The sequence below is a fragment of the Aeromonas enteropelogenes genome, from assembly GCF_000819845.1.
In the GTDB taxonomy this organism is placed as follows: Bacteria; Pseudomonadota; Gammaproteobacteria; order Enterobacterales; family Aeromonadaceae; genus Aeromonas; species Aeromonas enteropelogenes.
Genome location: NZ_CDCG01000038.1, coordinates 1 through 107,669 on the forward strand (window position 1 = coordinate 1; position 107,669 = coordinate 107,669).

At 60.3% G+C, this 107,669-nt stretch carries 95 protein-coding genes, 7 tRNA genes and 1 pseudogene; 69 read left to right on the plus strand and 34 right to left on the minus strand.

The window, feature by feature from the left end; all coding sequences use genetic code 11:
• Positions 1-26: 26 nt before the first annotated feature.
• Entirely contained in the window at positions 27-1,013 is a 987-nt protein-coding gene (locus BN1123_RS15880) for a DUF2860 family protein (RefSeq protein ID WP_042028236.1), read from the minus strand.
• 202 nt (positions 1,014-1,215) lie between these two features.
• Between BN1123_RS15880 and arcB the strand changes: the two genes are divergently transcribed.
• The 5 genes from arcB to BN1123_RS15900 all read left to right on the plus strand — a co-directional run bounded on the left by arcB (position 1,216) and on the right by BN1123_RS15900 (position 11,109).
• Entirely contained in the window at positions 1,216-3,528 is a 2,313-nt protein-coding gene (gene arcB, locus BN1123_RS15885; RefSeq protein ID WP_042028237.1) for an aerobic respiration two-component sensor histidine kinase ArcB, read from the plus strand.
• A 28-nt stretch (positions 3,529-3,556) separates the two neighbouring features.
• Positions 3,557-4,921, plus strand: coding sequence for a dGTPase (dgt, locus tag BN1123_RS15890; RefSeq protein WP_042028238.1), 1,365 nt, complete (start codon positions 3,557-3,559; stop codon positions 4,919-4,921).
• A gap of 320 nt (positions 4,922-5,241) precedes the next feature.
• On the plus strand, positions 5,242-5,454 hold the full coding sequence (locus BN1123_RS21015; RefSeq protein WP_082037560.1) for a hypothetical protein: 213 nt from the start codon (positions 5,242-5,244) through the stop codon (positions 5,452-5,454).
• Positions 5,455-5,678: 224 nt separating this feature from the next.
• On the plus strand, positions 5,679-9,905 hold the full coding sequence (locus tag BN1123_RS15895; RefSeq protein ID WP_042028373.1) for an ATP-binding protein: 4,227 nt from the start codon (positions 5,679-5,681) through the stop codon (positions 9,903-9,905).
• Complete coding sequence (locus BN1123_RS15900; protein ID WP_042028239.1) at positions 9,898-11,109, plus strand: EAL domain-containing response regulator; 1,212 nt, start codon at positions 9,898-9,900, stop codon at positions 11,107-11,109. Before BN1123_RS15895 ends, BN1123_RS15900 begins: the two co-directional genes overlap by 8 nt.
• 126 nt (positions 11,110-11,235) lie before the next feature.
• Here the strand turns inward: BN1123_RS15900 and rfaH are convergent, their stop codons facing one another.
• The 4 genes from rfaH to metN form a co-directional block, all read right to left on the minus strand.
• On the minus strand, positions 11,236-11,736 hold the full coding sequence (rfaH, locus tag BN1123_RS15905) for a transcription/translation regulatory transformer protein RfaH (RefSeq protein WP_042028240.1): 501 nt from the start codon (positions 11,734-11,736) through the stop codon (positions 11,236-11,238).
• A 96-nt stretch (positions 11,737-11,832) separates the two neighbouring features.
• Complete coding sequence (gene metQ, locus BN1123_RS15910; protein ID WP_042028241.1) at positions 11,833-12,633, minus strand: methionine ABC transporter substrate-binding lipoprotein MetQ; 801 nt, start codon at positions 12,631-12,633, stop codon at positions 11,833-11,835.
• A 25-nt stretch (positions 12,634-12,658) separates the two neighbouring features.
• Positions 12,659-13,312: a methionine ABC transporter permease gene (locus BN1123_RS15915; protein ID WP_026457146.1), complete on the minus strand. Its 654-nt coding sequence runs from the start codon at positions 13,310-13,312 to the stop codon at positions 12,659-12,661.
• On the minus strand, positions 13,293-14,336 hold the full coding sequence (gene metN, locus BN1123_RS15920) for a methionine ABC transporter ATP-binding protein MetN (RefSeq protein ID WP_042028243.1): 1,044 nt from the start codon (positions 14,334-14,336) through the stop codon (positions 13,293-13,295). Before metN ends, BN1123_RS15915 begins: the two co-directional genes overlap by 20 nt.
• Positions 14,337-14,838: 502 nt before the next feature.
• Between metN and BN1123_RS15925 the strand changes: the two genes are divergently transcribed.
• Positions 14,839-15,294: a hypothetical protein gene (locus tag BN1123_RS15925; protein ID WP_042028245.1), complete on the plus strand. Its 456-nt coding sequence runs from the start codon at positions 14,839-14,841 to the stop codon at positions 15,292-15,294.
• Positions 15,295-15,368: 74 nt separating this feature from the next.
• Here the strand turns inward: BN1123_RS15925 and ppgK are convergent, their stop codons facing one another.
• Positions 15,369-16,112, minus strand: a complete 744-nt coding sequence (gene ppgK, locus BN1123_RS15930) for a polyphosphate--glucose phosphotransferase (protein ID WP_042028246.1) — start codon at positions 16,110-16,112, stop codon at positions 15,369-15,371.
• Between the two features lie 83 nt (positions 16,113-16,195).
• Positions 16,196-17,350 (minus strand): tRNA epoxyqueuosine(34) reductase QueG, encoded by a 1,155-nt coding sequence (queG, locus tag BN1123_RS15935; protein WP_042028247.1) that lies wholly within the window; start codon positions 17,348-17,350, stop codon positions 16,196-16,198.
• Positions 17,351-17,464: 114 nt separating this feature from the next.
• Here queG and BN1123_RS15940 point away from each other — a divergent pair, with 114 nt between their 5' ends.
• The 10 genes from BN1123_RS15940 to BN1123_RS15985 all read left to right on the plus strand — a co-directional run bounded on the left by BN1123_RS15940 (position 17,465) and on the right by BN1123_RS15985 (position 27,864).
• A complete protein-coding gene (locus BN1123_RS15940) occupies positions 17,465-18,976 on the plus strand; it encodes a bifunctional ADP-dependent NAD(P)H-hydrate dehydratase/NAD(P)H-hydrate epimerase (protein ID WP_042028248.1) in 1,512 nt (503 codons plus the stop codon).
• Between the two features lie 8 nt (positions 18,977-18,984).
• Positions 18,985-19,458 (plus strand): tRNA (adenosine(37)-N6)-threonylcarbamoyltransferase complex ATPase subunit type 1 TsaE, encoded by a 474-nt coding sequence (gene tsaE / locus BN1123_RS15945; protein WP_042028249.1) that lies wholly within the window; start codon positions 18,985-18,987, stop codon positions 19,456-19,458.
• A 23-nt stretch (positions 19,459-19,481) separates the two neighbouring features.
• Positions 19,482-20,948: an N-acetylmuramoyl-L-alanine amidase gene (locus tag BN1123_RS15950; RefSeq protein WP_223380415.1), complete on the plus strand. Its 1,467-nt coding sequence runs from the start codon at positions 19,482-19,484 to the stop codon at positions 20,946-20,948.
• A 14-nt stretch (positions 20,949-20,962) separates the two neighbouring features.
• Positions 20,963-22,843: a DNA mismatch repair endonuclease MutL gene (gene mutL / locus BN1123_RS15955; protein ID WP_042028252.1), complete on the plus strand. Its 1,881-nt coding sequence runs from the start codon at positions 20,963-20,965 to the stop codon at positions 22,841-22,843.
• A complete protein-coding gene (gene miaA / locus BN1123_RS15960) occupies positions 22,833-23,762 on the plus strand; it encodes a tRNA (adenosine(37)-N6)-dimethylallyltransferase MiaA (RefSeq protein WP_042028254.1) in 930 nt (309 codons plus the stop codon). Before mutL ends, miaA begins: the two co-directional genes overlap by 11 nt.
• A 72-nt stretch (positions 23,763-23,834) precedes the next feature.
• Entirely contained in the window at positions 23,835-24,098 is a 264-nt protein-coding gene (gene hfq, locus BN1123_RS15965; RefSeq protein WP_026456017.1) for an RNA chaperone Hfq, read from the plus strand.
• A gap of 63 nt (positions 24,099-24,161) precedes the next feature.
• A complete protein-coding gene (gene hflX / locus BN1123_RS15970) occupies positions 24,162-25,448 on the plus strand; it encodes a ribosome rescue GTPase HflX (protein WP_042028255.1) in 1,287 nt (428 codons plus the stop codon).
• 85 nt (positions 25,449-25,533) lie between these two features.
• Positions 25,534-26,682 (plus strand): FtsH protease activity modulator HflK, encoded by a 1,149-nt coding sequence (gene hflK, locus BN1123_RS15975; RefSeq protein WP_042028256.1) that lies wholly within the window; start codon positions 25,534-25,536, stop codon positions 26,680-26,682.
• A 3-nt stretch (positions 26,683-26,685) separates the two neighbouring features.
• Positions 26,686-27,567 carry a protease modulator HflC gene (hflC, locus tag BN1123_RS15980; protein ID WP_026456015.1) on the plus strand — a complete coding sequence of 294 codons (882 nt, stop codon included), beginning with the start codon at positions 26,686-26,688 and terminating at the stop codon, positions 27,565-27,567.
• Between the two features lie 108 nt (positions 27,568-27,675).
• Complete coding sequence (locus BN1123_RS15985; RefSeq protein ID WP_026456014.1) at positions 27,676-27,864, plus strand: DUF2065 domain-containing protein; 189 nt, start codon at positions 27,676-27,678, stop codon at positions 27,862-27,864.
• Between the two features lie 72 nt (positions 27,865-27,936).
• On the opposite strand, the gene ispB is transcribed toward BN1123_RS15985, so the two are convergent.
• Entirely contained in the window at positions 27,937-28,908 is a 972-nt protein-coding gene (gene ispB / locus BN1123_RS15990) for an octaprenyl diphosphate synthase (RefSeq protein WP_026456013.1), read from the minus strand.
• A gap of 243 nt (positions 28,909-29,151) precedes the next feature.
• Here ispB and rplU point away from each other — a divergent pair, with 243 nt between their 5' ends.
• The 5 genes from rplU (at position 29,152) to BN1123_RS16015 (ending at position 34,739) form a co-directional block, all read left to right on the plus strand.
• Positions 29,152-29,463, plus strand: coding sequence for a 50S ribosomal protein L21 (rplU, locus tag BN1123_RS15995; protein ID WP_005304210.1), 312 nt, complete (start codon positions 29,152-29,154; stop codon positions 29,461-29,463).
• Between the two features lie 17 nt (positions 29,464-29,480).
• The gene (gene rpmA, locus BN1123_RS16000) at positions 29,481-29,738 is read left to right on the plus strand and encodes a 50S ribosomal protein L27 (protein ID WP_005304202.1); all 258 of its coding nucleotides are present in this window, start codon (positions 29,481-29,483) and stop codon (positions 29,736-29,738) included.
• Between the two features lie 200 nt (positions 29,739-29,938).
• Complete coding sequence (gene cgtA, locus BN1123_RS16005; protein WP_042028257.1) at positions 29,939-31,141, plus strand: Obg family GTPase CgtA; 1,203 nt, start codon at positions 29,939-29,941, stop codon at positions 31,139-31,141.
• 363 nt (positions 31,142-31,504) lie between these two features.
• The gene (locus BN1123_RS16010) at positions 31,505-32,875 is read left to right on the plus strand and encodes a YjiH family protein (RefSeq protein WP_042028258.1); all 1,371 of its coding nucleotides are present in this window, start codon (positions 31,505-31,507) and stop codon (positions 32,873-32,875) included.
• A 169-nt stretch (positions 32,876-33,044) separates the two neighbouring features.
• Positions 33,045-34,739 (plus strand): AMP-binding protein, encoded by a 1,695-nt coding sequence (locus tag BN1123_RS16015; protein WP_042028259.1) that lies wholly within the window; start codon positions 33,045-33,047, stop codon positions 34,737-34,739.
• 57 nt (positions 34,740-34,796) lie between these two features.
• Here the strand turns inward: BN1123_RS16015 and BN1123_RS16020 are convergent, their stop codons facing one another.
• Complete coding sequence (locus tag BN1123_RS16020) at positions 34,797-37,679, minus strand: HD domain-containing phosphohydrolase (protein ID WP_042028260.1); 2,883 nt, start codon at positions 37,677-37,679, stop codon at positions 34,797-34,799.
• Between the two features lie 240 nt (positions 37,680-37,919).
• On the opposite strand from BN1123_RS16020, the gene BN1123_RS16025 reads away from it, so the two are divergent.
• Positions 37,920-38,909, plus strand: a complete 990-nt coding sequence (locus tag BN1123_RS16025) for a luciferase-like monooxygenase (protein WP_042028261.1) — start codon at positions 37,920-37,922, stop codon at positions 38,907-38,909.
• Positions 38,910-39,081: 172 nt separating this feature from the next.
• The gene (locus BN1123_RS16030; protein ID WP_042028262.1) at positions 39,082-39,582 is read left to right on the plus strand and encodes a 2TM domain-containing protein; all 501 of its coding nucleotides are present in this window, start codon (positions 39,082-39,084) and stop codon (positions 39,580-39,582) included.
• 65 nt (positions 39,583-39,647) lie between these two features.
• Here BN1123_RS16030 and BN1123_RS16035 read toward each other — a convergent pair whose 3' ends face one another.
• Genes BN1123_RS16035 through lptD form a run of 6 tightly spaced genes read right to left on the minus strand, consistent with a single transcriptional unit; the run spans position 39,648 to position 46,409 of the window.
• Positions 39,648-40,469: a symmetrical bis(5'-nucleosyl)-tetraphosphatase gene (locus BN1123_RS16035; RefSeq protein WP_042028263.1), complete on the minus strand. Its 822-nt coding sequence runs from the start codon at positions 40,467-40,469 to the stop codon at positions 39,648-39,650.
• Positions 40,470-40,475: 6 nt separating this feature from the next.
• Complete coding sequence (gene apaG, locus BN1123_RS16040) at positions 40,476-40,838, minus strand: Co2+/Mg2+ efflux protein ApaG (protein ID WP_026458356.1); 363 nt, start codon at positions 40,836-40,838, stop codon at positions 40,476-40,478.
• A 4-nt stretch (positions 40,839-40,842) separates the two neighbouring features.
• Positions 40,843-41,655: a 16S rRNA (adenine(1518)-N(6)/adenine(1519)-N(6))-dimethyltransferase RsmA gene (rsmA, locus tag BN1123_RS16045; protein WP_042028264.1), complete on the minus strand. Its 813-nt coding sequence runs from the start codon at positions 41,653-41,655 to the stop codon at positions 40,843-40,845.
• Positions 41,645-42,640, minus strand: coding sequence for a 4-hydroxythreonine-4-phosphate dehydrogenase PdxA (pdxA, locus tag BN1123_RS16050; RefSeq protein ID WP_042028265.1), 996 nt, complete (start codon positions 42,638-42,640; stop codon positions 41,645-41,647). Before pdxA ends, rsmA begins: the two co-directional genes overlap by 11 nt.
• On the minus strand, positions 42,640-43,938 hold the full coding sequence (gene surA / locus BN1123_RS16055; RefSeq protein ID WP_042028374.1) for a peptidylprolyl isomerase SurA: 1,299 nt from the start codon (positions 43,936-43,938) through the stop codon (positions 42,640-42,642). Before surA ends, pdxA begins: the two co-directional genes overlap by 1 nt.
• Before the next feature lie 26 nt (positions 43,939-43,964).
• Complete coding sequence (gene lptD, locus BN1123_RS16060; RefSeq protein ID WP_042028266.1) at positions 43,965-46,409, minus strand: LPS assembly protein LptD; 2,445 nt, start codon at positions 46,407-46,409, stop codon at positions 43,965-43,967.
• Positions 46,410-46,583: 174 nt separating this feature from the next.
• Here lptD and BN1123_RS16065 point away from each other — a divergent pair, with 174 nt between their 5' ends.
• From BN1123_RS16065 to djlA, 3 genes are read left to right on the plus strand one after another with little or no spacing between them, the layout of a single operon-like run.
• A complete protein-coding gene (locus BN1123_RS16065) occupies positions 46,584-47,597 on the plus strand; it encodes an aminoglycoside phosphotransferase family protein (RefSeq protein WP_042028268.1) in 1,014 nt (337 codons plus the stop codon).
• The gene (murU, locus tag BN1123_RS16070) at positions 47,594-48,262 is read left to right on the plus strand and encodes an N-acetylmuramate alpha-1-phosphate uridylyltransferase MurU (RefSeq protein WP_042028269.1); all 669 of its coding nucleotides are present in this window, start codon (positions 47,594-47,596) and stop codon (positions 48,260-48,262) included. Before BN1123_RS16065 ends, murU begins: the two co-directional genes overlap by 4 nt.
• 19 nt (positions 48,263-48,281) lie before the next feature.
• Positions 48,282-49,115 (plus strand): co-chaperone DjlA, encoded by an 834-nt coding sequence (gene djlA, locus BN1123_RS16075; RefSeq protein WP_042028270.1) that lies wholly within the window; start codon positions 48,282-48,284, stop codon positions 49,113-49,115.
• A 67-nt stretch (positions 49,116-49,182) separates the two neighbouring features.
• Here the strand turns inward: djlA and BN1123_RS16080 are convergent, their stop codons facing one another.
• Positions 49,183-50,634, minus strand: a complete 1,452-nt coding sequence (locus BN1123_RS16080) for an aminoacyl-histidine dipeptidase (RefSeq protein WP_042028271.1) — start codon at positions 50,632-50,634, stop codon at positions 49,183-49,185.
• 972 nt (positions 50,635-51,606) lie between these two features.
• Here BN1123_RS16080 and gpt point away from each other — a divergent pair.
• The 5 genes from gpt (at position 51,607) to BN1123_RS16105 (ending at position 56,461) form a co-directional block, all read left to right on the plus strand.
• Positions 51,607-52,074, plus strand: coding sequence for a xanthine phosphoribosyltransferase (gene gpt, locus BN1123_RS16085; protein ID WP_026457557.1), 468 nt, complete (start codon positions 51,607-51,609; stop codon positions 52,072-52,074).
• Between the two features lie 121 nt (positions 52,075-52,195).
• Positions 52,196-53,461, plus strand: coding sequence for an esterase FrsA (frsA, locus tag BN1123_RS16090; RefSeq protein WP_026457558.1), 1,266 nt, complete (start codon positions 52,196-52,198; stop codon positions 53,459-53,461).
• A 62-nt stretch (positions 53,462-53,523) separates the two neighbouring features.
• Positions 53,524-53,916, plus strand: coding sequence for a sigma factor-binding protein Crl (gene crl, locus BN1123_RS16095; protein ID WP_026457559.1), 393 nt, complete (start codon positions 53,524-53,526; stop codon positions 53,914-53,916).
• Between the two features lie 154 nt (positions 53,917-54,070).
• Positions 54,071-55,174 carry a glutamate 5-kinase gene (gene proB, locus BN1123_RS16100; RefSeq protein WP_042028272.1) on the plus strand — a complete coding sequence of 368 codons (1,104 nt, stop codon included), beginning with the start codon at positions 54,071-54,073 and terminating at the stop codon, positions 55,172-55,174.
• A 33-nt stretch (positions 55,175-55,207) separates the two neighbouring features.
• Positions 55,208-56,461 (plus strand): glutamate-5-semialdehyde dehydrogenase, encoded by a 1,254-nt coding sequence (locus tag BN1123_RS16105; protein ID WP_042028273.1) that lies wholly within the window; start codon positions 55,208-55,210, stop codon positions 56,459-56,461.
• Positions 56,462-56,546: 85 nt separating this feature from the next.
• Here BN1123_RS16105 and BN1123_RS16110 read toward each other — a convergent pair whose 3' ends face one another.
• From BN1123_RS16110 to rsgA, 4 genes are read right to left on the minus strand one after another with little or no spacing between them, the layout of a single operon-like run.
• Positions 56,547-56,798 (minus strand): DUF2960 domain-containing protein, encoded by a 252-nt coding sequence (locus tag BN1123_RS16110; RefSeq protein ID WP_042028274.1) that lies wholly within the window; start codon positions 56,796-56,798, stop codon positions 56,547-56,549.
• A gap of 4 nt (positions 56,799-56,802) precedes the next feature.
• The gene (locus tag BN1123_RS16115; protein WP_042028275.1) at positions 56,803-57,054 is read right to left on the minus strand and encodes a VF530 family protein; all 252 of its coding nucleotides are present in this window, start codon (positions 57,052-57,054) and stop codon (positions 56,803-56,805) included.
• Positions 57,051-57,923 (minus strand): archaetidylserine decarboxylase, encoded by an 873-nt coding sequence (gene asd, locus BN1123_RS16120; protein ID WP_010633008.1) that lies wholly within the window; start codon positions 57,921-57,923, stop codon positions 57,051-57,053. Before asd ends, BN1123_RS16115 begins: the two co-directional genes overlap by 4 nt.
• Positions 57,924-57,951: 28 nt before the next feature.
• A complete protein-coding gene (gene rsgA / locus BN1123_RS16125) occupies positions 57,952-58,986 on the minus strand; it encodes a small ribosomal subunit biogenesis GTPase RsgA (RefSeq protein ID WP_041202860.1) in 1,035 nt (344 codons plus the stop codon).
• A gap of 91 nt (positions 58,987-59,077) precedes the next feature.
• Between rsgA and orn the strand changes: the two genes are divergently transcribed.
• The 8 genes from orn (at position 59,078) to BN1123_RS16165 (ending at position 60,498) form a co-directional block, all read left to right on the plus strand.
• Positions 59,078-59,623, plus strand: coding sequence for an oligoribonuclease (orn, locus tag BN1123_RS16130; protein WP_042028277.1), 546 nt, complete (start codon positions 59,078-59,080; stop codon positions 59,621-59,623).
• Between the two features lie 178 nt (positions 59,624-59,801).
• Positions 59,802-59,877 (plus strand) — tRNA-Gly (locus BN1123_RS16135).
• 36 nt (positions 59,878-59,913) lie between these two features.
• Positions 59,914-59,989: transfer RNA gene (locus tag BN1123_RS16140), tRNA-Gly, on the plus strand.
• Positions 59,990-60,021: 32 nt separating this feature from the next.
• Positions 60,022-60,097, plus strand: a tRNA-Gly gene (locus tag BN1123_RS16145).
• A 24-nt stretch (positions 60,098-60,121) separates the two neighbouring features.
• Positions 60,122-60,197: transfer RNA gene (locus tag BN1123_RS16150), tRNA-Gly, on the plus strand.
• Between the two features lie 24 nt (positions 60,198-60,221).
• Positions 60,222-60,297: transfer RNA gene (locus tag BN1123_RS16155), tRNA-Gly, on the plus strand.
• Positions 60,298-60,322: 25 nt separating this feature from the next.
• A tRNA-Gly gene (locus BN1123_RS16160) sits at positions 60,323-60,398 on the plus strand.
• A 24-nt stretch (positions 60,399-60,422) separates the two neighbouring features.
• A tRNA-Gly gene (locus BN1123_RS16165) sits at positions 60,423-60,498 on the plus strand.
• A 229-nt stretch (positions 60,499-60,727) separates the two neighbouring features.
• On the opposite strand, the gene BN1123_RS16170 is transcribed toward BN1123_RS16165, so the two are convergent.
• From BN1123_RS16170 to BN1123_RS16180, 3 genes are all read right to left on the minus strand, one after another.
• On the minus strand, positions 60,728-60,937 hold the full coding sequence (locus BN1123_RS16170) for a cold-shock protein (RefSeq protein WP_005297820.1): 210 nt from the start codon (positions 60,935-60,937) through the stop codon (positions 60,728-60,730).
• 271 nt (positions 60,938-61,208) lie between these two features.
• A complete protein-coding gene (locus tag BN1123_RS16175; RefSeq protein WP_042028278.1) occupies positions 61,209-61,871 on the minus strand; it encodes a LysM-like peptidoglycan-binding domain-containing protein in 663 nt (220 codons plus the stop codon).
• A 99-nt stretch (positions 61,872-61,970) separates the two neighbouring features.
• A complete protein-coding gene (locus tag BN1123_RS16180; protein ID WP_042028279.1) occupies positions 61,971-64,073 on the minus strand; it encodes a methyl-accepting chemotaxis protein in 2,103 nt (700 codons plus the stop codon).
• A 253-nt stretch (positions 64,074-64,326) separates the two neighbouring features.
• Between BN1123_RS16180 and gltX the strand changes: the two genes are divergently transcribed.
• Together gltX and BN1123_RS22025 are read left to right on the plus strand one after the other, a co-directional pair.
• Positions 64,327-65,742, plus strand: a complete 1,416-nt coding sequence (gene gltX, locus BN1123_RS16185; protein ID WP_042028281.1) for a glutamate--tRNA ligase — start codon at positions 64,327-64,329, stop codon at positions 65,740-65,742.
• Positions 65,743-65,753: 11 nt separating this feature from the next.
• A pseudogene (locus BN1123_RS22025) lies at positions 65,754-65,887 on the plus strand (glutamyl-tRNA synthetase); the annotation flags it as partial.
• A 138-nt stretch (positions 65,888-66,025) separates the two neighbouring features.
• Here BN1123_RS22025 and BN1123_RS16195 read toward each other — a convergent pair.
• Entirely contained in the window at positions 66,026-67,276 is a 1,251-nt protein-coding gene (locus tag BN1123_RS16195) for a methyl-accepting chemotaxis protein (protein ID WP_026455921.1), read from the minus strand.
• 32 nt (positions 67,277-67,308) lie between these two features.
• Here BN1123_RS16195 and BN1123_RS16200 point away from each other — a divergent pair, with 32 nt between their 5' ends.
• The 10 genes from BN1123_RS16200 to BN1123_RS16245 all read left to right on the plus strand — a co-directional run bounded on the left by BN1123_RS16200 (position 67,309) and on the right by BN1123_RS16245 (position 80,611).
• Positions 67,309-68,130, plus strand: a complete 822-nt coding sequence (locus BN1123_RS16200; protein WP_042028282.1) for a potassium channel family protein — start codon at positions 67,309-67,311, stop codon at positions 68,128-68,130.
• A 143-nt stretch (positions 68,131-68,273) separates the two neighbouring features.
• Positions 68,274-68,879, plus strand: a complete 606-nt coding sequence (locus tag BN1123_RS16205) for a TIGR04211 family SH3 domain-containing protein (RefSeq protein WP_042028283.1) — start codon at positions 68,274-68,276, stop codon at positions 68,877-68,879.
• Between the two features lie 303 nt (positions 68,880-69,182).
• Positions 69,183-72,347 (plus strand): bifunctional proline dehydrogenase/L-glutamate gamma-semialdehyde dehydrogenase PutA, encoded by a 3,165-nt coding sequence (gene putA / locus BN1123_RS16210; protein ID WP_042028284.1) that lies wholly within the window; start codon positions 69,183-69,185, stop codon positions 72,345-72,347.
• A gap of 200 nt (positions 72,348-72,547) precedes the next feature.
• Complete coding sequence (gene nudC, locus BN1123_RS16215) at positions 72,548-73,327, plus strand: NAD(+) diphosphatase (RefSeq protein ID WP_042028285.1); 780 nt, start codon at positions 72,548-72,550, stop codon at positions 73,325-73,327.
• A 161-nt stretch (positions 73,328-73,488) separates the two neighbouring features.
• Complete coding sequence (hemE, locus tag BN1123_RS16220) at positions 73,489-74,556, plus strand: uroporphyrinogen decarboxylase (protein WP_042028286.1); 1,068 nt, start codon at positions 73,489-73,491, stop codon at positions 74,554-74,556.
• 171 nt (positions 74,557-74,727) lie between these two features.
• Positions 74,728-75,657 (plus strand): ROK family protein, encoded by a 930-nt coding sequence (locus tag BN1123_RS16225; protein ID WP_042028288.1) that lies wholly within the window; start codon positions 74,728-74,730, stop codon positions 75,655-75,657.
• Positions 75,658-75,715: 58 nt separating this feature from the next.
• Entirely contained in the window at positions 75,716-76,726 is a 1,011-nt protein-coding gene (gene epd, locus BN1123_RS16230) for an erythrose-4-phosphate dehydrogenase (protein ID WP_026456220.1), read from the plus strand.
• A gap of 61 nt (positions 76,727-76,787) precedes the next feature.
• Complete coding sequence (locus tag BN1123_RS16235) at positions 76,788-77,951, plus strand: phosphoglycerate kinase (protein WP_042028290.1); 1,164 nt, start codon at positions 76,788-76,790, stop codon at positions 77,949-77,951.
• 116 nt (positions 77,952-78,067) lie between these two features.
• Positions 78,068-79,147 carry a class II fructose-bisphosphate aldolase gene (gene fbaA, locus BN1123_RS16240; RefSeq protein WP_026456218.1) on the plus strand — a complete coding sequence of 360 codons (1,080 nt, stop codon included), beginning with the start codon at positions 78,068-78,070 and terminating at the stop codon, positions 79,145-79,147.
• A 159-nt stretch (positions 79,148-79,306) separates the two neighbouring features.
• Complete coding sequence (locus BN1123_RS16245; protein WP_156130658.1) at positions 79,307-80,611, plus strand: NAD(P)/FAD-dependent oxidoreductase; 1,305 nt, start codon at positions 79,307-79,309, stop codon at positions 80,609-80,611.
• A 32-nt stretch (positions 80,612-80,643) separates the two neighbouring features.
• Here the strand turns inward: BN1123_RS16245 and BN1123_RS16250 are convergent, their stop codons facing one another.
• The 3 genes from BN1123_RS16250 to cutA form a co-directional block, all read right to left on the minus strand.
• Complete coding sequence (locus BN1123_RS16250) at positions 80,644-81,057, minus strand: hypothetical protein (RefSeq protein WP_042028292.1); 414 nt, start codon at positions 81,055-81,057, stop codon at positions 80,644-80,646.
• Between the two features lie 129 nt (positions 81,058-81,186).
• On the minus strand, positions 81,187-82,956 hold the full coding sequence (locus BN1123_RS16255; protein ID WP_042028293.1) for a protein-disulfide reductase DsbD: 1,770 nt from the start codon (positions 82,954-82,956) through the stop codon (positions 81,187-81,189).
• Complete coding sequence (gene cutA, locus BN1123_RS16260) at positions 82,953-83,270, minus strand: divalent-cation tolerance protein CutA (RefSeq protein WP_042028294.1); 318 nt, start codon at positions 83,268-83,270, stop codon at positions 82,953-82,955. Before cutA ends, BN1123_RS16255 begins: the two co-directional genes overlap by 4 nt.
• Positions 83,271-83,489: 219 nt before the next feature.
• Here cutA and BN1123_RS16265 point away from each other — a divergent pair, with 219 nt between their 5' ends.
• A complete protein-coding gene (locus BN1123_RS16265; RefSeq protein WP_026456213.1) occupies positions 83,490-83,846 on the plus strand; it encodes a hypothetical protein in 357 nt (118 codons plus the stop codon).
• Positions 83,847-83,936: 90 nt separating this feature from the next.
• On the opposite strand, the gene BN1123_RS16270 is transcribed toward BN1123_RS16265, so the two are convergent.
• Positions 83,937-84,374, minus strand: coding sequence for a PACE efflux transporter (locus BN1123_RS16270; RefSeq protein WP_042028295.1), 438 nt, complete (start codon positions 84,372-84,374; stop codon positions 83,937-83,939).
• Positions 84,375-84,510: 136 nt separating this feature from the next.
• Here BN1123_RS16270 and BN1123_RS16275 point away from each other — a divergent pair, with 136 nt between their 5' ends.
• Positions 84,511-85,392, plus strand: a complete 882-nt coding sequence (locus BN1123_RS16275) for a LysR family transcriptional regulator (RefSeq protein WP_042028296.1) — start codon at positions 84,511-84,513, stop codon at positions 85,390-85,392.
• Positions 85,393-85,405: 13 nt separating this feature from the next.
• On the opposite strand, the gene ygfZ is transcribed toward BN1123_RS16275, so the two are convergent.
• Positions 85,406-86,314 carry a tRNA-modifying protein YgfZ gene (gene ygfZ / locus BN1123_RS16280; protein WP_042028297.1) on the minus strand — a complete coding sequence of 303 codons (909 nt, stop codon included), beginning with the start codon at positions 86,312-86,314 and terminating at the stop codon, positions 85,406-85,408.
• Between the two features lie 111 nt (positions 86,315-86,425).
• Here ygfZ and sdhE point away from each other — a divergent pair, with 111 nt between their 5' ends.
• Both sdhE and BN1123_RS16290 read left to right on the plus strand, forming a co-directional pair.
• Positions 86,426-86,695 carry an FAD assembly factor SdhE gene (gene sdhE, locus BN1123_RS16285; RefSeq protein WP_042028298.1) on the plus strand — a complete coding sequence of 90 codons (270 nt, stop codon included), beginning with the start codon at positions 86,426-86,428 and terminating at the stop codon, positions 86,693-86,695.
• 19 nt (positions 86,696-86,714) lie between these two features.
• On the plus strand, positions 86,715-87,098 hold the full coding sequence (locus BN1123_RS16290; protein WP_042028299.1) for a protein YgfX: 384 nt from the start codon (positions 86,715-86,717) through the stop codon (positions 87,096-87,098).
• Between the two features lie 130 nt (positions 87,099-87,228).
• Here the strand turns inward: BN1123_RS16290 and nadB are convergent, their stop codons facing one another.
• Positions 87,229-88,836 (minus strand): L-aspartate oxidase, encoded by a 1,608-nt coding sequence (nadB, locus tag BN1123_RS16295; RefSeq protein WP_042028300.1) that lies wholly within the window; start codon positions 88,834-88,836, stop codon positions 87,229-87,231.
• Positions 88,837-89,018: 182 nt separating this feature from the next.
• Between nadB and rpoE the strand changes: the two genes are divergently transcribed.
• From rpoE to pdxJ, 10 genes are all read left to right on the plus strand, one after another.
• Entirely contained in the window at positions 89,019-89,600 is a 582-nt protein-coding gene (gene rpoE, locus BN1123_RS16300; protein ID WP_042028302.1) for an RNA polymerase sigma factor RpoE, read from the plus strand.
• A 23-nt stretch (positions 89,601-89,623) separates the two neighbouring features.
• Positions 89,624-90,232: an RseA family anti-sigma factor gene (locus BN1123_RS16305; protein WP_042028304.1), complete on the plus strand. Its 609-nt coding sequence runs from the start codon at positions 89,624-89,626 to the stop codon at positions 90,230-90,232.
• 24 nt (positions 90,233-90,256) lie between these two features.
• Positions 90,257-91,237 carry a MucB/RseB C-terminal domain-containing protein gene (locus tag BN1123_RS16310; protein WP_042028305.1) on the plus strand — a complete coding sequence of 327 codons (981 nt, stop codon included), beginning with the start codon at positions 90,257-90,259 and terminating at the stop codon, positions 91,235-91,237.
• Positions 91,238-91,328: 91 nt separating this feature from the next.
• Positions 91,329-91,790, plus strand: a complete 462-nt coding sequence (locus tag BN1123_RS16315) for a SoxR reducing system RseC family protein (protein WP_042028375.1) — start codon at positions 91,329-91,331, stop codon at positions 91,788-91,790.
• Between the two features lie 117 nt (positions 91,791-91,907).
• Entirely contained in the window at positions 91,908-93,701 is a 1,794-nt protein-coding gene (lepA, locus tag BN1123_RS16320) for a translation elongation factor 4 (RefSeq protein ID WP_042028307.1), read from the plus strand.
• A 3-nt stretch (positions 93,702-93,704) separates the two neighbouring features.
• Entirely contained in the window at positions 93,705-94,628 is a 924-nt protein-coding gene (gene lepB / locus BN1123_RS16325; RefSeq protein WP_042028309.1) for a signal peptidase I, read from the plus strand.
• Positions 94,629-95,300, plus strand: a complete 672-nt coding sequence (gene rnc, locus BN1123_RS16330; protein ID WP_026456172.1) for a ribonuclease III — start codon at positions 94,629-94,631, stop codon at positions 95,298-95,300.
• Positions 95,297-96,196 carry a GTPase Era gene (gene era, locus BN1123_RS16335; protein WP_042028310.1) on the plus strand — a complete coding sequence of 300 codons (900 nt, stop codon included), beginning with the start codon at positions 95,297-95,299 and terminating at the stop codon, positions 96,194-96,196. Before rnc ends, era begins: the two co-directional genes overlap by 4 nt.
• Positions 96,197-96,907, plus strand: a complete 711-nt coding sequence (gene recO, locus BN1123_RS16340) for a DNA repair protein RecO (RefSeq protein WP_042028311.1) — start codon at positions 96,197-96,199, stop codon at positions 96,905-96,907.
• Positions 96,908-96,979: 72 nt separating this feature from the next.
• Positions 96,980-97,717, plus strand: a complete 738-nt coding sequence (gene pdxJ, locus BN1123_RS16345; protein WP_042028312.1) for a pyridoxine 5'-phosphate synthase — start codon at positions 96,980-96,982, stop codon at positions 97,715-97,717.
• A 95-nt stretch (positions 97,718-97,812) separates the two neighbouring features.
• Here pdxJ and BN1123_RS16350 read toward each other — a convergent pair whose 3' ends face one another.
• A complete protein-coding gene (locus BN1123_RS16350; protein WP_042028314.1) occupies positions 97,813-99,723 on the minus strand; it encodes an alpha-amylase family protein in 1,911 nt (636 codons plus the stop codon).
• 683 nt (positions 99,724-100,406) lie between these two features.
• On the opposite strand from BN1123_RS16350, the gene cysQ reads away from it, so the two are divergent.
• A complete protein-coding gene (gene cysQ / locus BN1123_RS16360; protein ID WP_042028316.1) occupies positions 100,407-101,177 on the plus strand; it encodes a 3'(2'),5'-bisphosphate nucleotidase CysQ in 771 nt (256 codons plus the stop codon).
• 85 nt (positions 101,178-101,262) lie between these two features.
• Here the strand turns inward: cysQ and BN1123_RS16365 are convergent, their stop codons facing one another.
• The 3 genes from BN1123_RS16365 to BN1123_RS16375 form a co-directional block, all read right to left on the minus strand.
• On the minus strand, positions 101,263-101,559 hold the full coding sequence (locus tag BN1123_RS16365; RefSeq protein ID WP_042028318.1) for a YciI family protein: 297 nt from the start codon (positions 101,557-101,559) through the stop codon (positions 101,263-101,265).
• 24 nt (positions 101,560-101,583) lie between these two features.
• Positions 101,584-102,135 (minus strand): septation protein A, encoded by a 552-nt coding sequence (locus BN1123_RS16370; RefSeq protein WP_026456166.1) that lies wholly within the window; start codon positions 102,133-102,135, stop codon positions 101,584-101,586.
• Between the two features lie 72 nt (positions 102,136-102,207).
• Entirely contained in the window at positions 102,208-103,743 is a 1,536-nt protein-coding gene (locus BN1123_RS16375; RefSeq protein WP_042028319.1) for a pyridoxal-dependent decarboxylase, read from the minus strand.
• Between the two features lie 174 nt (positions 103,744-103,917).
• Between BN1123_RS16375 and trhA the strand changes: the two genes are divergently transcribed.
• From trhA to BN1123_RS20465, 3 genes are all read left to right on the plus strand, one after another.
• The gene (trhA, locus tag BN1123_RS16380; RefSeq protein WP_042028321.1) at positions 103,918-104,556 is read left to right on the plus strand and encodes a PAQR family membrane homeostasis protein TrhA; all 639 of its coding nucleotides are present in this window, start codon (positions 103,918-103,920) and stop codon (positions 104,554-104,556) included.
• Between the two features lie 115 nt (positions 104,557-104,671).
• On the plus strand, positions 104,672-106,333 hold the full coding sequence (locus BN1123_RS16385; protein WP_042028323.1) for a putative transporter: 1,662 nt from the start codon (positions 104,672-104,674) through the stop codon (positions 106,331-106,333).
• 236 nt (positions 106,334-106,569) lie between these two features.
• A partial coding sequence (locus BN1123_RS20465) for a retention module-containing protein (protein ID WP_156130672.1) occupies positions 106,570-107,669 on the plus strand: 1,100 nt, incomplete at its 3' end.

Consider the following 107,669-nt stretch of genomic DNA (forward strand, 5'->3'; position numbering starts at 1 on the left):
GGCCTTCTTGCTTTCTGGCTTTGCTATCAGAAGTTGTAGAGCAGGCCGGTGTTGAACAGCACGGCATTGCTGTCATAGAAGTCGATATCGGAGTCGGATTTGGAGTAACCGGCGGTGAAGGTCGCCGAGAGTGGCTCGATACCGAACAGGCGATGCCAGAAGAAGGTACCGCTCACGGCAAACTCGTCGGAATCGGCGCTGCGGCCAAAGATCGGGTTGGCTTCGTCATACTTGGTCTGACCCAGATAGAGGTTGCTGACGAACGACCATTGGGCGGCGCGCTTGCCATAGGTCAACTGCAGGCCGTTGCTCTCGTAACTCTGGGCGCTGCCGTCGAGATCGGCCTGACGATAGATGAAGGCGGGTTCGAGGATCTGGCCCGGCGCCAGGTGCCACTTGTAGGAGAGTTCCATGGCGTGGATCTTGCCGTTGCGATCCAGCTTGGCGGCGGTATCGGCACCATACTGGCTGCCGCTGCGCTCTTCATCCACCTCGATCTCGCGGGTGGTCAGGCTGCCGTAGAAGTTGCTGCTCCAGATGTTGTCCCAGGCAAAACGTACGCCTTTGGACTTGATGTCGGTGGATTGACGATCCACCCCGATGGCAAAGGGATCGCTCCACTGCTCGATGGGCAGAACGTTGAACACCACGGAGCCGGCCACTATGCCCTTGTCCCCCATCTCCTGGCGAATGCCAAGCTGCTGGGTGAAGTCGAAGCGGATGGCATCCTGGATAAGGTTGCCGAGGAACACCTGGGTGCGGGTATCGGCAAAGGTGTAGCGAATATCGGCATTGAGCAAGGGGTTGACGCTCTGAGTGCTGTCGGCACTGCCCAGACCATGAATACGACTATGGTCATCATCACTGCTGGCGAAGTTGGATTCGTAGTTGATGACATTGACCCCGCCGAGCAGGAAACCGGACCAGCCGGACTCCTTGGGGATGGTCCCGAGATCTGCATACGCACTGTTGGCTACCAGTAGACCCAGGCCGAGCAGGCTAGTGTTACGCATCAAATAGCTCCCAAATTAAACGATTTTTAATTAAGTGGCGGGGATTATAGAAACCCAGCCTTAATGGCAACTGACTGAATCGGGTCAAATATCCTAGCCTACTTCTTTATTCAGGGAATCATTAATTAATTGAGCGAGATAAGAAGAGTTCGCCGGGTTGTGCTGGTATTCTGTACCGCGCATATCGGGGGATAACAATAAGATGAAACAGATCAAATCCTGGGCACAATATTACGTTGACCTGATGACCAAGCTGGGACTGGTGCGCTTCAGCATGTTCCTGGCCGCCGGCATTATCGTGCTGGCCGTCGCCATCCAGATGGGGGTCACCCTCTTCCTGCGTGGCAATATCGATGTCATCGACTTTGTCCGCTCGGTCTTTTTTGGCCTGCTGGTCACCCCCTGGGCCGTCTATTTTCTCTCCATCGTGGTGGATCAGCTGGAGGACTCCCGGCAGCGGCTGAGCCGCATGGTGCGCAAGCTGCAGGATATGCGCGAGCGGGATCTCGAGCTCAACAGCCAGCTGCAGGAGAACATCAGTCGCCTCAACGCCCAGATTGCCGAAACCAACCGGGCCGAGAGCCTGCGTCTGCAGGCCATTGAGGATCTGGAAAACGAAGTGTTCCAGCGCGAAAAGGCCCAGCTTCATCTCGGGGAGCGCACCGCCCTGCTGCGCTCCTTCATCGACTGTTCCCCCGATCTGGTCTACTACCGAAACGAAGACGAACAGTTCTCCGGCTGCAACCGCGCCATGGAGGAGCTGACCGGCAAGGCGGAGGCCGAGCTCATCGGTCTGACCCCGTTCGACGTCTACAAGCAGGAGATCGCCAACAAGGTAGTGGAGACCGACAAGCTGGTCTTCGCCAGCAACGAGCCTCTCACCTACGAACAGTGGCTGGAGTATCCCGATGGCCGCAAGGCCTACTTCGAGCTGCGCAAGGTGCCCTTCTTTGACCGGTTCGGCAAGCGGCTCGGTCTGCTTGGCTTCGGTCGTGACATCACCGAGCGCAAGCAGTATCAGGACAAGCTGGAGAAGGCTAGCCGCGACAAGACCACCTTCATCTCCACCATCAGCCACGAACTGCGCACTCCGCTCAACGGCATCGTGGGCCTGAGTCGCATGCTGATGGATACGCCGCTCGATCCCAAGCAGCACCAGCAGCTCAAGACCATCCACCTGAGCGCCGTGACCCTTGGCAACATCTTCAACGACATCATAGATCTCGACAAACTGGACCGACGTCGGCTGGAGATTGCCCCGACCCGTCTGGACCTGCCCGCTTTCCTCGACGAGCTGGAGACCCTGTCGCGTATCCAGGCGGAGCAGAAGGGGCTCTATCTCCACTTCGACCGCGATGGCGACATGCCGCAATTCGTGATGGCGGACGGTACCAGGCTACGTCAGGTGCTGTGGAACCTGGTGGGCAATGCGGTCAAGTTTACCGATGAGGGTGGGGTGACGGTGCGCTGCCTCTCCCATCCGGCGGACGAACCGGGCAAGCTGGCGCTGCACTTCGAGGTGGAAGACACCGGAGTCGGCATCCCCCGAGCCCAGCAGGAGAAGATCTTCGCCATGTACTATCAGGTGCAGGGTCAGAAACACGCTACCGGTACCGGCATCGGCCTCGCGGTATCCCGTCAGCTGGTGCAGGCCATGGGTGGCCAGCTCTATGTGGACAGCGAACCGGGGGAGGGCTCCTGCTTTACCGCCGAGCTGGAAGTGGCCTGCGCCGAACCCGTATTGCCGGAGCAGGAGGAGGAGATGCCCTCCCTCGACATCCTGCTGGTGGAGGACGTGGAACTCAATGTGACGGTGGCCTGCGCCCTGCTGACCAAGCTGGGTCATCATGTCCAGGTGGCGCGCGATGGAGCCCAGGCGCTGGCGATGGCCAATCCCGATGATTTTGATCTGATTTTGCTCGATATCCAGTTGCCGGACATGACCGGCTTTGATGTGGCGGCCCAACTGCTGGAGCGTTACGGTGACAGTCTGCCGCCCATGGTGGCGCTGACCGCCAACGTGACCGGTGATCGCCAGTATTATTTGGATCGCGGCATGCGGGATGTGATCAACAAGCCGCTGGGTTCGAAGGCGGTGCGGGAGGTGATTGGCCACCTGTTTGCCGATCTGGCGGAAGACGAGGCCGATGAGCAGGCCGATGCCGGCAATCAGGATGCGCTGCTGGATATTCCCTTTCTCACCGATTACGCCGATACCGTCGGCAAGCCGGTGCTGCTCTCCAGCGTCGATCTGTTCGAGAAGATGATGCCCGACTACATGGCGGTGCTCGACTCCAACATGATTGCCCGGGATCAGGCCGGGGTGGTGGAGGAGGCGCACAAGATCAAGGGGGCGGCGGGCTCCATCGGCCTGCGCCGGCTGCAGCAGACGGCCCAGCTGATCCAGAGCCCGGATCATCCGGCCTGGTGGGAGAACGTGGAAGACTGGATCGAGACGCTGCGCCGGGAGTACCCGGGCGATATCGCCCGCTTGCGGCGCTGGTTGCTCTCATAAACGCGCTGCGCTGGCAAGGAGCTGCAACATGTATAGCCGTTTGATTACCCCCGAGCGGATCCACCCCTGGGGTGACGAAGAATTGCTGGAGGCGACCGAGCAGGATCGCGCCCGTATCGTGCAGGCGGCGCCGGTGCGCCGGTTGCAGCAGAAGACCCAGGTCTTTCCCCTCGACGTGAAGGCGTCGGTGCGCAGCCGTCTCACCCACTCGCTGGAGGTGCAGGAGACCGGCCGCCAGATCAGCCGCCATATTCTGGCGGCCTTGCCGACCGGAATGGTTTGTGAAGGGGCCTTTATCAATCTGGTGGAGATGTCCTGCCTGCTGCACGACGTGGGCAACCCGCCGTTTGGTCACTTCGGCGAGCAGGTGATGAGCCAGTGGCTCGGCGAGATGCTCGATCCCCTCTATCAGCAAGCTTTGGGCCTGACGCCTTCATCCCAATGGGCGGAACTGCGCCAGGATCTGCTGCTGTTCGATGGCAATGCCCAGAGCCTGCGCTTGGTGCACAGCCTGCACGAACTCAATCTCACCCTGGGGCAGCTGGCGGCGCTGTGCAAATACCCGCAGCAGCCGCAGGCCGGGGTGAGCTATGGCCAGCATCATGGCTGGAGCAGCAAGCGGGGCATCTTCTTTAGCGAGCAGCCCCTCTATCGCGCTCTGGGCCAAAGCCTGGGGCTGGCCCAGGGTTGTCGCCATCCACTGGTCTACATCATGGAGGCGGCCGATGACATCTCCTACTGCATCGCCGATCTGGAAGATGCGGTGGATCGGCGCATCCTCACCCTCGGCGAGCTGCTGACGGCGCTGCGCAGCGCAGACGGGAGCGATTATCTGGCTGGATTGCTCGATGATGCGCTGGCTTCCGGCAGGGGCTTTTTCCCCCACTTTCGCCAGCAGTTGACTCAGGATCTGGTGGCGCTCGCGGCAAAGAGTTACGTGGATGAACACTATGCCATCCTGCGTGGCAGTTATCCCCAGGCGTTGTTGCATGGTCAGGCACCGGCGGCGCGAGTGCTCGATATGCTCAAGCAGGTGGCCCGCGAGCTGGTGTTCCGGCGCCCCGAGGTGGAGGCGCTGGAGCTGGAAGGCTATGCCGCCCTGCGCGGGGTGCTCTCCACCTACTCCTGCCTGTTGGCAATGCCGGCCGGGCAGTTTGCTCGCTTGCTGGCGGGGGAAGGGGGCAATGAACTGTTCTTCGCCCGGCGCCTCTACCACAGGCTCTCGGCACGCCATCTCAAGGCCTATCGGCTGGCGGTGGCGACCCGTGATGCACGCTTTACCGACGAGGGGGAGCAGGAGTGGTATTACCGGGTGCGCCTGCTGCTCGATTACGTCAGCGGCATGACGGACACCTATGTGCTGGAGGAGTACCGGCTGTTGTCCGGCATCTGACGGTGATCCCTGTTTTTGTGATGGCCATGGCTTGCCAATGAAAACGTTTTTAAGAAGGTGCCATGAGAGACTTGTTTTAGGTGTGAAGATTTTTTAGACTGCTGCAACCTGTTCAACTTTTACCCGGTAAGGAGACGAAAATGCAAGATCTGATGCTCAACGTTGCATTTGCTCGCTGCACCCATGGCAGCGTGAAATCTCGTGCTCTTTTACCGCGTGGCGTAAACAGGTAACCCCTGCTTATTTTTATCACCCGCGGTTGTCCCGCAGGGTGATGTCCACTTTCTCCGGGAGAACCGCATGTTCAACTGGAGAATGTCATGTCAATCGAACTGGTTTTACTGCGCAGTGTAGAGTCCCTGGTCCAGAATCGGATCGCCCATGTCGAGCGTCGCCTGACGCAGGTCAATCTTTCGCCAGCCTTGCTCAAGGATATCGGCCTGGAAGGGTATGAGGGGCAGGTTTCCCATGTCACTCACGTCCGTGAGCGGGAGTATCAAACCGGCTTTCGGCTCGGGAATCGAATAACCTGATCAAGGGGGGGAGTCATCCCCCCAAATCCTGTGGCGTGACAGGCCGGAGCCTGTCACTTTTTCTGCCATAAAAAGTAGGCCTTTTATTCACTTTTATTAGAGATACCTCTATCCTCTTGGCCCCGTTTGTGACGGATGCGTATGTTTTCTCGCCTTGTGGTGCAATTGCCAGCAAGATGGGCGATAGCTGCATTATCGATTTCACTCATCAGGACAAGACGTTCATGCCTCTTTCTCGCCACTTTTTCTTCGCCTGGTTCGCGTGGCTGCTGCTGAGCAGTCCGTTAAGTGCTGCGGCGCAGTCTGCATATGAAGGTAACGGCGCCGTCGAGCAGCAGTCCGTACCCGAACTGGTGGTGGGAGTACCACGGGAAGGCTACCCACCATTTCTCTATGCCATGTCCGCCGATCATTATGCTGGGCCCCAGCGGGAGCTGACCCTGCGTATTGCCGCCGAGATGGAAAGAGAGGTGCGTTATGTTCCCTACACCTCTTATGTCGAGGCGCAGCAGGCGCTGATCGACGGGAAAGTGGATGCGCTGTTTGGCATCCCGCGCGATAGCCTGGATCATCGCGAAGTCAGCCAGGTCGGCTATCTGGGGAGCTATGACAGAGTAGTGCTGCTGCGAGAACCTGCCCAGATGCTCACCCTTGAGCAGGCAAAGAAACTGAGCTGGGTGTGTGTGCGCGGGTTTGGTTCCTGCCAAATCCTCGACAGGATGGGGATAGAGAACGTCACCCAGCTCAACAGTCGTGACGAGGCCAGCTACAGGGTGAAACTGGGTCTGGCCGATGCCTATGTGGGTCTGGAGCCCGCGCTGAAGAACGCCATGGAGCACATGTCCGGCCCGCTGGGGATCGTCAATCCGGAATGGTTGCAAGGCACAGTACTGACGATTGCGATCAGGAAGGGCAATATCGCCTTGAGAGATCGACTGCTCGAGGCTTACCAGCGGGTGCCGATCACCGATTCCAGGCTGCGTCTGGGGAGGGATGAATCTCCCGTCAGCCTCGCTCATCTACTGGATGAAGAGGAGCGGGCCTGGTTGAAAAAGCGAGAAGTGGTTCGATTTGCGGTGGCACCGGCCTTCGCCGGGATCAGTGAAATCGACAAGGAAGGTGTGCTGCACGGCTACGCGGCGGATCTGATGAAGCTGCTGAGCCTGCGTACCGGCATTCGCTTCGAGTTGACGCCAACGGACTCATGGACCCAATCCCTCGAACTGCTGCGCCGCCAGCAGGTGGATCTTATCCCCCTCATCACAGTGATGGACGAGCGGCGAGGCTACGCCTCTTTTACGTCTCCTTTCCTGATGCTCAATTCGTACGTGGTCGCCAAGCGGGGGAGCAAGAACCTGGCCTCTCTCGCTGATTTGCGTGGCCATCGGGTTGGCGGTGTGGTGGGTTCTTACGAGTCTTCTGTGGTCAATGCCAATGGTGGCATCCTGGTCCAGACCAGTACGGATAACGAGCTGCTGTCGATGCTGGATGACGGGCGAGCGGATTATGTGCTGCTGACTATGACCAACATCGGTCGTCAGGCGATGCAGGGCTTCAACGACAAGTACCAGGTCGTCTATGCCAGCAGCCAGTTTGGCACGCCGATCAGCATGGCGGTGGCGCACAGCCAGCCAGAATTGACCCGCATCATGGACAAGTTGCTGCTGACCATCAGTGACGATGAGTGGGCCCTGCTGGAGCGCAAATGGCTCAATATCTCCATCAACATGGAGCAGGACAATACGCTGCTTTACCGCTGGCTGGCCTTCTCTCTGGGCGGGGTGGTGGTCATAGGCGCGCTGGCGTTTATCTGGGTCAGGAGTCTGCGGCGCCAGATAGCCCAGCGCCAGCGGGCGGAGCAAAAGCTCAACGAACAACTGGTATTTGTCCAGACCCTGCTCGATTCCTTGCCCAACATGGTGGCGCTGCGGGATCGCCAGCAGACCCTGACCCTGTGCAACAAGGCCTATCGGGAGACCTTCATCGGGGCCGAACTGGGGGATGGCTGGAGCAACATGCGTCCGGACGAGCGGGAGCAGATGCTGCGCGAGGAGCGCCAGATCTGGGCGACTGGTGAGATCATCGCCGGGGCGGGGCAGAGCAGCAATCGAGATGGCACCTTGTTCCACGTCATCTATGTGAAACTGCCCTACCGCGCCGCGGATGGGAGCATTCAGGGCGTACTGACGGTGCTGACCGATGTGAGCGCCATCAAGGCGGCCGAAAGCAAGGTGCGTGAAGCCGAAACCCGGTTGAAGGACATGACCGACAGCATGCCCGGGGTCGTATACCAATATCTGTGGCAGGGAGTGGGGAAAGGGCGTTTTCTCTATGTTTCGCGTGGCGCCGAAGAGATCCTGGGCAAACCGGCGGAAAGCTTGTTGCAGGCCAAGCCTGGCGGGGCGGTATTTGAGCTCGGCGAGGAGATGCGGCAGGCGTTCGTCAGCGAGGTGGCGGCCCATGCCATGGCCCTGACGCCACTGGATCTGGAAGTCATGGTGCCTTCGCCTGCGGGGACGCGATATCTGCAGGTGCGGGGCAACTTCGTCCCGCAGGAGAGTGGCGATCTGATCCTCAACGGTGTGGTGCAGGATATCACCACCCTCAAGCAGCAGGAGCTCGAGCTGCGCGAAGCGCGCGCGTCTGCCGAGCAGGCCATGCAGGCACGCAGCCGCTTCCTGGCGACCATGAGCCACGAACTGCGAACTCCCATCTCCGGCATGCACGGCATGCTGGAGCTGCTGCGCATGAGTTCCCTCGACGAGGATCAGCGCTACCTGCTGCGCAATGTTGAGAGCTCCACCAACAATCTGCTCTATCTGGTCAACGATATCCTCGATTTTTCCAAGATGGAGGCGGGGCAGTTCCAGCTCGATTACCATCCCGGCCGCCTGCAGTCCGTCATCTGCGATGTGATCCGTGGCCATGCGGCCCAGGCCTACGGCAAGGGGTTGAAGGTGACGCTGCACTGGGAGGCGCAGATCCCCGACCAGGCGGTGCTTGATGCCATTCGCGTGGGGCAGGTGATCTCCAATTTGCTCAGCAATGCGGTCAAGTTCACCGAGCAGGGGAGCATCGGCATCCGGGTTGGCTATCGCGATGGCGCCCTCACCATTACGGTGAGTGACACCGGGATCGGGATTGCCGAAGAGAAGCAAGGGTTGCTGTTTACTCCGTTCGAGCAGGTGGAGTCCGACATCAATCGCCGTTTTGGCGGCACCGGACTGGGACTGGCCATCTGCGATCAGCTGGTGCGCAAAATGGGCGGAACACTCTCCCTCACCAGCCGGGCCGGTGAGGGGGCCAGCTTCAGCTTCATCATCCCGCTCTCCGACTGCCGATGGGATGCCCCGGCACTGGCCGGTAGCCACTGGTGGCTGCTCAGTGATGATCCGCTGCTGCAGGCAACCATGATCCGTTTCGGTGCCACTCTGCATCCCATTGATGGCAGCCAGCTAGATGGGGAGCTGGAAGGCTTGCTGCTGGCGGATGAACAAAGCCTTGAGCGAGCGCTTGGCAGCGAATGGCAACGCTGGTTACAGCACTCCAGCCTCAAGGGGATAGTTATCTCCCCCCGGGAGGCGCTGCGGGGGAGGCTTGGCACCAGCCACTGGTGGCGACTCGGTCAATCCCCCCTCTACCCGGACCTGCTGCTGGAAACGTGCCGCGATCTGCTGGCCGACCATGCCATGCCAAGCCAGGACGAAGCAACGGCAACTCTGGATGGCCGTGTGCTGGTGGCCGATGATCACCCGGTGAACCGGGCCTTGCTGGTCCGCCAGCTGGCGATTCTTGGGGTCGACTGCGAGGTGGTGGATAATGGCGAACAGGCACTGCGTGCCTGGCAAGGGCAGCATTTTGCCCTGCTGCTGACCGATTGCCATATGCCGGTCATGGATGGCTATACCCTGGCGAGAACCCTGCGCAGCCAGGGAGAGCAGGCCCCCATCATAGGGGTGACCGCCGATGCGTCCGAGGAGGCGACCCAGAGCATGACGGCGGCCGGCATGAATGGCATGCTGATCAAACCCTATGCACTGGAATCGCTGCGCAAGTTGCTGACCAAGTGGTTGCCTGCAAGCGGCACCAATGCAGCTGAGCCTGCCGACTCGACTTCTGCCCTTGAGCAAGCCAGCCGCTGGCGGGATCTGTTTGGTGATGAGGCCCTGGCCTGCGCCATGGCGCGAGAATATCTGGCATCAAATCAGGCTGATTGCCAAGAGATGATGGCAGCGACGGCGGCTCGTGATACCCGGGAATTGATGGAAATAGCCCATCGCATCAAGGGGGCAGCCCGCATGGTCGGTGAAGCCGCGCTGGCGGAGCAGGCGGCCAGGCTGGAGTCGGCCGCCCGGTTGAAACAGCTGGATGAACTCGATGCGTTGGCAGCCGGTGTGAATGCCGCCATGCATGAAGTAACACGCGAAATGGGACTGTGGATCCATGAATAAGAGAGAAGATGAGCTGGTTATCATGGTGGTGGAAGATCACGCCTTCCAGCGCAAGACCCTGTTGCACCAGATCCGCAGCCTCGGATATCAGCAACTGCTGGAGGCGCAGGATGGCCTCTCGGCGTTGGCGCTTTGCCAGCATCATCAGGTCGACATTCTTATCTGTGATCTGCGCATGCCCGGCATGGATGGCATGGCGTTGTTGCGCCGCCTCTCTCTGGGGGGCTTCAAGGGGGGCATCATCCTCTCCAGTGCACTGGAGGATGACGTGGTGGCGGCAGTGCTGCGAATGAGTGCCGCTTATGGTCTGCAGGTGCTGGGGCGGCTCGAAAAGCCCTCAAGTCCGCAGCAGATCCGGCAACTGATCGACACCTGGTCCCCCGGACAAGAGCCACAACATAGCGAAGAGGGGTACGGCATCGACGTCGTCGAGTTGCAACTGGCCCTCGAGCGGGACCAGATCCTGCCCTGGTACCAGCCCAAGGTGAGCTTTGTGACCGGTCAGTGGGTGGGCATGGAGGCGCTGGCCCGCTGGCCGCACCCGGAATATGGCATGATCTCTCCCGCCCGTTTTATTCCCCTGGCGGAGAACAATGGGCTCATCGATCAGCTGACCGAGGTCATCATCAGCAAGTCGCTCCGTGATGGTCATCTCTGGGAAGAGACGGGTCTGTCATTGAATCTGTCGATGAACCTCTCCACGACATCCCTGATCGAGGGGGATCTCTGCCACTCCCTCATCAACCAGTGTCAACGCTGGAGCATCAATCCCGAGTTGATCACCCTGGAGGTGACCGAGAGCTCTTTCGTCCAGGATCTGGGCAAGTCCCTGGAGGTGCTGACACGTCTGCGCATGCACGGTTTTGGCCTCTCCATCGATGATTTCGGTACTGGCTACTCCTCCATGCAGCAGCTGGCGCTGCTGCCGTTTACCGAGTTGAAGCTGGATCGATCCTTTGTGGATCGCTGCTATGCCGATCCTTCCCGTCTGGCCATTATCGAATCCAGCATCGAACTGGCCCGTAAACTGGGGCTCAAGTCAGTCGCGGAAGGAGTGGAAGACGAGCAGACCTGGCGCCAGCTGGCTGCGCTGGGTTGCGATGTCTGCCAGGGATTTTTCTCCGCCCGGCCGATGCCCCGTCACGAGCTGAAAAACTGGCATGCAGCCTGGTTGGAACGCTTGCCAGCACTGCTGTCTGGCTGATGGGAGCTGAGCCTGGCCCGTGGGCTGGATAGTGCGGTTGGCGCCGAGTGAGAAAGGTTGGCAGGAAAGAGGGTAGGCAGGGTTGAAAGCGGTGGCGGAGCAAGCCGCCACCTGGCGTTATCGCGGCTAATCGAGACGGCGGAAGGTGGCGTTCTCTAGGCTGCAGGGGGTCTCCTGGTTGAGCAGGTTGACCAGCAGGATGGCCCGCTTCTCGCCATCGGGTTCCATATAGATGGCTTCAAAACCGGCGAAGGGACCGGTCTCTATCTTCACCTTGTCCCCCTGGCTGGGCAGCCTGGCGTAACTGGCTCTCGCCTCGTCACTGTCATCCTTGCTCATCAGCTGATAGACAAGCGCACTGTTGATGGGCGTCCATTCGCTGCCGAAGTGGATGATCCGGCTGATGCCGCGGGTCGACTTCAGGGTGATGGGGGTGACTTCGTTCAGATCGACGAAGATAAACAGGTAGTTGGGAAACATGGGTTCCCGAACGGGAACTCGCTTGCCCCGGCGCAGCTTCTCGATCTCCACCATGGGGTAATAGGATTCGATACCCTGGGCATCGAGATGGGCGCGGGCGCGGGCCTCTTCTTTTGGCTTGCAGTAGGCCAGATACCATTTTTTCATGTGATCAGTATGTTCGTGTTGCCGTGCTCGCGGATATGATAGCGGCGCTTAATAAAAAGGCCACGCAAAGCGTGGCCTTTTTTACCGAATGGATGATTACCAGCCTTTGACCAGGCCGCCCTTGAACAGCTCCTGACCTTTCTTGTAGACATCGTCAGTCTGGAAGGACTGGACGAACTGTTTGACCTTCTCGTCCTCCTTGTTGTTGTCGCGGGCCACGATCAGGTTGACGTAGGGGGACTCCTTGTCTTCAACAAACAGGCCGTTTTCGCTCGGGGTCAGACCGATCTGGCCGGCGAAGGTGTTGTTGATGATGGCCAGATCCACGTCTTCCAGGGAGCGGGGCAGCTGGGCGGCTTCCAGCTCGACGATCTTGAAGTTACGCGGATTGTTGGTGATATCCAGTACGGTGGCTTCCAGGCCGGCACCCTCTTTCAGGGTCAGCAGGCCCTGCTTTTCCAGCAGGATCAGGGAGCGGCCCAGGTTGGTCGGGTCGTTCGGTACCGCGATCTGGGCACCATCCTGCAGCTCGTTCAGCGCCTTGATCTTCTTGGAGTAACCGGCGATCGGGTAGACGAAGGTGTTGCCGACCGGCACCAGCTTGAAGCCGCGATCACGGATCTGGGCATCCAGATAGGGTTTGTGCTGGAAGGCGTTGACGTCGATGCTGCCATCGTTCAGGGCTACGTTCGGGGTGACGTAGTCGGAGAAGGTCACCACTTCGACGTTCAGGCCATATTTCTCCTTGGCGATCTTGGCGGCCACTTCGACCAGCTCGGTCTCAGGGCCGGCTATGGCACCTACCTTCAGGCTCTTGTTCTCTTCTTTCTGGCCACAGCCGGCCAGTACCAGGCCAGCCAGCAGGGCAGCCGCAACGGATTTGATGCCAAATTTCATAAAACCTCCTGTCAGAAATCGACGATTAACGATGATCGTATTTGTTGACCAGGCGCTCACCTGCGCTCTGGATGAGTTGAACCAGCACAACCAGGATAACCACGGTGACCAGCATGACGGTCGGGTCGAATCGCTGGTAGCCGTAACGGATACCCACATCACCCAGACCGCCCCCACCGATGGCACCGGCCATGGCGGAGTAGTTGACCAGGGTCACCAGGGTAATGGTGACGCTGTTGAGGATGCCGGGCAGGGCCTCGGGCAGCAGCACCTTGGTGATGATTTGCAGGGGCTTGGCGCCCATGGCCTTGGCTGCTTCCAGCAGGCCGTCCGGCACCTCCATCAGGGCCCCTTCCACCAGCCGTGCGATAAAGGGCACGGCGCCTATGGTGAGCGGCACTATGGCGGCGACGGTACCGATACTGGTGCCGACGATCAGTCGGGTCAGCGGAATGATGGCCACCAGCAGTATGATGAAGGGCACCGAGCGGCCGATGTTGACCACCATGCCGAGGGTGCTGTTGAGCACAGGGTTGGCCAGGATCTGGCCCGCCTTGGTGACATGTAGCGCCACGCCGAGCGGCAGGCCGAGCAGGCAGCCAAACAGGGCGGAGGCAAACACCATGATGAGGGTGTCGCCCAGGGCCGTGAACAGCAGATTAATCATGGCTTCGGACATAACCCATTACCTCCAGCTGAATATGGTTGTCGATGAGGAACTGCTGGGTCGCCTCGCACTGGGCTTCATCCCCGAACAGCTCCGCCAGCAGGAAACCGAACTTGACGCCACCGGCGTACTCGATGTCTGCACTCAGAATGCTGATGTCGATGTTGAAACGGCGGCTTGCCTCCGAGATGAGCGGACTGTCGACCGTGCTGCCGGTAAAGCCGAGCTTCACCAGTGGATAGCTGCCGGGTACCCGGTCGCTGCTCATCCGATCCTGATACTCCTGCGGCACCTCCAGATGGATGGTAGAGCGGATGAAGTCGCGAGCCAGCTCGGTCTGGGCATTGCTGAAGAACCAGGCCACTTCGCCCTGCTCGATCAGACGGCCGTCGCTGATGATGGCCACTTCGTCACAGATCCCCTTCACAACGTCCATCTCGTGGGTGATGAGCAAAATGGTGAGCCCCAGCTTGACGTTGATCTCCTTGAGCAGGGTCAGGATCGAGCGGGTGGTCTGCGGGTCGAGGGCCGAGGTGGCCTCATCGCACAGCAGTACCTTGGGCGCCGGTGCCAGGGCGCGGGCGATGGCGACACGCTGTTTCTGGCCGCCGGAGAGTTCGGACGGATAGGCGTGGGCACGGGCTTCCAGCCCGACCAGCGCCAGCAGTTCGGTGACCCGGCTCTGGATCTTATCCTTGCTCCAGCCCGCCAGTTCCAGCGGAAAGGCGATATTGGCGGAGACGGTGCGGGAGGCCAGCAGGTTGAAGTGCTGGAAGATCATCCCGATCTGGCGGCGGGCCTGGGTCAGGTCCCGTTCGCTCAGGGTCACCAGATCCTGACCATCGACGATGGCCTGGCCCTCTGTCGGACGCTCCAGCAGGTTGACGCAACGAATGAGGGTGCTCTTGCCGGCGCCGGAGGCACCGATCACCCCGAAAATTTTGCCTTGGGGCACATGCAGGCTGACATCACGCAGGGCGTGCACGGCATCACTGCCTTTACCGTAGACTTTGTTGAGACCGTTCAACTTAATCATGGGATTCTTCCGTGCTAACAGCCTTAAAGCACAGGGCGCTACAGGCGGGTGAATTGGGCAGAGGTTTCACTGGGTGACACTGCCATCATGGAGGATGATGCTAAGATGTCTGGATGGCCATGTCAACGACCATTTATACATCTAGACGTCTAAAAAAATGAGAAAAAGGATGCCCTTCCCGAGATGATGTTTTGAGGCGAAGAGGAACTAAATATTGAATTCATAAATGTGGCTATCAATCCGAATTTAACATGGAAATACTGGCTTAAATGTCATTTATATTGGATTTTTCACGAACTTTTTGTTCTGCCTCGTTTGAGGCGTCTGTTCACGCCCCGCCCTATCTTTTTACTTTTTGTTTGCACAAATCGTTCCCGTTTCCTCGTCTATGGCACTTCTTGCCCGTTCACTTGATATAGCGCAAGGGGCGGCGCGATCCTGATTGGGGCACGAAAGATGGTTTTTTATACTGGGATGGACATCAGACAAGGAGGGCAGTCCGATGAGATTCCAACAGATCAAACAGTTGCTGCACTATCTGGAGCAGGTACATCACCAGCTTGGGCTCTGCTACGGGCGCTTGGCCGCTCAGGTGGACAGTGAACGCAGCCGGATGTTGCTGGTGTATTTGCAGGGGCGGGAAGACGCCGCCTGCGCTCACCTGCACGAGTATGGCAGCCAGCTGACCGAGGCGATAAGGGAGACCTGGCTGGAGCAGGGGTTCAGCGAAGACATGTTGCCCGGCATTCGCCAGTTCGAGCTGCCTGCCACGGCCCAGACCCAGGATATCGTCACCCGGGTGTGTAGTTGGGAAGAGCAGCTGGTGGGCGAGCTCAATCACCTGGCCCGCGAGTGCCCGACCTCGGATACGGCGGCGCTGCTCGAGAATCTGGCCCGGCTGGAGCAGACCCGGCTGACCCGGTTGGTACACGGGGTGCATCGCCTGGATGATTTGTAAGGTCATATGAAAGAAGGGCCCGGCATGGCTGTCGGGCCCCTTGGTTATGGGAGATAGTCACAACGCCGAAGTGTTCAGCCCTGATGCTGCTCGGCGGCGTAGAGGGCTGCCCCGATAATGCCTGCCTGGTTGAGGCTGGCCGCCGGGATGAGCGGCGCTCGGGTCTGGATGCGATCGACAAACTTCTCCAGTTTGGCGGCGCTGCCGCCCCCCAGGATGAAGAGGTCGGGGGAGAACAGAAACTCGAGGCGGGCCAGATACTTGTTGAAGCGCTTTCCCCAGCGGTTCCAGGAGAGATCCTCGCGCTTGCGCACCGCATCCGAGCAGTAGTGCTCGGCGACCATGCCTTCCAGAACGAGATGACCCAGCTCGGTATTGGGCAGCAGGTGGCCGTTGACAAACACAGCCGTACCTATGCCGGTGCCTACCGTGATGAGGATGATCACCCCCTGGCGCTCCTTGCCTGCGCCAAATTTCATCTCGGCCAGACCGGCGGCATCGGCGTCGTTCAGCACGTAGCAGGGCTGGCCGGTGACATCGCTGAACAGGTGAACGGCGTTGGTTTCTATCCAGCTCTTGTCGATGTTGGAGGCATTCTTGGCGATCCCGTGGTGGATGGTGGCGGGAAAGCCGCACCCCACCGGCCCTTGCCAGTTGAAATGCTCCACCAGTGCCTTGAGGGTATGGGCAATGGCGGCCGGTGTGGCCGGTTGTGGCGTGGCAATGCGATGGCGCTCGCCGATCAGCTCGCCGGTTTTGGTATCGACCAGACAGCCCTTGATCCCCGAGCCGCCAATATCCACTCCCAACATATGCATCTGTGGTGTCCTTTTAATGTGCTGACCGTGACGGATCGGCAGAGCATGAAAAAACTGCGGCGTGCCGGCAAGGGGCAGATCGCTCAGGCGTGATCCGGCAAACCTTTTTCGATGCAGCGGATCAGCAAGCGAGTCTTTTTGCTCTCATCTTCCCGACGGCCGGCCAGGGCCGCCAGCGCCCATTCGATATGCTCAGCCACCAGGGGCTTGGCCTCGGCAAGGGCCCGTTGCAGGGCCTCAATCACTTCCGCTGTGGCCGGCCCGTTGCCGAGTGCCACTGCAAGATTGCGGCGCCAGCGCTGGTAGCCGATGCGGCGAATGGGGCTCCCTTCGGTGTGCTTGAGAAACTCGCTTTCGCTCCAGCGCCACAGCTCAAGCAGGGGCGGGCGGTGCAGATTGGGTCGCGCACTGAAGTCGGGCTCCGGGCTGACGTCCGCGTAGCGGTTCCAGGGGCAGATGAGCTGGCAGTCGTCACAGCCATAGATGCGGTTGCCCATCAGCGGCCTGAACTCTGGCGGGATGGGACCGTCATTTTCGATGGTGAGGTAGGAGATGCAGCGGCGTCCGTCCACCACATAGGGAGCTTTGATCGCACCGGTCGGGCAGATGTTGATGCAGGCCACGCACTTGCCGCACTGTTCCTTTTCGACCGGTTCGTCCAGCGGCAGTGGCAGGTTGAGCAAGAGCTCTCCCAGAAAGAAGAAGGAACCGGCCGACTCATTGAGCAGCAACGAGTGCTTGCCCACCCAGCCGAGGCCTGCCTTGGCTGCCAGCGGCCGCTCCAGTACGGGGGCCGAATCGACGAAGGGACGCCACTCGCCGATGGGGTCGGTTGTGGTTTGAAACAACTCAGTGCAGCGCCGCTCGATGCGCTCACCCAGCTGCTTGAGGCGGTTGCGCAGCACCTTGTGGTAGTCGCGCCCGAGAGCATAGCGGCTGATGTAGCCGAGAGTCGGATCGCGCAGGGTGGCGGCGAACCCCGCCTCGAAGGGGAGGTAGTTCATCCGCACCGACAGCACCCGCCGGGTGCCCGGCAGCAGCTCGTGGGGGCGGGCCCGCATCATGCCGTGACGCGCCATATACTCCATGCTGCCGTGGTGGCCCGCATCCAGCCAGGCCTGCAGCCTGGGCTCTTCGATGGCGAGATCCGTATCCGTGATGCCTGCCTGGTCAAATCCTAGCTCGCGGGCCCAGAGCTTGATATCTTGAGCCAACGGCTCAAAGTCGGGGGCCGTCATCCCGCTGCATGCCTTAATGAATTGATCTGCAAGGCAAACAGGAGTGGATGCTCAGGCATCATCATGGGCCGGGCTGGGCCGGTTCGGGACAATGGATAAGCGTCGGGAGCCGTCATGGTACAGGTCATCGGGGATGCTGAATGCAAGAAAGAGGCGGACAGTCTATCACAGGGGCTGTGGCGGACCGAACAGATCCGCGCCCGTGAACAGGAGTGGGCCAGGCGTGAAGGGCAACCGCTCTATGTCCTGATGGAGCGGGCTGGTGCGGCCCTCTTTGCCCATGCAATCCGACACTGGCCCGAGCGTCGCAACTGGTGGATCTTCACCGGCCCCGGCAACAACGGCGGGGATGGCTATGTACTGGCCCGCCTCGCCCGCCAGCATGGGTTGATGCCCGTGGTGATTGCCGCAAGAGATCCCGCTCAGTTGAAGGGGGATGCCAGAGTGGCCGCCGAGGCCTGGCTGGCCTGCGGGGGAAAGGTCTGGCTGGCCGAAGACCCGGTGCTTGCCAGTCTTCCTCCCCCCGATCTGGTCATCGACGCCCTGCTGGGGACGGGTGTCAGTACATCTCTTGCTCCGTTACTGACAAAGATCGTCGCAACAATCAATGGCTTGGGTGTGCCCGTGCTGGCCGTGGATCTGCCTTCCGGACTCAATGGCGATACGGGACGTGCCATGGGGGCCGTGGTGCGCGCCACCCGCACCCTCACCTTTATCGGCATCAAGCAAGGCATGCTCACCGGGGATGGGGTCGACTGCGTCGGCCAGCTCGCGTGCGATGAGCTCGGCGTTATGCCCGATGAGCATGTGCCGCCTTCATCCTGTCGGCTCGATTATCCGGCGCTAAAATCGCAACTGGTGCCGCGTTTGCGTTCGGCTCACAAGGGGATGAACGGCAAGGTGCTGCTGGTGGGCGGCAATCGCGCCATGCAAGGGGCCATCCTGCTGGCGGCCAGGGCCTGCCTGCGGACCGGCGCCGGATTGGTGCGAGTGTGTCAGCATCCGGTTCATCCGCCAGTCAGTCTATCCCAGCCAGAATTGATGGGGGGCGATGAGGCGGATGACGGGGGTTGGGCATCGGTGCGGGTCATAGGTCCGGGCCTCGGGCTGGATGAGTGGGCTCGCACCCGGTTCGAGCAGGCATTGAGCAGCAAAATTCCTCTGGTTTTAGACGCTGATGGATTGAATTGGCTGGCGCAAGCTCCCCGTCATCAGGATAATTGGGTACTTACTCCCCACCCTGGCGAGGCCGCTCGGCTGCTGGGGTGTTCCATCGCCGAGATTGAATCCGACCGGTTTGCCGCAGTGCGCGCCTTGCAGCAGCGTTACGGCGGCGTTGTGCTGCTCAAGGGGGCCGGTACCCTGATTGCCGATGACGAGGGGATCGCGCTCTGTTGCGAGGGCAATCCCGGCATGGCAAGTGGCGGCATGGGCGATCTGTTATCTGGTATAATCGCCGCCCTTTTGGCTCAGGGCTGGTCCGCCACCATGGCTGCCCGGCTGGGGGCCGTGCTCCACGGAGAGGCTGCCGATCTGGCCGCCGCTGACGGAGAGCGGGGCATGCTGGCGTCCGATCTGTTGCCCTGGATCCGCAAACTGGTTAATCCCGACACCATTACAAGTTAAAGAAGAACATGGCAAAACAGTTGATGATGACACTGCCGGACGAGGCAGCAACAGTGGCTCTGGGTGGCCGTCTGGCACAGGCCTGTCAGCAGGCGACCACGGTGTTTTTGCATGGCGCCCTGGGGGCCGGTAAAACGACCCTGACCCGGGGCTGGGTACAGGGGCTGGGCCATCAGGGCAAGGTAAAGAGTCCGACCTACACCCTGGTCGAACCCTATGAGCTGGATGGCTGGCAGGTCTACCACTTCGATCTTTACCGTCTGGCCGATCCCGAAGAGCTGGAGTTCATGGGGATCCGCGACTACTTCTCTGCCAACACCCTCTGTTTGGTGGAGTGGTCCGAGAAGGGGGAGGGCTGGCTGCCGGCACCCGACCTCGAAATCACCCTCACCTATGTAGGCGAGCAGCGCGAGGCCCTGATTGAGGCACGCACTGCTATTGGCGAAGCCATTCTGGAACGGTTGTCATCTACGTGCGCTTGATCCTTCTTATTGCTTTCTCCTTGATGGCCTTACCCTCCTGGGCGAATCAGCTCAAGAGCGTGCGGATCTGGCCATCACCGGACAACACCCGGGTGGTGCTCGACATGAGCAGTGCCCCCAATTACAACTACTTCACCCTGACCGGTCCGGATCGCCTGGTGATCGACCTGAAAGGGGCGAACGTGGCCACCAACCTGGCTCGCGTCGAGAACAACAGTGAACTGGTGCGCAAGGTGCGCCAGAGCACGCCCCAGGAGAAGGGCGACCTGCGGCTGGTGCTGGACCTGAGTTCAGCCATCAAGCCGGTGGTGTTCCCGCTGGCCCCGGCCGGCCCCTATGGGCATCGGCTGGTGATCGACCTGCCCTATGAAGAGAAGCGTTCGGCCGCTGCCGTGCGATCGGCGCCGGTGGGAGGCAAGGGCAAGGGGGTGGTGATTGCCATCGACCCGGGTCATGGTGGGGAAGACCCCGGCTCCATCGGTCCGCGCCGTACCTACGAGAAGCGGGTGACCCTGGCGGTTTCCCAGAAGCTGGCGGTCCTCATCGACCGTGAGCCCGGGATGCGCGCCATCCTGACCCGCCGTGGCGACTACTTCGTCGATCTGAACAAGCGCTCCGAAATCGCCCGCAAGGCCAAGGCGGATCTGCTGGTGTCCGTTCACGCCGACAGCTTCCATAACTCCACCCCGCGCGGTGCCTCTGTCTGGGTGCTGTCGACCAACCGCGCCAACCGCGAGATGGGCAGCTGGCTGGAGAAACAGGAGAAGCAGGGCGAGCTGCTCGGCGGGGTCGGCAAGGTATTGGCTGAATCCGACCCCAACCCCTATCTGGCACAGACCTTCCTCGATCTCTCCATGGACAAGTCCCGCGCCGAGGGCTATGACGTCAGCCGCCAGATCCTGCGCTCGATGGGTAAGGTCGCGCGGCTGCACAAGAAGGCGCCGGAACACGCCAGCCTGGCGGTGCTCAAGGCGCCGGACATTCCCTCCGTGCTGGTGGAGACGGGTTTCATCTCCAACCACGCCGAAGAGAAGTTGCTGGCCACCTCCAGCTATCAGGATCAGCTGGCTCGCGCCATCTTCGAGGGGATCCGCAATTATTACCGCGCCCACCCGACCAAGGGGGCCATGCTGACCGGCAAGAGCGTGGCGAGCCAGCCAGCTGCGGCGCCCAGACAGGTTGCCGCGAGCAAACCGGCTCCCCAACCCCAGGTGACCAACCGGATGCCGGCGACCGTGCGTGACAGTGGTGCACCGGTCAGCAGCGTGGGCAGCGCCTCCGGCGCCGGGGTGATCAAGCCTTACTCGGCGACCACCAGTGCCGGGGTCAACGACAAGTCGAAGATGATCCGCCACGTGGTCACCCGTGGCCAGAGCCTCTCCCGCCTTGCCGAACGGTACGGGGTGAGCCAGGCCCGTCTGGTGGAGATCAACAAATTGAAATCGCGGGAAATCCAGATAGGGCAGGTGCTCTACATTCCCAAAAAATAAAGCAGGAGCCAGCGATGCCAATCCGTATATTGCCTCCGATTCTGGCTAACCAGATTGCCGCAGGGGAGGTGGTGGAGCGGCCCTCTTCCGTCGTCAAGGAGCTGGTGGAAAACAGCCTGGATGCGGGCGCCGACCGGGTCGAAATCGATATCGACAAGGGGGGCGCCAAGCTGATCCGCATTCGTGACAACGGCTGCGGGGTTGCCCGGGATGAACTGGTGCTGGCGCTGTCGCGCCACGCTACCTCCAAGGTCGCGACCCTGGACGATCTGGAAGGGATCAACAGCCTGGGATTTCGCGGCGAGGCGCTCGCCTCCATCAGCTCGGTTTCCCGGTTGACCTTTACCTCCCGCACGGCGGAGCAGGCCGAAGCCTGGCAAGCCCAGGCCGAGGGGCGCGAGATGAGCGTCACCGTCAAGCCGGCGGCCCATCCTGTGGGCACGACCGTGGAGGTGGTGGATCTCTTCTTCAACACCCCGGCGCGGCGCAAGTTCATGCGCAGCGAAAAGACCGAGTTCGCTCATATCGACGAGCTGGTGCGCCGCATCGCGCTCTCCCGCTTCGACGTCACCCTGATCCTGCGCCACAACGGCAAGGTGGTACGCCAGTACAAGGCGGCCAATACGGTGCCGGAGCAGGAGCGCCGCCTTGCTGCCGTCTGTGGCACCCCCTTCATGCATCATGCGCTGGCAGTGGAGAGCGAGCACAGCGACGTGCGACTGTGGGGCTGGCTGGCCACTCCGCAGGGGGCCAGGCCGCAAAATGATCTGCAATACACCTACGTCAATGGCCGCATGATGCGCGACAAGCTCATCAACCACGCCATCCGCCAGGCCTATGACGAGTTGTTGCCCGCCGATCGCTTCGCCGCCTATGTGCTCTATATCGAGCTGGATCCCCGCCAGGTGGACGTTAACGTCCATCCTGCCAAGCACGAGGTGCGCTTTCATCAGGCCCGCCTCATTCATGACTTCATCTTCCAGGCGCTCTTTACCGCACTGCGCCGTGAAGGAGCTGGTACCGCTACCGATGAGCCGCTGGCCGAAACCCTGGTCGAACTGCCGGTCAGTCCGCAGATCGAATATCCCGGACAGGCGCCTCGTCCCGAATGGTATGGCGCCGAGCACAACTACCGTGCGCCGGCTCAGGTGCGAGAAGGAGGATCGGGAAGCGCAGGTGCAGGGCGTGCCGGAAACTACCAGCTACCCGAGCTCCCGAGCCGTGAGGCGATGCGGGGCATGGGAGCGCTGCTGACCACCTTGCCCATCGCCGAGTCGACGACGCCGGTTGCAACGGACGAGCCTACAGACGTTCGCAGGCCACTCGTGCAACAGGGTTGCCGGGCACTCACCTTGGTGGAGCAGGCCTATCTGCTGATGGAGCGGGATGGCCAGTTGGCACTGTTGTCGCTGGTGCGGGCCGAACGCCTGCTGCTGCGTCACTGGCTGCTGGAGACCTGGGGCCAGGGGCTGGCCGCTCAGCCACTGCTGTTGCCGGTCTCCTTCAAGTTGCCCAAAAACCTGATGACCCTGGTGGAGGCGCAGGAGCGTTTGCTCAAACGGATGGGGCTGGAGTTGAAAAGCGGTGGGCGCGACACCATGATCCTGACTCGGGTGCCCGCCTTGCTGCGTCAGACCGACCTGGTGCGGCTGTTACCCGAATTGCTGCAAATCATCGAGGGCGGATCTGACAGTGATGCCGGTCAGCAGGCTGAAGTATTATGCCAATGGCTGGTAGAGCAGGGGATAAGCCGCGAAAAAGTATACGATTTTTCAACTGCCAGTCGGTTGCTGACGGAACTTGTGGCCGATCACGCTGACCAACTGGCAGACGTTCGCATGGTGCGCCCGCTCTCGCTGGCGACCGTGCTGGAGGAGTTCAAGCATGGCGAGTGACTTGCCGACTGCAATTTTTTTGATGGGGCCGACGGCCTCCGGCAAGACGGATCTCGCCATCGAACTGTGTCAGGCGCTGCCCTGCGACATCATCAGCGTCGATTCGGCCCTGATCTATCGCGGTATGGATATCGGCACCGCCAAGCCGACCTCGGCCGAGCTGGCGCTGGCGCCTCACCGGCTGATCGACATCCTGGATCCGGCCCTGAGCTACTCAGCGGCGGATTTTTGCAAGGATGCCCTGCGGGAGATGGAGGAGATCGCCGATCGCGGCCGCATTCCGCTGCTGGTGGGCGGCACCATGCTCTATTTCAAGGCACTGTTGGAGGGGTTGTCCCCCCTGCCTTCCGCCGATCAGGCCATTCGCGCCGGCATTGAAGAAGAGGCGGCCCGCCTCGGCTGGCAGGCGCTGCACGACGAGCTGGTACGCATTGACCCGGTGGCCGGAGCTCGCATCCATCCCAATGACCCGCAGCGGCTCAGCCGGGCGCTCGAGGTCTACCGCATCAGCGGCAAGACGCTCACCGAATTGACCCAGGTACAGGGAGAGGGATTGCCCTATCGGGTACAACAGTTTGCCATCGCGCCGAGCGATCGCGCCGTGTTGCATCAGCGTATCGAACAGCGCTTCGACAAGATGCTGCAAGGGGGCTTCGAGCGGGAGGTGAGGGCCCTGATGGCCCGCGGCGATCTGACCCCGGATCTGCCCTCCATTCGCTGCGTCGGATATCGCCAAATGTGGGACTATCTGAACGGCGAGATAGAGTATGATGAGATGCGTTATCGTGGCATCGTTGCCACCCGCCAATTGGCAAAACGACAGATGACCTGGTTGCGCGGTTGGCCCGATGTGACCTGGTTGGAATCTGGTGAGTCTGGCAATCTGGAACGCGTGCTTGCTCGCGCTGGTGCGGCTTGACACTCCCTGTATAATCAGGTTGTTATATTGAGATTCGATGTTTAAAAACAACAAACTATAAGGAAAAGAAAAATGGCTAAGGGGCAATCTCTCCAAGACCCGTTTTTGAATGCGCTGCGCCGTGAGCGTATTCCTGTTTCTATCTATTTGGTGAACGGCATCAAACTGCAAGGTCAGATCGAGTCTTTCGATCAGTTTGTCATCCTGCTGAAGAACACCGTGAGCCAGATGGTTTACAAGCACGCCATCTCTACCGTGGTGCCGGCCCGTGCCGTCAACCATCACCAGCCTGCTCCCAACGGCGGTGCTGATGAACAGGGTGATGCCGAGGCGTGATATCCCGGGACGAGTCCACTCGTCAACTCAGATTCATCATGATTCCTGTTAAGGAGCAAGCGCTTGTTTGACCGTTATGAAGCTGGCGAACAGGCCGTTCTGGTGCATGTCAACTTCAGTGATGAGGGCGAACGGGAAGATCTGGAAGAGCTCAAGATGTTGGTGAGCTCTGCCGGAGTCAATGCGCTGGCGGTGATCACCACCAGTCGCAGCGCCCCCAGCGCCAAATTTTTTGTCGGCAGTGGCAAGGCTGAAGAGATCGCATCCCAGGTCCAGATGCTGGACGCCGACGTGGTGATCTTCAACCATGCCCTGACCCCTGCCCAGGAGCGCAACCTGGAGCGTCTGTTCCAGTGCCGTGTGGTGGATAGAACCGGCCTGATCCTCGATATCTTTGCCCAGCGGGCCCGAACCCACGAAGGTAAACTGCAGGTCGAACTGGCCCAGTTGCGCCATCTTTCTACTCGCCTGGTGCGAGGCTGGACCCACCTTGAGCGTCAAAAAGGGGGGATCGGTCTGCGTGGTCCGGGGGAAACCCAGCTTGAAACCGACCGACGCCTGCTGCGTGAACGCATCAAGGCGATTTTGCGTCGGCTTGAAAAGGTAGCCAAGCAGCGGGAACAGGGGCGCCGCGCCCGCAATCGCAATGAAGTACCGACAGTATCCCTGGTTGGTTATACCAACGCCGGAAAGTCTACTTTGTTCAACCAACTTACAGCTGCCAGCGTGTATGCTGCCGACCAACTGTTCGCAACCCTGGATCCCACCCTGCGTAAACTGGTGATCCGGGATGTGGGTGATGTGATTTTGGCAGATACTGTTGGATTTATTCGGCACTTGCCCCATGATCTGGTCGCTGCCTTCAAGGCAACCTTGCAGGAGACCCGTGAAGCGGATCTGTTGCTGCATGTGGTGGACTGTGCCGATGAGCAGATGCAGGAGAATATCGACTCCGTGCAGCTGGTGCTGGCCGAGATCGAAGCAGACGACCGTCCCCAACTGATGATCTGCAACAAGATCGACAAGCTGGCGGACCGTCCGGCTGGCCTGGAGCGGGATGAAGAAGGACGCCCGTTGCGCGTCTGGCTGTCTGCCCAGACCGGTGAAGGGTGTGAATACCTGTTTCAGGCCCTGACCGAGCTGCTGGCTGGCTCCATGGTGCATCACACCCTGCAGTTGCCGCCTTCTGCCGCCAGATTGCGCAGTGCGCTCTATCAGTTGAAAGGGATTGAGCAGGAAGGTTTTAGCGAGGAGGGGGATTTTGTGCTGGAAGTCCGCTTGCAAGTGGCCGACTGGAACCGCCTCGTGAAACAGGAAGGTGAGAGTTTACAACGCTTTATCAGACATTGATTCGTCGGTGAATGCTGACAGGCTTCATCAACGATGAGGGTTCGATAGAGATGATATCCATCCGCAAGTATTAATGGAGACGCTGATGGCTTGGAATGAGCCTGGTAACAACGGCAAAGACCGTGACCCCTGGGGGAACAACGGCAAGAATCAGGGGCCCCCTGATCTGGATGAAATGCTGCGCAAAGTGAGTCGCCGTTTCGGTGGCCTGCTGGGTGGCGGCAAGTCTGGCGGCGATGTGGGTCGCTTTGGTATTTCCATCGCGCTGGTGGTCGCCGTGGTGGTGTGGGTCGTCAGCGGCTTCTACACCATTCGTGAAGCCGAGCGCGGTGCCGTGCTGCGCTTTGGCAAGTTTTCCCACATTGTCGAGCCGGGCCTGCGCTGGAAGCCGACCTTTATCGATCAGGTGATCCCGGTGGACGTCGAGTCCGTTCGCTCCCTGCCGGCTTCCGGTTTTATGCTGACCCAGGATGAGAACGTGGTGCGGGTCGAGATGGACGTGCAATACCGCGTCGTCAATCCCGAGCAGTACCTGTTCAGTGTGACCAATGCCGACGAGAGCCTGAGCCAGGCGACCGACAGCGCCCTGCGCTACGTGGTGGGCCACACCAAGATGGACGACGTACTGACCACGGGTCGGGAAAAGGTCCGCCAGGAAACCTGGGAAGTGATCGATGGCATCATCGAGCCCTACCAGATGGGTCTGCAGATCGTGGACGTCAACTTCCTGCCGGCTCGTCCGCCGGAAGAGGTGAAGGATGCGTTTGATGACGCTATCGCCGCCCAGGAAGATGAACAGCGCTTCATTCGTGAAGCGGAAGCCTATGCCCGTGAAGTGGAACCCAAGGCCCGTGGCCAGGTGAAGCGTCTGGAGCAGGAGGCCGAAGCCTACAAGTCCCAGATCGTGCTGAAGGCCAAGGGTGAGGTTGCTCGCTTCAACGAGCTGCTGCCCCAGTATCAGGCAGCGCCCGAACTGACTCGTAATCGTATCTATCTGGAAACCATGGAAGAGCTGTACCAGCAAGCCAACAAGGTGTTGGTCGACATGCCTGCTGGCAACAACAGCATGATCTACCTGCCGCTCGACAAGCTGTCTGGCAAGCCGAACGTAGCCCAGCCACAGCGCTCGACCGTGGCACCGACCGTAGAGCCGGCGCCGGTTTCCAACGAGGGGAGCAACTCCACACCAATGCCGCTGCGTAGCGGTGACCGCTTCAGCTCAGGGAGAAACTGATAGATGAAAAAGCTAGCTATTGGTGCAATCGCTGTCGCGGCCATGGTCTGCTTCTCCTCTGTCTTTATCGTTGATGAAGGTCAGAAGGGGATCGTGGTGCAGTTTGGCAAGGTAAAGCGGGTTGATTCCGGCGAGCCGCGTCTCTATGAGCCGGGCCTGCACTTCAAGGTGCCGCTTATCGACCAGGTTCGCAAGATGGATGCCCGTATCCAGACCATCGACAGCCAGGCCGACCGCTTCGTCACCTCCGAGAAGAAAGACCTGATCATCGACTCCTACGTGAAGTGGAAGATCGAGGATTTCTCCAAGTACTATCTGGCGACTGGTGGTGGTAACAAGCTGCAGGCCGAAGATCTGCTCAAGCGCAAGATCAACAACGGTCTGCGTTCCGAGATCGGTAACCGCACCATCAAGGACATCGTCTCCGGCGAGCGCAGTACCGTGATGGAAGATGCCCTGAAGAAGATGGCGCGCTCCTCCGAGCTCGGCATCAAGGTGGTGGATGTGCGGATCAAGCAGATCAACCTGCCGGTGGAAGTCTCCAACTCCATCTATCAGCGGATGCGCGCCGAGCGTACCGCGGTGGCCCGTGAGCATCGCTCCCAGGGTCGCGAGAAGGCAGAGATCCTGCGTGCCGACATCGACCGCAAGGTGACCGTGATGATCGCCGATGCCGAGAGTAATGCCCGTCAGCTGCGTGGTGAAGGGGATGCCGAGGCCGCCAAGATCTATGCCGACAGCTACAAGAAAGACCCCGAGTTTTTCAGCTTCGTGCGCAGTATGGAGGCCTATCGCAAGAGCTTCTCCGGTGGCAATGAGCTGATGGTGCTCAAGCCGGACAGCGAGTTCTTCCGTTACCTCAAGTCGCCGAACGGCAGCAAGTAAGCCGTTGGGAAAAGTAGTTGCAAAGGGTCTGCATTGTCAGACCCTTTTCTTTTTCTTGGGTGCCGGCCACAGTGGTGGCGGCAGAAGAGGGGAGCAGAAGGGAACAAGATGCTGACATCTGTACTGATGGGATTGGGCTTGTTGCTGCTGTTTGAAGGACTGGGTCCGCTTTTGATGCCAAGAGCCTGGCAGCAGATGCTGCGCCTGCTGAGCGAGCAGCCACCCGAGCAGTTGCGCCGCATCGGCGGCTCTCTGGTGGTGGCCGGAGGCGTGATCCTCTGGATGCTTGCACGTTAAGCCAACCGGTGTGAATCCGAAGATAAAAAAAGAGGCCGTTCGGCCTCTTTTCGTGTGTGGTTGAGCCTTGACTCAGGCGCTGCGCTGCACTGCCATATGTGCCAGAGTCTCCAGCGCCTGCTTGTGCTGGGAGTCCGGCAGAATGGCGAGGGCGGCGATGGCTTTGTCGGCCTCCTCGCGAGCTCGCATGCGGGAGTATTCCAGAGCGCCGGTGCGCTCGAGGATAGCCAGGATCTGATCGAGATGCTCCATGCCATTGCGATGCTCGATGGCATCCCGCACCAGCTGGCGCTCTTGCGGCGTACCTACTTCCATGGCCCGCAACAGCGGCAGGGTAGGTTTGCCTTCGGCCAGATCGTCCCCCACGTTTTTGCCCATGTCGTCGCTCTGGGAGCAGTAGTCCATCACATCGTCGATGATCTGGAAGGCGGTACCCAGATACATACCGTAGTCGGTCATGGCTTGCTCGACCGGCTCGGGCTGATGGGTCAGCACGGCGGCGAGGCGGGTGGCGGCCTCAAACAGCTTGGCGGTCTTGCAATAGATGACCGTCATGTAGCTCTCTTCGGTGGTGTCGGGATCGTTGCAGTTCATCAGCTGCAACACTTCCCCTTCGGCGATGGTGTTGGTGGCATCCGACAGGATTTCCATCACCCTCAGGTTGGAGAGCTCGCTCATCATCTGGAAGGAGCGACTGTAGAGGTAGTCGCCAACCAGGACGCTTGCAGCATTGCCAAACAGGGCGTTGGCGGTTTCCCGGCCGCGGCGCAGATCGGATTCGTCGACCACGTCGTCGTGCAGCAGGGTAGAGGTGTGAATGAATTCGATGATGGCGGCCAGCTTCAGGTGATCTTCACCCTCGTAGCCCAGTGCACGGGCTGCCATGACGGTCAGCATGGGGCGCATCCGTTTGCCGCCGGCGCTGACAATATAGAAACCCAGCTGATTGATCAGACTAACGTCGGACTGAAGTCGAGCCAGGATCAGTTCATTGACCGCCGTCATGTCGGCGGCACAGAGCGCACGGATAGTCTGTTGGTCCATAAGTCTCGTAACGTGACGGCAGCAATAACTGCGATTTTTAGTAATGGCGGGGATTCTACACGATTTCACAATGGGTTACAGTTAAGCGTTTATCCACGGCGGCAGATATGCGCACAAAATAAACTTTTTGCTAAATTGGCCTTGCCTGAGCAGATCGATTTGCGTAGAATGCCCGCCCATTGTTATAGGTTTTTGCGCATGTCTGGCCTTGAGCAAAAGACATGCCTTTACGGAGTTAATCAAATGTACGCGGTATTCCAAAGCGGCGGAAAACAACACCGTGTGGCCGAAGGTCAAATCGTTCGTCTGGAAAAGCTGAACGTTGAGACTGGCGCTACCATCGACTTCAACGAAGTGCTGATGGTTGCTGCAGGCGACACTTTTAAAGTAGGTGCTCCTTTCGTTGAAGGTGGCAAGGTTGTAGCTGAAGTTGTGGCTCACGGCCGTGGCGAGAAAGTGACTATCGTCAAGTTCCGTCGTCGTAAGCACCACCGTAAGCAAGCGGGCCACCGTCAGTGGTTCACTGAAGTCAAAATCACTGGCATCAGCGCTTAATTAGAGGAGTCCGATAGATGGCACACAAAAAAGCTGGCGGTTCATCCCGCAACGGTCGCGATTCTGAAGCTAAACGCCTGGGCGTGAAGCGTTTCGGCGGCGAAACAGTTCTGGCTGGCAGCATCATCGTTCGTCAGCGCGGCACCAAGTTCCACGCTGGTGAGAACGTTGGTCTGGGCAAGGACCACACCCTGTTCGCTACCGCGAACGGCAAGGTGCAGTTCGAAGTCAAAGGTCCGCTGAACCGTAAGTACGTTAGCATCGTTGCTGAGTAATTACGGACCGCAAGGATCCGAAGCCCCGCCAACAGGCGGGGCTTTTGTTTTTCTGACGTCTTTTTGATGTTTTTGACGAAAAAACGGAACGCAGCCGACCCCGGTTCTGCAGGGCATGATTGGCAAGATGCGTATCGCCCGCAGGGGTCTGTACCACTATAATTGCGTATCGGTTTTTCGAATTAAGGTGACGGTTACCTATGAAGTTTGTTGATGAAGTCCAGATTCGAGTCGATGCCGGTGACGGTGGTAACGGTTGTGTAAGCTTTCGCCGTGAAAAATATATCCCGAACGGTGGCCCGGATGGTGGTGACGGTGGTGATGGTGGCGACGTTTACTTGATCGCCGACGAGAACCTCAACACCCTGATCGACTATCGCTTCGAGCGTTTCCATGCAGCCGAGCGTGGCGAGAATGGTCAGAGTGCCAACTGTACTGGTCGCCGCGGCAAGGACAAGATCCTGCGCGTACCGGTCGGTACCCGCGCTACCGATGAAGACACCGGCGAGCTGCTGGGTGATCTGACTCACCACGAACAGAAGCTGCTGGTAGCCAAGGGCGGTTTCCACGGTCTTGGCAACACCCGTTTCAAAAGCTCGGTCAACCGGGCGCCGCGCCAGAAGAGCAACGGCACCCCGGGTGAAGTGCGTACCCTGAAGCTGGAGCTGCTGCTGCTGGCCGACGTTGGCATGCTGGGTCTGCCCAATGCCGGAAAATCCACCTTTATCCGCGCCGTTTCCGCCGCTCGTCCGAAAGTGGCCGACTACCCCTTCACCACTCTGGTGCCAAACCTGGGCGTGGTGCGTGGCGAGAACTCCCGTTCCTTTGTGATTGCCGACATTCCGGGCCTCATCGAAGGGGCTGCCGAAGGTGCTGGCCTCGGTATCCGCTTCCTCAAGCACCTCGAGCGTTGCCGTGTGCTGATCCACCTGGTGGATATCTGCCCCATCGATGGTTCCGATCCGGCTGAAAATGCCGTGACCATCGTCCGCGAGCTTGAGAAATACAGCCCCGAGCTGGCGAGCAAGCCGCGTTGGCTGGTGTTCAACAAGATGGACCTGATCCTGGAAGAAGAGGCTCAGGAGGTGATGGATCGGGTCAAGGCTGCCCTGAACCATGAAGGGCCCATCTACGCAATCACCGCCATCAGCAAGGAAGGGACCAAGAAGGTCTGCTACGACATCCTGGATCTGCTGGATACTATGCCCCGTCAGCTGGAAGCCGATGCGAAAGAAGCCATCGAGAAAGTTGAGTTCAAGTGGGATGACTACCACAAGAACCAGCTGGCCAAGGCCGAAGCCGAGGCGCTGGCCGCGTCCATGGCCTTCGACGAAGGGCTCGACGATGATGACTGGGATGAAGATGACGACGATGGCGTCGAAGTCATTTATGTCCGTGACTGAATCCCGTCACTGGCATTGAAAACCGGAGCCTGCGAAGGCTCCGGTTTTTTTATGCCTGTCAGTCGGATTCAATAGATATATTTGTGATGCTGCTTATTGCCTGTGATGGCTAACCGATTATACTGCCCACCTGAATTAACAGTAATGAAACAATCTGCTAGCGATGTCGAATGAATCGATATGCGCTTCTGTAACGGGTTGTTTTGATGGATGGTTTTCCTGTAAAAATATTTATGCGCAGATTTATCCATAAAAAGGTTGTTTGTGCATTTTTTTAGAGTATTCTTGCGCCCGTTTTGCCGGGTTATGCGTGAGTATGCAGGTTGACCAGGCTAAGGAAAGTAACGTTAAGGTTGTCACATCATGTTGGAAAAGAGTCTGGAAGCACCGGCGGTCAACACCCGCCGCAACTTGTTGATGTTTTTGATCCCGTCCCTCATCGGGATCCTGCTGTTCATGACGCCGGTCGTCTATGAAGGCAATGTCACCATCCCGGTCGCCGTGCTGGCGAAGCTGGTTCAGCTGGTCTTTGCCGACTATCTGGTCGCCATGGTCAGCGCCGTGATCACCACCACCATGCTGATGACGATCATCGCCTGGTTGTTCAAACCGGCCATCCTGGTTCGCCGTCCTTTCCTCAACAGCCTGTTCAATGTCTCCCCCTTCTGGGCCAGCGTGCGGGTGCTGGGCGGCATCTTCGTCTTGCTAACCTTCTTCCAGATGGGGCCTGAGGTGCTTTATTCGGGCGCCACCGGCGGGCTGGTGTTGCACGATCTGCTGCCGGTACTGTTCTCCGTGTTCATCTTTGCCGGCCTGCTGCTACCCCTGCTGCTCGACTTTGGTCTGCTGGAGTTCGTCGGTACCATGATGACCCGCATCATGCGTCCCGTGTTCCGTCTGCCGGGTCGTTCCGCCGTTGACTGCTTCGCCTCCTGGCTGGGGGATGGCAGCGTCGGCATTCTGCTGACCAGCAAGCAATATGAAGGCAAGTTCTATACCCAGCGTGAAGCGGCCGTGATCGGCACCACCTTCTCTGCGGTTTCCATCACTTTCTGCTTGGTGGTGATCTCCCAGGTGAAGCTGGAGCACATGTTCGTGCCCTTCTACCTGACCGTCTGCCTGGCCGGGGTGGTGGCTGCCATCGTAGTTCCGCGTCTGCCGCCGCTCTCCTGGAAGAAGGATGTCTACGCCGATGGCTCTCCCCTGTGCCGCAAGCAGGAGGCGGTACCGCATCGTCACAGCGTGCTGAGCTACGGTTACGAGCGGGCGCTGACCAAGGCCGAGAGCGTGAGCGACCTCGGTGCCGTAGCGCGGGAAGGGGTGAAGAATGCACTGGATATGGTGTTTGGCGTGCTGCCCGTGGTGATGGCCATCGGTACCTGTGCCCTGATGCTGGCCGAGCACACCCCCATTTTCAACTGGCTGGGGGCTCCCTTTGTTCCCTTGCTGGAGTTGCTGCAACTGCCGGAGGCCGAGGCTGCCTCCAAGACCATCATGGTTGGCTTTGCCGACATGTTCATCCCGGCGGTGCTGGCTTCCACCATCGAAAGCGAGATGACCCGCTTCGTCATCGCCGCCATGTCGGTGACCCAGCTCATCTATATGTCGGAAGTGGGCGCCCTGCTGCTGGGCAGCAAGATCCCGGTCAAGTTGTGGGAGTTGTTCGTCATCTTCCTGCTGCGCACCCTGGTTACCCTGCCGGTCATCGCCGGTGTGGCGCACCTGCTGTTCTAAAACAGCCATTGCGGACTAAAAACGGTCAACTTCGGTTGGCCGTTTTTTTATGGTCAACATTAGACCAAAGTGAATCTTCTCAAGAATTGGTAGTTACATTAATGTAACAAATTGAACCCGTGCCAGCCGAGCAGTAGGCAATTCCAACCCATGTGGCCAGGAGTCACCCATGACCTCACTGCTCAGCTACCGGACCGGTCCCTGTGACCAACCTCTGCTATCCCAGACCATTGGCACTTATCTGCAAGAGATAGCCGAACGCTTTCCCGACCGCCCCGCCGTGGTGGTGCGCCACCAGCAGATCCGCTGGAGCTACCGCGAATATCTGGCCCGGATCGACAGACTGGCAAAGGGGTTGCTCGCACTCGGGATAAAGCCGGGTGACAGGGTCGGCATCTGGTCACCGAACAACATAGAGTGGTGCCTGGTGCAGTTTGCCACCGCTCGCATCGGCGCCATCATGGTCTGCATCAATCCCGCCTATCGCAGTTACGAGCTGGAGTTTGCCATCAATAATGTGGGTTGCCGTGCCCTCATCTGTGCCAGCGCCTTCAAGGGAAGCGATTACCTCGCCATGTTGAACGAGCTGGCCCCCGAACTGGCCGGCAGTACGCCGGGACGGCTCGCCGCCGCCCGTCTGCCAACCCTGGAGATGGTGATCCGGCTCGGGGAGGAGATGACCCCCGGCATGCTGAATTTTGATGCCGTGCAGACCCTGGGGGAGGGAGTGGATCCCGCTGTGCTGATCCGGGTGGGGGCCAGCCTCAAGCCGGAGGATGCCATCAATATCCAGTTCACCTCGGGCACCACGGGCAACCCCAAGGGAGCCACCTTGAGCCATCGCAATATCCTCAACAATGCGCGGCTGGTGGCGAGCGGCATGGCGTTCAGCGAGCAGGACAAGCTCTGTATCCCGGTGCCGCTCTACCACTGCTTTGGCATGGTGCTTGGCAATCTGGTCTGTATCAGCGTGGAGGCCTGCGCCCTGTTTCCGTCGGAGGCCTTCGACCCGGTGGCAACCCTGCAGATGGTGAGCGAGGAGCGTTGCACCGCCCTGCATGGGGTGCCAACCATGTTCATTGCCGAGCTGGAGCTGCCACAGTTCGCCAGCTTCGATCTCTCCTCCCTGCGCACCGGCATCATGGCCGGGGCCATCTGCCCCGAACCCCTGATGCGCAAGGTCCAGAGTCTGATGCACATGACCGAGGTAACCATTGCCTACGGCCAGACCGAGTGCAGCCCGATCAATCACATGACCGCCATCGATGCGCCGCTGGACAAGCGGGTGACCACGGTGGGCCGTGCCCTCGCCCACACCGAGATCAAGCTGGTCGATGCGAGCGGCGAGACGGTCCCCATCGGTGAGAAGGGGGAGATCTGCTGTCGCGGTCATGGGGTGATGCAGGGCTATTGGCAGGATCCGGCCAAGACGGCGCAGACCATAGATGATGACGGCTGGCTCCACTCCGGGGACATCGGCATCATGGATGAAGAGGGGTATGTCCAGATCGTTGGGCGCATCAAGGATCTGATCATCCGTGGTGGCGAGAACATCTATCCACGGGAGATCGAGGAGCGCCTCTACGAGCACCCGGCGGTGCAGGATGCGGCCGTGTTTGGCGTTGACAGCGAACGCTACGGCGAGGAGGTGTGTGCCTGGGTCAAGCTCAGGCCGGATCTGGTGGCGAGCGAGGAGGAGATCAAGCACTTCCTCTCGGCCCGCATCGCCTATTTCAAGGTGCCGCGCTATATCCGTTTCGTGGAGGAGTATCCCATGACGGTGACCGGCAAGCTGCAGAAATTCAGGATGCGGGAGATGATGACGGCCGAGCTGACTCGCCAGTATGTCGAGGCTGGCGGCTGATACGATCTGCCAAGAGAAGCAGGGGCCCGTGGGCCCCTTTTCAATGTGTGGTGGCAACTAGCTGGCCAGCAATATCTCCTGATCCACCTCGTCCAGCTGTTCCGGGGTCAGGAAGCGCTTGGCATAGTCGCGCCAGATACCGCTGCTGACGAACAGGGCAAACAGGGCCGGATCGATATGCTGTTCTCGCACCATGTTCTGCATGATGGCCAGGGACTGGGAGACCGTCTTGCCCGATTTGTAGGGGCGATCGCTTGCGGTCAGCGCCTCGAAGATGTCGGCGATGGCCATGATGCGGGCCGGGATGCTCATCTGTTCCCCCAGCAACTGGCGCGGGTATCCCTTGCCATCCATCCGCTCGTGATGGCCGCCGGCAATTTCCGGCACGCTGCGCAGATGGCGTGGGAAGGGGAGGTGCTCCAGCATGCGGATGGTCTGGATGATGTGCTCGTTGATCTTGTAGCGTTCCTCCTCGGTGAGGGTGCCGCGGCCGATGGCCAGGTTGTAGCGCTCCCCGCGGTTGTAGAGATGTTTGGGCACCTTGACCTTGAACCCCCAGGGATTGCCATCGTCAAACCTGTCCTGCTGGGGCCGCGGAATAAGATGGGAGGGTTTGTCGGCCAACAGCTGCTCAACACAGGGCAGGGTCGACGCCGGCTCGCTTTGATGCAACTTGAGCTCCTCGCGGCTGATGCCGAGCCGAGCGTCCAGGGTGCGCAGCCAGGTGCGGCTGGCGATGGCGTCGAGCCGTTCAATCTTCTCGGGGGCCATCCACTCGCCACCCAGATTGCATTCGGCCACGAAAGCAAACTCCTCGTCCAGTTCCGACCAATGTGGAGCCACCGCTTCGCGGCAGGCGCTCCGCTCTGACTCTGGCAGCCTGGCACAGAGGGCCTCAATATAGGCATCGCGCTTGAGTACCTCGAAACGGGTGCGTATCTCGTGGATACGGTCGTAGATGGTCTCCAGCTTGGTGGCCTTGTCGACCACGAACTCCGGGGTGGTGACCTTGCCGCAATCGTGCAGCCAGCTTGCGATATGGATGGCTTCCCACTCCTCCTCGTTGAGACTGAAATCGGCAAAGGGGCCCTGTCGCTGGGCGCAGGCCGCCTCGGTCAGCATCTTGGTCAGCTCGGGCACGCGTTGGCAGTGACCACCGGTATAGGGGCTCTTGGCGTCGATGGCGCCCGCCATCAGCTCGATGAAGGACTCCAGAAGTTGCTTCTGCTCTTCCAGCAGGCGCTGGTTCTCGATGGCGGAGGCGGAAGTCCCTGCCAGCGCTTCGATCAGGCTGATCCGCGAGACCAGTTCCCGTGGCGAGCACTCGGGCAGGATCAGAAACAGGTAACCGATCAACTCCTGGCGGTGATTGCGCAGGGGCTCGGCGACCAGTTCACTGGGGCCGGGGAAGGAGCCCCAGCTGCTCATGTATTGCTGCCAGCCCGTTTGGTCGATGCCGACGGAGAGCCGGTTGGCGGCGACCTGAGTCCCGAACAGTGCCGGTTGCCAGGGTACCTGTTCGATTGGCAAGTCGCCCTGCAACCAGCGCGCATTGACCGCCACCATCTGCTGATCTTGCGCCAGATAGAGGCAGCCTCCTGTAGCCTGTACCGCTGACGTGGTCTCGTGCAGGATGCGGCTGATCAGGGAGTCGAAGCGATGCTCGGCAGCCAGTGCGCGACCCATGTTCATGAAGTTGCCCAGGGTCAGGCGCATGCCGGACATGGTACGGGCCAGATCATCGATCTCGCGGATCGCCGATTCGGGCTCCTTGCTGGCCGTAAAATCGAAATGCTGGATCCGCTCCGCCTCCCGGGTCAGGGCTTGCAGCGGGGTGGCGGTGCGGCGGGATACCCACCAGATCACCGGCAGCAGCAACAGCAAACCGATCAGGGTGCGGGCCAGATTGACCAGTGCCGCGTCGCGCGCCTGCTGGTAGAGTACATCGGTCGAGATCAGCAGGGCAATATAGAAAGGCGAGCCCTCGCCGAGGGGGGCCAGGTTGGCCAGCCAGCTGTTGCCGTCAGGCAGGCTGATATCCAGCTCTACCGGAGTGTCCAGCAGCCCGGGCTCACTGGTGATCTGCTGCTGCAACCGGGCCAGGGCGGGGTGAGCGAGGGCCGACAGCATGGGCAGCTGCTTCAACTGCTCGAAGCTGGGCAGATCCTTGGGATCGGCGGCCAGCAGGGTGGCATGGTCATCAAACAGAACCACCTGGCTATGTTGTGGCAGGCGCAGCTCACCGATGAGGGCCGACAGTCCCTCGACGCTGGTATCGAGCCCAAGCACGGCGCGTTTGTCCTTGCTCTCCACCGCCAGGGTCATTCCGGGTTCCTTGGTGGTGAAGAAAAGATAGGGGTGGGTGACGGCAATGCCTGGATGGCGACGCGCCTGCTTGTACCAGTCACGACTACGGGGATCGTACTGGTATTGCGGCATGGCCCGGCGCTCGAGCAGCGTCAGATGTTGGTCAAAGTAGAGGAATTCCCCCTTGCCCTGATGCAGGCTCTGCACCATCAGGGTGCTGGCGAGGGGAACATTTTCCAGCTGCGTTCTGGCCCGACTGGTCAGCTTGCGTACCAGAAAAAAATCGCCGTTTTCATAGCCTGCGTAGACGGCACCATAGCTGGCGCTATTTGCCAGCACCTCGATCAACTGCGGCAGATAACCGAGCCGTTCATCCAGGCTCTCCATGCCCGCCAGCCGGCCAGTACGCAGCAGGCTGAGGGACATACGGGCGGGACGTTCGTTCAACTGCAAGGCCAGGGCAAGCTGCTCCCGGTATTGCAAAAAATTCTGTCGCTCATGCTCGAGCCCTTGCTGGGTATCCTGCTGGAACTGGAGCGTGATAAGCGCTCCTCCCAGAAAGGTAAACAGCAAGATAAAGAGGGTGGCGATATGAACATAGAAGGGTTTACGACCAGGCCTGGCTGTTGTCATGGACACATCCTTGTCACACGTGCAGTTGCAGAAAAGATCAGTCAGCAGTGTGGCAATAAAATGACTAAAAAAACAGCGATGCTTTCAACCTATTCATCATTAGTCGCAGCATCCGCTTTAGGTGGATGTCCTGGCTCTTGTTCGGCATCTGACAGAAACCGGTTTGTAAGGTGATTCATTCAGGTATCTCATGCTACATTGCCCCACTTGTTACTGGTCTGTGAATCAATGGAGTGACCCATGTCTGCCATCCCCTATTCCGTCCTCGATCTGGTGCCGGTTCCTGAAGGCTCCCAGCCGGCCGAGTCGTTCCACCGCTCGCGCGATCTGGCGCAACATGCCGAGCGCTGGGGTTACCACCGCTACTGGCTGGCCGAGCATCACAACATGCCGGGCATCGCCAGTGCCGCCACTGCGGTGCTGATCGGCCATCTGGCAGGAGCGACCCGCACCCTGAGGATAGGGGCGGGTGGCATCATGCTGCCGAATCACTCGCCGCTGGTGATCGCCGAGCAGTTTGGCACGCTCGCCTCCCTCTATCCGGATCGAATCGATCTGGGGCTGGGTCGTGCCCCAGGTACCGATCAGCGCACCATGCAGGCACTGCGCCGCCAGCGCAGCGGGGAAGTGGATGATTTTCCGGCAGATGTGCGCGAGCTGATGGACTATTTTGGCGATGAGGCGGGAGCGGTGCAGGCGGTACCCGGCCAGGGACTGCATCTGCCGGTCTGGTTGCTGGGCTCGAGTCTCTACAGTGCCCAGCTGGCGGCGGCCATGGGGTTGCCGTTTGGTTTTGCCTCTCACTTCGCCCCCGCGTTACTGCTGCAGGCGCTGGAGATTTACCGCACCCAGTATCGCCCTTCGGCCCGCTGGCCCAAGCCCTATGCGGTGGTGTGCGTCAACATGATCGCCGCCGACAGCGAGCGGGAGGCCCGTTTCCAGTTCACTACGGTGCAGCAACAGTTCCTGCGCCTCTATCGCGGTGATGCCGGCAAGTTGCCCGCCCCTGTTCAGTCACTGGGTGACACCTGGTCCCCCCGCGAGCTGGTGGCCATGGAACAGACCCTGGCCCGCTCCCTGGTAGGGGATCAGGAACAGGTGCGTCATGGTCTCAAGTCGCTGCTGGTGGAAACCCGGGCCGACGAGCTGATGTTCAACGGCCCTATCGTCGATCATCAGGCGCGGTTGCGCTCCTTCGAGATCGCCGCCGGGCTGATGAAGAGTCTGTAAACCAGGCAGTTTGCGGCTGGTGCTTGTCAGCCGCAGGCGACACCTGTTTCCATGGCCTGTAGTTAACATTATGATTTTAAAAGATTGTCAGGTTTATGTCGGCTTGCTGTCGTCTCACCTTGCTCAAAGCTGACCCTATGCTGGCCCCGTCAATCACCACAAGGAGTGCAAGATGATCGTCAGGAAGTTGAGATTGCAGCGGGGCTGGTCACAGGAGCAGTTGGCGACCTTCTCCGGCTTGAGTGTCCGCACCATCCAGCGGATTGAGCAGGGGCAGCAGCCCGGACTGGAATCCCTCAAGGCCCTGGCCGCCGTCTTTGAACTCGATGTGGCTCAACTGGATGGAGTACAGCAACAGGAGCGCGAGATGAAAGGCAGCGAGACGAGGGAACGGGATTGGGGGCAGGTATCGGCCGAGGAGCGGGCGGCGATGAGCTATGTGGAGGATCTCAGAGGCTTCTACTACCACATCGCCAGCTATCTGGTGGTGATCGGCGGGCTGTTTGTCATCAACTACCTGAGCAACCCGGATTATATCTGGGCCTGGTGGGCGGCGCTGGGTTGGGGGCTGGGGCTGATCTCTCACGCCATCAACCTGTTCCAGCCCTTCAAGTTGTTTGGCCCGGAGTGGGAGCGGCGCCAGATAGAGAAACGGCTGGGGCGCAAGTTGTAACCCGCCTGACAATAAAAAGCCCGACTATCAGTCGGGCTTTTTCATGCAGCCAGTATGGGCTGCGATCAGCTCGCATGCACCGGGCAGGGGGTGGCGATCAGGGCATCATCCTCGTAGCGCCACAGGGTGAGGCTGTTGCCCCAGACGCAGCCGGTGTCGAGTGCCTTGATATCCTGCTTGTCGGTCTTGCCCATCAGGGCTGCCCAGTGGCCGAACACCAGGATGGGATCATCCACATGGTGCTCGCGCTGTTCGAACCAGGGGCGCAGGCCCGGGGTCGATTCGCTGGGACCCTTCTTGCATTTGAAGTCGAGCCGGCCGTCGAAGTAGCAAAAGCGCATCCGGGTGAAGGTGTTGATGATGTAGCGGTAGCGCTCGATCCCTACCAGATCGTCCCGCCAGCAGTCGGGCTGGTCGCCATACATGTTGTGCAGCAGCCAGCTGTACTGGTCACCGCGCAGCAGGCTCTCCACCTCGCGGGCACAGTTGCGGGCGGTGCGGGCATCCCAGGCCGGCGAGATGCCGGCATGCACCATCATGATCGGCAGATCTGGGTGTTCCGCCAGCAGCGGCCGGTGGCGCAGCCACTCCAGCAGATCGTCCCGATCCGGCGCCTCCATCAGGCTCTGCAACCGGTCTTTTTTCTTGAGCGGCGCGACGCCGTTGGCGACCGCCAGCAGGTGCAGGTCGTGGTTGCCGAGCACGGTGACGGCGCGGTTGCCCAGTCCCTTGACGAAGCGCAGGGTGTTGAGGGAGTCGGGGCCACGGGCGACCAGGTCGCCACAGAGCCAGAGTACGTCATGCGCGGGATCGAACCCAGCCAGATCCAGCAGACGGCGCAAGTCGTCGTAGCAGCCCTGGATATCGCCGACAAAACAGTTCGCCATGAAACCTCAGTTGATAATATTGGGGATGGCCAGCGTGAAGGGGGCGATGGGCGCCTCAAATTGCTGACCAGAGCCATCTTGCAGGGTATAACGTCCTTCCATCACCCCGAGCGGGGTCGCCAGCGGGACGCCGCTCTGGTAGCGGTAGGTCTCCCCTTCGGCGATCACGGGCTGTTCCCCGACCACGCCCGGACCTTCGACTTCCAGCATCTTGCCATTGGCATCCGTAATGAGCCAACGCCGGTGCAGCAACTGCACCGGGCCGGGACCCAGATTCTCGATTTCAATGAGATAGTGAAACTGGTATGGGTCTTTGGAGTCCGCCACATAACTGGGGTAGGGGCGGATCACGATGCGCGGGGTGGTCACGGGATCAGGCCTTTGGCTGATCCGCCAGCCAGTTGGCGATCATGACAAATTGCTCCAGGGTGAGGTTTTCGGGGCGCAGGTTGCCATCGATACCAAGCTCGGTCAGCTGGGCGTCGGTGATGAAGTTGGAGAAGCTGTTGCGAATGGTCTTGCGACGCTGGCCGAAGCCCTCAGTGCAGACGCGATTCAGGCAGCGGATGTCTTTCGCGACTATGGTCGGGTTCTTGTGCGGCACCAGACGCACCACGGCGGAGTCCACCTTGGGCGCCGGCTTGAAGGCGCCCGGGCCCACTTCCAGCACCGGGATCACCTGGCAGTAGTACTGGGTCATCACGCTCAGACGGCCGTAGGCCTTGCTGCCGGGACCGGCTGCCAGACGAAGAACCACTTCCTTTTGCAGCATGAAGTGCATGTCCTCCACCCGATTGGCGAACTCGCACAGGTGGAAGATGAGCGGGGTGGAGATGTTGTAGGGCAGGTTGCCAAAGATGCGCAGCGGCCCCTTGCCTTCACCCATCAGGGTGCTGAAGTCAAAACGCATGGCGTCGGCTTCGATGACGGTGAGCTTGTCCTTCAGGGTCGGGTGCTCGCGCAGGCGGGCCGCCAGATCCCGGTCCAGCTCGACCACGGTCATTTTGTCCATCTGGGCGGCAACCGGCTCGGTCAGCGCGGCCAGACCCGGGCCGATCTCCACCAGGTTCTGGCCCGGCTGCGGATTGATGGCGGCCACGATCTGGTCGATCACGTAGCGATCGTGCAAGAAGTTCTGACCGAAACGCTTACGGGCCGTGTGGCCCATGTGCACCTTACTGCTCATATCTTTTTTTCTCTACCATCTTGATGGCGTGGTTAATCGCGGTGGTAAGGCTACCGGGATCGGCCAGGCCTTTGCCTGCCAGATCCAGTGCGGTGCCGTGATCCACCGAAGTGCGGATGAAAGGGAGTCCAAGGGTGATATTGACCGAACTGCCGAAGCCCTTGTATTTGAGCACGGGCAGTCCCTGGTCGTGGTACATGGCGAGTACCGCATCCGCATCCTTGAGGTATTTCTCCTGGAACAGGGTGTCGGCCGGCAATGGGCCGACCAGATCGATTCCCTCCTGGCGTAACGTGGCCAGGGCGGGTTCGATCACGTCAATTTCTTCACGACCGAGATGGCCCCCTTCCCCGGCGTGGGGATTGAGGCCGCAGACGTAAATGCGCGGTTTGGCGACGCCAAACTTGGCCTTGAGATCCGCATCCAGGATACGGATCACCTTGCCGAGGCGATCCTCGGTGATGGCCTTCGCCACATAGGCCAGGGGGATGTGAGTGGTTGCAAGCGCCACCCGCAGCCCCTCGGTTGCCAGCAGCATCACTACGTCGGCGGTGTTGGATTGCTGGGCGAAGAACTCGGTGTGGCCGCTAAACGATACGCCGGCCTGGTTGATGATCCCCTTGTGCACGGGTCCGGTCACCACGGCGGCAAACTCACCGCTCATGTTGCCGTCGCAGGCGCGCTGCAGGGTGGCCAGCACATAGGCGCCGTTGCCTTCGTCGAGCTCTCCGGGCACCACGGCGGCGCCGAGAGAGACGGGGCTGACTGTCAGGGTGCCGGCCCGCTGCGGATGCGCGGGCGCGGCGGGATCGTAGGGCTCAAGCTCGATGGGCAGACCCAGCAGGGCGGCGCGTTCATGCAGCAGCGCCGGATCGGCGATCACCACCAGCTGGTGGGGCCAATCCTGCTGGGCTATCTGCAACACAAGATCCGGACCAACCCCGGCCGGTTCACCCGGGGTCACGGCAAGGCGACGACAACGCATCAGCTGCTGGCGCCTTCGATCTGGATGTAAGCCTCGTCACGCAGCTCGTCCAGCCACGCCTGGGACTCTTCCACGAAGCGGCGGTTGTAGATCAGCTGATAGGCGCGCTGTTCCTGGGCCTTGTCGGTGGCATCCTGGCTGCGACGATCTTCCAGCTGGACAATGTGCCAGCCGTGAGAGCTGCGGAACGGGGCACTGATCTGGCCCGGTTGCAGGCGGTTGACCATGTCGCGGAACTCGGGCACGTAGACGTTGGGATCGGACCAGCCCAGTTCGCCACCCTGCACCGCAGAACCCGGGTCTTCGGAGTATTTCTCCGCCATGCTGGCGAAGCTCGCCTTGCCACTCTTGATATCGTGCAAGATGCCGTCCAGCATGCCCTTGGCTTTCTCTTCGCTCAGGATGATGGAGGGCTTGATCAGGATGTGACGGGCTTTCACCTCGGTCTGCATCACCTGCTGCTGACCCTTGGTGTCGAATACCTTGATGATGTGCAGGCCGGCACCGGAGCGCAGCGGACCGACGATGTCGCCCTTGGTCGCGCCCTGAACCGCTTCGGCCATCAGGGTCGGCATCTCCTGCGGGCTCATCCAGCCCCAGTCACCCCCTTCCAGCGCCTTGGGTCCGTTGCTCTCGGCAATGGCCAGCTTGCGGAAATCAGCCCCCTGTTTGAGCGCGGCCAGAATGCCCTCAATCTTGCTCTTGGCGGCATCCAGCTGAGCTGCGGAAGGGTTGTCAGGCAGGGCAATCTGGATATGACCGAGGTGATACTCGTTCTGCTGCTGGCCCTGTTTTTTCAGGATGTCGACTACCTGTTTCACTTCCTGCTCGGAGATGTTGATGCGACGGCGCACCTGGTTGCGGCGTACCTCGTTCATCAGGATCTCGCGACGCACCTCTTCCCGGTACTGGGCATAGCTCATGCCTTCGCGTGCGAGCTGGGCACGCAGCTGATCCAGGGTCATCTTGTTGTCGGCGGCGATCCCCTGGATGGCTTGTTCCAGCTGGGTATCACTGATCTTCAGGCCCTGGCGCTCGGCCAGTTGCAGTTGCAGGCTCTCCTGGATCAGGCGATCCAGCGCCTGTTTGCGCAGGGTGGCGTCGTCAGGCAGAGACTGGCCGCTCTCCTGGGCGGAGATTTTGACCTTGTTGACCAGGGCATCCTGTTGGCTGGCAAGTACCACGTCCTTGTTGACCACGGCCAGAACCTTGTCCATCAGCTCGGGGGCCGCCATGGCGGCCTGGCTCATGGCGCCGAACATTCCCGCGGTCAGCAGGGCTATCAGGGTCTTTTTCATATCCATCTCTCAAGGCTGGACCAGCATCATTGCTGGTCTTTCAGATTAAACGGGCGAACATAGGGCAACAGTTCGGTATCCATCGTGACACTGCGGCCACCGGTACCGACACTGCCGAGCCCCTTCATCTCGAACTGCAGACCGATCGATTTCTCCGAAGTGGGTCTCAGGGTGACGTTGTCAGGCTGGTTGTGCCACTCCAGGCTCAGGTTGATGCTCCAGCAGCAGGAGTCGTATTTGACACCGATCTTGCGGTCAATGTTCACATCCTGCTTGATATCGCGATAGTAGCCGCCGTAAACCTGCCACTGATCGGCAATCGGCGCCATCATTACCAGACCTGCCTGGCTAAGGTCCTCTGCCAGGGCGGCGTTGGCCGGGTAGCGGTAATCCCGGTTGCCATCCTGAATAAAGCGGTAGTTGAGCTGGGTAACCAGCTTGTCATGACGGTATTCCACGGCACCATTGCCTGAACTGAACGCACCCTCCTCGGTATCGTACTGGGCGCCAGCGTGGGCGAACCACTGATCCGTGATCCGGGCATCCCCCTCAAAGGAGAGCAGAGAACGAGCGTTGGTGCTCTCGGGATCCGAGGAATAGAGACGAACCTTGGGAGAGGTCAGCTCGAACGCCTGGGCGACGGAGAGACGCAGCCGCTCATCCCCGACGTTGTCATAGATCCGGCTGGTGAGACCAGCGCTGATCCGGTTGGCATCGCTGATCCTGTCAAGACCGGCGTAACGGCGATCGCTGAACAGGCTGTAGTAGTCCTGTCGGGTAGTAGTGGAGTCGTAGACCCCGATATCGTCCTGGTTCTCGTAGGGGATGTAAAGATACTGGAACTCGGGTTCCAGGGTCTGGGTTCCCTTGCCGTCAAACCAGTCGACCGAGCGATCGAAGTTAAGGCCACCCTTGAGGCGGAAAGAGGGCAGCAGACGATTGATGGTGCCATCCTTGAGGGTCAGCTTGCCAGTCTCGGCATCGGTGAAGCGAGCGCGATCCGTACCGACCAGGGTGTCTGGTACCTCCTGGTTGTAGGAGGTAAACATCAGCTTGTACTGGCTGGTGAGGTAGTAACCGGGGGCATCCACCAGGGGAACCGTCAGGGTCGGTGCCATGTGTAAACGGGTTGCGGTATAGCGCTCTCCCGACTGATAGCTGCTGGCATTGCCGCTGTCATAACCAAACTTGGTCAGCTCGCTGTTCCAGGCCAGATCGAACCAGTTGCCCTGGCGGTAGTAGTTGTAGTCGATGCGCGGCAGCATCTCGTGCGGCAGCAGCGCATAGGGACTCAGGATCTGGTAGCGGCGAACCTCGGAGGTGAGGTTCCAGTTCTCCTGGTAGTAACCGGCGGTAAAGGATTGCTGCAACTGGTCATCAATCTGGGTGCCCACCTGGGGGCTGAAGTCGTTGAAGTAGTTGTAGTCCCTGTCCCGCACCTTGGTGTAGTCGAGCCCGAAGCGCAGGGAACCGTCCATCAGGCTGGAACCGTGGCGAACGTTCAGCAGATAGCGGTGGCCGTCAGACAAACCGGCCAGGCTGGGGTTGCTTGGGCTGTACTGTTTGTCATCCGCCAGGTTTTCGAAATAGAGGGTGCCGACGTGGGCGGGGTCCGGCATGTAGCGGAACTCCACCTGTTCCATCAGGCCGCGCTTGTCCATGAAGCGGGAGGTGATGGTGGCGTCATAATTGGGGGCAATGTTCCAGTAGAAGGGCTGGGTGATCTCCATGCCGTTGCCGGAGCTCTGCTTGTAACCCGGATAGAGCAGACCCGTCTTGCGTTCATCCTTGATGGGGAAGTTGATGTACGGGAAATAGAACACCGGATAATCATAGAGCCAGAGGCTGGCGTTCCAGGCTTCACCGAACACCTCCTTCTGATCGATGTCGATGCTGCCCGCCTTGAGGGTCCACACCTCCTGACCGGGGGGGCAGGTGGTGTATTGGGCGCCCTCCATGGTGATGTTCTGGTTGTTGTTGGTCATGGTGACCCGTTTGGCAAAGCCGCGCACCGGTGAGCCATGAACCTGATACTTGCCCTCTTCCAGTTCGGAATTCTTGGTATCCAGGTTGGACTTGAGGGTCTTGTCGCTGGTGACGGTCACCTGACCGTCGTTGTAATAGATGTTGCCGATGGCGATGACATCCCGGCTCTTCTGATCGAGCTGGGCATAGTCGGAGTCAAACTTGCGAACCCCCTGACGCACCTTGACGTCCCCTTCATAGACGGCGGTGCCGCCCTGCTTGGCCTCAAGGCGATCGGCGTCGACCTCGACCGGCAGGGCATTGGCATCTTCTGCCGAAGAGGGCTTTTCGACCTTGGGGACATAGTCATAGCAGAGGCTGTCGAGAATACCGGTCGCAGGCGGCGGATTGAACGGGGCCGCCTGCACCATCATGGAGGTCAGGGCCGGTGCCAGGCTGATAGTCAGGGCGATGGGATAGCGGTATCCCAGTGTCCATTTTGTCATGTGAAAGACTCGTGCAATCCGTGATAGGTACGGTTGATCCAGGGCATGCATTTTACGACAGGTTTCATCGAGTTGACATTGCATGTCATTGCTTTATGTTAGCCGGCAATGATAAAGCATTATTGCGGCCAGGGCTAACAGCCAAGTGCTGCTTTCCACCTTGGTCCTCGACTTATGCACGATCGCGATTCCCTGCTTCTGCAGTGGGCACGCCGACTCTCCGGTGATGCCAGCCTCCATCTTACCCTTATTTCCGGCGATGCCAGTTTCCGCCGCTACTTTCGTGGCGGTGGCCTTATCTGGGTGGATGCCAATCCAAAAACCGAAAAAAATCATGAGTTTGTTCGCAATGCGGCGGCCTTGCGTGCGCGTCAGCTGCTGGCGCCCGAGGTCAAGGCAGTGGACTATGAACTCGGTCTGCTGGCGGTCACCGATCTGGGGGATACCCAGCTTATCAGTTGCCTGAATGCCGACAACGTACTGGCCTGGTATGACAAGGCCATCGGGCTGTTGCCCCGCCTTGGGGCTGTTGAGCTGGATCTGGAGCCCTTTGATGCCGCCTTTATGGCCAGGGAGAACAGCATCTTCCCCGAGTGGCTGCTGGGCCACCACCTTCAACTGACCCTGAGCGCGGCAGAACAACGGCTGCTCGACGATACCTTTGCCTGCCTGACCGCCAGCAACCTGGCCCAGCCGCAGGGAGTGATGCACCGGGATTTTCACAGCCGCAACCTGATGGTATGTGGTGGCAATACCCCCGAGAGCAGTGAGCTTGCCATCATCGATTTTCAGGACATGGTCATCGGCCCCCTTGGCTATGACCTGGTCTCCCTGCTCAAGGATTGCTACGTGCGCTGGCCGGACGAGGTGATCGAACAGGGGATGTGCCATGGTTTTGCGACCCTGCAGCAGGCGGGGCTGCTCGGCGATCTCGATTACGCCAGCTTCCGCCGCCATGCGGATCTCACCGGCATGCAGCGTCACCTGAAAGCCGCCGGCATCTTCACCCGACTCTATCATCGGGATGGCAAGTCAGGTTACCTCCAGGATATTCCCCGCACCCTGGGATATGTGGTGGATGTCTGCCAGCTGCACGGGGCCAGCGAGCCCGTGCTCGCCCGTTTTGGCGACTGGTTGCGGCAGGTGGTGCTGCCGGGACTTGCCCGGGTGGCGGAGGCGCAGGCATGAAGGCGATGATCCTGGCGGCAGGACGTGGCGAGCGGATGCGCCCGCTCACCGATACCCTGCCCAAGCCGCTGCTGGTAGTGGGGGGCAAGCCTCTCATCGTGCATCATATCGAAAAGCTTAAAGCTGCGGGGGTGGCCGAATTGGTCATCAACCACGCCTGGCTCGGCCACAAGCTGGTGGAGGCGTTGGGGGATGGCAGCCAGTTCGGGGTGACCATCCACTGGTCAGCAGAGGAGAGTGCGCTGGAGACCGCAGGGGGCATAGTGCAGGCACTGTCGCTGCTGGGCAGCGACCCCTTTCTAGTGATCAACGGGGATACCTGGCTCGATCTGGACTACCGTACCCTGGTGACCCAGTCTCTGGGTGAGGATCTGGCCCATCTCTGGCTGGTGCCCAATCCCCCCCAGCATCCCCAGGGGGATTTTTCCCTGCAAGAGGGGCGGGTGCTGGATATTCCCGGGTTTACCTTCAGTGGCGTCGGGCTCTATCATCCGGCAGCATTCTCCGGCCTGGCGAGCGGTGCGCGCAAGCTGGCTCCCCTGCTGCGGGAGTGGATGGCACAAGGGCGAGTGGGTGGTAGCCTGCTGGCCGGCGAGTGGCGTGATATAGGCACAGTCCCGCGACTGCGCGAGCTGGATGATCAGCTTCTGGCTCGCACTCATTAACATCAAGAGGTCTTGAACCATGCGTATTTGGGGTAAGGTGCTCGGCGCCTTCTTCGGTTTTCTGCTCGGCCACCTGATTGGTGCCCTCATCGGCCTCTGGATTGGCCACCGTTTCGATCGGGGCATGGGATTGCAAAGTGCGTTTCGCCGCGGGCCGACCCAGGAGCAGCAGGCGGTCTTCTTTCATGCCACTTTCGCCGTCATGGGGCACATTGCCAAGTCCAGCGGTCAGGTGACCGAGCAGGAGATCCGGGTGGCCTCCAACCTGATGGATCGGATGCGACTGGCAGGGGAGCAGCGAGCCCGCGCCCAGGAGTCGTTCCGTCAGGGCAAGGAGGCCGGTTTCCCGCTGCGTGAGACCCTGGCCGAGTTTCGTCGTGCCAGCCAGGGGCAGCGGGACATTCTGCGCTTCTTTCTGGAAGTACAGCTGCAGGCCGCGTTTGCCGATGGCCGGGTTGAGGATGGGGAACGTGCCATTCTGCACACCATCGCCGACGAGCTGGGTTTCAGCCGTATCGAGCTGGCCCGGATCCTGGCCATGGCCGAGGCGCAGATGAACTTCTTCAATCGCGCCCATGGCCAGTACCAGGGCGGCGGTGCGGGTGGCCAACAGTATCGTCAGGAGGCGCCGTCAGCCGATCGTCTCAAGGATGCTTATCAGCTGCTCGGGGTGAACGAGAGTGACAGCGATCAGGATATCAAGCGTGCCTATCGCAAGGAGATGAGCAAGCACCACCCCGACAAGCTGGCCGCCAAGGGGCTGCCACCCGAAATGATGGAGATGGCCAAGGAGAAGGCCCAGGAGATCCAGCAGGCCTGGGAGTGGATCCGCGAAGCCCGCGGCATTCGATGACCTGTTCTCGCCCATGACAAAAAAGCCCCGCATGATGCGGGGCTTTCTTGTTTATGGCTGGTGCCGTTTATTTGGCCGGGATCTGCTCCAGCACGCGAGTCAGCAGCTGCCAGAAGCGCTCGACCGCGACGATGTGCACCTTCTCGTCCGGGGAGTGGGCGCCGCGGATGGTCGGGCCGAAGGAGACCATGTCCCACTCGGGGTAGGCGCTCTTGAACAGACCGCACTCGAGGCCGGCGTGGATCACCATGATGTTGGGGCGGCTGCCGAACAGCTCCTCATAGGTGCCGCGCACCAGCTCCATCACCGGGGAGTTGACGTTCGGGGCCCAGCCCGGGTAGGCGCCGGTGAACTCGCAGCTGGCGCCGGCCAGGGTGAACAGGGAGCGGGTCATCTGCTCAATCTGGTCGCGGCCCGAGTCGATGAGGGAGCGGATCAGGCACTGGACGTACACTTCCCCGTCCAGGGTCTTGATGACGCCCAGGTTGGTGGAGGTCTCGACCACGCCGGTCATGCTGTCACTCATGCGCATCACGCCGTTCGGGCAGGCCATCAGGGCATCCAGCAGGCGATCGCGCAGGGAGGCGCTCATCACCTTGGCGGGGGCGGCAGTCTGGGTCAGCAGGAGGGTCAGGTGCGGTTCGGTGGCGGCCAGCTCGGTCTGGTAGATGCCGGTGAAGCGATCGACCAGGGCCTTGAACTCGGCGACGCTGGCGCCCGGCACCACCAGGGTGGCACGGGCCTCACGGGGGATGGCGTTGCGCAGGGTGCCGCCGTGGATCTCGGCGAGCTCCACGTTTAGGGCCTGGGCGGCCTTGAGCAGGCGCACCAGCAGCTTGTTGGCGTTGCCGCGGCCGCGGTGGATGTCACCGCCGGAGTGGCCGCCGACCAGCCCCTTCACCTGCAGCTCGAACGCCTCACCCGCCGGGGCAGCGGTCAGCTCGAGGGGGAAGCGAATGTTGGCGTCGACGCCACCGGCGCAGCCCATGTAGACCTCACCGTCCTCTTCGGAATCGGTGTTGATGAGGATCTCGCCCTCCAGCCAGCCGGCCTCGAGGCCGAAGGCGCCGGTCATGCCGGTCTCTTCGTCGGAGGTGAGCAGCACCTCCAGCGGGCCGTGTTTGAGGCTCTTGTCGGCCAGCACCGCCAGACAGGCGGCCATGCCGACGCCGTTGTCGGCGCCCAGGGTGGTGCCGCGGGCGGTGACCCACTCACCGTCCACGTAGGCATCGATGGGGTCTTTGGTGAAATCGTGAGGGGTATCGGCGTTGGCCTGGGGCACCATGTCGAGGTGCGCCTGCAGCACTACCGGCTTGCGGTTTTCCATGCCCGGGGTAGCGGGCTTCTTGATGAAGAGGTTGCCGACCTTGTCCTGCTTCACCGCCAGCCCTTCGGCGCTGGCCCACTCGGTGATCCAGCTGGCGAGCGCCTGCTCGTGCTTGGAGGGGTGGGGGATGGAGCAGATTTTCTCGAAGAAATGCCACACCAGGGTGGGAGAGAGGGAACTCAGTTGTGCCACGTCAGGACTCCTTACCAGCACGGAATAGTGAGAGGCCCCGTCAACGGGCCCGGGAAGTGGATAACGATAATACAGCCAATCGCAGAAAAATGTGAGCAGACAGCGTAAATCTCGGGTCGGTTATGCTGCTGGGAAAGGTTGTGGCAGGCAATGATCAGGTTCGAGGGGGTCTGGCTGGTGGAAAAGAAATTATGTGACACATCTCACAAAAAAGTTGAATTTATGGCGCCGACTGGTAAATTAGCCTCCGTGGTTCGCCACCCGTCAGGATGACGATGAAAGCCTCCAGGGAACCGAAGCAAAGACAAGTGCGCCTCCATGGAACCGAGTGTTCGTTCAAGGATTTGAGCCCGCATTAAAGGTACGTAACTTGTTAAGCAATCAGGAGTTTAAAGATGCCAGGCAGCAACTCAACCTATTGGTTCGCCCCGTCTCTCTATACCCAGGGTTTCAGCTACCCTAACCCCTTCGTCACCCGTCGCTAAGACGGTCTGTCCGAACAAACGGACAACCCGCCTGTGGCAAACAGGCATGACGAGAAAGCAGCAGGTGTGTGAGGTAAATCCTCCTCCCTGCTATTTTTTTATCTGCTGTTTGGCGTTGTGATGGATTTTGCGTCAACCGGACGGGTAGTCGCTTGGTCATTTGGCTCTTTATATGAGTCATCTGGGGATAATCTGGACGATCTTTCCTTCATTTGGCATACGTTTGCCAGTCATTTTATCTGCAAACGGTGCTATCATACCGGCCCAACAGCCTGTCCGCGGTGTTGGCACTCCATGCAACCGATCGCCGGATATGCCCATCTTGCTTCCACTGCCATAGATCCGCTGCCGAGGCTTAGCCCTGAGGCAGCCAAAGTGCAATCTGAATTCAGTCGAGCAAGGGCCGTCATTGCTTGGTTATCGGGAAAATGTCCCGGTTGCCGTCATTTTAAGTGATTGTTTTAAATAACTATTCGAGATCGATAACATGCCGAAGAAGTTTTATGTATCGTGGGACAACCTGCAACGTGAAGCGCGCCGTCTGGCCCGTCGTCAACTGCCAGTCAGCCAATGGAAAGGGATCATCGCGGTCAGCCGTGGCGGCCTGGTGCCCGCTGCCCTGATGGCCCGTGAACTCGGCATTCGCAACGTGGAAACCCTGTGCATCTCCAGCTATGACCATGACAACCAGCGCGAGCTGGTGGTGGTCAAGGCCGCGACCACCGCAGGGGATGGTGAAGGTTGGCTGGTGGTGGACGATCTGGTGGATACCGGTGGCACCGCCAAGGCGATCCGCGAGCTCTATCCGCGCGCCAAGTTCATCACCATCTTCGCCAAGCCGATGGGCGAGCCGCTGGTAGATGACTTCGAAGTTGCCATTCCGCAGGATACCTGGATTGAACAACCCTGGGACATGGCGCTGGAGTTCACCACGCCAATCTGCGACGAAAAATAACAGTTCACAGGGCTCCACTTCGGAGCCCTGTTTTTTTGTCTGTCAATTGGGCCCGGGGTGGCTGTGCGACAACAAATCTGGTTAAGATGAACCATTGCCTGATCATGAATGAGATTTTACCTTGGACTTGAACGACGACCTCAACCTGACCGACCGACTGTTTACCCGCGTCAAGAAGGTATTGGAGACTTCCGAGATATCCAATACCAGTCCGGCGGCGGAAGAGGGCGAGTCAGAGGAGATGTTTATCGATGGCTCCCTGTCAAATCGCTGGTATCGTCTGCTGCGACGCCCTTCCTGGGCCTGGCAGGGCGCCGATCCGGTCGAAGTGGAGCAGACCCTGGCGCGCATCGCCATGGCGACCGGGGAGCGAACCCATGATTGCTACCTCGATACCATCAAGGGTTATGTGCCGGGCAACTGGATCTATGAGTGGAGCCAGGTGGCCGGCACCTACTTCAAACGGGGACGCGAACTGCGCGAGCAGGGAGATTCGGCGGCCGCGCTGAAGCAACTGCTCAAGGCGGTGCGCTACTACTCCATCGCCAGCTACCCCCACCTCAAGAATGACGAGCTGGCGGATCAAGCCCAGCTTTTAGGCAACATGGCCTATCGCGAGGCGGGCCGGCTGTTCAAGGTGCCGCTCAAAGAGATTCAGGTGCCGTTTCGCGGCAAGCATATCCAGGGCTATCTGCACCTGCCGACTACCGACAAGCCGGTGCCTTTGGTGATCATCAGCGGTGGAATCGACTCCCTGCAGCTCGATTTCCTCGCCTTTTATCTCAAGCGGCTGGAACCCAACGGCATCGGCATGCTCTCGCTGGACATGCCGGGGATCGGCTATGCCGAACATTGGCCGTTGGTGCAGGACACCAGTCGCCTCCATCAGGCGGTGCTGCAGTATCTCTCCGAGGTGGCCTGGGTCGATCACCAGCGCATCGCCATGGTAGGCATGCGCCTTGCAGGGAATATTGCTGCGCGTTTGGCCTTCATCGAGCCTTTCAAGCTGCGTACCGTGGTGTGCGTGGGGGCGGGGGTCAATCAGGTATTCACCAGTCCTGAACTTTTTGCAAAATGCCCTCGCATGATGCGAGACAGCCTGGCCAACCGGCTGGGAGAGGATGCAGCCCAGTGGGATACCATGCGCACCAAGTGCCAGGTATTTTCACTCAAAACGCAAGGATTGCTGGGGACTCGCACCTCGGTGCCGATATTAAGTATCGGGCACAAGAAAGATTTCATCTGTCCCGAGAGCGATGTCCGGGCATTGGCGGCGGCCAGCCGCAATGGCAAGGCGGTCGTGTTCGACAAGCAACCCTTGCTGGAGGTGTATGACCAAGCCATGGAGGAGATTGTCGAGTGGTTGAAACGACATCTGTGTGTCTGATGTCGCGCTAAAAATCTGATGCCATCACAAGGTGGCGCGGCTTGTTTAACAGGGAGGTTAACATGTCTGAAAGAGTGACCTACAAGCGACTGCTGAGGCAATTCGCTGCCATAGGCCCATATCTGCGCGAGGATTTGTGTGAAGAGGGGCGTTACCGTTTCGATTGTCTGTCCGTCTGTGTCAGCGCCAAGCCGGCACCGGACAAGCGGGAGTTCTGGGGCTGGTGGCTGGTACTGGAGCAGGATGACCATCACTTCCGTTATCACTATCAGCTCGGTTTCTACGATGCAGACGGGGTGTGGCTCGACAAACCCGTCCCCAAGAAACACCAGGCAGAAGTGGAACGGACCCTCAATCACTTCTACAAGCTTCTGGTGGACAGATTGACTGTGCTTGAGTGCCACCTGGCGCCAGCTGAGCAGGTAACCAACGAACTGGCGGTCACCGCCGCCTGATCCCCGATACCCTGCGAGGGACTCACTCCCTCGCAGGGTTATTCTTGTTCTCCCCTTCGCGGATTTTCGCCCCTTCTTCCGACGTTAATTGCCTTGCAGGGCCTGATGGCCGTGGGTATAAAGGGATTCCTTACTTTTTAGCCTTTATGCTCCCATGGAAAACAGAACCATAGTCGTCAAGTTGGGCACCAGCGTGCTCACAGGGGGGTCTTCCCAGCTCAATCGTGCCCATATGGTCGAGCTGGTCAGACAGTGTGCGGCCTTGCACCGTCACGGCCATCGCGTCGTCGTCGTCACCTCGGGGGCCATTGCCGCCGGGCGTGAGCACCTGGGGCACCCGCCACTGGCGCCAACCCTGCCCAACAAGCAGATGCTGGCAGCGATAGGCCAGACCCAGCTGATCCGGGTATGGCAGGATCTGTTCAACCTCTACGGTCTGCATATCGGCCAGATGCTGCTGACCCGCGCCGATCTCGAGGATCGCGAACGCTACCTCAATGCCCGCGACACCCTGCGTACTCTGCTCGATCACCGCATCATTCCGGTCATCAACGAGAACGACGCCGTGGCCACCGCCGAGATCAAGGTGGGGGACAACGACAACCTCTCGGCTCGTGCTGCCATCCTGGCCGATGCGGATCTGCTGATCCTGCTTACCGACCAGAAGGGGCTGTTTACCGCCGATCCGCGCACCAACCCGGATGCCCAGCTGATCGAAGAGGTGCAGACCATAGACGACACCCTGCGCAAGCTGGCGGGCGGCAGTGTCAGCGGCCTTGGCACCGGCGGCATGGCCACCAAGCTGCAGGCGGCCGACGTGGCCCGTCGTGCCGGTATCGACGTGGTGATCGCCACTGGCCAGGTGCCGGAGGTAGTGGGGCGCCTGGCCAAGGGCGAGCGTATCGGCACCCGTTTCCCGGCCCTGGCCACGCCGCTGGAAGGGCGCAAGAGCTGGATCCTGGCAGGCCCCCCTCCCCACGGCGAAGTGCATGTGGATCAGGGGGCCGTGGCCGCCATGCAGGAGAAAGGCTCCAGCCTGCTGCCCAAGGGGATCGTCGCGGTCAAGGGGGATTTCGTGCGCGGCGACGTGGTGCGTATCCTGGGACCCAAGGGCGCCGAGCTGGCGCGCGGCATCTGCCGTTACAACCATCAGGAGCTCGACAAGCTGCAGGGCGTCCATTCGGACCAGATTGAACAGGTATTGGGTTACGGCTATGGCGCCGTGGCCATTCATCGGGATGATATGGTGCTGCTGTGATCGCAGCATCGGCATGAACAGAAGGGAACAGTCATGAGTCTGGAAAAAATGGGGCAGGCGGCCCGTGAGGCCGCCTATCAGCTGGCCACCGTCAGCACGGCGCAGAAGAATCGGGCGCTGGCTGCCATCGCCGACGAACTGGAGGCTCGAAGCGCCCAGATCCTGGCTGCCAACGAGAAAGACATCGCCGCTGGGCGTGAGGCCGGACTGTCGGAGGCCATGCTGGATCGGCTGTTGCTCAATCCGGCCCGGCTGGCGGGAATCGTGGCGGATGTGCGCAAGGTGATCACCCTGGATGATCCCGTGGGGGCCGAGATCGACAGCCGGGTACTGGAGAACGGCCTGAGGCTCTCCCGCCGCCGGGTGCCCATCGGCGTCATCGGCGTGATTTACGAGGCGCGCCCCAACGTCACCATCGATATCGCCAGCCTCTGCCTCAAGACTGGCAACGCCAGCATACTGCGCGGCGGCCGCGAGACCTTCCACTCCAACCTGGAGCTGGTGCGGGTGATCCAGAGCGCGCTGGCCGCCTCAGGTTTGCCCGAGGCGGCGGTGCAGTACATCGACAACCCGGACAGGGCTCTGGTCGGTGAGCTGCTGCGCCTCGACCGCTACGTGGACATGATCATTCCCCGCGGCGGCGCCGGGCTGCACAAGATGTGCAAGGAGAACAGCTCCATCCCAGTCATCATCGGCGGATTCGGCATCAGCCATATTTTCGTGGACGAGAGTGCCGATCTGGCGCGTGCCTTGCCCCTCATCGACAACGCCAAGGTGCAGCGCCCCTCCGCCTGCAACGCCCTCGATACTCTGCTGGTGCACGAGAAGATTGCCGAGCGTCTGTTGCCTCAGCTGGTGAGCCTGATGAACGAGCGCAAGGTGGCGCTGGTGGCCACCCCGGAGGCCATGCCCCTGCTGGCCGGTGCCGAGCAACTGCGCGCAGCGGGTGCCGAGGACTTTGATACCGAATGGCTGTCGCTGACGCTAGGGATCAAGCTGGTGGCGGACGTCAACGAGGCGCTGGCCCATATGCGCGAGCACAATGCCGGCCACTCGGATGCCATCCTCACCAACGATCTGGCCAATGCCGAGCGTTTCGTCAATGGCGCTGGTTCGGCAGCGGTTTATGTCAACGCTTCTACCCGTTTCACCGACGGCGGCCAGTTTGGTCTGGGGGCCGAGGTGGCGGTGTCGACCCAGATGCTGCACGCCCGTGGTCCCATGGGGCTCACTGAGCTCACCAGCTACAAGTGGGTGGGCCAGGCGGACTATCTGAGCCGCGCCTGATGTGCCTTGGCGCCAGAGATGAAAATGCCGACCCCGGGGGTCGGCATTTTGTTTTTTGAAGGTTCCCGGCATCGCGCCTGGGTACTTATTCCTGGGGATCCCGCTCGATCACGATGTTGGAGAAGCCCAGCTCCTTGAAGTAGTTCTCGCGGTAATCCTTCACGCTCTTCTTGTCGCGCCGGCACACCTGGGCCAGCTGAGCCTCCATGGCATGGAAGCTGGCGAGGTCGATCCCTTCGGCGGCGGCCACGGCATCATAGATGCTGTTGAACTTGTCGTTGGCGTAGCCGATCTCCCTGGCCTGCTTCTTGTAGGTGTAAGTAATCTTGAACGCCATGGCGTTATTCCTTTGATTTGGCTTGCTTGCGCTGAACGTAGAGGTAGAGGCTCTCTACCTTTTCCCGTGCCCAGGGGGTCTTGCGCAAAAACTTCAGGCTGGACTTGATGCTGGGCTCATGGGTAAAGCAGCGGATGTTGATCTGCCGGCCCAGCTCTTCCCAGCCGTAGTGGGCCACCAGGGCAGTGACGATGGCTTCCAGCGTCAGCCCGTGCAGCGGATTGTTCTTCTGCGAAGAGGCGGGCTGTTCGCTCATGCTTGCTCCGCCAGCTTGGCAAAGGGTTGACCCATGCGGGTGGTGACCCCGTTGGCCAGATGCGGCTCGAAACCGGCCAGCATGCCCGGGCCAAACAGACAGACGACTGTGCTGCCGAGCTTGAACAGACCCATCTCGGCACCTTTTTGCAAGGTGATGGCCTCATCGCCTGTGTAGTCCCAGCGCACCACCTTCTTCTCTTTGGTCGGCGCTATGTTGCCGGCCCAGATGGTCTCGATGCTGGCCACGATAGTGGCACCGACCAGCACCAGCGCCATGGGGCCATGCGGGGTGCGGAAGGTGGCCACCACCCGTTCGTTGCGGGCAAACAGGTTGGGCACGTTTTCGGCGGTGAGCGGGTTGACCGAGAAGAGATCCCCCGGCACGAACACCATGCTCTCTAGCACGCCATCCAGCGGCATGTGGATGCGGTGGTAATCCTTGGGCGCCAGATAGATGGTAGCGAAGTCGCCATCCTTGAACGGCGCCACCAGATCCTCATAGCCGCCCAGCAACTCGCGGGCGCTGTAGTCGTGGCCCTTGGCCTGGATGATACGGCCTTGGCTGATGGGGCCGAGCTGGCTGACGGTGCCATCCACCGGCAGGGCCAGGGTCATGGCGTCTTCCACCAGGGGGCGAATACCGGGCTTGAGCTCGCGGGTGAAGAACTCGTTGAAGCTCTTGTAGTGGGCAGGGCTCTCGTGCAGCGCCTCGCTCATGTCGACCTGGTACTGCTTGATAAAGGCCTCGATCACCCTGGTGGTGAGGTTGCCCGCTTCGGCGGCGGCCAGCTTGCCCACCAGGCGGGAGAGGGCGTGTTTGGGCAGGCAGTATTGACCGGCAATTTTCAGGTTGTCAGTAATGCTCATGTTCATCATCAACGTAGGTTAAACAGGGTCACAGGCGTGCCTGTTGGCGACCGTGACGGGCTTCCTGCATGGTTTCCAGGATGCGGTGATAGTTGTGGAAGCGATCGGCGCTGATGGCGCCCGCTTCGACCGCGGCGCGCAGGGCGCAGCCGGGATCGTCCTTGTGGGTACAGTCGCGGAACTTGCAACCGCCCAGATAGTCGCGGAACTCGACGAAGCACCAGGTGATGCGGTCGGCTTCCAGATGCCAGAGGGCGAACTCGCGGATCCCGGGGGAGTCGATGAGATCGCCACCGCTCGGGAAGTGGTAGAGCCGCGCCGTGGTGGTGGTGTGCTGGCCGAGCCCCGAGTTTTCGGAGATCTCGCCGGTGAGCACATCCAGCCCCGGCATCAGGGCGTTGGTGAGCGACGACTTGCCGACCCCGGACTGGCCGACGAAGATACTGATCTTGTCGGTCAGGGCGGCTTTCAGCTCATCGAGCCCTTCGCCGCTCTCGCAGCTCACCAGCAGCACCTCGTAATTGAGCTTGCGGTAGGTTTCGAGCTGGCGCTCGATGCGGGCGCGGGCGGCATCATCGAGCATGTCGACTTTGTTCAGCACGATGAGGGGGCGGATCTCCACATCCTCGGCGGCCACCAGATAGCGGTCGACGATGTTGGTGGAGAACTCGGGCATCACCGCCGAGACGATGATGATCTGGTCGATGTTGGCGGCGATGGGTTTGACCCCGTCGTAGAAGTCCGGGCGGGTCAGCACCGAGTGACGCGGGTGCACCGCTTCGATGACGCCGGCGGTCGCGGCATTTAGGCCGGGACGCCACACCACCTTGTCGCCGCACACCAGGCTGCTGATGCTGCTGCGCCGCAGGTTGCTGCGGTGGATGGTGCCATCGCTCGCTTCGACGTCTGCGTGCTGACCAAAACGGCTGATCACCACCCCTTCGATGGCCGGCCCGAACAGGGTGTCATCCACCTCTGTGGTGTGCTCTTTTTGCAGCCGCCGCTCGCGGTTGGCCTGGACGCGCCTTTGTTGACCCAGATTGAGTTTTGCTTTCTTTGCCACTCGATTCGCCAGTTTATGAACAGATCCAAAGCCAGTATGATACATGCAAATTGGCAAAATTCCGCCATTCCTCCCAATAGAGAGAGCAATCATGACAGTCAGCGCGCAGAACCTGGTATGGATCGACATGGAGATGACGGGCCTCGACCCTGAAGAAAACGTGGTACTGGAGATCGCCACCATCGTCACCGACAAGGACCTGAACGTGCTGGCCGAAGGGCCGGTCATCGCCATCCACCAGAGCGACGAAGAGCTGGCCAAGATGGACGACTGGAACGTCAATACCCACACCAAGAGCGGTCTGGTGGCCCGGGTGAAGGCGAGCCAGCACGACGAGGCGGCAGCCGTCGCCGAGACCCTCGACTTCATTCGCCAGTGGGTGCCGGAGCGCACCAGTCCGCTGTGCGGCAACAGCATAGGCCAGGATCGCCGCTTCATGGTCAAGCACATGGGCGAGCTGGAAGCCTTCTTCCACTATCGCAACGTGGATGTCAGCACCATCAAGGAGCTGGTGCGCCGCTGGCAGCCCGAGCTGCTGGAGCAGTTCACGAAGAGCGGCTCCCACCAGGCGCTGGACGACATCCGCGAATCCATTGCCGAGCTGCAGTTTTACCGCAGTCACGTCTTCAAGATCTGATTCCCCGGCAAGGGTTTGTCATGGTCTGGCTGCTAAAATCGACAGTTCGGCCAGCTTTTGAGCGAACGTGCGCAACCAGACAAAAAAGCCCTTGCAATTGGAATGACTGCTCTTATAATTCGGCTCCCGTACAGTAGCGCAAGCAACCAAATGCTGTACGGCCTGTTTTAAGGCAGTTGCGGGAATAGCTCAGTTGGTAGAGCACGACCTTGCCAAGGTCGGGGTCGCGAGTTCGAGTCTCGTTTCCCGCTCCAAAATCTGATGATGACACTGGTGTAAACCAGCCCGATGCGGGAATAGCTCAGTTGGTAGAGCACGACCTTGCCAAGGTCGGGGTCGCGAGTTCGAGTCTCGTTTCCCGCTCCAATCATCAGCCAGCCTCAAGACAATCTAATGTTGCGGGAATAGCTCAGTTGGTAGAGCACGACCTTGCCAAGGTCGGGGTCGCGAGTTCGAGTCTCGTTTCCCGCTCCAAAAATTTGTAAGTGATATTCCGATGCGGGAATAGCTCAGTTGGTAGAGCACGACCTTGCCAAGGTCGGGGTCGCGAGTTCGAGTCTCGTTTCCCGCTCCAATCACTTGCAGATGACATTCTGTTGCGGGAATAGCTCAGTTGGTAGAGCACGACCTTGCCAAGGTCGGGGTCGCGAGTTCGAGTCTCGTTTCCCGCTCCAAAAAATTTGTAAGTGACATTCCGTTGCGGGAATAGCTCAGTTGGTAGAGCACGACCTTGCCAAGGTCGGGGTCGCGAGTTCGAGTCTCGTTTCCCGCTCCAATCACTTGCAAATGACATCCTGTTGCGGGAATAGCTCAGTTGGTAGAGCACGACCTTGCCAAGGTCGGGGTCGCGAGTTCGAGTCTCGTTTCCCGCTCCAATCTCTCCTCGAAGTCTTGTCACTCCTTCTGATTTATCAATGACATCGCGCTGCGATGATTTTTCGTATCTGGCATTTGCCCAGATCGGCTTTCCCGTTTTTTGCAAACCGGGTTTGTACGTGGCTGGTCGTAGGGTACGGGATCATGACCCGTGGCGGGGGAGCGGAAAACGACGGGCAAAAAAATAGGAGGGGCGGCGGCTCCTCCTACGGGTTCGCTGGCACGGGCTTAGATAACGGTGACGTTCTCGGCCTGCGGGCCTTTCTTGCCCTGGGTCACAGTGAACTGGACTTTTTGACCTTCAGCCAGGGTCTTGAAACCCGCGCTCTGGATGGAGGAGAAGTGAACGAATACGTCCGGACCCTGGGATTGCTCGATAAAGCCAAAACCCTTGGTTTCGTTGAACCATTTGACCTGGCCGGTGCGAATGTCAGACATGTGCTAAATCCTATCTATAACAATATGAAACTAAGCCCGGTGGGGCTGCATTTGCCTTGTTGCAGGGGTTGGCTCATGACTGACCACGTCTCATTGTCCCAGTAGCACGCAGAACAATCCCTGTCTAAAGCAAAAACGATTGTACGTTAGCACCTACCCTTGTCAATTTTGCCCCTTTCGTTTTTTGAACAAGCTAAAAATATTGTGAAGTCAGCAGCTTATTTGAGGGAAAACGGCATAAAAAAACGGGAGGCCTGGCCTCCCGCTTCTCTTACTCCTTGAGGGCGAACCCCTCGCCCTGCCGATCGTAGCGATAGATGGCCTGGCCGTAGGAGCGAATTTCCACCCGCTGGATGCGACGATTTTCGTCCACCAGGATGAAGACCGATTTGCCGGATTGCAGCCGGGTCAGCGGACGATCCGGCCCTTCGATGGCGATGAGGCGACTCAGTTCCACCCCCGGCAGCTCGAATTTACGGAAGATGGAGTAGAGGGTCTCGCCAGCCTGCACTTCGTGCTGCAACCAGGTACCGTTGACCTTTTCTTCCACCGCCGGTTTGGCGGCAACTGCCGCAGAGGTGCTGCCGACAGTCAGTGCCTGGCTGGGTACGGCAAGGGGAATATCGAGTGAACCTGATGGGGCCACCGTTGGTGCACTGGGGGCCGGCTCCCAGGCCAGCACCAGCAACCAGAGCGGGGTCAGGATCAGCAGCCCTATGGTGTTTTTGCGGGGCAGCGGGCTGCTCAGTTTGAACCTGGTGGCCTTGGGCTCCTGGCTACGTTGGCCGAAGCGGCTCATACCCTGACCGATGCGCTGGCGCAGGGGCAGGGTTGCGGCATTGATACGATGGAGCAGGGATCCTTGTGATTCGTCTTGGCGACGCTGCTGGGCTCGTCTGTTATGGCCACGTGGGCGACGGTCCGGGGTGGGCACGGCATTTACCTCTCACTACATTGCCTGCCATCAGGCAAATACGATGCCTATGGTAAACGGACTCGCCCCCGAGGGGGAGAGTCCGTGAGAGGAAAATTATCAGCTGAGACGAAATTGTCCCAACAATTGCTGCAATCGCTCTGCGGCCTGACGCAGAGCCTGACTGGCTTTGGCCGTTTCGGTCGCATCCAGGGCGATGTCGTTGGCCAGTGCGTTGGTTTTTGACAGATTGCCGGAGACGGTCTCGGAAACCGAGCTCTGCTCCTCGGCGGCAGAGGCGATCTGGTAGGTCATGTCGTTGATGGTGGAGATGGCCTGATAGATGCTGCCAAGTGCCTCTTCCGCCAGATCCGCCTCGCCTACCGCCTGGTGGGTCAGCTGCTGGCTCTGGTTGATGGCGTTGACCGCGTTGGCCGAGCTGTGGCGGATCTTCTCGATCAGCTCCTGGGTGTTCTGCACCGCCTGCTGGGTGTTGCCTGCCAGCTTGCGTACCTCGTCGGCCACCACTGCAAAGCCGCGGCCCTGCTCGCCGGCGCGCGCCGCCTCGATGGCGGCGTTGAGCGCCAGCAGGTTGGTCTGGTCGGCAATGCCCTGAATGACGGTGAGGATGCTGGTGATCTGCTCGCTGTCGTGGGCCAGCCCTTCCACTACCTCGGCCCCTTTCCCGGCCTCTGCTGCAACCTTGTGCATCGACTGGATCACCTGCTGGAAGCGTACCTTGCCCTGATCTGCCGCACTCTGGGCCTGCTTGGCCGAGTCTGCGGTGTTGTTAGCGTGGGTGGCCACCTCCTGGCTGACGTAGGACATCTCCTGCACTGCGGTCAGCATCTGTTCCATCTCTGCCTGATGATGCTGCAGGTTGTTGTCGGTCTGGCCGGCGATGCGGTCGGTATCACCGGCGTGACGGTTCACCTCGCTGGCGGTTTTCAGCACGTCTCCCAGCAGCACCTGCAGCTTGTCGATGAAACGGTTGATGCCCTTGGCCAGATCCCCCAGCTCGTCCACCGAGCGGGTGGTGAGGCGCTTGGTGAGATCCCCTTCGCCGTCGGCGATGTCATCCACCAGGCTGACCATCTGACGGATGGGGCCCGTGATGCTGCGAGCGATCACCAGCATGGTGGCCAGCGCCAGCACCAGCACGATGAGCGCACCCACCAGCTGTTGGGTCATGGCGGCCCGGTTCATATCGTTGAGTTGGGCTTCCAGCTGATCGGCGCCCGCCAGCACCACCTTGTAGGGCAGGGTGACGATGATGGCCCAGTTGCGGGCCATGCCCGGCACCATGATGGGCACCGAGATCCGGAATGAATCGTTCAGCTCCTGACGCTGAACCTCCGGCTTCAGATATTGTTGCCACTGCTGACCGAGCACTTTGTCGGCCCGCCCACCCAGCAAGCTGGCATCCCCGCTGGTGCCGGTGATGACGCCGGCGGCGCTGACGATCAGGGTCTCGCCCTTGCCCTCATAGATGTTGCTGTTAAGGGTCTTGGCCTGGCGGCTGATGGAGTCTACCGCCAGATCCAGTGCGGCGATCCCCTTGAACTGGCCACCCACCATGATGGGGGTGGTGATGGTACTGACCAGCACCTGCTGGCCGTTGATGTCCACCTTGAAGGGATCGATGAGACAGGAGCGTCCCTCCCGTTTCGGACAGGAGTAGTAGTCGTTGGCCGGATTGCCGAACTCGTCGGGGTCGGTTTTCTCGATGGAGAGCAGCAGATCCGTGCCGATCTGATCCTTGTCACGATAGAAGTAGGGAACGAAGCGACCCTTGTCGTCACTGCCGAGCGCGCTCTGGCCGGCGAAGCTGGCGTCCTGGCCATCGAAGCCGTTCGGTTCGAAGCCGGCAAAGGCGCCATAGAGTTGCGGCTCGAGTGCGAGCTGGGCCTTGAGCAGATCGGTGGCCTGCTGGCGAGTCAGAGGCAGCTTGCCTTCCTGCTGCAGGGCGAGGGCGCTGGCCATCTGCTGGGTATAGGAGAGCCCCTTTTGCAGCAACTGGGTGATGGCGGCTGCTTCGGCACGGGCGTTGGCGCTGACTTTCTGCCAGGCCTCCTGTTGCAGGGCGGCGCGGCTGGAGCTGATGGTCAGCTGTTGGGTCTGCTGACCCGAGTAGTGGTTGAGCAGGATCAGGATCACCAGGGCGGTGGTCATGGCGATCCCGGCCATTACCAGAATACGATTCTGGATAGAACGAAACTGCATCGTGCGTTCCTTGTGACGTGGAAAGTTGTTTGAATTATCGGCAGGGCGGGAGGCTTCTCCAGCAATGCTGCCTAGCAAAGCGGAAAAAACTGAACGGTTTTGCGATCCTCTTCAAAAATTGATGGGCATGCCCTATCGACCGCTTATTTCTTGTCCGGCACCCTCATGGTTTTCCCATCCGTCACTGTCGGTGCTAAAATGCGACGGTTTTTTTTAACGCATTGGCCCAAGGCCCTCTACACAAGGCTTAAAGATGAAAGTCAAAACCCGTTTTGCTCCCAGCCCGACCGGCTTTTTGCATGTCGGCGGTGCCCGTACCGCACTCTATTCCTGGTTGTTTGCAAAGAATCAGGGCGGTGAGTTCGTGCTGCGTATCGAGGATACCGACCTGGAACGTTCCACTCAGGAGGCTATCGACGCCATCATTGAGGGCATGGAATGGCTGGAGCTGAACTGGGATGAGGGCCCCTACTACCAGACCAAGCGTTTCGATCGCTACAATGCCTTGATCGACGAGATGCTGGCCGACGGTCGCGCCTACAAGTGCTACTGCTCCAAGGAGCGTCTGGAAGCGCTGCGTGAAGGCCAGATGGCCAACGGCGAGAAGCCCCGTTACGACGGCAAGTGCCGCCATGGTGATCACGATCACCCGGCCGATGCGCCTCACGTCATCCGTTTCCGCAACCCGACTGAAGGCTCAGTGGTGTTCGATGACCACGTACGTGGCCGCATCGAGTTCGCCAACACCGAGCTCGACGATCTCATCATCCGCCGCACCGATGGTGCCCCCACTTACAACTTCTGCGTGGTGGTGGACGATTGGGATATGGAGATCACCCATGTGGTGCGTGGTGAAGACCACATCAACAACACCCCGCGCCAGATCAACATCTACAAGGCGCTGAACGCGCCGGTGCCGGAGTTTGCCCACGTTTCCATGATCCTGGGTGACGACGGTGCCAAGCTCTCCAAGCGCCACGGCGCCGTCTCCGTGATGCAGTACCGTGACGACGGCTACCTGCCGGAAGCCCTGTTGAACTATCTGGTGCGTCTGGGCTGGTCCCACGGCGATCAGGAGATCTTCAGTCTGGAAGAGATGATCAAGCTGTTCAGTCTGGATGCCATCTCCAAGTCCGCCTCGGCCTTCAACACCGACAAGCTGCTGTGGCTGAACAACCACTACATGCGCAGCCTGGATCCGGCCTATGTGGCCAAGCACCTGGCCTGGCACATGGCCGACCAGAAGATCGACACCAGCAATGGCCCGGCCCTGGCCGACGTGGTGACCCTGCTGGCCGAGCGCTGCAATACCCTGGTGGAGATGGCCGCCCAGAGCCGCTATCTGTTCGAAGAGTATGAAGCTATCGACGAAGCGGCTGCCAAGAAGCATCTGCGCGGCGTCGCCGCCGAGCCCTTGGCCCTGGCCAAGGCCAAGCTGGCTGCCCTGGAGACCTGGACTACCGAAGCGCTGCACGAGCTGATTGAAGCCACTGCCGCCGAGCTGGGTCAGGGTATGGGCAAGGTCGGCATGCCGCTGCGCGTGGCGGTGACCGGTCTGGGTCAGTCCCCGGCCATCGACGCCGTGATGGCGCTGGTGGGCAAGGAGCGCGTGCTCGCCCGCATCGATCGCGCTTTGGCGTATATCGAAGCGCGTATGGCCGCTGAGTAAGCTTGCCGTCGCACATTGCCGTCATCGGTCTGGGTAAATTGCCCCGGCTATTGATGCCGTGATGGCGCTGGTGGGTAAGGAGCGCGTGCTCGCTCGCATCGATCGCGCCCTGGCCTATATTGAAGCGCGCATGGCCGCCGAGTAAGCAGACCATCGTCAGGCTGGGCGGGATACCTGCCCGGCTGAACACCAGATACAAAAAATCCGAAACGCCATGTTTCGGATTTTTTTATGGTTGCAGTTTTGTGTGGCGGAGCCTGGCTGAGCAGGCTCCAGATCGGGATCAGGTCAGCTTGAAGGAGTTGATCTGGCTGTCCAGATCCTTGCTGTGTTGCTCCACCAGCTCGGAGGCCTCCTGCAGCTCCCGCAGTACCACCACGGAGCCTTCGGCGATCTGCTTGACCTGCTCCAGGTTGCCGCGCATCTCTTCGGCCACCGAGCTCTGTTGCTCGGAGGCGGCGGCGATGTGGCGGTTCATGTCGGCCACCCCCTGCACCCGTTGCACTATGGTGGCGAGTTGATCCCCCGCGCGAGTGACCTGCTCTACTCCCTTGTCCGCCTGTTGCACGCTCTGGGACATCAGCTCGGCCGCCTGGGCGGCATTGCCCTGCAGCTGTTCGATCATCTTCTGGATCTCGACGGTGGCCGCCTGGGCCCGGTTGGCCAGCTCGCGTACTTCCGAGGCGACTACCGCAAAGCCACGACCGGCCTCACCGGCACGGGCTGCCTCGATAGCGGCGTTCAACGCCAGCAGGTTGGTCTGCTCCGAGATGCCGCGAATGGTGTCGACCACAGAGCCGATGCGATCCACTCCCTGTTCCACCTGATTGACCACGGTGGCAGAGCGCTGGATGTTGCCGGAGAGGGTGTCGATGGTGTTGACGGTTTCCGCCACGCAGCGGCTGCCCTCTTCGGCCAGCTGGCTGGTTTCTGTGGTGGCATGGGAGGCCTGTTCGGCATGGGCTGCCACTTCACGAATGGCGCCGACCATCTGGCTCATGGCGCTGGCCAGTTGCTCTATCTGGCCGAACTCTTCGTTGATCGCCTCGTTGGCCTCTTCCATGCAAAGGGTGACCTGGGAGGCGATCTCGTTGAGCTCCTTGCAGGCGGCACGCTGGTTGCCAAACACCGCCTTGAGGTTTTCCTGGGAGTGGGAGACCGCCTTGGCAATGTCACCGAACTCATCGCGGGAGTGGAGCAGCACCTTGTGGCTGAGATCCCGCTTGGCGAAGCGCTCCAGCAGGCCGACCAGATAATGTACCTGCTTCACCATCAGGCGGGAGCCGGTCAGCAACAGGATCACGAACAGCAGCCCCATGATGGCCGTCTCCATCAGACCGGTCCAGAGCAGGCGGTCGGCAATGGCGTTTGCCTTGTCCGGATCCAGCCCTTCGCTGAGCAGGGTGGCTTCCAGATTGTTGGCATCGAACCAGAGCTTGGTGAGCAACAACAAGGTACTGAATACCATCAGCAGCACCACCTTGGGTACCAGCCGTATATCACTCATCCGCTTCTCTAGCAGGTTTAGCTGCATATTTTTTCTCCTTTAAAAAACTGCTTTTTCCTTTGTCCTCAGGGCTATCGGCATTATCTTCCCTTTTATTAATTTGCACTGTGTTTAAAGTTGGAAAATGTATGCGACATCACTTAACTCATCTGCGGGCCACCGATCTGCTGATGGCCTTCCTCTCTGTTATCTCGGTATTGCTGGTTACGGCCCGTTGGTGGGGGCACGAGACCCTGACTTCCCAGACACTGCAACTCTTCTATGACCTCGACAGCCTGATCTGTTACTTCTTTCTCGCCCACTTCGCCTATGGCCTGGCCCGCGCCCCGGACAGGAAGACCTACTTCAAGGCCAACTGGTTTTATCTGCCGGGCAGTCTGCCCATGGTGGAGTCCCTGCGCTGGGCCCGGTTGATCCAGTTGTGGCGGGTCTATCAGTTGCTGCGCAGCCAGCCTGACCTGCTGGCCATGTTTCGTCGCGAGCGAAACGAAACCACCATCTCCGGCATCCTGTTCCTGTTCGTCCTCTTGCTGGGGCTCGGCTCCGGGATCATGTACTGGATTGAATCCGGTCAGCCGGGCAGTGAAATCGAGACACCCTATGATGCGTTCTGGTGGACCCTGGTGACCCTCTCCACCGTGGGTTACGGGGATCTGGTGCCCAAGACGGAGGAGGGGCGCTTTGTGGCCAGCCTGCTGATCCTGTTCGGGGTCGGCCTGTTTGGCGCGCTCAGCGGTTTCATGGCCAGCCTGTTTCTGCAGCCCAATCGCGGTGATAACGACACCGAGAAGTGGCGTCATCACTACAATGCCCAGCAGGAGCAGTTGTTGCAGGAGTTGCGAGCGCTGCGGGCCGAGGTACGGGAGCTGAGAAACAAGTGATGATGAGGTCAAAAAGTGGCCAAGTCATGTATGGCAGGGCAGGGAGTGCCCCCAGGGGAAGCGTTTTCTTTGCTTGTCCTTTAACCTGCCGGCGGCTTAACATTCAGCCTCTTACCCAAAACTGAAAAGAGAACCGATCGACCATGCGCGCCCTTCTCGGGATTTTGATCTGCTTGTGTGCCGGCCAGGCACTGGCCGAGACCCGTTATGTTTCAGACAACATCTTTACCTATATCCACAATGGCCCGGGGACCCAGTACCGGATCCTGGGCAGCGTCAAGGCGGGTGAGCCGCTGGAGATAAAGTCGGTGAACGGCGAAGCCGGTTTCACTCAGGTGGTGGACGGCCGTGGCCGTGAAGGGTGGATCAAGAGCAGCGAGCTGCAGAGCCAGCCCAGCCTGCGCGAGCGCCTGCCCCAGGTCGAGAAGGAGCGGGATGAGCTCAAGAGCCGCCTGCAGAACCTCAACGGCGACAACGAGAAACGCTTTGCCGAGAAGGATGGCCAGATTGAACTGCAGAGCAATGAGATAGCGTCGCTCAAGGCCCAGCTCGCCAGCCAGGGCGAGGAGATGAGCAATCTCAAGGAGCAGAACGATGCCCTGACCCAGAGTTATGACAACCGGGAACACGACATGCAGATGGACTGGTTCATCCGTGGCGGTGCCATGGTGGGGGCCGGCATCCTGCTCGGCATCCTGTTGCCCATGCTGCCTCGTCGCCGCAGCCGCAGCGATCGCTGGATGAATTGACAAAAATTGTCTGACTGAGCAGAAGGGTCGCCATGGCGGCCCTTCTCTGTTTTTGTCGTTTGACGCAGGGCCGGAGGGGGCATAAAGGGAGAGCGAAATTGTATACAAAACAAGATGTGAAGCTGGCCTGAAAAGGGCATTTTCACCCTGAGATAGCCATAAAACTCCCATGTCAGCGATTTTTGTTAAAACAAGGCAACAAATTTATTTCATATAGGGTGCAATATTGTATACATTATCGGCGTTTCGGCGGCACGGCCGCCTTCGTCGATATCAGCCCTAGGGCGTACAGGAAGACCCCATATGTTCAAAGCGACTCAAGTGCTTGCAGCTGACTATATTCCCTCCGATCTGGCCGCCCTGCGCGAAGCCATCACCCAGAACTATGTGGTGGATGAAAATGCCTATCTGGCAGAGCTTGCCGCCATGCTGCCGGGAGATGGCGCCTCGCTGGAACAGGTGACCCAGCGGGCCCGCACCCTGGTGACCAAGGTGCGCAAGGAGAGCGGTTCCGGCGACGGTATCGACGCCTTCCTGCAGGAGTACAGCCTGGATACTCAGGAGGGGATCATCCTGATGTGTCTGGCAGAGGCGCTGCTGCGCATCCCCGATGCCCAGACCGCCGACGCCCTGATCAAGGACAAGCTCTCCGGCGCCAACTGGTCCTCTCATTTTCGCAAGAGCGACTCCACCCTGGTCAACGCCTCGACCTGGGGCCTGATGCTGACCGGCAAGATCATCAAGCTCGACAAGAAGCTCGACGGCAATCCGGCCAACCTGCTGGGGCGCATGGTCAACAAGCTGGGCGAACCCGTGGTGCGCTCTGCCATGTACGCCGCCATGAAGATCATGGGCAAGCAGTTCGTGCTGGGCCGCGATATGAAGGAGGCCCTCAAGGCGAGCCGCAAGTCCCGCGAGCTGGGTTACACCCACACCTACGACATGCTGGGTGAATCGGCGCTGACCATGCAGGACGCCGACAAGTATCTGGCCGACTACCACAACGCCATCGAGGCGGTGGGCGGCGAGCGGATCAGCGACGGCGGCCCGGCTCCCTCCATCTCCATCAAGCTCTCGGCGCTGCATCCGCGCTATGACGTGGCCAACCGCGAGCGGGTGCTCGGCGAGATGTGCGAGCGGCTGGTGGGGCTGGTGCGTCTGGCCCGCGACAAGGACGTGGCCATCAGCATCGACGCCGAGGAGATGGACCGCCTCGAGTTGTCGCTGGATCTGTTCGAGCAGCTCTACCGCTCCGAGGCGAACCGTGGCTGGGGCAAGCTCGGCATGGTGGTGCAGGCCTACTCCAAGCGTGCCCTGCCGGTCTTGTGCTGGCTCACCGCCCTGGCCCGCGAGCAGGGGGATATCATTCCGGTACGTCTGGTGAAGGGGGCCTATTGGGACAGCGAGCTGAAATATGCCCAGCAGGCGGGCTTGCCCGGTTATCCGCTGTTTACCCGCAAGGCCGGTACCGACATCTCCTACCTCGCCTGTGCCCGCTACCTGCTGAGCGAGCCGACCCGCGGCTTCATCGCGCCCCAGTTTGCCACCCACAACGCCAATACCGTGGTCAGCATTCTGGAGATGGCCGGCGATCGCCAGTTCGAATTCCAGCGCCTGCACGGCATGGGGGAGGAGCTGCACAACGCCGTGCTCAATGACAACCCGGGCTTGCACTGCCGCATTTATGCACCGGTCGGCGCCCACAAGGATCTGCTGCCCTACCTGGTGCGCCGCCTGCTGGAAAACGGCGCCAACACTTCGTTTGTGCACAAGCTGGTGGATCCCAACACCCCGGTGGACAGTCTGGCCGAGCACCCGCTGCGTACCCTCAAGCGCTACTCGAGCTTTGCCAACGACCGCATCCCGCAGCCGGTGAACCTGTTTAGCGATCGCAAGAACTCCAGTGGCGTGAACATGAACATCGTCTCCATCCAGCGCCCCTTCTTCGCCGGGCTCAAGGAGTTGGAGAGCAAGCAGTGGCTGGCGGGCCCCATCGTCGATGGCGAGACCCTCAAGCGTAATGAAGCCCGCGTGGTGCTGAGCCCGCAGGACGTGAGCCTGACCGTCGGCAAGATCCACTGGGCCGACGAGCAGGCGGTGGAGCAGGCGTTGGCCTCTGCCCATGCCGCCTTCCCGCGCTGGCGCGAGACGCCGGTCTCCGAGCGTGCCGCCGCGCTGGAAAAGCTGGCTGATCTTTTGGAAGCGAACCGCAACCAGTTTATTTCGCTCTGTACCCGTGAGGCGGGCAAGCTGCTGCAGGACGGCATCGACGAGGTGCGCGAGGCGGTGGATTTCTGTCGCTACTACGCGGTGCAGGCTCGCAGCATGATGGGTCAGGCGACTCTGCTGCCCGGCTACACCGGCGAGCAAAACGAGCTGTTCCTGCAAGGGCGCGGCGTGTTTGTCTGCATCAGCCCGTGGAACTTCCCGCTGGCCATCTTCCTGGGGCAAGTCGCGGCGGCGCTGGCCACCGGCAACACCGTCATCGCCAAACCGGCGGAGCAGACCGGTCTCATCGCCCATCTGGCGGTGACCCTGGCGCACCAGGCCGGCATCCCGGGCGATGTGCTGCAACTGCTGCCGGGCGACGGTGCCACAGTGGGCGCCAAGCTGACAGCGGATCCCCGTATCGGCGGCGTCTGCTTCACTGGCTCCACTGAGACCGCCAAGCTCATCAACCAGACTCTGGCCAATCGTGACGGCGCCATCCTGCCGCTCATCGCCGAGACCGGCGGCCAGAACGCCATGATCGTCGACTCCACCGCCCTGCCGGAGCAGGTGGTGCGCGACGTGGTGAGCGCCGCCTTCCAGAGCGCCGGCCAGCGCTGCTCCGCCCTGCGGGTGCTGTTCCTGCAAGAGGAGATCGCCGATCGGGTGTTGGAGATCCTCACCGGTGCCATGCAGGAGCTCAAGGTCGGCAACCCGGCCGAGCACAACACCGACGTGGGCCCGGTCATTGACGCCGAGGCCAAGGCGGGGTTGGATCTGCACCTGGCCAGGATGATCCCGAAAAGCCGCCTGATCGCCCAGGCCCCCATGCCGAAGGCGACCCAGGAGGGGCACTTCGTCCAGCCGACCGCACTCGAGATCCGCTCCATCAAGGAGCTGGAGCGCGAGCAGTTCGGCCCCATCCTGCACGTGGTGCGCTATGCCGCCCGGGATCTGGAGCAGGTGATCAATGACATCAACGGCACCGGCTACGGCCTGACGCTGGGCATTCACAGCCGCAACGAATCCCACGCAGAAGAGCTGGCGAGCCGCATCAACGTGGGCAACGTCTACATCAACCGCAACCAGATCGGCGCCATGGTCGGGGTACAGCCGTTCGGTGGCCAGGGCCTCTCCGGCACCGGTCCGAAGGCGGGCGGCCCCCACTATCTGAGCCGCTTCGTCACCGAGAAGACCCGTACCATCAACACCACGGCGGTGGGGGGCAACGCCTCCCTGCTGGCAATGGGGGATGTCTGATCGACAGTTACCGACATCAGGCCGCCTGCGGGCGGCCTTTTTCATGGGCGTTTTTCATGGGTGTTGAAAAGCCGCCATCTTGGGGTCGCCACCCGGCTTGCCGCGCCTTAATATGGTGGCCGGTTGTCGCTTTCATCCGTCACCGCCGCCCTGTCTGGGCGAGCATCTCGACCGACGTCACAACAAAGAGTGCTGCATCTATGCCATTAACCGAACAGGCCCGCTGGTTCGTACTGGGGGGCGATCACCTGGTGCTGCTCGACGAGCAGGGCCATATTCCGCAGGGGGCGTTGAGCCAGTTGCCCGCGTTTTTGCACGCCAAGTCATTTGAGCGTTTCGACGAGTGGGAGGGCCTGCCCTGCTATCTGCTGGATCTGGGGGAGGAGGCCGAGACGTCTCTTATGACCCCCCTGCGCCAGCTGATGGTGGCCGGGGATGAAGAGGGCTTTCAGCTGGCCGGCCGCGCCTGGCAGCTGGCGACTTTTCGCCGAACCCACCGCTTCTGCGGTGAATGCGGTGCCCCCATGGTACCCAAGGCGGGGGAGTGGGCCCAGGTGTGTCACCATGGCCACATCGTCTATCCGCGCATCTCCCCCTGCATCATAGTGGCGGTGCGCAAGGGGCCGGCCATTTTGCTGGCCGCCCATCGCCGTCACCATCAGGTCGAGGATCCCATGTATACGGTGCTGGCGGGTTTCGTAGAGGCGGGGGAGAATCTCGAGCAGTGCGTGGCGCGGGAGGTGTTCGAGGAGAGCGGCATCCGGGTACGTAACGTGCGCTATGTGGCCAGCCAGCCCTGGCCCTTCCCCCACAGCCTGATGATGGGCTTCACCGCCGACTACGAGAGCGGCGAGATCCGGATACAGGACGAGGAGCTGGTGGCCGCCGACTTCTTCGAAGCTGACCGTCTGCCAAGGCTGCCTCCCCACGGCACCATAGCGCGGCGACTTATCGAGCTTTGCCTGGCGGGCGAGGCCTGAGGCGAGTCGTTATTTCCTCGTTGTAAAAAGGGACGCTTGTTTGCGTCCCTTCACATCTTTGCAACCGGCCCTGGATTTGCCACCCATTGGGCAGTCCGTTCCGGTGGGCAAAGTGGTATCATGGCCGCCATTTTATGCGTGATATGAATTCAGGAACTGGGATGAAAGAGCTGAAGAACGATCGTTACCTGCGTGCCCTGCTGCGCCAGGAAGTGGACATGACCCCGGTATGGATGATGCGCCAGGCTGGCCGTTATCTGCCGGAATACAAGGCGATCCGCGCCATCGCGGGGGACTTCATGTCCCTGTGCCGCAATGCCGAGCTGGCCTGTGAAGTCACCTTGCAGCCGCTGCGCCGCTACTCGCTCGATGCCGCCATCCTCTTCTCCGACATCCTCACAGTGCCCGACGCCATGGGGCTGGGTCTCTACTTCGAGCAGGGGGAAGGCCCGCGCTTCGAGCGTCCCATCACCTCCATGGCCGACGTGCAGGCACTGCCGGTGCCGGATCCGGAAGACGAGCTTGGCTACGTGATGAACGCGGTGCGCACCATCCGCCGCGAGCTCAAGGGCGAAGTGCCGCTGATCGGCTTCTCCGGCAGCCCCTGGACCCTGGCTACCTACATGGTGGAGGGGGGCAGCTCCAAGGCATTCACCAAGATCAAGCAGATGATGTACGCAGAGCCGCAGACCCTGCATCTGCTGCTCGACAAGCTGGCCGACAGTGTAATCGCCTATCTGAACGCCCAGATCAAGGCGGGTGCCCAGGCGGTCATGGTGTTCGACACCTGGGGCGGCGTGCTCACCCCGCGCGATTACCGCGACTTCTCCCTGCAATACATGCACAAGATCGTCGATGGCCTGATCCGTGAACACGACGGTCGCCGCGTGCCGGTCACCCTGTTCACCAAGAACGGCGGCCAGTGGCTGGAGCAGATCGCCGCCACCGGTTGTGATGCGCTGGGGCTGGACTGGACCACCGACATCGCGGACGCCAAGCGCCGGGTCGGCGACAAGGTGGCGCTGCAGGGCAACATGGACCCTTCCATGCTCTACGCTTCTCCCGAGCGCATCCGCGAGGAAGTTGCCTCCATCCTGGCCGGGTTCGGTCATGGCAATGGCCACGTCTTCAACCTGGGTCACGGCATCCATCAGGATGTGAACCCGGAGCATGCCGGCGTGTTCGTCAACGCGGTACACGAGCTCTCGGCTCAATACCACAAGCGCTGATAGCGGCGCGTTTTATCGTGACGACGGGGCCTTGGGGCCCCGTTTCGTTGGTGGCGGGGCTGCATCCCGGTTGTCGCTCGGGTTACACTGCATCCCTTGTGGGAACAACGATGGGAGCGGGCATGAGTCTCGTTTTCCGGACAGGTTTCCCTGGTCATGGCTGGAGGCTGGATGAGCAAACGAGTATTGGATTGGGGTATCGATCTGGGTGGTACCAAGTGCGAGTGCGTGGTGCTGGAGGGAGACGAAGTGCTGCTGCGTCATCGCATCCCCACCGAGCGCCAGGGCGGTTATGAGCATATGATCGGCCAGATCGCCAAACTGGTAGAGGAGTGCGCCGCCAAACTCGGCCAGCGCCCCGCCATCATCGGCATGGGCACCCCGGGGGCGCGGGATCCGCAAACCGGCCTGATGAAGAACTGCAATACGACCGAGCTCAACGACAAGCCGTTCAAGGAAGATCTGGAGCGAAGGCTCGGTGTGCCCGTGCTCATCGCCAACGACGCCAACTGCTTCGCCCTGGCGGAAACCCATCTCGGGGCGGTGCGCCAGCATCATCCGGATGCGAAAGTGGTGTTCGGCATCATCATGGGCACCGGGGTCGGCTCCGGCATCGTCATCAACGGCCGTATCCTCAACGGTCACCACGGCATCGCCGGCGAGTGGGGCCACAACGTGCTCTCACCCGATGGCCCCGAGTGCTACTGCGGCAAGCGCGGCTGCGTCGAGACCCTGATCAGCGGCCCGGCGCTGGAGGCCTGGTACGAAGCCAAGGCCAAGCGCCGCCTCTCGCTGGCCCAGATTGCGGCAGCTACCACCCACGATTATGTGGCCAAGCTCACCATCGACCGGCTGCACCTGCTGTTTGGCCAGGCGCTGGCCAACGTGGTCAACATCCTGGATCCGGACGTCATCGTCATCGGTGGCGGGGTGGGCAACGTGCAGAGCCTTTATCGCGCCGGGCGGGAGACAATTTTGCCCTTCCTCTTTAATCCCCGCTTCCGGGCCCCCATTATTGCACCAGCCCTTGGCGACAGCGCCGGGGTATTTGGCGCGGCCTTGCTGGCGCGCGGTGAATTCAAGGATGCCCTGCTGTCATGAGCCGGGTGTCGGGTGGCCCAAGGGTCACCCCTTTTTGCTGGTAAGGAATGCATCCCAGATGATCAAGATTGCCATCAATGGTTACGGACGGATCGGTCGCAACGTGTTGCGGGCCCTCTATGAAAGCGGGCGCGACAAGACCATCAAGATCGTCGCCATCAACGAACTGGCGGCGCCGGAGGCCATGGTGCACCTGACCCGCTTTGACACCAGCCACGGTCGCTTCCGTTATCCGGTGCAGCTGGCGGGCAACAGCATGCAGGTAGGCGAAGACCTCATCTCCCTGTTTGCCGAGAAAGACCCGTCCAGATTGCCGTGGCGGGCGCTGGGGGTGGACGTGGTGTTGGATTGCACCGGGGTGTTCGGCTCGCGCGCCGATGCCGAGCTGCATCTGGCGGCGGGGGCGAGCAAGGTACTCTTCTCCCATCCGGCCGATGCGGATGTGGATGCCACTATCGTCTACGGGGTCAATCACCAGGTGCTGACCGGGCGTGAACGGATCGTCTCGAACGCCTCCTGCACCACCAACTGCGTGGTCCCCGTCATAGAAACATTGCATCGAGAATTCGAAATAAATTGTGGTACTATTACGACAATTCATTCGGCCATGCATGACCAGCAAGTCATTGATGCCTACCATGGCGACTTGCGCCGAACTCGCGCCGCCAGCCAGTCCATCATCCCGGTGGATACCAAGCTGGCCAAGGGGTTGGAGCGTATCCTGCCCCACTTCGCCGGCAAGTTCGAGGCGATCGCGGTACGGGTGCCGACCATCAATGTAACAGCGATGGATCTGAGTATTACTGTTCGTAAAAAAGTGACAGTTAGTGACGTAAATCAAGCCCTGCAACGGGCATCCAGAGGTACATTACAAGGTATTCTGGATTACACGGAAGAACCGCTGGTCTCCGTAGACTTTAATCATGATGCACACTCCTGCATCATTGATGGTACCCAGACCCGGGTGAGCGATGCCAACCTCGTCAAGATGTTGATGTGGTGCGATAACGAATGGGGCTTCGCGAATCGGATGCTGGATACTACCCGGGCCATGATGGTTGCAGGCTGAGCCTGCCCCGGACGAAAGGTTACTGTTTTTAACATTACCTGGAAAATATAGAGGACTGAATATGTCTGTTATCAAGATGACTGACCTGGATCTGGCGGGCAAACGCGTTCTGATCCGTGCTGACCTGAACGTGCCGGTAAAAGACGGCAAGGTCACCTCCGATGCACGTATCGTCGCTACCCTGCCGACCATCAAGCTGGCTCTGGAAAAGGGCGCTAAGCTGATGATCACCTCCCACCTGGGTCGTCCGACCGAAGGCGAGTACAACGAAGAGTTCTCCCTGCTGCCGGTTGTCAACTATCTGAAAGACGCTCTGTCCTGCCCGGTTCGCCTGGCCAAGGATTACCTGGATGGCGTGGAAGTCGCTGCCGGTGAGCTGGTTGTGCTGGAAAACTGCCGCTTCAACAAGGGCGAGAAGAAGAACGCCGAAGAGCTGGCCAAGAAGTATGCCGCGCTGTGTGACGTCTTCGTAATGGATGCATTCGGTACTGCTCACCGCGCCGAAGGTTCCACCTACGGTGTGGCCCAGTTTGCCCCGATTGCCTGTGCAGGCCCCCTGCTGGCCGGTGAACTGGAAGCCCTGGGCAAAGCCATGCTGAAGCCCGAGCGCCCCATGGTTGCCATCGTTGGCGGCTCCAAGGTCTCTACCAAGCTGACCGTACTGGAATCCCTCTCCAAAATCGCTGACCAGCTGGTGGTTGGTGGTGGCATCGCCAACACCTTCATCGCCGCTGCCGGTCACAACGTCGGCAAGTCCCTGTGCGAGCACGACCTGATCGATACCGCCAAGAAGCTGGCTGCCGAAACCTCCATCCCGGCCACCACCGACGTGGTTGTGGGTAAAGAGTTCTCCGAGTCTACTCCGGCCACCACCAAGTCCGTGGCTGACGTTGCCGACGACGACATGATCTTCGACATCGGTCCGGATTCCGCCAAGGCCCTGGCCGACATCATCATGAACGCCAAGACCATCCTGTGGAACGGCCCGGTCGGCGTGTTCGAGTTCGACCAGTTCGCCAAGGGTACCGAAGTGATCGCCAAGGCCATCGCCGAATCCCCGGCCTTCTCCATCGCTGGCGGTGGTGACACCCTGGCTGCCATCGACAAGTTTGGCATCGCCGACAAGGTCTCCTACATCTCCACTGGCGGCGGCGCCTTCTTGGAGTTCGTAGAAGGCAAGGTACTGCCGGCTGTCGCGATTCTGGAAGAGCGCGCCAAAGCCTAATTGACCCGAGACGGGGGGCAAAAGCCTCCCGTTTCGTTTATCATGTGCCCGCTGTGCCGGTTCATGATGAACCCCCCCATTTTTTATTAACGGCATACGAGACAGGACGATTAAACATGTCTAAGAAAATTTTCGACTTCGTAAAACCCGGCGTGATCACTGGTGATGACGTTCAGAAAGTGTTCGCCATCGCCAAAGAGAACGGCTTCGCTCTGCCGGCCGTCAACTGCGTCGGTACCGACTCCGTGAACGCCGTGCTGGAAGCTGCCGCCAAGGTGAAAGCGCCGGTTATCGTTCAGTTCTCCAACGGTGGTGCAGCATTCACCGCTGGTAAGGGTCTGAAGCTGGAAGGTCAGCAGGCTGCCATCATCGGTGCCATCTCCGGTGCCAAGCACGTGCACGCCGTTGCCGAAGCTTACGGTGTACCTGTGATCCTGCACACCGACCACGCTGCCAAGAAGCTGCTGCCGTGGATCGACGGTCTGTTGGAAGCGGGCGAGAAGCACTTCGCTGAAACCGGCAAGCCGCTGTTCTCCTCCCACATGCTGGATCTGTCCGAAGAGTCTCTGGAAGAGAACATCGACATCTGCTGCGAGTACCTGACCCGCATGGCCAAGATGAACATGACTCTGGAGCTGGAACTGGGTTGCACCGGTGGCGAAGAAGACGGCGTCGACAACAGCCACATGGATCAGTCCGCTCTGTACACCCAGCCGGAAGACGTGGCTTACGCCTACGAGCGTCTGTCCAAGATCAGCCCGCGTTTCACCATCGCTGCCTCCTTCGGCAACGTACACGGTGTCTACAAGCCGGGTAACGTCAAGCTGACCCCGTCCATCCTGGATGCGTCCCAGAAGTACGTTTCCGAGAAGTTCGGTATTCCGGCCAAGTCCCTGGACTTCGTATTCCACGGTGGCTCAGGTTCCACTCTGGAAGAGATCCGCGAATCCATCTCCTACGGCGTCGTGAAGATGAACATCGACACCGACACCCAGTGGGCGACCTGGGAAGGCATTCTGGACTTCTACAAGACCAACGAAGCCTACCTGCAAGGTCAGCTGGGTAACCCGGAAGGTGCCGACAAGCCGAACAAGAAGTTCTACGATCCGCGCGTATGGCTGCGTGCCGGTCAGACTTCCATGATCAAGCGTCTGGAACAGGCTTTCTCCGACCTGAACGCCATCGACGTACTGTAATTCGTTACCGTACCTTGATTGCATGAAAAGGCGCCCTTCGGGGCGCCTTTTGCATTTCTGTGATCCGGTGCGACTGGTTTGCAGTGAGTGAGCTGGGTATTATCGAAACAAATCTGCTTATTTTATTAAACAATTTGCAACCAAGGCAGGATGCTGAGCATGCAGGCAGGAAAGCACAACGCACATCAGGAACACGCGGCCTCCTATTACGCCGCGACTCGCAACGATTCGCAGGAGTGGCCCGAGCTGGCCGGTGAACATCAGGCGGATGTCTGTGTCATTGGCGGTGGCTTTACCGGCCTCAACACCGCCATCAACCTGGCCGATGCCGGCTACAAGGTGATACTGCTGGAGGCCAACCGCATCGGCTGGGGCGCGTCCGGGCGCAACGGCGGCCAACTCATTCGCGGCATCGGCCACGACACCAGCCAGTTTGCCCGCTGGATTGGCGAAGAAGGCGTGCGTGAGCTGGATCTGATGGGATTGGAGGCTGTGCAACTGGTGCGCGAGCGAGTTGCGCGTTTTGCCATCGACTGCGATCTCACCTGGGGCTATTGCGATCTTGCTACCCGTCAGCGCCATCTGGCCGGTTTCGAGGAAGAGCTCGAACATCTGGCGAGCCTGGGCTACGAGCATGAGGTGAGGCTGGTGCCACGCGAGGAGATCCACACGGTCGTGGGCTCGGATCGCTACATCGGCGGCCTCATCGACATGGGCTCCGGCCACCTTCACCCCCTCAACCTGGCCCTCGGCGAGGCACGTGCGGCTGCCAGCCTCGGGGTCTCCCTGTTTGAACACTCTCGGGTGACCCATATCGACTACGGCAAGCGGGTGGAGATCACCACCGCTCACGGCCGGGTGAGCAGCGACTATCTGGTGATAGGGTGCAACGCCTATCTCAACGAACTCAATCCTGAACTCGGGGGCAAGGTGCTGCCGGCAGGTTCCTACATCCTCGCCACCGAGGTGCTGGAGAAGCGGCTGCGTCAGCGCTTGCTACCGCAGAACATGGCGGTGTGTGATCAGAATGTGGCACTCGACTACTACCGCCTCTCCGCCGACGGCCGCCTGCTGTTTGGCGGTGCCTGCAACTATTCCGGCCGTGATCCTCGCGATATAAAAGCCTTTATGCTGCCCAAGCTGCTGCGGGTATTCCCCGAACTGGCCGGCACCGCCATTGAATTCCAGTGGGGGGGGATGATAGGCATAGGCGCCAACCGCTTGCCGCAAATCGGCCGCCTCAAGCAGCATCCCAATGTCTTCTACGCCCAGGCTTATTCGGGGCATGGGGTCAATGCCACCCACATGGCGGGCAAGCTGCTGGCGGAGGCGATCCGCGGCGAGAGCCGGGGCTTCGATCTGTTTGCCAGCGTGCCCCATATCACCTTCCCCGGTGGCCCTGCACTGCGCTCCCCGCTGCTGGCGCTCGGCATGCTGTGGCACCGGATGAAGGATTTGCTATAGCGCAGGCGGGGCGGGCATGATCCTGAGCGGGATTAGTGGACGGGCTCGGCCAGCCGCCAGCCCTGCTCCGTCTTCATCATCCACACCTCGGCTTGCTGGGGCAGCACCTGGCCAGCCTCGAAGTCGCCATATTTGCGTTCGAGCTCCATCAGTCCCATCTCCTGCTGGAAGGGACCGACCTTGTCGTAGACCAGATCCTCGTCGTGCAGCACCTGCAGTTGAGCCAGCCCCTGCTTGAAGTGGAGCTGGTAGCTGACCTTGACCAGATAGACGCCTTCCATGCGTTCCTCCTTGTCCAGGACGGCGAAGTTGCTGATCTCGAACAGGCTGGCGTCCGTCTCCGCCATCAGCTTGTCACTGACCTGCTGGCGGATCACCTCTTCACCGGGGCCTGCGCTGCAGCCATAGAGCCAGAGGGCCAGCAGGGGGATGAACCACTTTTTCATCAAAACTCCGGACGGGCGAAACAATGGAGGGCAAATTTTGCCACGCTGTCGCTCATATACAAGGGATTGCCAGAAAAATCAGCGAGTAACAGTGGGGATGGCCCAGCGGTGCGCCAGGCCAATTCCCATCTATGGCAGCTTGTCGAGCTGAGCCAGAAACTCGGCCGGGCCCATAAAGCCGGTGACTCTTTGCCCCGTGAGTTCGTTGCCGGCGCGATCGAAGAATATCAGGGTGGGCAAGCCCAGCACATTGAGGCCGTTGAGCAGCTCGACATCGGTGTCGTCATTGGCAGTGACGTCCGCCTGCAACAGCACCATGTCGGCAAAGCGCTCGCGCACCGCAGGATCGCTGAAGGTCTTGTGCTCGAACTCCTTGCAGGCGACGCACCAGTCGGCATAAAGGTCGAGCAGCACCGGTTTGCCGCGGGCGGCGGTGAGTTGGGTCTTGAGATCATCCTGGGTCTTGATGCGAATAAACTGCGGCGCTTGAGCCTCGGCACCGGTCTGGACACCGGGGGCGGGCAGTAGCAGATCCTTGCCCACCACTACGGCACTGATCATCGCCAACAGCAGCACAAAACCGCGCAGGCTCTTGCCGATGGAGTGGGGCTGATGCTGGTTGTGGTGATAGAGGTAGGCGCACAGCGCCAACCCCCAGCCGAGCCAGGCCAGGGTGGTAGCCTGATCGCTCCAGAGCCGTGACAGCAGCAGGATGGGCACCGCCAGCAGAGCAAAACCAAAGAGTTGCTTGATCACATCCATCCAGGCGCCGGCCTTGGGCAGCAGCTTGCCGCCCGAGGTGCCGAGCAGCAGCAGGGGCAGCCCCATCCCCAGCGACAGGGCGTAAAGCGCCGCGCCGCCGAGCCAGAGATCGCCGCTCTGGGCCACGTAAATCAGGGCACCGGAGAGCGGTGCCGTGGTACAGGGGGAGCAGACCAGTCCCGAGATCATCCCCATGATGGCGACCCCGGCCACCGAACCGCCCTGCTGGCGGTTGGAGAAGCCGGAGAGGCGCGTCTGCAAACTGCTCGGCAGCTGCAGGGTGTAGAGCCCGAACATGGAGAGTGCCAGCAGTACGAACATCACCGAGAGGCCGATCAGCACATAGGGGTGCTGCAGCGCCGCCTGGAATTGCAGCCCCGCCGAGGCCACCACCAGCCCGAGCAGGGTGTAGGTGAGCGCCATCCCCTGCACATAGACGAAGGAGAGCAGGAAGGCGCGGCGGGTGGAGAGACGATGGCCGGCACCGGCGATGATGCCGGTCAGAATGGGGTACATGGGAAAGACGCAGGGGGTAAAGGCGAGCCCCAGCCCCAGTGCAAAGAAGGCGGCGATGCTGAGCCAGAAGCCCTGGCTGCCGAGGGCGGCGGCCAGTTTATCCTGTTGGCTGGACGGTGCAGTCGGCGTCGCCTCGTCATCACCCGACGTGGCCATCAGCGACTGCACCTCGATCACCTTGGTAGTCGGCGGGTAGCAGAGCCCCACGGTGCAGCCCTGGTAGCTGATTTTGAGGCTCGCTTGCGGCCCTACCTCGGTCAGGGTGACGGGGATCTCCACCTCCTGGTAATAGACCCGGGTCTTGCCGAAGAAATCGTCCTCGTGTTCGGTTCCCTCGGGCAGGACGGGCTCGCTGAAGGTGAGGTCGTTACCCTGAAAGCGCAGGCTGTGGCGATAAATATAGTAATCATCGGCGATGCGAAGTCGCAGCAGCAGCCGGTTGCCCCGCTGCTCGCTCTCCAGGGTGAATGCCTCGTCGACTTTCAGGAAGGCGGGCTTGGCACTGGCCTGAATGCCCAGGCTCCCCAGCAGATCACTGCTTGCCTGGACGGGGGTGAACAACAGGCTCAGCAGCAGGGTAAACAGGGCGGGCAGCAGATAGCGCAGGCGAGTGCAACTCATGGGGTCTCCTCCTTCAGCCAGTCGAGATAGGCGGGTAGACCCGCACTGACCGGCAGCGCCAGCAACTCGGGCACCTCGTAGGGGTGGTGGGTGAGGATGCACTGCTGCAGCTCGGCAAAGAGCGGTATCCGGGATTTGATGATGAGCTGGATCTCGGTGGTCCGTTCCACCTTGCCTTGCCAGCGATAGACAGAGGTCACGCCCGGCAGCTGGTTGATGCAGGCGGCCAGTCGCCGGGTCAGCAGCTGTTCGCAGACAAGGTCGGCACTGGGTTGGTCTGGGCAGGTGCAGAGCACCACAATGGCGTCAGTCATAAAGGGGGATCTTCACCTCGGTGGGGTAAACCGGCGGGGTCATTTTTGTTAATGAAATGCCCCGAAAATCAGCGGCTACTATACCCCAGAGCCGCCCTGAATATCATCTGTCGCCATTTGTGAACCTGCGCCGAAAATTTGTGGGGGTCATGAGATGGACGCTGCCATGGGGACAGGGCAGAATGAGCGAGCTTGTTCCCACTAGACGTAAGGAAATGTATGACCCAACAGAATGAGCAGCAGAGAAACCGCATGTTGAGCCTGCTGCGCGAAGGTGAGCGCCGCATGTTGGTTCAACTCGCCGGTCTGCTGCGTACCACTGCCGATGACATCAATGCCGAGCTGGAAAAAGAGGGGCTGCAGAGCTTCCTGGAGCAGCCCATCACGGTGGATTATCTCAATGGCGTGGTGCAGCACCATCTGTTCGAGCGCAAGCACAAAGGGGATATGGCGGTGGCCCAGCAGATGCTTGGTGAATACCAAAGCGAGCTGGAAGCCCTGCAATTAGCCCAGGCTCAACCCGAAGAGGCTGATGCCACCGATGAAGAGGGTGCCGAGCTCAAGGCTCAGGCCTGACGTTTCTCTCCCCCCGCTAGCCGCTTTTGTTCTCTCAGGCACCATCATTGCGATCATGATGGTGCCCTGTTTTTTTGGAGGCCTTGCCGCTTAGCCCAGCGCCTTCTGTAGCACTGGTTGGGGGATGGGGAACACCTTGTCATAGCCCCAGTTGTAGGCGAAGGCGTAGACCAGATAGAAGGCTACGAAACCCAGATCCAGCACCAGCGCCTCCAGCAGGCTGATGTCCAGCCACCAGGACATCACCGGCAGGGCGACGGTCAGTAGCCCCCCCTCGAAACCGAAGGTATGCACAATCCGTTGCCACAGGCTTTTGTGGGTATGGCCCTGATACTTCATCAGCAGCTTGTCGACGCCGATGTTGTAGACATAGTTCCAGACGGTGGCGAGCACCGAAAAGAACAGTGCCAGTGGCCCCATGTGGTTGAGCCCGACTCCGGTGACCCAGCTCGCCAACGGGGCGGCAATCAGCAGGCCAATCAATTCAAAGCCGATGGCATGGCGCAGGCGATCGTTACGGGTTCGCATAAATCACTCTCTCAATCAGGTTCATTCACGAATATCGGGCCAATCTATCGATAAAAGTTGATGTATTCACGTTACTATCTATCTGCAAATCAGATAGGTTGGTCGACAAGTATCACAAGCAAACAGGAATTCCGGGATGGGGCCGTCACTGGAACAACTCAATGTACTGCTGGCCGCCGCCGAGACCGGCTCGTTTTCGGCTGCGGCGCGCAAGCTGGGCAAGGCGCAGTCGGTGGTGAGCACTGCCATCGCCAATCTGGAGATCGATCTGGGGTTGATCCTGTTTGACCGCACCGGCCGTTATCCCCGGCTGACGGTGGCCGGGGTTCGTATGGTGCAGGAGGCGAGCATACTGTTGGCGCAGGGTGAGCGTCTGCAGGCGATCGCCGGCGAGCTGGCGGCGGGGGTGGAGTCACGGCTGACCCTGGCCATTGACGATGACTCCCATCTGCCCTGGCTGGGCGCCTTGCTGGAAGAGTTTGCCCGCCGTTACCCGGCTGTCGAGCTGGAGCTGCTCTTTCCCTTGATGGAGGATGTGACCGACATGCTGGTCAGCGGCCGTGCCCAGCTTGGCATCAGTTACCAGCAGGCTGTTCCCCAGCGGGAGATAGTCACCCGTACTCTGGGGGAAGTGGCCATGCCGCTGGTGGTCTCGCCGGATCATCCGCTGGCGCACAGGGTGCTGGTGCAAGAGGTCGATCTGCAGGGGGCGCGCCAGCTGATTGCCACCGGGCGGCGGGATGGCCCCGAACGTCAGCGCTTTCGCATTGCCTCCCAAGTGTGGTGGGTCGAGGGAGATCTCGGCGTGCTGGAGCTGGTCAAGCGCGGGCTGGGATGGGGCGTGGTGCCCGAGTTCTTGCTGGATAGGCCCCTGGCACGCAAGGAGGTGGTGGTGCTAACGCCTGAGTTTATCGCCAGGCATGAACTGGTGCTGGAGCTGCAGTGGCACCGCGCCCGCCCGCTTGGGCAGGCGGGGCGCTGGCTGAAGGAGGCACTGCTGGCGCGCGTGCCTCGTTAGTCCGGATTGCGGGTCAGTCGACGAGGGAGTAGGGCAGGGGCTGCAGGGTGAGGCTGGCGCTCTCATCCTGCTTGAGACGGAACAGGGCGTCGGTCTCGGTGTCTTTGGGCAGCACGGCGGTGAGCCACACCTGACCATCCCGTTGCCAGGCGTTGAGCACCATACCGCTGCGACGCCAGTTGTCACCGAGCCGGATTTCCAGCGTATCACCACTGGCCACTGGCTCGCTGGCAACGCCCGCCAGCAGGAACAGGGCACGGTTGTTGGCGCCGCGATACTTGGCGCGCGCCACCGTCTCCTGACCCATGTAGCAACCCTTGGTAAAGCAGATGCCGTCGAGGGCCTGCAGGTTGAGCATCTGCGGGATGAACTCCCCCTGATGCACCGCTTCCATGTGCGGCAGACCCGCCTTGATCTCGAGTCCCCACCAGAGGGATTCGTCGCCCGCCGGCAGGGTATCGGCTTGCTGGTCGCTCACCAGCAGCCAGCGATCCTGTTCAATCTTCACCGCCATGCCGCCGTTGACCAGCCCGCTTTGGACCAGGCCAAAGTGATCGGCGATCCAGACGTCGCTGCCGGTTCCGGCGATCCCGGTGGCATGGCGCTCGTCGGCGGCGATCTCCACCTTGGAGAAAACGGCGAATTTCTTCAGCTCCGGCAGCTGGCGCTCCAGCACGGAGGGGGTCGTCAGCATCAGCAGGCTCTCTTCGAGACAGAGCAGGCGGAAATTGCTCCACAGCTTGCCCTTGGGATCGCAGTGGCCACCTAGGGTATTTTGTCCCGGTTGCAGGGCATTGACGTCACAGGTGACCTGACCTTGCAGGTATTTGACGCGATCCTGGCCGGCGATGCGGGTGATGGCGATCTTGGTCAGGGCAAAGCGGGTCGGCTCGGCAGGAAAAACAGGTGGTTGCAGGCTCACGATGGTATTCCAGAGAGAAAGTATGTGAGCTGCATGGTAAAGACGTAACTAATGTTTGTCAGCCGGAAAATCCAGCTGGTACCATCCCACGGTCTTTGTAAGGAGAGTTCCATGTTGAGCCCAGTTGAAAAATCCCGCCTGAAGTGGGCCTGCCGTCGTGGCATGCTCGAGCTGGATGTGATCTTTATGCCCTTTTTTGAACACGAATTCGACACCCTGAGCGAGGCCGATCAGCAGACCTTTATCCGCCTGCTGGAGTGCGATGACCCGGACCTGTTCAAGTGGTGCATGGGTCATGGTATCCCCGAAGACCCGGCCTTTGCCGCCATGATCCCGATGATCCTGGAGCGCAACCAGGCCCGTCACGACCGCCAGGGCTGAGCCGGTGGAGCGGGTGAGCATGACGGTTCACCCCTCTCGCCATCAGCGGATCTGGCTGCTGGCGCTCTTTCTGTTGTTGCTATGGCCTGTGGCCATGCTGATCGATGGTTGGCGTTGGGCCCTGTTTGTTCCCTGCTGGCTGGTCGCTCTGGTGCTGGGCTGGCGTGCACTGCCCCGCGATGCCTTTATGCTGGAGTGGGATGGCCGCTGGCTGTCGTGGCAAGGTGCCCGCTACCAGCTGGGCCCCGGGAGCCGCACTTTGCCCGGGGTGCTGAGGCTCTCCCTTCTGCCCGAGCAAGGTGCTCCCCGCATTTTGTGGCTCTGCTCCGACTCGCTTCCCCCCGCACACTATCGCCTGTTGGCCCGGGCTATCCATTTCCTGTCGTCAGATACCGGACGTTGAATGCCGCGCTTTCGCAGCCTCATTGTCAGGTTGGGGGGCAGTGATGATGTTGCTTTCTGCTTGTCACTTTGCCAAAAAAGAGTGACCCCGCCTTAAGCGGGGTCACGGATGGGCATTTGCCTGGCCGGGATCAATCCCGCTCCGGGGTCAGTACGGTGGGCTTGGGGTTCGGCAGCATGTCCGGATAGTCCAGGTTGTAGTGCAGGCCGCGGGACTCTTTGCGTTGCAGGGCGCAGTTGACGATAAGCTCGGCCACCTGCAGCAGGTTGCGCAGCTCCAGCAGGTTGTTGGAGACCCGGAAGTGGGCATAGTACTCCTGCACTTCCTGCTTGAGCAGGTCGATGCGGCGTTTGGCGCGGGCCAGACGCTTGTTGGTACGCACTATCCCCACATAGTCCCACATCATCAACCGCAGCTCGTGCCAGTTGTGCTGGATCACCACCAGTTCGTCGGAGTCTTCCACCTGGCTCTCGTCCCAGGCGGGCAGGTGAGGCGGCTCCACGCTTGTCGGCAGCTTGGCCAGGATGTCGGCACCCGCCTGGTGGGCATAGACCACACATTCCAGCAGGGAGTTGGAGGCCATCCGGTTGGCGCCGTGCAGCCCGGTGTAGGTCACCTCGCCGATGGCATAGAGGCCGGGAATGTCGGTCTGGCCATTGTTGTCGATCATCACGCCACCACAGGTGTAGTGAGCCGCGGGCACGATGGGCATGGGCTCTTTAGTGATGTCGATGCCGACCGCGAGGCAGCGCTCATGGATGGTCGGGAAGTGCTTGATGATGAACTCCGCCGGCTTGTGGCTGATGTCCAGATACATGCAGTCGGCACCGAGGCGCTTCATCTCGTGGTCGATAGCACGGGCGACGATATCCCGCGGTGCCAGCTCGGCGCGCTCGTCAAATTCCGGCATGAAGCGGCTGCCGTCTGGGCGGCGCAGATAGGCGCCTTCACCGCGCAGGGCCTCGGTCAGCAGGAAGTTGGGATCGTCGGGGTGGAACAGGCTGGTAGGGTGGAACTGGTTGAACTCCAGATTGGCCACCCGGCAGCCGGCGCGCCATGCCATGGCGATGCCGTCCCCGGAGCTGACGTCCGGGTTGGAGGTGTACTGGTACACCTTGGAGGCGCCACCGGTTGCCAGCGCCACGAAGCGGGCGCGAACAACTTCGACCTGCTCGGCGTTGCGATTCCAGACATAGGCGCCGAGGATCCGGTTGCCCGGCAGACCCAGCTTGCGGGTGGTGATGAGGTCGACCGCGTTGAAGCGCTCCATCAACTGGATGTTGGGGTGGGCGCGAACCTGATCGATCAGGGTCAGTTGCACTGCCTTGCCGGTGGCATCGGCCGCGTGGAAAATGCGGCGATGGCTGTGGCCCCCTTCGCGGGTCAGGTGATAGTGGGATTCGCCCTCGGAGTCTTCTTCCTGATCGAAAGGGACCCCCTGCTGGATCAGCCACTGAATGGAGTTGCGGGCGTTGCGGGCGGTGAACTCGACCGCGGCCGGGTCGCACAATCCTGCCCCGGCATTGAGCGTGTCGCTCACGTGGGATTCGATGCTGTCGGTCTCGTCGAACACGGCAGCGATGCCTCCTTGCGCATAGAAAGTGGCCCCCTCACTGATGGGCCCCTTGCTCAGAACCAGGACTTTGGCCTGGTCAGCCAATCGCAATGCGAGAGACAGACCGGCGGCACCGCTGCCAATGATCAGTACGTCGCAAAGGTATTCAACACTTGCTTTCATAAGTATCATTGGCCTGGATTAAGAACTGGCACCATGGTAGCCCAAGCGGGGGCGTGTATGCAGCCTGCATCACATTTTTTTCAATGCAAGCGAACTTTCTCTGATTCTCCCTGTCTGAACTTGTGCGCTTAGGAAGGGCCGGAAAAGAAAAACGATAACCTGATGGGGGTTTTACGGCTCCAATGAGCGACCAGAATCTACTGGACGAACAGCTGGTTGAACGTGTCCAGCGTGGCGACAAAGCAGCGTTCAACCTGTTGGTAAAAAAATACCAGCACAAGGTGGTCAACCTGGTGGCCAGGTATGTCAACAATCCCGGAGATGTGCCCGATGTGGCGCAAGAGGCCTTTATCAAAGCCTACCGGGCTTTGCCGACATTCCGTGGTGAGAGTGCTTTCTATACCTGGTTGTACCGAATTGCCGTCAACACGGCGAAGAATTATCTGACCTCCCAGGGGCGCAGGCCGCCCAGCAGTGATGTGGAGGCTGACGAAGCAGAGTCCTATGGTGGTGGTGAAGCCTTGCAAGAGGTCTCAACCCCTGAAAACCTGGCGCTGACCGACGAGATCAAGCGCACCGTGTTTGCCGCCATAGAGGCCTTGCCGGAAGACCTGAGGACAGCGATCACCCTTCGTGAACTGGAAGGGCTGAGCTACGAAGAGATTGCCGAAATCATGGATTGCCCTGTGGGTACGGTCAGATCCCGTATCTTCCGGGCGAGGGAAGCAATCGACAAAAAGCTGCAACCTCTGATCGAGAACTAACTGGGGAAAGACGGGTTTAACTTATGGCAAATAAAGAGCAAATCTCTGCCCTGATGGATGGTGACCTGAGTGACGCACAAGTACTGAACGAGCTGGAGCTGGACTCCGACTTGCAAGATACCTGGGGTCGTTACCACCTGATCGGCGATGCCATGCGGGGGGACCTGCCGGTCAATCTGCAGCTGGATCTCAGCGACAGCATCATGGCCGCACTGGAAGATGAGCCCACCGTACTGGCACCCAAGCCGGTCGAGGCCAAACCGGTTGCGCCTCAGGCACAACCGGAAATGGAACCAGCCAAGACAGATTCCAATGTGGTGCCGCTGTTCCGCCGTATCGGCCAGCAACTTGGCCAATACGCCATTGCGGCATCGGTCGCCGCGGCGGTCATCTTCGGGGTACAGCAGTATCAGGGACAGGACGGCGTGCCGACCAACCCTGTGCTCAATACCATCCCTATCGGTGGCAGCGCGGCCCCGGTCAGCGTGCACTATCCGCAAGAGGGTAACCGCAATCGCCAGCAAGGGTTGACCGAGCAGCAGATGCAGGAGCAGCGGGAACGGATCAACGCCTTCCTGCGTGACCACCAGTTGCAGCAACGTCTGCTGCAAGACAGGCAAATTCAACAATAACGAGTCGTCAGGGATACCAACAACGTGCGCCAGTCCAGCCGTATTTTGCTGGCCTCTCTCCTGCTGATCAGTGCCAAGGCCTCGGCCGACGATAAGTCGGCCGAGGCCTTGTTGCAGCAGATGCAGAGTGCCGTGCAGCAGCAAAACTTCGAGTTATCCATGGTCAAAGCCCGTCAGGGGCGCCTTGAGCCGATCCGCATCAGTCATGCCGTGATCGATGGCAAGGAGGTCGCTCATCTCAGCTATCTCGACGGCAAGGCCATCGAGTATCTGCAGCGCCAGGATGAATTCACCTTTTTTGAAAACAGTCATGAACCCTACACCCTGAAGGGGGCACGCTTCCCGGGCGTCTGGTCGACCCTGGTGAAGATGCCGCTTTCCCGGGTGATGGAAAGCTATGACGCCGTGCTGGCCGGTCGCAGCCGGGTAGCTGGTGTGGTGGCCCAGGTCGTCAGACTGGTGCCAAAAGAAGCAGACAAGTATGGCTTCGTGCTCTGGATCGATGAGCAGAGCAACCTGTTGCTGCGGGTCGACATGGTGGAGCGGGAAGGCAATCTGGTCGAGCAGGTGCTGGGTGTCGATCTGGAGCTGCAGAGCAAGCCGGCACCCTGGCTGGTTGCCCTGGCCAAGAGCAAGCTGCCGGAGGCGCTGGCGCTGGAAGATGCCTATCCTGCCCCGCAGCAAGTGCTGAGCTGGCAGATCACCTGGCTGCCGGATGGCTTCAAGGTGCTCTCTCGCGACAAGCACCAGCTGGTGACCACCAGTCTGCCGGTGGACTACATGATGCTCTCCGACGGCCTGGTGGACCTCTCCGTCTATGTGGCCCGGGTCGATCCCAAGCAGGCGGTGCGCCAGCAGCTGATCCGCCAGGGAGCCACTTCGCTGGTGAGCTATGTCAACGAGGTGGGGGTCGAGATCACAGTCGTGGGGGAAGTGCCTGCCGAGACGGCCAAGCGGATCGCCGAGTCGGTCCAGCCCCTGGCCCGCAACGAAGCGGTACAATGACGCTGGCACAGAGGGGAAGGGCGCTTGCCGAACCTGGCAAAGCGTGTTCAGATCCCGTGCTTTGCAAGCCCGAGGTGTTGCCGTGAACGAGATGAGTGAAGAGCTGGCGACGGTTGTGGCCATTGAGGGTGACCATGCCTGGGTGGAGTGCGAACGGCGCTCCGCCTGCAGCGGTTGCCAGCAACAATCCAACTGTGGCACCGGTACGGTTGCCAAGGCGTTTCCCCTCAAGGCGCCGCGTCTGCGGGTGCGCCTGACTGCCAAGGTGCGGGTCGGCCAGCAAATCCGGCTCGGAATTCCTCAAGAGAGCCTGCTGCGCGGGGCCGCACTGGTCTATGTGCTGCCGCTCTTCTGCCTGTTGGCGGGGGCTCTGCTGGGCCAGCTCTGGCTGGCGCCGCTGCTCGCCGGGGGGGAGGGGATCACCATTCTCTCCAGCGTATTGGGGGGCGTGCTCGGCTTTTTACTGGTTCGTTACTTTTCCAACCGCCTGGATCAGGGGCGCTATGGCCCCCGGATGATCGGAGTGGTGGTTCCTGTCCGCAATATCTCTTGACCCGGTGGGCGCTATTTGACGGGCGCTGGCGACTAAAGAATGGCCGTCAGCCGGGTTATCCAGTAAAATCGCGCCTCCATAACCGACCTTAAACCAATTTTGAGTGACTCTTGCTCGATGAAACACATTCGTAACTTCTCGATTATTGCGCACATCGACCACGGTAAATCGACCCTGTCGGACCGTCTGATCCAGACTTGCGGCGGCCTCTCCGACCGCGAGATGCAGGCTCAGGTGCTTGACTCCATGGAGCTGGAGCGCGAGCGCGGCATTACCATCAAGGCGCAGAGTGTGACCCTGAACTACCAGGCACAAGACGGTAACACCTACCAGCTGAACTTTATCGATACCCCGGGCCACGTGGATTTCTCCTACGAGGTTTCCCGCTCTTTGGCGGCCTGTGAAGGGGCACTGCTGGTAGTGGATGCCGGCCAGGGGGTTGAGGCACAGACTCTGGCCAACTGCTACACCGCCATGGAAATGGATCTGGAAGTGGTGCCGGTGCTGAACAAGATTGACCTCCCGGCCGCAGAACCCGAGCGTGTTGCCGAAGAGATCGAAGATATCGTCGGCATCGATGCGGTGGATGCGGTGCGCTGCTCCGCCAAGACCGGCCTTGGCGTCGATCTGGTACTGGAAGAGATCGTGGCCAGAATCCCGGCACCGGAAGGTGATCCGAACGCTCCGCTGCAGGCGCTGATCATCGACTCCTGGTTCGACTCCTATCTGGGCGTCGTCTCCCTGGTGCGGATCAAGAACGGTTCGCTCAAGAAGAACGACAAGATCAAGGTCATGAGCACCGGCCAGACCTGGGGCGTCGATCGCATCGGTATCTTCACCCCCAAGCAGGTGGATACCGACGGCCTGGGTTGTGGCGAGGTAGGTTGGGTTGTCTGCGGCATCAAGGACATCCACGGCGCACCGGTGGGCGATACCCTGACTCTGGCCAAACACGGTGCCGAGAAGGCGCTGGCGGGCTTCAAGAAGGTGAAGCCGCAGGTCTATGCGGGCCTGTTCCCCATCTCCAGCGATGACTACGAGTCCTTCCGCGATGCGCTGGAGAAGCTGTCGCTCAACGACGCCTCCCTGTTCTACGAACCGGAGAGCTCCACTGCGCTGGGCTTCGGCTTCCGTTGCGGCTTCCTCGGCATGCTGCACATGGAGATCATCCAGGAGCGTCTGGAGCGTGAATACGATCTGGATCTGATCACCACGGCGCCGACCGTGGTCTACCAGATTGAGCAGACCGACGGCACCACCATCCACATCGACAGCCCGGCCCAGATGCCTGCCATCACCAGCATCAAGGAAATGCGCGAGCCGATCGCCGAGTGTCACATCCTGCTGCCGCAGGAGTACATGGGCAACGTGATCACCCTCTGTATCGAGAAGCGTGGCGTGCAGACCAACATGGTCTACCACGGCAAGCAGGTGGCGCTGACCTATGAGATCCCGATGGCGGAAGTGGTGCTCGACTTCTTCGACCGCCTCAAGTCCACCAGCCGCGGTTACGCCTCCCTGGATTACGGCTTCAAGCGCTTCGAAACCTCCGACATGGTCCGTCTGGACATCATGATCAACGGTGAGCGGGTCGACGCCCTGGCCATCATCACCCACAAGGACAATGCCCAGTATCGCGGCCGTCAGGTGGTGGAGAAGATGCGCGAGCTGATCCCGCGCCAGATGTTCGACATCGCCATCCAGGCTGCCATCGGCAACCAGATCATCGCCCGCAGCACCGTCAAGGCCCTGCGCAAGGACGTGACCGCCAAGTGTTACGGTGGTGACGTGAGCCGGAAGAAAAAGCTGCTGAACAAGCAGAAAGAAGGTAAGAAGCGGATGAAGTCCCTGGGCCGTGTCGACGTGCCGCAGGAGGCTTTCCTCGCGATTCTCCACGTCGGAAAGGACTGATAGATGGCTAGCACGTTTTCCCTGATCCTGGTGGTGGTCTGCGCGATCACCGGTGTTATCTGGTGCCTGGACAAGATGATCTGGTCCAAGCAGCGCGCGGCCAAGATCGCCGTGGCCCGTGCCCACGGTGGCGCCAATCTGGACGAGAAGACCCTGGCCAAGGTCGCTCCCGTGCCGGTCTGGATCGAACAGACCGCCGGGATCTTCCCTGTCATCACCTTCGTGCTGGTATTGCGTTCGTTCATCTTCGAGCCGTTCCAGATCCCGTCAGGCTCCATGATGCCCACCCTGCTGGTGGGCGACTTCATCCTGGTGGAGAAGTTTGCCTACGGTCTGCGGGATCCGGTGACCAACACCAAGTTCCTCGAGACCGGTGAGCCCAAACGCGGTGATGTGGTGGTGTTCAAGTACCCGCTCGAACCGCGGGTGGACTACATCAAGCGGGTAGTCGGCATGCCAGGGGATAGGATCATCTATCGTAACAAGGAGCTGATGATCCGGCCCAAGTGCGAGGAGCAGGAAGGGAAAACGTGCCCGGGCTTCAAGAAGCTCGACATCAAGTTTGAACAAAGAGGTGAATTTACCCAGATGGGGATCCCCCTTGACCGCTATACCGAGCAGTTGGGCGACGTCACCCACGAGACCCTGCGCAATCCGCTGATGCCCGATATGGTCGGCCGTTACTATCGCCAGCCGGGCACCTACCCGGATGAGTGGGTGGTGCCTGAGGGGCAATACTTCGTGATGGGCGACAACCGTGACAACAGCACCGACAGCCGTTTCTGGGGCTTCGTGCCCGAGCAGAATCTGGTCGGCAAGGCGGTCGCTATCTGGATAAGTTTTGAATTTGAGCGCGAAGAAGGCTCCCTGCTGCCAAGCTGGGTACCGACAGGGGTGCGCTTCAACCGCATTGGCGGAATCAAGTAAATGAATATCAAGATGAACAGACTGCAGTCCCGTCTCGGGCATGTCTTTCAGGATCAAGAACTGCTGACCCGGGCGCTGACTCACCGCAGCGCCGGTTCCCGTCACAACGAGCGACTGGAATTTCTGGGTGACTCCATTTTGAGTCTGGTGATTGCCGATGATCTGTTCCACCGCTTCCCGCAAGCGGCGGAAGGGGATCTCAGCCGGATGCGCGCCACTCTGGTGCGCGAGAAGACCCTGGCCGAGCTGGGCCGGGAGTTCGACCTCGGGGATCACCTGATCCTGGGGCCGGGCGAGCTGAAAAGCGGCGGTTTTCGCCGTGAGTCCATCCTGGCCGACACGGTCGAGGCGGTGATTGGCGCCATTTATTTGGACTCCAATCTCGAGACGATCCGGACCCTGCTGCTGGGCTGGTATGCCAGCCGCCTGGAGGAGATCAAGCCGGGCATAGAGCAGAAGGATCCCAAGACCCGTCTGCAAGAAATTCTGCAGGGAAGCCGCAAATCCCTGCCGACCTATACAGTGACCAACGTCAAGGGCGAGGCCCACAACCAGGAATTCACCGTGCAGTGCGAGGTGGAAGGTCTGGATGGTCCGCTGGTCGGGGTCGGCACCAGTCGCCGCAAGGCCGAACAGGCTGCAGCGCAGCAAGCATTGGAAAAACTGTCATGACAGATACTACCTACTGCGGCTTTGTCGCCATCGTGGGCCGCCCCAACGTGGGCAAGTCCACTCTGCTCAACAAGCTGCTTGGCCAGAAGGTCAGCATCACCTCGAAGAAGCCCCAGACCACCCGTCACCGGATCCTGGGGATCGACACCGAGGATAACTACCAGACCATCTATGTGGACACCCCGGGTCTGCACATCGAAGAGAAGCGGGCCATCAACCGCCTGATGAACCGCGCCGCCACCAGTTCGCTGGGGGACGTGGCCATGGTGGTGTTCGTGGTCGACGGTACCCACTGGACCAAGGATGACGAGATGGTGCTGGGCAAATTGCGCCACCTCAGGTGCCCTGTGGTGCTGGCGGTCAACAAGGTCGACAACGTCAAGGAGAAGGAAGAACTGCTCCCCCACCTCGAGTGGCTGGGTCAGCAGATGGCCTTCTCCCACATCCTGCCCATCAGCGCCCAGAAGGGCACCAACGTGGCCAAGATCCGCGAGTGGGCCAAGGATCTGCTGCCGGAAAACGTGCACTTCTTCCCGGAAGATTACGTGACCGACCGCTCCTCCCGTTTCATGGCCTCCGAGATCATCCGCGAGAAGCTGATGCGTTTCACCGGCGAGGAGCTGCCCTACTCGGTGACGGTGGAGATCGAGCGCTTCAAGGTTGAAGAGAGCGGCATCTTCCACATCAACGCCCTGATCCTGGTGGAGCGCGATGGCCAGAAGAAGATGGTCATCGGCAACAAGGGTGAGAAGATCAAGACCATAGGCACAGAAGCACGCCTCGACATGGAACGGCTGTTCCAGAACAAGGTGCACCTGGAGCTGTGGGTCAAGGTCAAGGCGGGCTGGGCCGATGACGAGCGCGCCCTGCGTAGTCTCGGGTATGGTGACGACTGATTGCTGACCCCGGCTTTCGTCATCCACAGCCGGCCCTATCGGGAGACCAGCCAGCTGGTCGAGGTATTCACCCAGGATAGTGGTCGCTTTACCTTGGTGGCTCGCGGTTCCCGCGGGCCACGCTCCCCTCTGAAGGGGCTGCTGCAGCCCTTTACCCTGCTCACCATTGCCTGGCGTGGCAAGGGAGATCTCAAGAACCTCACCCAGGTGGAGTGCCCGGATCACTCCCTGCGCTTAGGCGGCGATCGCCTCTTCTACGGCCTCTATCTCAACGAGCTGGTCTACTACCTGCTGGAAGCCCATACCCCTTTCCCCGAGGTGTTTGATGCCTATGCCCGTGCCATCATGGCGCTGGCGGATGGCGAGACCCCGGAGCTGCCCTTGCGACGCTTCGAATTTCTGCTGCTGCAGGCCCTCGGCTATGCGGTGGACTTCGAATATGCCGCCGACGACGATGCGCCGATCCAGCCCGAACTGCTCTACGGTTTCGAGCGTGAATTGGGCTTTGTCGCTTGCGAGCGGGCGCCGGATCCCCGTACCCTGTTCCTCGGTGCCCACCTGCTGGCCTTCGCCGAGGGACGTTTCGATACTCCCCCCCTGCTGCAGGCGGCCAAGCGTTTCAGCCGGCTGGCCTTGCAACCCTATCTCGGCAAACGCCAACTCAAGAGCCGGGAGCTGTTTTTGAAACGCAAAGCCAGCATGCAAGGCTGACATACGGATATCGGAGCTGGCGCCAAGGCGGCAGCCGCACAGTCAACAAATGAAGTGTTTCAAGGAGTCGTCATGAGTGAAATCTACCTGGGTGTGAACATCGACCATATCGCCACCCTGCGCAATGCCCGCGGCACCCAGTACCCGGATCCGGTACAGGCCGCCTTCGTGGCCGAGCAGGCTGGCGCCGATGGCATCACGGTTCACCTGCGGGAAGATCGCCGTCACATCACCGACCGGGACGTGGAGATCCTGCGCCAGACGATCCAGACCAGGATGAACCTGGAGATGGCGGTGACCGAAGAGATGATCGGCATCGCTTGCCGCATCAAGCCCCATTTCGTCTGCCTGGTGCCGGAGAAGCGCACCGAGGTGACTACCGAGGGTGGCCTGGACGTAGCCGGCCAGCTGGACAAGGTGACCGATGCGGTGGCTCGCCTCTCTGCCGTCGGTGCCCAGGTGTCGCTGTTTATCGATGCCGATCCGGTCCAGATCGATGCGGCCGCCGCGAGCGGCGCTCCCTTTATCGAGATCCACACCGGTCGCTACGCCGATGCCACCACGGATGCCGAGCGCAACGCCGAGTTCAAGCGTATCGCCGCCGGTGCCTCCTATGCCGCCGGCAAGGGACTCAAGGTCAATGCCGGCCACGGCCTGCACTATCACAACGTCAAGGCCATCGCCGCCATTCCCGAGCTCTATGAACTCAACATTGGCCACGCCATTATCGGTCGCGCCGCCTTCGACGGCCTGGCCAAGGCGGTCAGCGATATGCGTGCACTGATGCAGGAAGCTCGTCAGGGGATCTGATCGGCCGAGACTGACAAGAGATAAAAAGGGACGCTGCGGCGTCCCTTTTTATCAGTGCAGCCCGGCATGCTGAATTGTGCCTGGCCTGTGGTTTGCTAGCTGGCGGGGGTCAGCTCAATGGAGGGAGTCAGTTCAAGGGTAATGAGCTCCAGCGGTGCCAGCTTGATGACGGCGCCATTGCCAAGCGAAGAGGGGACGGTCGGGTTGTTGCCATAGCGTGACCGAACCTCGAAGTAGCTTGCCTCTCCCGATGGGATCTCAAGTTGACGCTGTGGTTCCAGCAGGAATTGTTGAGGCTGGCTCGACGGATTGCGCAAGGTGATAAATGCTCTGTTGGGGCTCCACGCGGCCCAGCCGTAAACTTCCAGCAGGGTGGGATCGCCGCCGATCCAGTGGCTGTCAAACAGAGCGGCCTGGTTCTGGCGTGACCAGAGCGCCGCCCTGGCCAGCAGATCCCAGTTCTCACCGGTCAGCAGCTCGGGAGTGAGGTAGAGCTCCTGCAGCTGGGTACCGGTGGCGAAGTAGCTCCAGGCCTGATCGGCAAAGTCCTGCGGTGACTGCTTGTCCAGATGTTTGGCCTGCTTGGCATAGACCAATCCGTGCAGCATCAGGGAGTTGAGCGGAAACAGGGGACCGTTTTTGACGATAGAACGATAGGTTTCGGCATCCCGATAGGTGATCCATTGCTGAACCTTGGAGCCCGGACCGTAGAAGTTGATGTCATCGCCGCCGCGCCAGATGGAGTCGGCGAAGAACAGCCAGGCGGGGGAGGCCGTGGTACCCGTGGTCAGGTTGATAAACACATCCTTGTTGGTGGCCCGCGCATCTGCGATGAGATTGATAGCGGCATCGAAGTCGCTGGTGAAGCGGCTCCCCTTGATCAGCTTGTCCGCATTGCCGGTACCGTCAAACTTGAAGTGAGTAACCCCCTGTTCCTTGATGAGCGACATCACCTTCTGGTGGAAGTTTTGATAGTAGATCGGGCCCGAGAGGGCAAACTTGCCATCGCTCAGCTCATACCCGAACTCGGCGGCATGGGAGATCCGCTCATCCCTTGGCTTGTTGTAGCCGCCCCAAGGGGAAAGCCAGATCCCGAGCTGGGCATGGTATTTTTCGGCAGCCTTTTTCAGTTTGCGAAAACCGTCGGGGAAGTCCTTGCTAAATGCCCAGTTGCCCTTGCGATTGTCCCAGCCATCGTCAAACAGGAAGCCGCTCATGGGCACCCCGCGCCGGTTGACTAACGCCTCGCCAATCTGATTGATACGTTTGAGTGCCTCGGCTTCGGTGTAAGGGTTGAAGAAGCCTATGTCGAGCCAGGAGTTGTAGTGCAGATAGGGGGCGTAAGGTCTGTCGCGGGCGTCATTGATAAAGCGGTTGAAGTCGCGTCTGAGCTGGCCCTCACCGAAAGTGCCGATATAGGTGCGATAGCTGAGCGGTTTGTCCTGCGAGAGGGGGAGTTTGAGGGAGATAAGTTGGCTGACGCCCCCCTTGTAGGCACGGGTGTTGACCAGTGGATTCTGCGGCGTGATGAAGAAGCTGTCGCTGATGATGGGGGAACTGTTGATGGCTCCATAGACGAACGGGGCCTGGGTGCGAAATGGCAGCATGGAAAAACCGTTGATCCGCTTGTCGTTTTGCCGAGTGCCCAGTGAGAAATCAATGCTGGCGTAGCGTTTGTTCGAGGGCAGCCGGATAGCGCTTTTGACCACGAAGTCGGCGTTTTTCAACTCTATGTTGATATGGTCTTGCACCTTGGCGAACACCGTGACTTTGAAGTCGGCCGATGAGGTCAGCCGATCATCCATACCTTTGATATCAAACAGGTTGTTCGAGCGGATGAGATCGCCGTTGGCAGTATTGGTGAAGGTGATCTCCCGGAACTGGTCGGCCGCTGTCTCGACGGTGATGCGGTACTGGTTTCCCTCCAGCGACCTCACCTCGGCCCGGGCGAAGGTGGGTAGGGTCAGCATGAGCAGCAGCGTCATGCTCGCGGTACGTGAGTGCATGGTTGTCTCCGTGCGGTTGTGGAAAGGTCAGAATGGTGTGCTGGCGGGTTGCCTCCTGTGGCTTGTGGATGGGAGGATTCGAACAAACCCAAGGTGGCGTATCGGAGAGTGGCTGTCAGCCACCAGTTGATACAGGTGGCTCTCCTGTTTATCTCGCAGGACAAGACCCTGCACCCCTTTCATTCCACCATCCTTGCCCGTCTGGTCATCAGAAAAAGTTTCGATCCGTTTCAAAACCATATGCTTGTGGCCTGCACAACAAAACAGAGTGCAGCCTGCTCTATGAGTAAGATCACAAAAAGAAAGGTATCGAAGTTTTTTGAGATTTATGTGTAGCGAGTCACTGTGTTCTCTTGCACAGGAGAAAGGCTTTGTTGTGGCTTTATCATCGAATCATGATGGATGGAAACGAAATGAAATCTTTGTTTCAACACATCACTTCGGCAGAAGAGTCTGTGCAAATAGCTGAAAAGCGTCGCTTCATTACTCTGAATACCTATGATGCCATCCCGGGAGAAGCGGCCTCTAGCATGCGCCATGTAGGTGGTTCCTGACTCTTGATTGCACGCAGATGCATACCAGCTCAAGGTCGCAACCGAAGGAAATAGCTCAGAGCAATAAGCTATAAGCGATTGATGTCAAAAGGGTTACACTGACTGGCCTGCACACTGGAAGAGCCCCTTATGTACCGACCCGAGATTGCCGAGATTGAACCCGTTGCCCGCGCCGCGGGGGAGGCCATCATGGCCATCTACAGCCAGCCCTTTGCGGTAGAGTACAAGAGTGACGAGAGCCCGCTCACTGCCGCCGACAAGGGGGCCCACGAGGTGATAGTGCGAGCGCTTGCCAGGCTCACGCCGGATATCCCCGTGCTGTCGGAGGAGTCAGGCCCGCAAGTGATGGCCGAGCGGCTGGGGTGGCGGCGCTACTGGCTGGTGGATCCTTTGGATGGCACCAAGGAGTTTGTCTCCCGCAACGGCGAGTTCACCGTCAATATCGCGCTGATTGAAGAGGGGGCACCGCGCTGGGGGCTGGTCTACGCTCCCGTGCTGGACAAGCTCTGGTATGGCGGCAAGGGACTCGGTGCCTGGTGCATCGCCGATGGCAGGTGTGAGGCCATCCAGACACGCCCGCACCGGGAAGGAAGCCCCTGGCGGGTGGTGGGCAGCCGCAACCACCTCTCCCGGGAGACCCTCGACTATCTGGCACGCTTTGGTGACATGGAACGGGGCGAGATTGAGCTGGTCTCCATGGGCAGCTCCCTCAAGTTCTGCATCATCGCCGAGGGGGGCGCCGAGCTCTATCCTCGTCTTGCACCCACCTGCGAGTGGGACACGGGCGCCGCCCAGGCGGTGCTGGAGGGGGCCGGCGGCAGCGTAACCCGACTCGATGGCGAGCCCCTTGTCTACAACAAGCCGGATATCCTCAATCCCTGGTTTGTCGCGAAGGCCTGATCGGGCGTTGCTGGCAGCCGAGGCAGAAAAAAGAGGCTGGACAGTGTCCGGCCTCTTTGCATCCATCGTTTGCGGCAGCGCTCTCTTAAAAGACCTTCTTGAACGGTTTGACCGTGACGCTGGCATAGATGCCGGCCGCCACATAGGGATCGGCATCGGCCCAGGCCCGGGCATCTGCCAGGCTGGCAAACTCGGCGATGACGGTACTGCCGGTGAAGCCGGCATCGGCCGGATCCTCGGCATCAATGGTCGGGTTGGGGCCTGCGGTCAGCAGACGCCCCTCATCCTGCAGCGCCTGCAGACGGGCCAGGTGAGCGGGGCGAGCCTGTTTGCGCAGCGGCAGGCTGTTGGGAACATCTTCCGAATAGATGAGATACCACATGAGAGCGTCCTTTTCTTGATGCGATTATTTTTTCAGCTCGCCTTTCTGCTCGGCGGGCAGGTGGCGATAGAGGTAGGCACCACTTAGCAGGGTAAAGACCAGGGTCATGCCGAGCAGGCCGAATACCTTGAAGTTGACCCAGATCTCCTGCGGCAGATTGAATGCCACATAGAGGTTGAGCAGACCACAGACGGTGAAGAAGCCGACCCAGCCGAGGTTGACTTTGTCCCAGATGGCATCGGGAGCTTGCAGCTCCTTGGCCAGCATCTGCTTGATCAGGTTCTTGCCAAAGCCGTAGCGGCTGATGAGTAGCCCCAGGGCAAACAGGGCGTTGACCACGGTCACCTTCCACTTGATGAAGGCGTCATCGTGGAAGAAGACAGTGAGACCGCCGAAAAAGCCGACCAGCAGGAAGGTGAACAGCTGCATCTTCTCGACCTTGCGATAGCGCACCCAGCCATAGATGAGCTGCAGACCGGTCACCACCACCAGGGCGCCGGTGGCCATATAGATGTCGTAGAACTTGTATACGGCAAAAAATACAATAAGTGGAATAAATTCAATAAATTGCTTCATGTCTGGCCCATTGCCCTCAAAATTTGGTTCAGTTTACCTGCAAGGTGAATAACGGCAAATGAATAAGACCGCTCATTTTCCATCCGGTTCCCTGTCGCTACTCTGGTCGAACATCTGGCCGGCAATCTCGCCGCCGAGGCGTTTCTGATCCGCCAGCAGCTCGCGGATATGGCGTTCTTCGATAAGCGGATTGAGCAGCACTGCCCGCAACAGGGTGAGGGGCTGGGCACCGTAGCGCACCACAGCCCGCTGGGTGCGGGAGACAAAGCTGTGCCCTTCAGCCCGCTGGGCCTTTTGCAGGGCGACATTGAAGGCGTTGATCTGCGCGTTGGCAGCCTCGTTCAGGCGCTTGCCCTGTAGATGGGGCGGAATGCAGCGGTAGGAGAGCAGGTTCATCACGGGGGCCGACATCAGCTCGAAGGCGGGATCCGCATTGATGAGTGCCGCCATCAGGCGTGCCCGATCGTAGTTGGCCTCGATAAGGCTGGCGTAGCCCTGCTGGCCAAACAGCTGGAAGGCGGCGTCCAGATAGAGGGCGTTGGCAGGGCGGGTTCCTTCCAGAGTGAAGCGTCCCTGATCAAAGGAGCTGGCACGAATGGCGTAGGGGGCCTCGCGCTTGACCGTCATCATCAGATCCGGCTGGCGGCAGAGCAGCATGCCGGTACCGAGCGGCACCAGCAGTTGCTTGTGGCCATCCAGGGTAACGGTATCGGCCCGCTCGATCCCCTCCAGCAGCCCCTGATAACGGGGAGAGAACAGGGTCGGGCCGCCCCAGGCGGCATCCACATGAAAGTGGATCTGCTCGCGCTCGGCGATGGACGCCAGCTCCGGCAGGGGATCGATGGAGCCAAAGTCGGTACTGCCGGCGACGCCGACCAGTGCCAGCACCTTCAGCTTCTGTGCCTTGCACCGGGCAAGGGCCTGCTCCAGCGCCGCCAGGTCGAGCCGGTTGTGATCGTCGGTGTCGAGGCGCCATACGCTTCTGGCCCCCAGCCCCAGCAGATCCATCCCCTTGTCGAAGGAGTAGTGCATCAGCCGCGAGCCCAGGATCACGGCGCCGCGATAACCCTGCTCATAGAGGGCGAACAGGTCGTCGCCACAGGCGCGGTTGCGCGCCAGCCAGAGGGCGGTGACGTTGGCGATGGTGCCGCCGCTGGTCATGACGCCGAGGGCGGCATCCTTGGCATGCATCTGCTCGCCATAGAAATCGTCATCGGCGCAGTAGACGAGGCGGTGCAGTTTGGCCAGAACTTCCCGCTCCAGAAAGCTGAGCAGACGGGAGGACTCCATCTTCATCGGATTCTGGTTGAGCATCACCAGCAGGCGCGATAGCTCGGCGGTGAAGGCCGGTAATGGTGCCGTCATGTGCCCCATGTAGCGTGGTGAGGTGAGGTGGGAGGCGCCGGGCACCAGGATGGCCAGCCGGGCCAGATAGTCGTCGATGCTGATGCCCTGGGTCGGCATGCGGGACTGATCGAGCTGGTGGGTGAACTGCTTGCGCTGGTAGGGAGCCTGGCTGTCATCCGAGTGGTGAAAATGCTCCAGCAGGGCGGTCATCGCCTCGCCAAAGGCCGGGGTCGGTTGTGTAAACAGCTCAGTCAGCTTCATCAGGTTCTCCAGACCAGATCACCGGGGTCGGTGTGCATGTCCCTTGTCGCGGGCGTCGGCGGCAGAGCATACACCATAGGGGGGGAGGGTGACAGCCATCCCCTTTTTTAAGCTAACACTTGTACACTGAAAATGGGCTGGGTAGAGTGGAGCCAGTTATCGTGGAGTGCGTATATGAGTGGTGAGATGGATTACTCCCCCCGGGAGGAGCTGGCCAACCGGCTGAGCCATGGGGCTGGGCTGCTGCTGGGGATCGTCGGTCTAGTGCTGTTGCTCGTCAAGGGATGGGAACAGGGAACCCGGGCGCTGGTCAGCTATGGCCTCTACGGGGGCAGTCTGGTATTGCTCTACCTCGCCTCGACCCTCTATCACAGTGTGGCGGAAGGAAAAGCCAGGCGCTGGTGCAAGGTCTTCGACCACTGCGCCATCTATCTGCTGATCGCGGGCACCTATACCCCCTTTCTGCTGGTGACTCTGGATACGCCGCTGGCGCGTGGCTTGATGGCGGTTATTTGGGGGCTGGCGCTGGCGGGAGTGGTGTTCAAGCTGGTCTTCATCAACCGATTCAAGCGGTTGTCGCTTTTTACCTACCTGATGCTGGGCTGGTTATCGCTGCTGGTCATCTATCAGCTCTATATCCACCTGGCCGGTGCCGGCTTGCTGCTGCTCGCCCTGGGCGGACTGGTCTACAGCCTGGGGGTCATCTTCTATGTGGCCAAGCGCATTCCCTATAACCACGCCATCTGGCATCTGTTCGTGCTGGGGGGCAGCATTTGTCACTTTGCGGCCATCTATGGTTATGTTGCTGACTAGCCCTTAATTGGTATTTATCACCGTTTTAAAGGATAAATTCGTGCGGTATCACACAGTTGGCCCCGGCTTTTACTGACAAGCTAGTCACAGTTTCAATTCGCAAAGGATGCACAAGATGAGTGATATCGCGCTTTCCATCAGCATATTGTCGCTGGTGGCGGTGCTGGGGCTGTGGCTGGGCAACTGGCGGGTCTATGGCGTTGGATTGGGAATAGGGGGGGTGCTGTTCGGTGGCATCATAGTGGGCCACTTCGCAGGGGTCTCCGGCTTGGCGCTGGATTCGCAGACCCTTCATTTTATTCAGGAATTTGGCCTGATCCTGTTTGTCTATACCATCGGCATCCAGGTCGGTCCGGGCTTTTTCTCCTCCTTGCGCAGCTCCGGGCTCAAGCTTAACGGCTTTGCCGCCCTGCTGGTGCTGCTCGGCTGCGTGGTGGCTGTGGTTCTGCATCAGCTGTTTGATGTGCCGCTGCCGGTGATCCTCGGGGTCTTCTCTGGCGCGGTCACCAATACCCCGTCACTCGGTGCCGGTCAGCAGATCCTGGGCGAACTCGGCGCCGCGCCCGGTTCGACCGGCCTGATGGGGATGGGTTATGCGGTGGCCTATCCATTCGGCATCTGCGGCATCCTGATCACCATGTGGCTGGTGAGAGTCTTCTTTCGCATCAAGATCGACGATGAAGCCGCCCTGTTCGAACAGCAGACCGGCAAGACCAAGGAGAGCCTGCAGACCATCAATATCGCGGTGCGCAACCCCAACATGCATGGTCTGATGCTGAGCGAGATCCCCAGCCTCGACGAGTCCGACGTCATCTGCTCCCGCCTCAAGCGCGGCGAGGAACTGATGGTGCCGAGGCCCGAGTCCCGCATCGAGCTTGGGGATCTGCTGCATCTGGTTGGCGAACGCCACGCCCTGCACAAAGTGCTGCTGGTGCTGGGAGAGGAGGTGGAGACCTCTCTCTCGACCCGTGGCACCGATCTGCGGGTGGAGCGGGTAGTGGTTACCAACGAGCAGGTGCTCGGCAAGAAGATCCGCGATCTCGACATCAAGCAGAAGTACGATGTGGTGATCTCCCGCCTCAACCGGGCTGGTATCGAACTGGTGCCGACCAGTCAGACCAGCCTGCAGTTCGGTGACATCCTCAACCTGGTGGGGCGGCTCGATGCCATCGAGGCGGTCACCAATGTGGTGGGCAACGTGCAACAAAAACTGCAGCAGGTGCAGATGCTGCCGGTGTTCATCGGTATTGGCCTCGGCGTGCTGCTGGGATCCATCCCCTTCTATCTGCCGGGATTCCCCGCTGCCCTCAAGCTGGGGCTGGCGGGCGGGCCGCTGGTGGTGGCGCTGATCCTGTCGCGGATCGGCAGCATCGGCAAGCTCTACTGGTTCATGCCCCCTAGCGCCAACCTGGCGCTGCGAGAGATTGGCATAGTGCTGTTTCTGGCGGTGGTCGGCTTCAAATCAGGCGCCGGCTTTGTCGATACCCTGATCAATGGTGATGGCCCGGCCTGGATGCTCTATGGCGCCGCCATTACCCTGATCCCGCTGCTGGTGGTCGGCGTGCTTGCTCGTCTCTATGGCAAGATGAACTACCTCACCCTGTGCGGTTTGCTGGCGGGCTCCATGACGGATCCCCCCGCCCTGGCTTTTGCCAACGCCATGCATCCAACCAGCGGGGCCAGCGCCCTCTCCTATGCCACCGTTTACCCTCTGGTCATGTTCTTGCGGATCATCTCGCCGCAGCTGCTTGCCATCATCCTCTGGGCTGGTGCCTAGTATTCCATCCGGGTGGGAGCCTGCCTGATCAGGCTCCTACCATCATCATCTGCAATCTATTGATAAAAAACACTTTTATTGCCACGCCTCCGCTTTGCAACACCCTTCTGTCTGGCTGACAATTCGAGGTTTAAATCGGTCCATCTGTTCGAATTTTCGAACTGGTCATTTGCATCATCAAGGAGCAAAGTACGCTGTGGTTTTTTGTATGCCAAAAACAGGACTCAGGAGTGAAAATGATCACCAATAGCATTACCTTGGCACAGGGCGTAACCGTTACCCAGCTGAAAGGAGAGGTCTATCTGCTGGCCGCAGATGGCAGCCGCAAGTTGTTGGCTGAAGGTGATGTAGTGCCAAAAGGTGCAGTGATCATCTCTCCGGAGGGAGGGAGTTTTCTCGGGGGGGAGCAACAGTTCACCCTGAGCCCCGCAGAAGAACCCCGTGAACAAGTCCAAGAGGCAGAAACCCTGCTGGCGCAAAATGGAACAGCCGGTGCGCCGGATGATATCAATGCGCTGCAACAAGCGATCCTGGGGGGCGCCGACCCGACCCAGACCTTTGAAGCCTCGGCTGCTGGCGGGGCTCCTGCCGCCGGTGGTGGCGTGGGCGGTGTGGCCGGTGCCAGCGGCAACGGTGGCTTCGTCACTATCGACCGTACCGGTGATACCACCATCTCCCAGGCCGGTTTCGACACGACCTACAACACCAATGCTGAACCCCCGCGCGATGCGCTGGGAGGGGAAGATCAGACGTTCGATCTGACAGCACCCAGCATCTCTGTGGTCGCCCCCGATAACAGCAAGGACACTACACCGACCATCACCGGCACTACTGATGCAGTTCCAGGTAGCACAATCACCCTGATAGTGACCGATGCCAATGGCAAACAACAGACTCTGACTGCGACCGTTCGGCCGGATGGCTCCTTTAGTGTGGATGTCGTCGATCTGCTACCAGAGGGCGGTTATGACGTGACTGCCAGCGTGACAGATCCTGCCGGAAATACGAGTACGGCCACCGACAACGGCAGTGTGGACGTGACAGCGCCAGTGATTACTGTGGAGGCACCGGACAACACCAACGACACCACCCCGAGCATTACCGGCACTACAGATGTGGCCCCCGGCAGCACAATCACCTTGGTAGTGACCGATGCCAATGGTCAACAGCAGACCCTGACCACAAGCGTTCAACCGGATGGCAGCTATCGCACCGATGTCATCTCTCCTCTGCCGGAAGGGGGCTATAACGTTACCGCCAGTGTGACGGATCCGGCTGGCAACAAAGGAATGGTCAGCGACAATGGTAGCGTGGATACCACCGCCAACATCACGGT

Coding starts and splice junctions, on each gene's coding strand:
- rnc (WP_026456172.1), top strand. CDS start 94,629: ATGAATATCAAGATGAACAGACTGCAGTCCCGTCTCGGGCATGTCTTT.
- tsaE (WP_042028249.1), top strand. CDS start 18,985: ATGGCAAAACAGTTGATGATGACACTGCCGGACGAGGCAGCAACAGTG.
- lepB (WP_042028309.1), top strand. CDS start 93,705: ATGGCTAGCACGTTTTCCCTGATCCTGGTGGTGGTCTGCGCGATCACC.
- pdxJ (WP_042028312.1), top strand. CDS start 96,980: ATGAGTGAAATCTACCTGGGTGTGAACATCGACCATATCGCCACCCTG.
- murU (WP_042028269.1), top strand. CDS start 47,594: ATGAAGGCGATGATCCTGGCGGCAGGACGTGGCGAGCGGATGCGCCCG.
- rsmA (WP_042028264.1), bottom strand. CDS start 41,655: ATGAGCAGTAAGGTGCACATGGGCCACACGGCCCGTAAGCGTTTCGGT.
- lepA (WP_042028307.1), top strand. CDS start 91,908: ATGAAACACATTCGTAACTTCTCGATTATTGCGCACATCGACCACGGT.
- BN1123_RS15925 (WP_042028245.1), top strand. CDS start 14,839: ATGAGATTCCAACAGATCAAACAGTTGCTGCACTATCTGGAGCAGGTA.
- BN1123_RS16015 (WP_042028259.1), top strand. CDS start 33,045: ATGACCTCACTGCTCAGCTACCGGACCGGTCCCTGTGACCAACCTCTG.
- rplU (WP_005304210.1), top strand. CDS start 29,152: ATGTACGCGGTATTCCAAAGCGGCGGAAAACAACACCGTGTGGCCGAA.
- mutL (WP_042028252.1), top strand. CDS start 20,963: ATGCCAATCCGTATATTGCCTCCGATTCTGGCTAACCAGATTGCCGCA.
- djlA (WP_042028270.1), top strand. CDS start 48,282: ATGCGTATTTGGGGTAAGGTGCTCGGCGCCTTCTTCGGTTTTCTGCTC.
- arcB (WP_042028237.1), top strand. CDS start 1,216: ATGAAACAGATCAAATCCTGGGCACAATATTACGTTGACCTGATGACC.
- BN1123_RS16010 (WP_042028258.1), top strand. CDS start 31,505: ATGTTGGAAAAGAGTCTGGAAGCACCGGCGGTCAACACCCGCCGCAAC.
- gltX (WP_042028281.1), top strand. CDS start 64,327: ATGAAAGTCAAAACCCGTTTTGCTCCCAGCCCGACCGGCTTTTTGCAT.
- ppgK (WP_042028246.1), bottom strand. CDS start 16,112: ATGCATATGTTGGGAGTGGATATTGGCGGCTCGGGGATCAAGGGCTGT.
- BN1123_RS16350 (WP_042028314.1), bottom strand. CDS start 99,723: ATGCACTCACGTACCGCGAGCATGACGCTGCTGCTCATGCTGACCCTA.
- BN1123_RS16270 (WP_042028295.1), bottom strand. CDS start 84,374: ATGCGAACCCGTAACGATCGCCTGCGCCATGCCATCGGCTTTGAATTG.
- BN1123_RS16315 (WP_042028375.1), top strand. CDS start 91,329: ATGAGTGAAGAGCTGGCGACGGTTGTGGCCATTGAGGGTGACCATGCC.
- surA (WP_042028374.1), bottom strand. CDS start 43,938: ATGAAAAAGACCCTGATAGCCCTGCTGACCGCGGGAATGTTCGGCGCC.
- miaA (WP_042028254.1), top strand. CDS start 22,833: ATGGCGAGTGACTTGCCGACTGCAATTTTTTTGATGGGGCCGACGGCC.
- rfaH (WP_042028240.1), bottom strand. CDS start 11,736: ATGAAAAAATGGTATCTGGCCTACTGCAAGCCAAAAGAAGAGGCCCGC.
- sdhE (WP_042028298.1), top strand. CDS start 86,426: ATGTTGAGCCCAGTTGAAAAATCCCGCCTGAAGTGGGCCTGCCGTCGT.
- BN1123_RS15985 (WP_026456014.1), top strand. CDS start 27,676: ATGCTGACATCTGTACTGATGGGATTGGGCTTGTTGCTGCTGTTTGAA.
- BN1123_RS16305 (WP_042028304.1), top strand. CDS start 89,624: ATGGCAAATAAAGAGCAAATCTCTGCCCTGATGGATGGTGACCTGAGT.
- cysQ (WP_042028316.1), top strand. CDS start 100,407: ATGTACCGACCCGAGATTGCCGAGATTGAACCCGTTGCCCGCGCCGCG.
- asd (WP_010633008.1), bottom strand. CDS start 57,923: ATGAGCATTACTGACAACCTGAAAATTGCCGGTCAATACTGCCTGCCC.
- cgtA (WP_042028257.1), top strand. CDS start 29,939: ATGAAGTTTGTTGATGAAGTCCAGATTCGAGTCGATGCCGGTGACGGT.
- crl (WP_026457559.1), top strand. CDS start 53,524: ATGTCTGAAAGAGTGACCTACAAGCGACTGCTGAGGCAATTCGCTGCC.
- BN1123_RS16030 (WP_042028262.1), top strand. CDS start 39,082: ATGATCGTCAGGAAGTTGAGATTGCAGCGGGGCTGGTCACAGGAGCAG.
- metN (WP_042028243.1), bottom strand. CDS start 14,336: ATGATTAAGTTGAACGGTCTCAACAAAGTCTACGGTAAAGGCAGTGAT.
- BN1123_RS15900 (WP_042028239.1), top strand. CDS start 9,898: ATGAATAAGAGAGAAGATGAGCTGGTTATCATGGTGGTGGAAGATCAC.
- nadB (WP_042028300.1), bottom strand. CDS start 88,836: ATGAAAGCAAGTGTTGAATACCTTTGCGACGTACTGATCATTGGCAGC.
- BN1123_RS16170 (WP_005297820.1), bottom strand. CDS start 60,937: ATGTCTGACATTCGCACCGGCCAGGTCAAATGGTTCAACGAAACCAAG.
- BN1123_RS21015 (WP_082037560.1), top strand. CDS start 5,242: ATGTCAATCGAACTGGTTTTACTGCGCAGTGTAGAGTCCCTGGTCCAG.
- BN1123_RS15895 (WP_042028373.1), top strand. CDS start 5,679: ATGCCTCTTTCTCGCCACTTTTTCTTCGCCTGGTTCGCGTGGCTGCTG.
- BN1123_RS16255 (WP_042028293.1), bottom strand. CDS start 82,956: ATGAGTTGCACTCGCCTGCGCTATCTGCTGCCCGCCCTGTTTACCCTG.
- BN1123_RS16035 (WP_042028263.1), bottom strand. CDS start 40,469: ATGGCGAACTGTTTTGTCGGCGATATCCAGGGCTGCTACGACGACTTG.
- epd (WP_026456220.1), top strand. CDS start 75,716: ATGATCAAGATTGCCATCAATGGTTACGGACGGATCGGTCGCAACGTG.
- BN1123_RS16195 (WP_026455921.1), bottom strand. CDS start 67,276: ATGCAGCTAAACCTGCTAGAGAAGCGGATGAGTGATATACGGCTGGTA.
- BN1123_RS15915 (WP_026457146.1), bottom strand. CDS start 13,312: ATGTCCGAAGCCATGATTAATCTGCTGTTCACGGCCCTGGGCGACACC.
- BN1123_RS16065 (WP_042028268.1), top strand. CDS start 46,584: ATGCACGATCGCGATTCCCTGCTTCTGCAGTGGGCACGCCGACTCTCC.
- BN1123_RS16245 (WP_156130658.1), top strand. CDS start 79,307: ATGCAGGCAGGAAAGCACAACGCACATCAGGAACACGCGGCCTCCTAT.
- BN1123_RS16235 (WP_042028290.1), top strand. CDS start 76,788: ATGTCTGTTATCAAGATGACTGACCTGGATCTGGCGGGCAAACGCGTT.
- nudC (WP_042028285.1), top strand. CDS start 72,548: ATGCCATTAACCGAACAGGCCCGCTGGTTCGTACTGGGGGGCGATCAC.
- lptD (WP_042028266.1), bottom strand. CDS start 46,409: ATGACAAAATGGACACTGGGATACCGCTATCCCATCGCCCTGACTATC.
- BN1123_RS16180 (WP_042028279.1), bottom strand. CDS start 64,073: ATGCAGTTTCGTTCTATCCAGAATCGTATTCTGGTAATGGCCGGGATC.
- BN1123_RS16385 (WP_042028323.1), top strand. CDS start 104,672: ATGAGTGATATCGCGCTTTCCATCAGCATATTGTCGCTGGTGGCGGTG.
- BN1123_RS16025 (WP_042028261.1), top strand. CDS start 37,920: ATGTCTGCCATCCCCTATTCCGTCCTCGATCTGGTGCCGGTTCCTGAA.
- trhA (WP_042028321.1), top strand. CDS start 103,918: ATGAGTGGTGAGATGGATTACTCCCCCCGGGAGGAGCTGGCCAACCGG.
- BN1123_RS16290 (WP_042028299.1), top strand. CDS start 86,715: ATGACGGTTCACCCCTCTCGCCATCAGCGGATCTGGCTGCTGGCGCTC.
- rpoE (WP_042028302.1), top strand. CDS start 89,019: ATGAGCGACCAGAATCTACTGGACGAACAGCTGGTTGAACGTGTCCAG.
- BN1123_RS16115 (WP_042028275.1), bottom strand. CDS start 57,054: ATGAGCGAACAGCCCGCCTCTTCGCAGAAGAACAATCCGCTGCACGGG.
- BN1123_RS15950 (WP_223380415.1), top strand. CDS start 19,482: ATGGCCTTACCCTCCTGGGCGAATCAGCTCAAGAGCGTGCGGATCTGG.
- fbaA (WP_026456218.1), top strand. CDS start 78,068: ATGTCTAAGAAAATTTTCGACTTCGTAAAACCCGGCGTGATCACTGGT.
- BN1123_RS16370 (WP_026456166.1), bottom strand. CDS start 102,135: ATGAAGCAATTTATTGAATTTATTCCACTTATTGTATTTTTTGCCGTA.
- BN1123_RS16375 (WP_042028319.1), bottom strand. CDS start 103,743: ATGAAGCTGACTGAGCTGTTTACACAACCGACCCCGGCCTTTGGCGAG.
- ispB (WP_026456013.1), bottom strand. CDS start 28,908: ATGGACCAACAGACTATCCGTGCGCTCTGTGCCGCCGACATGACGGCG.
- BN1123_RS15880 (WP_042028236.1), bottom strand. CDS start 1,013: ATGCGTAACACTAGCCTGCTCGGCCTGGGTCTACTGGTAGCCAACAGT.
- BN1123_RS16250 (WP_042028292.1), bottom strand. CDS start 81,057: ATGAAAAAGTGGTTCATCCCCCTGCTGGCCCTCTGGCTCTATGGCTGC.
- orn (WP_042028277.1), top strand. CDS start 59,078: ATGACAGTCAGCGCGCAGAACCTGGTATGGATCGACATGGAGATGACG.
- BN1123_RS16205 (WP_042028283.1), top strand. CDS start 68,274: ATGCGCGCCCTTCTCGGGATTTTGATCTGCTTGTGTGCCGGCCAGGCA.
- BN1123_RS16225 (WP_042028288.1), top strand. CDS start 74,728: ATGAGCAAACGAGTATTGGATTGGGGTATCGATCTGGGTGGTACCAAG.
- BN1123_RS16020 (WP_042028260.1), bottom strand. CDS start 37,679: ATGACAACAGCCAGGCCTGGTCGTAAACCCTTCTATGTTCATATCGCC.
- gpt (WP_026457557.1), top strand. CDS start 51,607: ATGCCGAAGAAGTTTTATGTATCGTGGGACAACCTGCAACGTGAAGCG.
- BN1123_RS16105 (WP_042028273.1), top strand. CDS start 55,208: ATGAGTCTGGAAAAAATGGGGCAGGCGGCCCGTGAGGCCGCCTATCAG.
- dgt (WP_042028238.1), top strand. CDS start 3,557: ATGTATAGCCGTTTGATTACCCCCGAGCGGATCCACCCCTGGGGTGAC.
- hflK (WP_042028256.1), top strand. CDS start 25,534: ATGGCTTGGAATGAGCCTGGTAACAACGGCAAAGACCGTGACCCCTGG.
- era (WP_042028310.1), top strand. CDS start 95,297: ATGACAGATACTACCTACTGCGGCTTTGTCGCCATCGTGGGCCGCCCC.
- BN1123_RS16265 (WP_026456213.1), top strand. CDS start 83,490: ATGACCCAACAGAATGAGCAGCAGAGAAACCGCATGTTGAGCCTGCTG.
- queG (WP_042028247.1), bottom strand. CDS start 17,350: ATGACGGCCCCCGACTTTGAGCCGTTGGCTCAAGATATCAAGCTCTGG.
- metQ (WP_042028241.1), bottom strand. CDS start 12,633: ATGAAATTTGGCATCAAATCCGTTGCGGCTGCCCTGCTGGCTGGCCTG.
- hflC (WP_026456015.1), top strand. CDS start 26,686: ATGAAAAAGCTAGCTATTGGTGCAATCGCTGTCGCGGCCATGGTCTGC.
- hemE (WP_042028286.1), top strand. CDS start 73,489: ATGAAAGAGCTGAAGAACGATCGTTACCTGCGTGCCCTGCTGCGCCAG.
- BN1123_RS16275 (WP_042028296.1), top strand. CDS start 84,511: ATGGGGCCGTCACTGGAACAACTCAATGTACTGCTGGCCGCCGCCGAG.
- pdxA (WP_042028265.1), bottom strand. CDS start 42,640: ATGCGTTGTCGTCGCCTTGCCGTGACCCCGGGTGAACCGGCCGGGGTT.
- cutA (WP_042028294.1), bottom strand. CDS start 83,270: ATGACTGACGCCATTGTGGTGCTCTGCACCTGCCCAGACCAACCCAGT.
- putA (WP_042028284.1), top strand. CDS start 69,183: ATGTTCAAAGCGACTCAAGTGCTTGCAGCTGACTATATTCCCTCCGAT.
- BN1123_RS16110 (WP_042028274.1), bottom strand. CDS start 56,798: ATGGCGTTCAAGATTACTTACACCTACAAGAAGCAGGCCAGGGAGATC.
- BN1123_RS16365 (WP_042028318.1), bottom strand. CDS start 101,559: ATGTGGTATCTCATCTATTCGGAAGATGTTCCCAACAGCCTGCCGCTG.
- hfq (WP_026456017.1), top strand. CDS start 23,835: ATGGCTAAGGGGCAATCTCTCCAAGACCCGTTTTTGAATGCGCTGCGC.
- BN1123_RS15940 (WP_042028248.1), top strand. CDS start 17,465: ATGGTACAGGTCATCGGGGATGCTGAATGCAAGAAAGAGGCGGACAGT.
- proB (WP_042028272.1), top strand. CDS start 54,071: ATGGAAAACAGAACCATAGTCGTCAAGTTGGGCACCAGCGTGCTCACA.
- rpmA (WP_005304202.1), top strand. CDS start 29,481: ATGGCACACAAAAAAGCTGGCGGTTCATCCCGCAACGGTCGCGATTCT.